Source organism: Pseudomonas sp. NPDC096950, assembly GCF_044762525.1.
Taxonomy (GTDB): Bacteria; Pseudomonadota; Gammaproteobacteria; order Pseudomonadales; family Pseudomonadaceae; genus Aquipseudomonas.
In genome coordinates, this window is record NZ_JBIWEL010000014.1 from 1 (window position 1) to 115,343 (window position 115,343).

Consider the following 115,343-nt stretch of genomic DNA (forward strand, 5'->3'; position numbering starts at 1 on the left):
GGTCGCCCTTGTCGGACTGGCTGATGTAACCGTGCACGGCGTTGGACATGATCACGCTGTCGATAATCGGCTTGATCGGTTCGGACACCAGCGCTTGCAGCGGGTGGGATTCGATCGGCAGGCGGAAACCGGCGAGTTTGGCCATGTGCCCGGAGTTACCGGCGGTCACCACGCCGACGCGCTTGGCGCCGATGAAGCCTTTGTTGGTTTCAACACCGATGCACACGCCGTTTTCCTTGCGGAAACCGATCACTTCGGTCTGCTGGATCAGGTCCACGCCCAAGGCGTCGGCGGCACGGGCAAAGCCCCAGGCCACGGCATCGTGACGGGCCACGCCGCCGCGACGCTGGACGGTAGCGCCCATCACCGGGTAGCGAGTGTTCTTGGAGCAGTCGAGGTACGGAATCTCGTCGGCCACTTGCTTGGCATCGAGCAGTTCGCCGTCCACGCCGTTGAGGCGGTTGGCGCTGACCCGACGCTCGGAATCTCGGATGTCTTGAAGGGTGTGGCACAGGTTGTAGACGCCGCGCTGGGAGAACATCACGTTGTAGTTCAGGTCCTGGGACAGGCCTTCCCACAGTTTCATCGCGTGTTCGTACAGGTGCGCCGACTCGTCCCACAGGTAGTTGGAGCGAACAATGGTGGTGTTGCGCGCGGTGTTACCGCCGCCCAGCCAGCCTTTCTCGACCACGGCCACGTTGGTGATGCCGTGTTCCTTGGCCAAGTAGTAGGCGGTCGCGAGACCATGCCCGCCACCGCCGACGATGACCACGTCATAGACCTTTTTCGGGGTCGGCGTGCGCCACATTTTCTGCCAGTTTTCGTGATGGCTGAGGGAGTGTTTGAAGAGGCCGAAGCCCGAATAGCGTTGCATAGTCATTTACTCCAAAACCGCGCTCAGCGATAAACCGGGAAGTCCGCGCACAGGGCTGCCACTTGCTGGGCGACATTCGCCTCGACATCGGCATCGCCGAGGTTGTCGAGGATGTCGCAGATCCAGCCGGCCAGCGTCACGCACTGGGTAACCTTGAAGCCGCGCGTGGTCACCGCCGGGGTGCCGATGCGCAGGCCCGAGGTCACGAACGGCGACTGTGGATCGTTCGGCACAGCGTTCTTGTTCACGGTGATGTGGGCGCGACCGAGGGCGGCGTCCGCGTCTTTGCCGGTGAGGCCCTGACGGATCAGGCTGACCAGGAACAGGTGGTTGTCAGTCCCGCCGGACACTACATCGTAGCCGCGTTTGATAAACACGCCGGCCATGGCCTGGGCGTTGTCGATCACTTGTTGTTGATAAGCCTTGAAACCAGGCTCCAGCGCTTCCTTAAAGCACACCGCTTTACCCGCGATCACGTGCATCAGCGGGCCGCCCTGTGCGCCGGGGAATACGGCGGAGTTGAGCTTTTTCTCGATCTCTTCGTTGGCCTTGCACAGGATCAGGCCGCCACGTGGACCGCGCAGGGTCTTGTGGGTGGTGGTGGTGACCACGTCGGCGTACGGCAGCGGGTTCGGGTACAGGCCAGCGGCAACCAGACCGGCAACGTGGGCCATGTCGACGAACAGCAGCGCACCGACCTTGTCAGCAATCTGACGGAAGCGCGGGAAATCGAGGGTCTTGGAGTAAGCCGAGAAGCCGGCAACGATCATTTTCGGCTTGCACTCGACGGCCAGACGTTCGACTTCGTCGTAGTCGATCAACCCGGTCTTGGTGTCGATGCCGTACTGCACGGCGTTGTAGAGCTTGCCCGAGGACGACACTTTCGCGCCGTGGGTCAGGTGGCCGCCGTGGGCCAGGCTCATGCCGAGAATGGTGTCGCCTGCCTGGATCAGAGCCAGGTAAACGGCGCTGTTCGCGGAAGAACCGGAATGCGGCTGGACGTTGGCGTAATCGGCGCCGAACAGTTGCTTGGCGCGTTCGATGGCCAGGGCTTCAACCTTATCGACGTGCTCGCAGCCACCGTAGTAGCGCTTGCCCGGATAGCCTTCGGCGTATTTGTTGGTCAGGCCACTGCCTTGCGCTTCCATGACGCGTTTGCTGGTGTAGTTCTCTGACGCGATCAGCTCGATGTGATCTTCCTGGCGTTGCTCCTCGGCATTCATCGCCGCCAGCAGTGCATCGTCGTAGCCCTTGATCTGGTCTTGCTTGCTGAACATCGCGTCTCTCCCAGCGGCGGCTTTGTGCGCCTTTCGTCTCGGTGAGGCACGTACCTATCGGCAGTGCCCTTTGGATGCGATGGTATGACCGGCGCAGACAGGTCAAATGCCTATGGACGCCACGCAAAGGTGCGTTTACGACATGGGTTGAAATGGCTTCCCCGAACAGACAGAGATCCCTTGTGGGAGCGGGCTTGCTCGCGAATGCGGTGGGTCATCCGACACTGATGTTGACTGACCCGGCGCATTCGCGAGCAAGCCCGCTCCCACAGGGGGTTAGGCGATTGCCTGACGTAGCGCGAGCAACAGTAAGAAGTGCACCGGATAGAGCGCATACGCCCAACGCCGCATCGGCGGCGGTTTAAGACGACTGGCATGTCGCAACAGGAGCACGCCAACCAACGGCGCAACCAGACAAGCGGCAATTCCGAAAATCGCCGCACCATTCCCCACCTGCGCAGCGGCATACAGCACCCACCATTGATTCGCCGCCACGCACACCAATCCCGGCACCAGGCTGAAATACCAGGGCCGGCGGATCACCAGCAGCATCGCCAACGGCAACAGCACACCGAAGAAGCCGAACATCAGTCGTTCCGGGAACAACAGCGCGAGCAACACGGCACCCACCGCCAGCAGGCGCGAAGTCAGCGTCGGTTGCTGCCAACCCCGCGCCACCAATAGCCCGAGCACCAACGTGGGCATCACGTTTAACGTGTCGGGATCAGGAATGAACAACCGATAGGGAATTTCGCTGATGGCGCTAAACGCCATCAACCATCCCAGATAACGCCACTGACTACCGGACGGCGCGGCGCGCGCCCGAGACAAATTGGCCGCCATCGCCAGGCAGAACCACGGAAACGCCAGCCGCCCTGGCACATACAGAAAATCGACGGAGTAACCGACATATCGCAGGTGATCGAGCACCATGCTCAGCAGCGCCAGCCACTTGAGCAAATCCAGCGCGCCGTCCCTTTGCGTCATGTGCATAATTGCCCGTCAACTGTGTAATTTTCTGACAGCATCACCGCGTGTGCTCCCCGGACGATCTTCGGTAAAGTGCGCACCATCATTGACCACAAGACGCCTCACCATAGGGGTCTTGAACACGGAATCAGGCCATGACCGATAAGAGCCAACAATTTGCCAGCGACAACTATTCCGGTATCTGCCCTGAAGCCTGGGCAGCCATGGAACAGGCCAACCACGGCCACCAGCGCGCTTATGGCGACGATGAATGGACCGCTCGCGCGTCCGACGATTTCCGCAAACTGTTTGAAACCGACTGCGAAGTGTTCTTCGCGTTCAACGGCACCGCGGCCAACTCGCTGGCCCTGTCGTCGCTGTGCCAGAGTTACCACAGCGTGATCTGCTCGGAAACCGCCCACGTCGAAACCGACGAATGCGGCGCGCCAGAATTTTTCTCCAACGGCTCCAAACTGCTGGTCGCGCGCACTGAAAACGGCAAGCTGACCCCGGAATCGATTCGCGAAGTCGCCCTCAAGCGCCAGGACATCCACTACCCGAAACCTCGCGTCGTGACCCTGACCCAGGCCACGGAAGTCGGCAGCGTCTACACCCCGGAAGAAATCCGCGCCATCAGCATCACCTGCAAGGAACTCGGCCTGAACCTGCACATGGACGGCGCGCGTTTCTCCAACGCCTGCGCGTTCCTCGGTTGCTCCCCGGCGGACCTGACCTGGAAGGCCGGTGTTGATGTGTTGTGCTTCGGCGGCACGAAAAACGGCATGGCCGTGGGCGAGGCGATCCTGTTCTTCAACCACAAACTGGCGGAAGACTTCGACTACCGCTGCAAACAGGCCGGGCAACTGGCCTCGAAGATGCGCTTCCTCTCGGCACCGTGGGTCGGCATCCTGGAAAACCACGCTTGGCTCAAATACGCCAAACACGCCAACCACTGCGCGCAACTGCTGGCCGAACTGGTCAGCGACATTCAGGGCGTGGAACTGATGTTCCCGGTGCAAGCCAACGGCGTGTTCCTGCAACTATCCGAACCGGCCATCGCCGCCCTGACCGCCAAGGGCTGGCGCTTCTACACCTTCATCGGCAACGGCGGCGCCCGCTTCATGTGCTCGTGGGACACCGAAGAAGAGCGCGTACGCGAATTGGCGGCAGACATCCGCGAAGTCATGTCACGCTAATCCCCACATGCAATGAAACCCTGTGGGAGCGGGCTTGCTCGCGAATGCGGTGTGTCATTCAACATTGGCGTTGACTGATACACCGCATTCGCGAGCAAGCCCGCTCCCACAGGGATTGCGTTTCAAGCCCTGACTGACTCGCCTTAAGGCATGCCCTCCTCGCCACAAATACTTGGTCTACATTGACTGGCGAGCCGTTTCTATCTGCTCAGATAAAAACAATCAGGAGCGCACGCATGTCCTTACAAGGCAAAACCCTGTTCATCACCGGCGCCAGTCGTGGCATTGGGCGTGAGATTGCGCTGCGGGCTGCGCGGGACGGGGCCAATATTGTGATTGCGGCCAAGAGTGCCGAGGCGCATCCCAAGCTGCCGGGCACGATTTTCAGTGTGGCGAGAGAAGTCGAAGACGCGGGTGGCAAGGCGCTGGCGTTGCAGGTGGATGTGCGCGATGAAGTCGCGGTGCGGGAGGCGCTGGCCCAGGCCAATGAGCATTTCGGCGGGATTGATGCACTGGTCAACAACGCAGGGGCGATCAAGTTGACCGGTGTTCAGCATGTCGAGCTCAAGCGTTTCGACCTGATGCACCAGATCAACACCCGCGCGGTATTGCTGTGCAGTCAGGCCGCCCTGCCTTATCTGAAAAAATCCCAGGGTCATATTCTCAACCTGTCGCCGCCGCTGAATCTGGCGACGAAATGGTTCGCGCAATACAGTCCCTACACCGTGACCAAATACGGCATGAGCATGCTCACGCTGGGGATGAGCGAGGAATTCAAGAATTACGGGATCAGCGTTAATTCGCTATGGCCGCAAACTATGATTGCCACTGCCGCCATCGAGTTTCAGCTTGGCTCGCGGGAGTCCTTCAAACATGCACGAACGCCGGCGATCATGGCGGATGCCGCGCACATCATTCTGGACAGCAGCGGTCGCAGCATTACCGGGCGGTTGTTGATTGATGAGGAGATTCTGCGGGAACACGGGGTGACGGAGTTTGCGGGGTATCGGTTTGAACCGGATTCCACCGATGTTTTGATGCCGGATTTGTTTGTGGGTTGAGAGATTGGGGTGTGTCAGTTGAATCCACCCCTCACCCTAACCCTCTCCCCAGAGGGGCGAGGGAACTGACCGAGGGTTCTTGGAGCTACATCGACCTGAAATATCGAGTTGAACGCAGGTTTTGAATAATCCCCGATCGGCTCCCTTTCCCCCTCTCCCCCCTGGGGAGAGGGTTGGGGTGAGGGGTGGTTCTTGAAGCTAACGAATCATCAGAACTCAATCCGCACATCGCCCTTCGGCACGCTGCAGCACGACAGGATGTAACCCTCGGCTTCGTCTTCCTCGGTAATCCCGCCGTTGTGGTCCATCTCGACCTCGCCGCCCAGCTTCAGCACCTTGCACGTGCCGCAAATCCCCATCCCGCACGCCTTCGGAATCAGCAAACCCAGCTTGGCCGCCGCCGCGTGCACGGTTTCACCCGGAGCCACGCGAATGCTTTTGCCGGAGGAGATAAATTCGACTTGATGCAGGTCCGCCAGATCGACTTCCGGCGCATCCGCCGCGATTTCCGCTTGTTCCACCGCATCGGCACGGGCTTCCGGTGGCGTGGCGCCGAAAGATTCCTCGTGATAACGGGACATGTCGAAGCCAGCCGCTTCGAGCATGCGCTTGACCGCGTTCATGTACGGCGTCGGGCCGCAGCAGAACACTTCGCGCTCCATGAAGTCCGGGGACATCAGTTCGAGCATCTTGTGGTTCAGGTAACCGCGATAACCGGCCCACGGTTCGCCCAGGCCATGCTTCTCGCAGATCAGGTGCAGGCTGAAGTTGTCGATCCGCGACGCCATGTGTTCCAGCTCGCGGTGGTAAATGATGTCTTTCGGCGAGCGGGCGCTGTGGATAAACACCATGTCGACGTTGCCGTTGGTGTCGTAGAACCAGCGCGCCATGGACATGACCGGCGTGATCCCGACGCCGCCGCTGAGGTACAAGACCTTCGGCGCGGTGAAGTCCATGGCGTTGAACAGACCCACCGGCCCGTGCACCGCCAGCTCCTGGCCTTCATGCAGGGTGTCGTGCAGCCAGTTGGAAACCTTGCCCCCCGGTACGCGCTTGATCGTCACCGAGAAGCTGTACGGCACCGACGGCGAGCTGGAAATGGTGTAGGAGCGCATGATCGGCACGCCTTCGATTTCCAGCTCCAGGGTCACGAATTGCCCCGGCTTGAAGAAGAACAGGATCGGCTGATCGGCCATGAAGCAGAAGGTGCGCACATCCCAGGTTTCCTGGATGACTTTGACGCAACGGACGATGTGTCGACCATTGGCCCAGGTCTGGGTAGTTACCGGATTCAGGAAGCTGTTGGACATGCTGTTCTCCACCGCCGATGGTCGGCCTTATGTTGGCGATTCTGCGTATAGCGCGAGCCACCCATTTACCTATCTGCGACATTCACATACTTATCGCGACCAGCCCCCAACTACCGGGGGTTGCGCGTCGGGAACAGATTGGGCCATGTCGCCCATGGATAAGGTTCTGACGTGCGCCGGCCCCACACTCGCTCCACACAACGACAGATTCTTTACACCTTGCGTAGCAAACCTGATTAGCCACTTTTCGCCGGCCACACAGAATGGCCTTGAGGATCAAATCGATGGACGTCACCGCAAAAATCAGCCTGGGCGATCCGCTGGAACCCGCACGCAAGGCCACCGCGCAGATGCTGCAAGAACGCGAGCGCACTTTCTCGCTGCCGCAGCCGTTTTACTCTGACGAGCGGCTGTTTGATATCGATATGCAGGAGATCTTCCAGAAAGAGTGGTTGATCGCCGGCATGGCCTGCGAAATCCCGACCAAGGGCAACTACCTGACCCTGCAAGTCGGCAAGAACCCGATCATTGTGATTCGCGGCGCCGAAGGCGTGGTCCATGCGTTCCACAACGTTTGCCGTCACCGTGGCTCGCGTCTGTGCACCAGCGAAAAAGGCAAAGTGGCCAAACTGGTCTGCCACTACCACCAGTGGACCTACGAGCTGGACGGTCGCCTGTTGTTCGCCGGCACCGAGATGGGCGCCGACTTCGACATGAAGCAGTACGGCCTCAAGCCCGTGAACGTGAAAACCGCTGGCGGCTACATCTTCATCAGCCTGGCGGAGAATCCACCGGCCATTGATGACTTCCTGTCGACGCTGAACCATTACATGGAACCGTACGACATGGAGAACACCAAGGTGGCGATCCAGACCACCTTGTTCGAAAAGGCCAACTGGAAACTGGTGCTGGAAAACAACCGCGAGTGCTACCACTGCAACGCGTCGCACCCGGAACTGTTGAAAACCCTGCTGGAATGGGACGACGTCACCGACCCGCGCGCCGACCAGGCGTTCAAGGACCACGTCGCCGCCTCCGCCGCGGCCTGGGAAGCCGAGAAGATTCCCTACGCCCACGCCAGTTTCGGCCTGCGTAACCGCATCGTGCGCATGCCGCTGCTCAAGGGCACCGTGTCGATGACCCTGGACGGCAAACAGGGCTGCGCCAAACTCATGGGCCGGATCAAGAACCCGGACCTCGGTTCGATGCGCATCCTGCACCTGCCGCACTCGTGGAACCACTGCATGGGCGATCACATCATCGTGTTCACCGTGTGGCCGATCAGCGCTCAGGAAACCATGGTCACCACCAAGTGGATCGTGCACAAGGACGCAGTAGAAGGCGTGGATTACGACGTGGACCGCATGCGTCAGGTTTGGGACGCGACCAACGACCAGGACCGTCGCCTGGCCGAAGAGAACCAGCGCGGGATCAACTCCACCGCCTACCAGCCTGGGCCTTATTCCAAGACCTATGAATTTGGCGTGGTGAACTTTGTGGATTGGTACAGCGAACGGTTGCTGAGCAATTTGGGGGCTGAGCCTGCGCCTTACCTCAAAGGGGTTCCGGTTCAAGGCTAAGAGCAAAGGCAAAAGCTTCGCGAGCAAGCCCGCTCCCACAGGGGATTGGTGGTGTTCACAAATACTGCGAACACCCTCAATCAATGTGGGAGCGGGCTTGCTCGCGAAAGCAGTCTTTCAGTCACCCAGGATCATTGGGCTGATGAAGACCACCGCACCGACCCATCCTCCCCGATAAACGTCTCCTCGATGTTCTCCCCCACCAGCCGCACCTTCACATAACCATTCAACACCCGCAGCGGGTACGCCTCGTCCCCCGCATTTTGCGTTTCCGACCACAACACCCGCGAATGCCCATCCAGCTCGCTGGCATTGCCATACGGAATCGCCCCGTGCCCGGCGCAGCGCGCATGCAGCCTTCCCTGGGCGGCGTAGCAGATGCCGTTGTGCAAATGCCCCCAGTACCAATAATCCGGCTCACGCCCCAAGGCATCACACACCGTTTTGAACAGCGGCGTGGTGTTGTGCCCGGAGATATCAAAACCCTGGTGATGACTGAGCACCATGATCTTCTTGCGCTGGGGCAGTTCTTTCATCCAGGCAATTTGTTCCTGGTTCAGCGTGCCGTCCATGTACAGGTTGATCGCGTCCGAGGCGTAGGCGCTGTCGAGTCCGATCACCACCCAATCGTCGTTGTACAACGCGAAATAACTGGTGCCCTGCTGCGTCGGGAAACGCTTGGCGAGTTCCTTGAAGTAGCCGTGGGCGCCGCTGTACATCTCGTGGTTGGAATTGAGCGTGAACGAGCCGTGCTTGCCCATCGGCCAGCCAACCATGTCGACGTCTTCCTGGGAGTGGGTGCCGGCGTAATACACGTCCCCCAAGTGCACAGTGAAATCCGCCTGGGCCAGTTGCATCTGGTTGGCCACCGCCACCGCCGGGGCATGGCTGTCGAACGGGCCGGTGCCCCAGTCGCCGGCAATCGCCAGGATCACGTCGCTGTCCATTTTCATCAGCGCCGGGGTGGTGGCGAACGGCGCGTGATGGCGCAGGTTTTCGATCCACTTGAGCAGCGCCTCGCTCCACAACAAATCCAACAGTTCCCATTTGCGACAACCGAGCAAACTGCCGTCCTTGAGCACCCGGGTTTGCAGGTCGTCGGTGGATTGCGGCAGCGGTGTGGCGTTGCCGATGTGCAGGATCGACAAGCCGTGGGACAACTCCCAGGGCACGCTCGGTTCATCGTCCGGCAAGTCGCCGTGCTTGAGCACGTATTGCGCCTGGTCGTGACCGCGTTGCAGCAACGCGACAATGGCCTGGAATTCCTCGGGTTCCAGCTCGCTGATGAGTTTTTTCCACGACATTTCCAGTCGCGTGTACAGCCCGTGCAGGCGCACTTTGACTTTGTCGTACTCATGTTCCCAATGACTGACTAATGACATGTTGGCCTTCCTCCATCCGTAGTGGGATCACAGGGTTTTCATGAACTCGATGAGCGCCCGTTTATCGATGTCCGACAGCTGCGTGCCATACAAATGGCCGCTGTTGTGGTTGCCTTCCAATCGCGTGTCGTATTTGAAATCCGCCGAGGCTTTGGCCTGGGCGCCGCTGGTGACGAAGCCGACTTTCTCCTGGTCGTAGACGTCAGACCCTGTGAAGAACACCTGTGGCCGCTGTTCCGGTGGTTGCAGCAAATCCCACAGCGTCGGCACCGAACCGTTGTGCAGGTACGGCGCACGCATCCAGATGCCGTCGGTGGGCGTGTTGCTGTAGCTCTGGGTCTTGCGGTAGGCGTTGAAGTCGAACGGCGGTTTCTTGAAGCCGTGGAACGCCGTCACCAGACCGGTGGTGAACGAGTCCAGCCGATGGGGATCGGTGCCCAGTTCTTCGATGTTGGTGGTGACCTGGCCGGTGTCGGTGCGGCCGAACTCATGGCAACCGGCGCAGTTTTTATCCCAGATCGGTTTGCCCTGTGCGACCTTGGCCTGATCCAGCCCCCACGGCCACGCGGGAGGTTTGGTGCCCAGCAGCCAATTGGTCACGCGGTTGAAGCTTTCCGGCAGCACCGATTCCGGCGTCGCGCCCACGGCCATGGCCGCTGCGTAGTTGCGTTCGTGGATGTCGTTGTTGTTGCCGTCCCAGTGCAGATACAGCGACTCCCGGGGCTTCTGGTTCCAGACTTGCGGCAAATCCACGGTGCCGATGGTCGAGTCATCCGGGAAGCCGAACACCACCATTTTCGTCGGGTTAAACGTGTCGGTGCGCCCCGGTCCTTGGGGTGGACGCAGCTTTTGCCAGGCATAGGCCTGTTTCTGCGCGAGCAACGCGCTCTTGGCCATCGGGATGATCAGGTAGCGGTTGTACAAGCGCTCGAAAAACCCGAGCTGGAACTTGCTGTTGATCGCCGTCATCACCGCGTCGGTGGTGAATTTCGGGTCGCTGGCGCAATCGTAGGCGAACCACTGGAAGGCTTGCAGTTGCAAAGTATTGGCCGGGGCGGTGGCGACCGGCGTGGCGACTTCGCCGGCATTCGCCCGGTAGGAACCGGTGTGGCACAGGGCGCAGTTCGGTTCGACGGTCGGGTAGCCGATCTGCCGCTTGGCCATGCCGATGGGCAGGTCCTTGCCGTTTTCGAAGAGGAAGCCGAACACTTCATAGCCGCCGGGTTTCGGCAGTTTTTCCGGGCACATCTGCGGCAGTACAGCAAACAGGTAATACGGAATCCGCGCTTCGATGCCGAGGCCGATGGCGGCGTATTTGTAGTGGTCTTCGTCGGATGCGTATTTCTCCGCCGGCACCACCCGCAGCATCTGGTACCAGGTTTCGTAACCGATAAACCCGACCAGCAGCACCACGATCAGCGTACCGACCTTGAAGCCATGGCTTTGCCAGCGCAGCGCCCAACCCGCGCGCCATTCCCGCCAGCCGTCGCAGAGCAACGCCAAGGGCCGCGTGGCCGGCGTGGTGCCGAGGTACAGCAGGATCCCGAGGATCAGGAACATGCTCAAATCACCGAGGAACATCGGCACAAACACCGTGGCCTGGTTGCTGGTGTTGATCAGGTAGATCCAGAACGCCACGGCGATCAGCCGCGACAGCACGCACAACCAGGAATGCACCACGAACCGTGGCGCGTTAAAGCCCGACGGCATGTAGAACACGCTGATGCCGACCAGCAACATGCCGGCGTTTTCCAGCCACGGATCGGAGAGTTGCGGCGGCAGGCCGAGCATCGACGTCAGCAACGCCGGGGCGAACAGGGCCGGCAGCGCGAAGAACATATTCATCACGATGCCGAGCCAGATGAAGCGTTGAAACCAGCGGATGTAACTGTCCATATCATCCATTTCCTTGTTGTTCCGGAACACCGCAAGCAGTGGAGTGCACACAACCCCTGTGGGAGCGGGCTTGCTCGCGAAAGCGGTCATTCATTCAACTTTTTTGTCGACTGACACGACGCCTTCGCGAGCAAGCCCGCTCCCACAGTTGGGCTGGGCTAGCCGATAGCGGTTTTCTCCAGGTGTTGCAGGATGATCGGGTACACATCGACCACCGCGTCCTTGCCGAACATGCAGTCGATGTGGCCATAGCCCGGCACCACTTGCCGGCTGTAGTTTTCCGGCCCGTGGACCTTGCACACCCGCTCATAGGTCTTGAGCGTGCTTTCCGGCAGGTAGCACTGGTTGTCCGCACCGCTGATAAAGCAGATCGGCATGCTCAGCCGATCGAAATGCGACATGTAGACGTCTTCACCCTTGAAGTTCACCAGATGCCCTTTGCGCACGATCAGCGCCAAGTGTTCGAAGGTCTGCATGTTCGATTCGCCGAACAATTCATGCAGGTTGTCGTGCAGGGTTTCGTTGAGGGTGTCGTGGCGGTATAGCGACGCGTACATGAAGGTGATGCGGTGGCACACCGGGTTGGTGCAGTAGCCCTGGGCTTCGATCCGCGCATAGCCGTTGAGGGCTTTGTCGTAGAGTTTGTTGAACCAGTTTTCCTTGTTGTCGGCGTAGGCGGTGAGGGATTTCACGCCGATGGCATCGAGCATCCCCGGCAGGTGCAATCCAGCCTTCAGACCCGTCGCAGTGGCCACCACGGTGTCCGCCGCAATCTGCGAACAGACCACCGAGCGCACACCTTGCAACCCGGCCAGCAGCGACATGAAGAACGTTGTCGCGCCGTAGCAATGCACCACGCATTGCACGTCTTTCGCCTGGGTCGCCTGCTGAATCTGCGCGATGGCAGCCTTGAAGTCGTACTGGGCGATCTGGTCGCCATTCCATTCCTTCTTGCTCGCCGGCAGCAGGATGCTCACCCGCAAATCCAGCAGCCACACGTCGTACTCGTGCTTGCACAGGAATTCCAGCAGGTTGGTCTGGATGGTGTCGGTGGAGAAAATATTCGAGCCCACGCCCAAGCCATGCACCAGCATCACCGGACCTTTAGTGCCACCCTGATAACGAGTCAGGCGCAGTTCGACGTTGTCCTCGGTCTGGAAGAAATGCACGCTCGGCGGTGGCGCATCCAGCGGCCGTTTCAGCCGTGGCGGCGCATCCGGATTGAAATAGATATCGCCCGCGAACACCCCGCCATAGCTTTCCCACAGGATGCCAGCGAAGAACTTGCCGAAGCGCGCCAACCCCTCGATACGCTCGCGCTCGTTGCGCGCATTGAGCACTTTCATGGTGGTCATTTGCTTGGCGAAATCGGTCGGGTGGATGTGCATCACCCCGGATCCAACCACCGCGCCGGTCTTGTCCGGACCGTTATACAGCGTGACGTAGAGGGTGCTGGTGTCGTGCCAGATATTCAGCACGCCGTTGTCTTCGGGCACGGTTTTAAAGGCGCTGAAGAAATAGTCGTGGCCGTCCTCGGCGGTCAGTTTCATGTCGTATTTCATGTGGCGCACGCCGACCTGTTCTTCGTACTGCTCGAACAGATTGAACACCCCGTTGCTGGCGGTCAGCGGTTGCGGTGACAGGCCTGGCGCGTTCAGGGTGCCGACCAGGGTCGCGGCGTGGGCCGGTTCCTTGATCATGCGATTGAGGTCGTTGGCGGTGATGGTCAGGGTGAATTCGATCGGCGAGTTTTCCGATTCGCCGCGTTTGGCCGCCGTCTCGTACAACGGCAGATCGGTGCCTTGGGGCTGGGTGAAATCCTTCGAAAAGTAACCCTTCATGGTTTCGGTGAACTGCACCCCGAGAGTCGGCGGCGCCACTTGTTTGCGCGGTGCCGAGGGCAGTGTGTAATCAATCGTCCAGCCGCGATCCGCCGCCAGCAGCCCCATGTTGCGCTCGCTCACCGCCGAGATGGTCAGCAGCGGATTGACCGCCAGGGACGTCGGGATCACCGCGCCGTCGGTCACGTACAAACCGGCGTACACGTCAGTGCCGCTGGCACCGCTGAACACCTGGCCCTTGTGGTTGACCACGCCCTGCCCCGCGTCCTCGCCCATCACGCAACCGCCCAACGGGTGGACGGAAACGATGCTGTGCTTGAGCAACTTGGTCCAGATCGGATTTTCGACCCAGACCCCGCCCAACGCCTTGGTGCTCAGGTGCAAACGTTCGTTACCGAGTTTGACGTTTTCTTGCTCGCCGACGCCCGGCCAATCGATGCGCAACTGATCCTTGCTGTCGAGCACCATGCGGCCCTTGCCGTCGTCGTGGCTCATGATCAGGTACGTCTGCATGTTGTGCAGCGCACCGTAATACGGGCCGCGCAGGAAGCTTTCGGCCTCGCGTTCCTTGTACTTCAACTTGCCGGTGAAACTGTCATCAGTGGCTTTGCCGATCAGTTCGGCAAACCCGGCCATGCTCGGCACCATCGGCCGGCCGAGAGCGCCGGGGATCGAGCCTTCTTCGATGACCATGCGGCTGCGCCAGTCGCCTTCGGTGCGCATGTCGATGATCGAGGTGATGCACGGGCCAACCGGCTGCAGCTCCTTAGCCGGGTGCGCGCCGAAACCGATGCCGTTGATGGGCTGTTCGCAGTTGTGGCCGAAACCGAGGATGTCACCGTTGCCGCTCATGTTTTCGCCGAGCTGGTTGGACGTGGACAAACCTTTGTCCCGGGAGCGCAGGAGGATTTCCGTGGAGCCCAAGGTGCCGGCGGACACCACCACAATGTCGGCTTTGACGAACAACGTGGGCGCGGAGAACTTCTCGCGGCCGCTGTCCAGGTACTGGAAGTGCACGATCCAGCCATCGCCGTCGCGCTCCAGATGCCGAACTTCGGCCTGGCAGAAAATCTCCGCGCCGTGGTTCCAGGCGTCCGGCAGGTAGTTCATCAGCGTGGTGTTCTTGGCCTTGTTGTTACAGCCAGAGACGCAGTCGCCGCACTGGTTGCACGGCAGTTGCTCCACGCCGACGTGGTTGAGGTTGTTCGGCAGTTTGTCGAAGGTCACGTTGATCGGCGGCCGGTAGAAATGCGCGCCTTGCTTGAGGTATTCCGCCGACTTCTTGTTGGCTTCGAGTTTCGGCAGCACCGGCGACGTACTCGGATACGGATTGGGCTTGAGCATCTCCCGGGCCCGGGCGTAACCGTCCTTGAGCAAGGTGTCGCGATGTTCACGCACCGCCAGCGGCCAGCGCGGGTCGTCGAACACACCAGGTTCCGGCTCCAGGGCGACGTTGGCGTTGATCAGCGACGTCCCGCCGAGTCCGCAGCCGACCACCACGTTTTGCTGGGCGTTGACGTGCAGGTCGAATAATCCGGTGCGCGAGCCGATGTGGCCATCCGGGTCATGCACCTGCAATTCCTCGGTGGCCGCCAGCATCGTGTTCGGGTACTCGCCGGGCTGCATCTCCCGGCCACGCTCCAGCAGGCAAACCCGCTTGCCGGCCCGGGACAGGCGCGAAGCCGCGATCCCGCCGCCATAGCCGGAGCCGATGACGATCACGTCGTAATGTTCCTTGATGTCGCTGATGGGCGTAGCTATCCGGGTCATGGGTCTTTCCCTCTATCAGGCAGATGGGGCAACTCTGCGGTTGCCTGCTTTCAACGGACGAACGAGTACCTGGCCACCGAACGAGTTCGGCGGCAGCCAGCGGTGTTATCGAAAAGAGTCAGGCGCTATAGACGCGCACGCTGATTGGCGGCACGGCGATGGGTTCGCTTTCGCAGCGACGTCGCGGGAGCCGGGACGCAGGTCGTGCAGGGAATGGGGTGCGAGCGGTGTGTCTGGCTATCCATCACACGTTCTCCCTGAACCAGATGTGGATAAGTTGCGGCTGTCCTTGGTAACTGGTGAGTGAAGACACGCGACAGATTGAAGTCAAGGAAGTGCCTTAGAACTGTATGAAATCTGATCTATCGCGTTCGGCACTATAAACGGCGTGGCTTGCAGCGTTTAGCAAACAAGTTATCCACACCTCCACCCACAGCTAATGGGGACAAGTTTGGGTTTTTACGGAAAGTTGATGATAAATAATCAAGAAAAACCGTGACTTATCCAGAAGCAGGGTTTGCGAGGGTGATTGGGTGTTTTTTGATCAAATGCTTGTGTGGCGCGTTTTATAAGGGCTGTAGAGGATGGCGAACAGTTTATCCACAGAAGCGCCAACAGACTTTGGGGGCAACTTTGGTGTAACTGTGGAAAACCGTGGGGAGGCTTGATAAATCGGGGTTATCGAGGGGTTTGTGGGTCTAAAACGGTGAATTGAGTGTTTTTTGATCAGCCGCCTGATAAGCCCGGTTTGTATGGCCTGTAGCGGACAGCGAACATCTTATCCACAGAAGCGCCAACAGAGATTGGGGGCAAGTATTAAAGTTATCCTTGGGAAAAAGCTCGAAAAAACCGTGGGTTAGGTTGGTTGTTTTTTGTTCGAAGGCATGCAGGGCCTGGTTTGTATGGGGTGTAGCGAGGGGTGAACATGTTATCCACAGAAGTGATAACAGGGATTGTGGGTAACCTCGGGATTTGTGCATGGCTTGGGATCGACCCCTCACCCTAACCCTCTCCCCAGAGGGTAGAGGGGACTGACCGGGTTGTTTGTTCAAGTTACATCGACCTGAAAGTCTTCAGCCGAACTCAGGTTTGAACAGCATGAAGATCGGCTCCCTTTCCCCCTCTCCCCTCTGGGGAGAGGGCTGGGGTGAGGGGTGGTTCTTAGGCCAACCACAAACCCAACAGATAAAGCCTCACGGGCGGTACATCAGATACGCCTCCCCCGTCACCCGAATCATCGGATGCGGGGTGATCTGGCAGGTATCCACAACCCTAAACCCATGCCGCTCATAAAACCGCCGGGCGCCGGTGTTGGCGGCGTAGTCGATCAGGCTCAGGCCATTGAGCCCCAACTGATTGGCGCGGTCGTAGGCATAGGCAAGAAATTGTTGGCCCAGCCCCTGATTGCGCCAGCCCTCATGCAGGGCCAGGCTCGAGATGTACAGGGTGTCGGGGATTTCCATCGTGGCATACGGCGCCAGCACCGGATCGGTCACGGGAGCGGCCTCGGGATCGTGACGCATCACGTAGCTGTGCAGCATGCCAACAACGTTGCCCTCGGCCTCGGCGATCAGGCAGTTTTGATAAGAGAAATCCACACCGTCACGGGCGTAGCGACTGGCGCCGACATCCAGCAAATCCTGGCCAGGCTGAGCCAGTTGACTCCAGATGTAATCCGCCGCGCCTTCCGATGAAATCTGAAACAAGCGAGCAATCTCCCGCGCATCCGAGCGCAGGGCCGAACGAAATTCCACTGCCATTGTTTTCCCCTGTGGGAGCGAGCCTGCTCGCGAAGGCGGACTGACATTCAACATTGATGTCAGCTGACACACCGCTTTCGCGAGCAGGCTCGCTCCCACATTTTTAGATGTGTGCCGTTATCTGTTAGCGAACCACGCCTTCTTCAATCAGCAACTTGAGAATCGCTTCCGCGCCTGCTTGTGCGGTGACACCTTTGAGCACTTGCCCACCACCCCCACTGGCCTTGGCCGTCGCGGCTTTCATGCGATCGGCGCCGCTTTTGGCCTTGATCACCTTCAGGCGTTTAGGCCGTGGCTTGGCCGGTTGCAGGGTCGCGACCGCCAGCAATTCATCGTCGATGACTTCGACTTCATCCGCCTGCAACACCCCGCGCCGAGCCGGGCCATAGGCGCTTTGACGAGGCTTCGGCGCAGCGTTATCCACAGTCGCCAGGAACGGCAACCGCACTTTCAAGCGACGCCGCTGACCGCGAGGCAAGGCTTGCAGCACCAGGGCCGAATTGCCGTCGATGGATTCCACCTGAGCCAGCCCCACTACCAGCGGCCAGCCGAGGCTTTCCGCCAACAGGAACGGCAACATGCCCGAGCCTTCACCGGTTTCCGCCTGACTGCCGGTGAGCACCACTTGGGCCCCGGCATCACGCAAATAGGCGGTCAACGCTGGCAGCGCGTCGGCGCCTTGCGGTTGTTCCAGCACATGCAGTTGTTCGAGGCCCATGCCCAGATAGGCACGCAACGCCGGTTCCGCGACGTCGCCGGCATGCAGCACTTGCAGGTTATCCCCAGCCAGTTGCAGGCCCAGTTCCACGGCGCGTGCGTCCTGCTCGGCGCGGCGTGGCCGGCCGGAGGTCGGGTGGGCGCCGATGGACACCAGGCTGATGACGTTCGTACTCATGACCTTTTCCTTCCCTTAAGCCGCATCGCGCTTGGCGTCGTTGCGATAAGCCGCCATCGCATCGATCAAGGCTTGAAGAATCTCGGCACTCTCGCCGATCACCGACAGGTCGGCCCGTTTGATCATGTCGCAGCCCGGATCGAGGTTGATTGCCACCACCTTGTCGCAGGCACCGATGCCTTGCAGATGCTGAATCGCCCCGGAAATCCCTACCGCCACGTAGACCCGTGCGGTGACCCAGGTGCCGGACGCGCCGACCTGACGGTCCCGCGCCATGAAGCCGTCGTCCACCGCCACCCGGGAGGCGCCTTCAGTCGCGCCCAACGCTTCGGCGGTCCTGTGGAAAAGTCCCCAGTCCTTGACTCCGTTGCCGCCGGAGAAGATGAATTCGGCTTCGGCCATCGGAATCGCCGCCGGATCCACCGCCACCGCACCCAAATCTTCGATGCGCGACAGGCTGCGCACCACGGCTGTGGATAACTCCACCGGCAAGGCTTCGTGGCGGGTTTCGCTGACCGGCTCGGCACACTCGACGGCCGCCAGAATCAAACGTGCAACCGGGCGGGCAAGGTCTTGCAGGCCTGCACCGGCGCGGCCGATGCATTCCTGATCCTTGACCTGCCAGACCCGTGTGGCCGGGCGTTCGCCCAGAGCAGCGGCAAAGCGCCGACCGAGTTCACCACCGCCGCTGCGACTGTCCGGCAGCAACCAGTGACGCGGGTTGAACTGGTTATCCACAGCCCGCAGGCCCTGGACTCGTTGTTCCGGTGCATAACCGTTGAATTGATCGCCCTCCAGCACCAGCAAGCGATCAACGCCCGCAATAGCGAAGGCATTTTCCTTGTGCTCACCGAAGACCACGGCCAACACCGCGCCGTCCTTGCCTGCCAGTTGATGAGCGAGGCCGAGCAAGTCACGGTCGTGGCTGCTCAAGCGGCCACCGACCATGTCCGGCACCACGCTGATGTAGAACGCCGGGGCCGGCACCTGATGCAGCGGCAATTGCACTTCGACAGCGGCTGAGCGTTTGGTCGCCCCGCCCTGCTGCGCGCCACTGCGGTCGATGCGCTTGATGCCATTGGGGCCGATAAAACCGATGCCATGCAGGTTCTTGCGGATGACGCCGTTCGGCCCCATCCAGCTGTGTTGCGCCGGTTGCATCGCCGCGTGCAGCGGGTGCAAGCGGTTACGGGCAATCCATTCGGCGCGGGGGTCGCGGCGGATAATGTCGCTCATCAGTGGGCCTCCGCAGGTTCACGTTTGGCCGGGGTGTTTGGCTTGCTCGGTGCAGCGTCTTCGAGCAAGGCGTCGGCCACCAGTTCGGCGATGTCCTTGATCAGCGGACGGGGTTCGACCACGCCTTCGAGCATCGCAGTGCATTGTGGGCAACCCACGGCCACCAGTTCGGCGCCGGTTTCGCGGATGTCGTCCATGCGCATATCGGGGATCCGTTGCTTGCCCGGAATGTCGGTGATCGGCGCGCCGCCACCGCCGCCGCAGCAGCGCGAGCGGAAACCGGAGCGTTGCATTTCCTTCACTTCGATGCCGAGGGCACGCAGTACTTCGCGCGGCGCCTCGTATTCGCCGTTGTAGCGACCGAGGTAGCACGGATCGTGATAGGTCACGCTGCTGCCTTTGTGCTGGCCGAGGTTGAGGGCGCCAGCGCCGATGATTTCCGCCATGTAGGTACTGTGGTGCTGCACGAGGTAGTTGCCGTCGAAGGCGCCGTATTCGTTTTTCAGTACATGGAAGCTGTGTGGGTCGCAGGTGACGATGCGGTTGAAGCTGTACTTGGCCAGGGTCTGGATATTGCGCTTGGCCAACAACTGGAACGTCGCTTCATCGCCCAGGCGTCGGGCCACGTCACCACTGTCGCGTTCTTCAAGACCGAGCACCGCGAAGTCGACCTTGGCCGCTTTCAGCACTTTGACGAAGGCGCGCAAGGTGCGCTGGTTGCGCATGTCGAAGGCACCGTCGCCGACCCAGAACAGCACGTCGACGGACTTCTTCTCGCTCATCAGGTTCAGGTTCAAATCCGCCGCCCAGTTCATCCGCCCGCCCGGCGCGAAGCCGCCCGGATTGTCGGTGGCGATCAGGTTTTCCAGGACTTCGGCGCCCTTGTTCGGGGTCGCGCCTTTTTCCAGGGTCAGGTGACGGCGCATGTCGACGATGGCATCGACGTGCTCGATCATCATCGGGCATTCCTCGACGCAGGCGCGGCACGTGGTGCAGGACCAAAGTGTCTCGGCGTCCACCAGTCCGTTGACGATCGGTTGATGCGGATTGCCGGCGTGTTCGCCAATCGCTTTGCCGGGATAGGGGCTGCCGGCGAAATTGGCATCGGTGCCGCCAGCGAGGCCAACGACCATGTCCTGGATCAGTTTTTTCGGGTTCAGCGGCTGGCCGGCGGCGAACGCCGGGCACGCGGCTTCGCATTTACCGCACTGCACGCAGGCGTCGAAGCCGAGCAGTTGGTTCCAGGTGAAATCCTTGGGTTTTTCCACACCCAGGGGCGCGGTCGGGTCGTTGAGGTCGAGGGGTTTCAAACCAGTGGAGCGGCCACCGCCAAAACGTTCAGCGCGACGGTGCCAGGCCAGGTGCAGGGCGCCGGCGAAGGCGTGCTTCATCGGGCCGCCCCAGGTCATGCCGAAGAACAATTCCGACACGCCCCACAGCACGCCAACCCCGAGAATTGCAGCCACCACCCAACCGCCGAAGTTTTCCGGAAGGATGCCGGCGACCGGCAGGGTCAAGAGGAAGAAGCTCGCGGAAAACGCCAGAAGACTTTTCGGCAGACGCATCCATGGCCCTTTGGAAAGGCGAGCCGGTGGGTTGCGACGACGCAGGAACATGAAAATCGCACCGACGAACATCACCGCCGAGGCAATCAGCAGGGCAAAACCGAGAATTCGACTGTGCAGGCCAAAACCGTGAACCAGGATCGCCAGCACAATCGACGCCACCGCACCGCCCGCCGTGGCGACGTGGGTGTTGGCGATGTATTTGTCCCGCGCCACCACATGGTGCAAATCGACCATGTAGCGCTTGGGCATGGCGAACAGGCCGCCGATCAGGTCGACCTTCGAGGCACGGCCCCGGCGCCACATAGCCACCCGCCGCAACGCGCCGAGGACAGCAAGGCCCAGGGCGGCGAACAGCAGGATTGGAAGAAGGGTGTTCAACATAGGTGTTGCTCCCAAAGACCTGGGGTCTTGCAGGTCTAGATGCCTTGCTCGATTCCTGTGGGAGCGGGCTTGCTCGCGAAGGCGGGCTGACATTCAACATCGATGTCGACTGACCCGCCGCTTTCGCGAGCAAGCCCGCTCCCACAGGGTTATCCACAAGCCGTTAGAAATCCTTGCACAACCGCAACGCGTCATAGATCGCCGCGTGGGTGTTGCGCTGGGCCACGCAGTCGCCGATGCGGAACAGCAAGTAGCCGTCACCCGCCTGGCTCAGCGATGGCTGCGGCTTGATCGCGAACAGGGCTTCGATGTCCATCTGGCCCTTGTTGCGCGACGCGTCCTTCAGCGCGTAATAGATTTCTTCGTCCGGACGCACGCCGTTTTCAACGACGACCTGGTCCACCACCCGTTCCTCTTTGGCGCCGGTGTATTCGTTTTCCAGCACCGCCACCAACTTGTCGCCTTCGCGGTAGACCTTCTCCAGCATCATGTCGCCGGTCATGATCACTTCTTTCGGGTACATGCTGCGGTAGTAGGTCGGGAACGAGGTACCGCCAATCGCCACGCCCGGCTTGATGTCGTCGGTGACGATCTCGACCTGGCTGCCCTTGTCGGCGAGGAAGTCCGCGGTGGACATCCCGGTGAATTCGCAAATGGTGTCGTAGACCAGCACGTTCTTGCCCGGCGCAACCTTGCCGTCAAGGATGTCCCAGCTGCTGACCACCAGGCCTTCCGCCGCGCCCCAGTGTTCGTTCTGCTCCAGGAATGGATGACCGCCGACGGCGAGCACTACGACATCCGGACGCAGGTCGAGAATGGTCGCCGCATCGGCCGCCACGCCCAGGCGCAGATCGACTTTCAAACGCGCCAGCTCCAGTTGGAACCAGCGAGTGATACCGGCGATCTGGTCCCGTTGCGGAGCTTTCGACGCGGTGGTGATCTGCCCGCCGATAAATTCTTTCTTCTCGAACAGGGTCACGTCGTGGCCACGTTCGGCGGAGACGCGCGCAGCTTCCATCCCCGCAGGACCGGCACCGACCACCACGACTTTGCGTTTCACACCGGTCGATTTCTCGATGATGTGCGGCACGCCCATGTATTCACGGGAAGTCGCGGCGTTCTGGATGCACAGCACGTCCAGGCCCTGGTATTGACGGTCGATGCAGTAGTTGGCGCCGACGCATTGTTTGATCTGGTCCACCTGACCCATTTTGATCTTGGCGATCAGGTGCGGGTCGGCGATGTGGGCGCGGGTCATGCCGACCATGTCCACGTAGCCGCCTTCCAGGATGCGAGTTGCCTGGTTCGGGTCCTTAATGTTCTGCGCGTGCAGCACCGGAGCCTTGACCACTTCCTTGATCCCGGCCGCCAAGTGCAGGAATGGCTCCGGTGGATAACTCATGTTCGGGATAACGTTGGCCAGGGTGTTGTGGGTGTCGCAACCCGAGCCGACCACGCCGATGAAGTCGATCATGCCGGTGTCGTCGTAGTACTTGGCGATCTGCTTCATGTCTTCGTGGGACAAACCGTCCGGGTGGAACTCGTCACCGCACAGACGGATGCCGACGCAGAAATCCGGGCCGACTTCCGCCCGCACAGCCTTGAGTACTTCCAGGCCAAAACGCATGCGGTTTTCGAAGCTGCCGCCCCATTCGTCGGTACGTTTGTTGACTCGGGGGCTCCAGAACTGGTCGATCATGTGCTGGTGCACGGCGGACAGTTCAACGCCATCGAGGCCACCGGCCTTGGCGCGCGCGGCGGCGCTGGCGTAGTTGCCGATCACCCGCCAGATTTCTTCCGGCTCGATGGTTTTGCAGGTCGCGCGGTGCACCGGTTCACGGATGCCCGACGGCGACAGCAGGGTTGGCCAATGCTCGCCGTCCCAACGGGAACGACGCCCCATGTGGGTAATCTGGATCATGATCTTGGCGCCATGCTTGTGCATGGCATCGGCCAGGTTCTGGAAGTGCGGAATGATCCGGTCATCGGCCAGGTTGACCGATTTCCACCAGCCTTGCGGGCTGTCGATGGCCACGCTGGAGGAACCGCCGCAAATCGCCAGGCCGATCCCGCCCTTGGCTTTCTCTTCGTAATACTTGACGTACCGGTCGGTGGTCATGCCGCCGTCGGTGGCATACACCTCGGCGTGCGCGGTGCTGAGCACGCGGTTGCGGATGGTCAGTTTGCCGATCTGGATCGGCTGGAACATTGCTTCGAAAGCCATGGCGGGTTCCTCGACTTACAACGGCTTGACGGTGAACAGGCCGTCGTCGTGGCCTTCTTCGGAGCCACCGTAGACTTGCTCGGCAACCGTGCGAATCTTGCTGCCGCGAGCCTCAAGAATCTGGTCCATGGCGCCGGCAAACCAACCGGTGAACATGTAGTCGACCTTGCGCCCGACCTTGCCGTACACGTAGACGAACGCCGAGTGTTCGAGCTTGACGCTGGCGGTGCCTTTGTCGAGGTCGATGTCCTGAATCTTGAACAGGCCCCAGCCGCGTTGTGACAGGCGTTTCATGTAGTGCTCGAACACCGCGACGCCTTCCAGGCCGTGGCATTCCGCTTCTTTTTCGCACCAGTGCCAGGCGGACTTGTAGCCGGCCTTGTAGAGAATTTCGGCGTAGGCTTCGGCGCCCAGCACTTCCTCGATGCCCATGTGATTGTTGACGAAGAAGTGACGCGGCACATACAGCATCGGCAGGGCGTCGGAGGTCCAGACACCGGTTTCGCTGTCGACTTCGATTGGCAATTGCGGGGCGATCTTGGCCATGGAAACTTAACTCCAGAAAAATTTGGGTGTTGCCCCCGGCGCGGACGGCCGGGGGAAAGGATTCAGAAATGCGGTGGCTTATTCGCCCCAGACGTCCTTGAGGACATTGACCCAGTTCTCGCCCATGATCTTGCGGACCACGCGCTCGGAGTGGCCGCGCTTGAGCAGGGTTTCGGTCAGGTTCGGGAACTCGCCGACGGTGCGGATGCCCAGCGGGTTGATGATCTTGCCGAAACTGGTCAGGCGGCGGGCGTAGCCCTTGTCATGGGTCAGGTATTCGAAGAAGTCCTGGCCATGGCCCTGGGTGAAGTCGGTGCCGATGCCGATGGCGTCTTCGCCGACGATGTTCATGGTGTATTCGATGGCTTCGGCGTAATCGTCGATGGTCGAATCGATGCCCTTGGCCAGGAACGGCGCGAACATGGTCACGCCGACGAAACCGCCGTGGTCGGCGATGAACTTCAGTTCTTCATCGGATTTGTTGCGCGGGTGGATTTTCAGGCCCGACGGCAGGCAGTGGGAGTAGCACACCGGTTTTTTCGATTCGAGGATGACTTCTTCGGACGTTTTCGAACCCACGTGGGACAGGTCGCACATGACGCCGACGCGGTTCATCTCGGCGACGATTTCACGACCGAAGCCCGACAGGCCGCCGTCGCGCTCGTAGCAACCGGTGCCGACCAGGTTCTGGGTGTTGTAGCACATCTGCACGATACCGACGCCGAGCTGCTTAAACACCTCGACATAGCCGATCTGGTCTTCAAAGGCGTGGGCATTCTGGAAGCCGAAGAGGATGCCGGTCTTGCCCTGCTCCTTGGCCTTGCGGATATCGGCCGTGGTGCGCACTGGAATCACCAGGTCGCTGTTCTCGCGGATCAGCTTCTGGCTGGCGGCGATGTTGTTGACGGTGGCCTGGAAGCCCTCCCACACCGAAACGGTGCAGTTGGCCGCAGTCAGACCGCCCTTGCGCATGTCTTCAAACAGCTCGCGGTTCCACTTGGCGATAATCAGCCCGTCGATAACGATGCTGTCGGCGTGCAATTCGGCTGGGCTCATCAGGCTGTCCCCTATTAGCGATTCATGCGCCGAATCGTGTGCCGGCGCTTTGGGGCCAGCATATGCCTGAGGACCGGGGCAGCCGGGTGCAAAAACGACAGGGGGTTTGCCGAAAGCGTCAATCCGCGACAAAGGGTCGTCGCCGGGAGCGATCACGCACCTGTTCAAGGGCCTGCGCATGGGCCAGAATTCGGCGCATCACTGGATGCTTACTGGATTTAGGGCGACGCAATGAAATCGATCTTCCTGGCTTTGGCACTGATAGCGACCGGCGTACAGGCGGCTGAAGAGTCCGACAACAACCCCTGCGATGCCGTCGAAAACGACGTCCAGACCCTGGAATGCTCGGCCTACAGCAGAACCACCGCCGAACAACTGCTCAAAGAAAACTACCAGGGCTTGAACGAGCGCCTGCAAACCGCCTACGGCAAGAACAAGGCGCAATTGAGCGACATCACGGAAAAACTCAAGGTCGCCCAGCAGCAATGGTTGAAGACCCGGGATGCGGATTGTGCGGTGGAGGCGTTCCCGGCGACGAGTGGTAGCAAGGCGTTCACCATTGCGCAGAATGATTGCGTGGCGCGGATGAGTGATGAAAGGTCGGAGTTTTTGGAGTCGATTTCGCAGGAGTGAAGGCGAACGCCAGTCGTTTTGAGCTGTAAGCTGCACACCATCAGCTCGTTAAGGAATATCCAATGAACATCTGCGGCATCGAAATCAAAGGCAGCGAAGCGATCATCGCCGTGGCCTCTCTTGACGGTCAGGCCTTGAGCCACGTCGCCCTGGCCACGAAGAAAATCGCCCTGGACGATGACGACGAGGCCGCCAACGTCAAGGTGTTCGCCGCGCAGATGGCGTCGTTTGTGCGTGAGAATTCCATAGACCGGATTGCGATCAAGAAGCGCAGCAAGAAGGGTGAGTTCGCTGGCGGGCCAACGACGTTCAAGATCGAGGGGGTTTTTCAGCTGCTGGAGAATTGCGAGGTGACGCTGTTGTCGCCGCAGACGATCAATGCCCAGGCCAAAAAGCACAACTTTGAACTGCCGGGGACGCTGAACAAGTATCAGCATGAGGCTTATAAAGCGGCGTGTTCGGCTTTGATGAAGAAGTAAGAGCCCAGCAGATTCCCCCTGTGGGAGCGGGCTTGCTCGCGAAAGCGGTGGGTCAGTCAATTCATATCTCGACTGACACACCGCTTTCGCGAGCAAGCCCGCTCCCACATTGGGTTTGTGTCTGGCTCAGACCTTGGCGGTACGCCGATCCTCCCGCGGACACCGCTCAAACCGCGCCCGATAGCTGCGGGTGAAATACGACGGTGATTCAAACCCGCACGCAATGCTCACTTCCAGCACGCTCATATCGGTCTGGCGCAGCAACTGCCGCGCCTTTTCCAGCCTTAAGCGCAGGTAAAAATTGCTCGGCGTGTCGTTCAGATGCAACCGAAACAACCGTTCCAGCTGTCGCCGGGTGACTTTGATCGATTCCGCCAGTTCCAACGTGCTCAGCGGCGGTTCGCTGTGCTGTTCCATCTCGCCAATTACGTGAACTAGCTTTTTGTTGCTGATGCCATAGCGCGTGGCGACTTCCATGCGTTGGTGGTCTTTGCGCGGGCGGATGCGGCCGAGTACGAATTGTTCGCTGACCTGGATCGCCAGTTCCGGGCCGTGGGCCTGGCCGATAAGATCGAGCATCAGGTCGATGGAGGCAGTGCCGCCGGCCGAGGTAATACGGCGGCGGTCGATCTCGAACAGCTCCTGGGTGACGCTGAGCTGTGGATAAGACTCCTTGAACGCGTCGATGGCTTCCCAGTGCAGGGTCAGGCGATGGCCGTCGAGCAGGCCGGCTTCGGCGAGGACGAAGCTGCCGGTGTCGATGGCGCCGAGGGTCACGCCTTCGTTGTCCAGTCGGCGCAGCCAGTGCTCCAGCGCGGGGGTGGCGAATTTAAGCGGTTCGAAGCCGGCGACCACCAATAGCGTCGCGCCTTTCTTCAACGGTTCCAGCGCCGCATCGGCGTTGACCGACATGCCGTTACTGGCCAACACCGCGCCGCCATCGGCGCTCAGCACATGCCAGCGATACAGCTCGCCGCGAAAGCGATTGGCGACCCGCAGCGGCTCGATGGCCGAGATAAAACCGATGGCCGAGAAACCCGGCATCAACATGAAGTAGAAATCCTGGGACATGGAGCGCACTCGACTGGCGGGTAACGTGAGGGCGGGTAGCGTGTGGACGTTGATACGCCACTTGTCGATGGCATTCAAGGGGGCAGGTCGCTGCAGTGCAAGAGCTGGTCGCCGCAGTGCGCTTTAACGGGGGCATTGGTGCGTAACTTGGTCATCACCGGCGCACGAAGATGCCGGGACCCACAATAACGACCTGCCGAGGACCCCACCATGAAACGACTGATCAGCAGCTGTGTTCTTGCACTCAGCGGTACCGCTTTGTTGAGCGCCAGCGCCATGGCCGCCGACCCCGCCGCGTGCCAGAACGTGCGGATGGGCGTAGTGAACTGGACCGATGTGATCGCCACCAGCGCCATGACTCAGGTATTGCTCGATGGCCTCGGCTACAACACCAAACAAACCAGTGCGTCCCAGCAAATCATCTTCGCCGGGATCCGCGACCAGCGCCTGGACCTGTTCCTGGGCTACTGGAACCCGCTGATGACCCAGACCATCACCCCGTTCGTCGATGGCAAGCAGGTCAAAGTGCTTGAAGCACCAAGCCTCAAGGACGCCCGCGCCACCCTCGCCGTGCCGACTTACCTCGCCGACAAGGGCCTGAAAACCTTCGCCGACATCGCCAAGTTCGAAAAAGAACTGGGCGGCAAGATCTACGGCATCGAGCCTGGCTCGGGCGCCAACACCCAGATCAAAGAGATGATCGCCAAGAACCAGTTTGGCCTGGGCAAGTTCCAGTTGGTCGAGTCCAGTGAAGCCGGGATGCTCTCTGCGGTAACCCGCGCCACCAAGCGCAACGAAGCCATCGTGTTCTTCGGCTGGGCACCGCACCCGATGAACGTCAACGTGAAGATGACCTACCTCACCGGCAGCGAAGACGCACTGGGCCCGAACGAAGGCATGGCCACGGTCTGGACCGTCACCGCGCCGAACTACGCACAGCAATGCCCGAACGTCAGCCGTTTGCTGAGCAACCTGACTTACACCGCCGAAGACGAGAGCCGGATGATGCAGCCGCTGCTGGATCACAAGGACGCCTTCGAATCGGCCAAGCAATGGCTGAAAGATCACCCGCAAGACAAGCAACGCTGGCTCGAAGGTGTGACCACGTTCGATGGCAAACCAGCAGCTGAAAACCTGCAATTGACCAGTAAATAAACCCGATTGAACCACCGTGTCGCAGCCCGCCCGGGCTGCGAACGGAATCGCCACGCCTAAAAACTCGCCTGTAAGGAACCCACCTAATGAACCACGACGTCATCATCACCTGCGCACTCACCGGTGCTGGCGACACGACCGCCAGAAGCCCTCATGTGCCGGTCACCCCGAAACAAATCGCCGCGGCCGCCGTGGAAGCCGCCAAGGCTGGCGCCACCGTGGTCCACTGCCACGTTCGTGATCCCGAAACCGGCAAGTTCAGCCGTGACGTCGCGCTGTACCGCGAAGTGATGGAGCGTATCCGCGAGGCGGACGTGGACATCATCGTCAACCTCACCGCCGGCATGGGCGGCGACCTGGAAATCGGCGCTGGCGAAAACCCGATGGAGTTCGGCCCGAACACTGACCTGGTCGGCCCGCTGACCCGTCTGGCCCACGTTGAAGAATTGCTGCCGGAAATCTGCACCCTGGATTGCGGCACCCTGAACTTCGGCGATGGCGACACGATTTACGTGTCCACCCCGGCCCAGCTGCGTGCTGGCGCCAAACGCATTCAAGAGCTGGGCGTGAAAGCCGAGCTGGAAATTTTCGACACCGGTCACCTGTGGTTCGCCAAGCAGATGATCAAGGAAGGCTTGCTCGACAACCCGCTGTTCCAGCTGTGCCTGGGCATCCCGTGGGGCGCGCCGGCCGATACCACCACCATGAAAGCCATGGTCGACAACCTGCCAGCCGACGCAGTCTGGGCCGGGTTCGGCATCGGCCGCATGCAAATGCCGATGGCCGCACAAGCAGTGCTGCTGGGCGGCAACGTGCGGGTCGGGCTGGAAGACAACCTGTGGCTGGACAAAGGCGTACTGGCGACCAACGGCCAACTGGTCGAACGCGCCAGCGAAATCCTCAGCCGCCTCGGCGCCCGTGTCCTGACCCCAGCCGAAGGCCGGGCAAAAATGGGCCTGACCAAGCGCGGTTAACCCACACCACACTTCACCTGTGGGAGCGGGCTTGCTCGCGAAAGCGGTGGTTCTGGCGCAAGAGATTTGTCGGGTGTACCGGCCTCTTCGCGAGCAAGCCCGCTCCCACAAGGGATCACCGAATTCATTTAGGACGACGCCATGAGCTTTATCACCGAAATCAAAACCTTCGCCGCGCTGGGCAGCGGTGTCATCGGCAGCGGTTGGGTTTCCCGCGCCCTCGCCCATGGCCTCGACGTCGTGGCCTGGGACCCCGCGCCCGGTGCCGAAGCGGCGCTGCGCAAGCGGGTCGCCAATGCCTGGGGCGCGCTGGAGAAACAAGGCCTGGCGCCCGGGGCCTCGCAAGATCGCCTGCGCTTTGTCGCGACCATTGAAGAATGCGTGCGCGATGCGGATTTCATCCAGGAAAGCGCCCCGGAACGCCTCGAACTGAAACTCGAACTGCACGGCAAAATCAGCGCGGCGGCCAAGCCCAATGCCTTGATCGGCTCCAGCACCTCGGGGCTGTTGCCGAGCGAGTTCTACGAAGGTTCGACCCACCCGGAACGCTGCGTGGTCGGTCACCCGTTCAACCCGGTTTACCTGCTGCCATTGGTGGAAGTGGTCGGCGGCAAGAACACCGCGCCGGAAGCCATTCAAGCGGCGATCAAAGTCTACGAATCCTTGGGCATGCGTCCGCTGCATGTTCGCAAGGAAGTGCCTGGGTTTATCGCTGACCGTTTGCTCGAAGCGCTGTGGCGTGAGGCGCTGCACCTGGTCAACGATGGCGTGGCGACCACTGGTGAAATCGACGATGCGATTCGCTTTGGCGCGGGGTTGCGCTGGTCGTTCATGGGCACTTTCCTGACCTACACCCTGGCAGGCGGCGATGCAGGCATGCGGCACTTCATGGCGCAATTCGGCCCGGCATTGCAGTTGCCTTGGACCTATTTGCCAGCGCCGGAACTGACCGACAAATTGATTGATGATGTGGTGGATGGCACCAGTGATCAGTTGGGCACGCACAGCATTTCGGCGCTGGAGCGCTATCGTGATGATTGCCTGCTGGCGGTGCTGGAAGCGGTGAAAACCACCAAAGAGAAGCATGGGATGGCGTTTGCCGACTGATAGTGATCGGCTTGAGATCCACCCCTCACCCTAACCCTCTCCCCAAGGGGGAGAGGGGACTGACCGAGGTGTTCTTGGAGCTACATCGACCTGAGACATCGAGTCGAACTCAAGCTTTGAAAAGCATGGAGATCGGCCCCCTTTCCCCCTCTCCCCTTTGGGGCGGTCCGACGTTTCGGGAGGGCTGGGGTGAGGGGTGGATCTTGAACACAAACAATTTCCCAAGCCCGGACCCAAAATCATGCCCGTTCTAACCACCTACCAAACCAAAATCATCCCCGACTGGGTCGACTACAACGGCCACCTGCGCGATGCCTTCTACCTGCTGATTTTCAGCTACGCCACCGACGCACTGATGGATCGATTGGGCATGGACAGCAACAACCGCGAAGCCAGCGGCAATTCGCTGTTCACCCTCGAACTGCACCTCAACTACCTGCATGAAGTGAAGCTCGACGCCGACGTCGAAGTGCACACCCAGATCATCGCCCACGACAGCAAACGCCTGCACCTCTACCACAGCCTGCACCTGGTGGGCGGCGACAAGGAACTGGCCGGCAACGAGCAAATGTTGCTGCACGTCGACCTCGCCGGGCCGCGTTCCGCGCCGTTCAGCGAAGACACCTTGGGCAAGCTGCAAGCCATCGTCGCCGAGCAAACCGACCTGCCTACTCCCGACTACGTTGGCCGAGTGATCGCATTACCCCCCCAAAAATAACAAGGAGTCCGCCATGAATACCGCCGCCGCATTTGCCGACTTCCGCACCTATCCGTTGATCAGCGCATTAACCGGCGTACAGACGCTGGCGGATCGCGTCCTGGTGAAATGGGCCGATGGTCGCGTCAGCCCTTTTCATCACCAATGGCTGCGGGACAACTGCCCGTGCCCGTTGTGTGTCTACACCGTCACCCGCGAACAAGTGCTGGAAATCGTCGATGTTCCTGAAGACCTGACGCCCAGCGCCGTGCATATCGAAACCGAAGGCAGCCTGCGCGTCGATTGGCAGGACGGCCACCTCAGCCGCTTCGATCCGGGCTGGTTGCGGGCCCATGCCTACGACGACGAATCCCGCGCCGAACGTCGCGCAGCCAAACCGAAATCCAGCCTGTGGAAAAGTGATTTGCAGTTGCCGGTGTTCGACTATCAGGCCTTGATGAACGACAACGATGCGTTGCTGCAATGGCTGCTGGCGGTGCGGGATATAGGCCTGACCCAGGTGCGCGGCGTGCCCACCGAACCCGGCTCGTTGAAGCTGATCGCCCAGCGGATCTCCTTCATCCGCGAGAGCAATTTCGGTGTGCTGTTCAACGTGCAATCCAAGGCCGACGCCGACAGCAACGCCTACACCGCCTTCAACCTGCCGCTGCACAGCGACTTGCCGACCCGAGAGTTGCAACCGGGGCTGCAGTTCCTGCATTGCCAGGTCAATGACGCCGAGGGTGGCGAGAGTATTTTTGTCGACGGTTTTGCCATCGCCGAGGCGCTGCGGGTGGAAAGTCCGGAGTCGTTCCAGGCCTTGTGCGAAATCCCCGTGGAATTCCGTAACAAGGACCGCCACAGCGACTACCGCTGCCTGGCGCCGATCATCGCCCTGGATGCGCTGGGGCAGGTTTCGGAAATCCGCATGGCCAACTTTCTGCGCGGGCCGTTCGATGCTTCGATCGACGACATGCCCAAGCTCTATCGGGCGTATCGGCGGTTTATTGCCATGACCCGCGAAGCGCGGTTCCGGGTGATGACGCGGCTTAAGCCGGGGGAGTTGTGGTGCTTCGATAACCGTCGCACCCTCCACGCCCGCAACGCTTTCGACCCTGCTACTGGCGCCCGGCATTTTCAGGGGTGTTATGTGGATCGGGATGAGTTGTTGTCGCGGATTTTGGTTTTGCAACGGTAAACCGCGTCATCGTTCATTCGCGGGCAAGCCCGCTCCCACAGGGTTCACGGTGAGCCCATGTGGGAGCGGGCTTGCTCGCGAATGCGGTCTATCAATCAACACAAAACCACCTGATCCACAGGCAAAAAAAAGCCCCGATCAAGCCGTGACAAGATCGAGGCAGAAGGTACTGTTGAGGAGCCGTTGCGCGAGGGTGACCAAACCATCGTGTAGCCAGCTGAATCCAGTGTGCCCACTCCCCACCTTGGCAAGTTAGCCGAAAACGACCTGTTCATAGGTATTGCGGCCATTGCGACAAATCGCCCTTGCCGCCACTCCCTGCCCCTACCAGAATCGAGCCACGACACCGTTCCCTGAAGAAGGATTGCGTCATGATGTACGCCGATTTGATTGACCAGGAAGACCTGTTGGGCCAGCTGAAATCATTGGGCTTTCAAGTACCGACCGGCGCCACCGCCGAGCAGGCTTGCGAGTGTGCCGTGCGGGGTTTGAACGATGAGCGCGCGATCGTGCTGCGCACCATGGTCAAGCAGATGTACACCAGCAGCGCGACCATCCTGCCGGCGGTGCGCCAGGCGATCGACAGGCAATTGTTGCCGGCGTTGGCGGAGTATCAGCAGAGTCGTAGCGCCTGACAGATTGCCTTCGCGAGCAGGCTCGCTCCCACAGTGGACCGAGTACCCCCATGGGAACACGGTCGAATGTGGGAGCGAGCCTGCTCGCGAATAGTGAAGGCCCCTCGGTCTAGAGCCTTACGCTGGCAAATGTCGACTCATTCCGCGCCTGACTCAATGCCGACAACGGCCCGGACAACGGCGACAGCACCAACGCTTGCGGCAACGGCATCATCGCCACCTGTTGCGTGGTGTTCGAGCCTACGCGTTCGTCACGCGGCGGAATGCCGAAGTATTCGCGGTAGCACTTGGAGAAGTGTGGCGTGGACACAAACCCGCAAACCGACGCCACTTCGATGATCGACATCGGCGTTTGCTTGAGCAGCTGCCGGGCGCGGATCAGGCGCAGTTTCAGGTAATAGCGTGATGGCGAGCAGTGCAGGTATTTCTGGAACAGCCGCTCCAGCTGACGACGGGACACGGCGACGTACACCGCCAGTTCATCGAGGTCGATCGGCTCTTCCAGGTTGGCTTCCATCAGCGCGACGATTTCCTGCAACTTCGGCTGGTTGGTGCCAAGCATGTGTTTGAGCGGCACGCGCTGGTGATCCTGTTCGTTGCGGATGCGCTCGTAGACGAACATCTCCGAAATCGCGGCCGACAGTTCACGCCCGTGATCGCGGCTGATCAGGTGCAGCATCATGTCCAGCGGCGCGGTGCCGCCGGAGCTGGTGAAACGGTTACGGTCGAGGGTGAACAACCGGGTGCTCATGGCCACGCGCGGAAACGCTTCCTGCATGGCGGCCAGGCATTCCCAGTGCACGCTGCAATCGAAACCGTCCAGCAGGCCGGCGCAGGCCAGGGCCCAGCTACCGGTGCAGACTGCGCCCAGACGCTTGGATTGACGCGCCTGGCTCTGCAGCCATGACACGTGCTCACGAGTCACGGTGCGCTGAATGCCGATACCGCCGCAGACAATGATGGTGTCCATGGACGGCGCTTTGTGCATGGAGGCGTCGGGGGTGATTTGCAGACCGTCACTGGCCCAGACCTGGCCACCGTCAACGGTGAGGGTGGTCCAGCGATACAGCTCGCGGCCGGACAATTGGTTGGCCATGCGCAGGGGTTCTACTGCGGAGGCCAGAGAAATAAGCGTGAAATTGTCCAGCAGCAGAAAGCCGATGGATTGAGGCGCACGGTTCTGGGGTTGAGCCCCGGAGTTGAACGTCGTCATCGCAGTATCTCCTCACACAAAGCGGGTGATGGCCTCAGGCGGAGGCTCTTGTTATTGCCATCGTTCTCGCGTGGGAGACGGGCTTTGTAATGACAGAGCAATTGCCATGCCTAAAGTTGAATGGTCATTCAATAACTCCTGAAAACGACGTCGCGGCGTGTCTATATAAGCCGTGCGCAGAGTGGGGGTTATAAGTGCCATCAAGACGAGCAAATGCTCTGTGTTGCAGGGTGTGAGCAAATCGGTAGCACTTGTGGGAACAGGGGCTGCGAGGTGCTGGAGAAGAGTGTCACCACAAGCACAGGTGACAGGCGGTAACGGCCATCCTGGATCCCGGATCTCGGGAAGTGCGCTTGTCTGATTGCGACGCGCTAAAAGGTGGCGTGTTTTTGTGGCGGTGTTCACTTAGCGCGCAGTTTTGACTGGTCTGGCGCCTTCGCGAGCAAGCCCGCTCCCACAGGTAACCGCATTCCAATGTGGGAGCGGGCTTGCTCGCGAAGCAGGCGCCTCGGTCTTACCGAATCAACACTCCACCGCACTCACCGCCAACCCACCACGGGATGTCTCTTTGTATTTGTCATGCATATCGGCGCCGGTATCACGCATGGTGCGGATCACCCGATCCAGCGAGATAAAGTGCTGGCCATCGCCACGCAACGCCATCTGCGCCGCGTTGATCGCTTTCACCGCGGCAATCGCATTGCGCTCGATGCACGGCACTTGCACCAGGCCGCCCACCGGGTCGCAGGTCAGGCCCAGGTTATGTTCCAGGCCGATCTCCGCAGCGTTGCACAACTGCTCCGGCGTCGCGCCGAGAATCTCCGCCAACCCCGCCGCCGCCATGGCACAGGCCGAACCAACTTCACCCTGGCACCCGACTTCGGCGCCGGAGATCGACGCGTTTTTCTTGCACAGGATCCCCACCGCCGCAGCGCTGAGGAAATAATCGACCACGTTGGCGTCGGTCACGGCCTCGCTGAACTTCATGAAGTAATGCAGCACCGCCGGAATGATCCCCGCTGCGCCGTTGGTCGGTGCCGTGACCATGCGCCCACCGGCCGCGTTCTCTTCGTTGACCGCCAGGGCGAACAGGTTGACCCATTCCATGGCGCTCAAGGTCGAGCCGATCACATTGGGCTTGCCCAGCTCTTGCAGGCTGCGATGCAACTTCGCCGCGCGCCGGCGCACGTTCAAGCCGCCGGGCAGGATGCCTTCGTGCTTGAGGCCCTGATCGACGCAATCCTGCATGGCGCGCCAGAGTTTCATCAGCCCGGCGCGGATTTCATCCTCGCTGCGCCAGACCTTCTCGTTGGCCATCATCAGTTCGGCCACGCGCAGGTTGTGCTTCTGGCAGAGCTCAAGCAGCTCCACCGCACTGGAGAAGTCGTACGGCAACACGGTTTGATCCAGGTCCACCACGCCGCTGGACGCTTGCGCCTCATCCACCACAAAACCGCCGCCAATCGAATAGTAGGTGTCGCGGTGCAGCTCACCGTGATCGCCTTCTACAATTAATGTCATGGCATTCGGGTGGAATGGCAGGTTCTCGTCGATCAGGCGCATGTCGCGGGCCCAGATGAACGGCACCGACAAACGACCATCGAGCAACAAGGTGTGGGTTTCGCGCAGGGTGTCGATATGCAGGCCGATTTGCGACGGATCAATCGCATCCGGCCACTCGCCCATCAGCCCCATGATCACGGCGTTGTCGCTGCCATGACCGATGCCGGTGGCCGATAAAGAGCCGTAAAGCTGAACTTCGACCCGTCTTACTTGTTCCAAAAGACCCTGCTCACGCAAACCTTGCACGAACAGCGCCGCGGCCCGCATAGGGCCGACCGTGTGCGAACTGGAAGGGCCAATGCCGATTTTGAACAGGTCGAAAACGCTGATAGCCATTACTGCCGAACTCCTGGATGTGCCAACTCCAGACGCAAAAGCGCCCAGTGACGGAGCTGCTACGCTCAAGCTGCAATCCGCCAGATTGGCTGCATCATCAGGCTTTTGTGGTGTCGTTCGACGTCTCACACCGACGCACTCATGTCCACCAACGCCGCGGGTCTTTGACGCTGCGTTTTCGCCGTTTTTTAGCGGATCAGAGGGGCAAAAGGGGCTGAAAAAATCTGTAAACGACGTTACCGACACTGGATGCGACCATCCCTGTACTGGTTACGACGCACCCTGTAGGCGTCAGATTTTCACTGGTACATGATCGTATCGACTCGATTGCAAGGCGCCGTGGTAGAGCTGTCTCCAAAACGCCATCCAACCGCAACCTATAAGTGCGGTGGTCCAGTCGGAACACTGCCAAAAAAAACACCAAGGAGTCCACCCATGAAAGGTTCCCCGTCGTTGTTGTTGGCCGCCATGCTGAGTCTGCCGTTACTGGCTCAAGCCGCAGAACCCGCTCAGTGCAGCACCGTGAATTTCTCTGATGTCGGCTGGACCGACATCACCGCGACTACCGCGACCACCAGCGTTGTCCTCGACGCCCTCGGCTACAAAACCAAGACCACCATGATTTCCGTGCCCGTGACCTACAAGTCCCTGGCCGACGGCAAGAACATGGACGTGTTCCTCGGTAACTGGATGCCGACCATGGAAAACGACATCAAGGCCTACCGCGATGCGGGCACCGTGGATGTCGTGCGCACCAACCTCACCGGCGCCAAGTACACCCTCGCCGTGCCGCAAGCGCTGTACGACAAAGGGCTGCATGACTTCGCCGACATCGCCAAATTCAAGAAAGAACTCGATGGCAAGATCTACGGCATCGAGCCGGGCAACGACGGCAACCGCCTGATCCAGACCATGATCGACAAGGATGCCTTCGGTCTCAAAACCGCCGGTTTCAAAGTCGTCGAGTCCAGCGAAGCGGGGATGCTGTCCCAGGTCGACCGCGCCCAGAAACGCGATACCGCCGTGGTCTTCCTCGGCTGGGCACCGCACCCGATGAACAAGCGCTTCAAGATTCAATACCTGACCGGTGGCGATGACTTCTTTGGCCCGGACTTCGGTGCGGCCACGGTAGCCACTAACACCCGCAAGGGCTACGTCCAGGAATGCAGCAACGTCGGCACTCTGCTGAAAAACCTGGAATTCACCGTAGACATGGAAAGCTCGCTGATGGGCAACATCCTGGACGACAAGATGAAGCCTGATGCAGCTGCCAAGGCCTGGCTGAAAAAGAATCCACAGGTGCTCGATACCTGGCTCGCTGGCGTGACCACCATTGACGGTAAACCAGGCCTGGAGGCCGTGAAAGCCAAGCTCGCGCAGTAATCGCTTACGCCGGGCGGCTTCGGCCGTCCGGGCTGTTTATTTCCTTGCATGCGGACGTTCACTACCATGCTGATTGATCAGAAAATCCCCTTAGGCCAGTACATCGCGGGCTTCGTTGAATGGTTGACGCAACACGGCGCCAACACCTTCGACGCAATCGCCGTGACACTGGAAACGATGATCCACGGCGTGACGTTCGCGCTGACCTGGTTCAACCCGCTGGCATTGATCGGCCTCATCGCGCTACTGGCACACTTCATTCAACGAAAGTGGGGGCTGACCGTTTTCGTCATCGCCTCCTTCCTGCTGATCCTCAACCTGGGGTATTGGCAGGAAACCATGGAAACCCTCGCCCAGGTGCTGTTTGCCACCTTCGTCTGCGTGATCATCGGCGTGCCGTTGGGCATCGTCGCCGCGCACAAACCGATGTTCTACACACTGATGCGTCCGGTGCTCGATCTGATGCAGACCGTGCCGACCTTCGTGTACCTCATTCCTACCCTGACCCTCTTCGGGCTGGGTGTGGTCCCGGGCCTGATCTCGACGGTGGTGTTCGCGATTGCCGCGCCGATCCGCCTGACTTACCTGGGCATCCGTGATGTTCCCGCAGAACTGATGGACGCCGGCAAAGCCTTCGGCTGTTCGCGCCGTCAACTGCTCTCGCGTATCGAACTGCCCCACGCCATGCCAAGCATCGCGGCCGGTATCACCCAGTGCATCATGCTGTCGTTGTCGATGGTGGTGATCGCTGCACTGGTGGGCGCCGATGGCCTGGGCAAACCCGTGGTCAACGCACTGAACACCGCCGATATCGCCCTGGGCTTCGAAGCCGGGTTGGCAATCGTACTGCTGGCGATCATGCTCGACCGTATCTGCAAACAACCCGACGCTAAAGTAGGGGGTGACGCATGAGCATTATTCGCTTCGAAGACGTCGACGTGATCTTCTCCAAAGATCCGCGTGAGGCGCTCAAACTCCTCGACCAGGGCATGACCCGCGACCAGATCCTGAAAAAGACCGGGCAGATCGTCGGCGTTGAAAAAGCCAGCCTGGACATCGAAAAAGGCGAAATCTGCGTATTGATGGGCCTGTCCGGCTCCGGCAAATCCAGCCTGCTGCGTTGTATCAACGGCCTCAACACCGTCAGCCGTGGCAAGTTGTTTGTCGAGCACGAAGGCAAGCAGATCGACATCGCGTCTTGCACCCCGGCAGAACTGAAAATGATGCGCACCAAGCGCATTGCGATGGTGTTCCAGAAGTTCGCCCTGATGCCTTGGCTGACGGTGCGCGAGAACATCAGTTTCGGTCTGGAAATGCAGGGTCGCCCCGAGAAAGAACGGCGCAAACTGGTGGACGACAAGCTTGAGCTGGTGGGCCTGACCCAGTGGCGCAACAAGAAGCCTGATGAACTCTCCGGCGGTATGCAGCAACGCGTGGGCCTGGCCCGTGCGCTGGCGATGGACGCCGACATCCTGCTGATGGACGAACCGTTCTCGGCGCTCGACCCGCTGATCCGCCAAGGCCTGCAAGACGAACTGCTGGAACTGCAAAGCAAGCTCAACAAGACCATCGTGTTCGTGAGTCATGACCTTGATGAAGCACTGAAACTTGGCAGCCGCATCGCGATCATGAAAGACGGACGCATCGTGCAGTACAGCGTGCCGGAAGAGATCGTGCTGAACCCGGCGGACGATTACGTGCGGACCTTCGTGGCCCACACCAATCCGCTGAACGTGCTGTGCGGTCGCAGCCTGATGCGCACCCTCGACAACTGCAAACGCATCAACGGTTCGGTGTGCCTGGATCCGGGCGGCGATTCGTGGCTGGACCTGGCCGAAGGCAACACCATCAAGGGTGCACGCCAGAACGGTGCGGCCCTCGACCTGCAGAACTGGGTTCCAGGGCAAGCGGTTGAAGGTTTGGGCCGTCGGCCAACGCTGGTGGACTCCAACATCGGCATGCGCGATGCACTGCAGATTCGTTACCAGACCGGCAACAAACTGGTGCTGCACGACAACAACAAAGTGGTCGGGATTCTCGGCGACAGCGAGCTCTACCACGCGCTGCTCGGCAAGAACCTGGGCTAAGGCAACACACACAAAAACGCCGCGAGAGGATCGCGGCGTTTTTGTTTACGCGGATATCGGGTCATTCAGTGTTGTGGCTGATGGCCCCTTCGCGAGCAAGCCCGCTCCCACAGGGGGTATGCATTCCAATGTGGGAACGGGCTTGCTCGCGAAGAACACGACGCGGTGCTTCAGACCGAAACACCGCGCCCCTTTCAAATATCAGCTATAGACACGGCCAAGGAGCTGCCGATGGCTTTCGAACTGATCGAGCACGTCACGGGTGATCTGATCCTGAGTGAAGCCCATCAAGTCATAGTCCTGGCTGCCGTTGTGCAGGTACACCTCGGCGCGGTAGTAACGTGCGCGGGGTTCATCGGCGCTTTCCGCCGACACCGTGTCGCTCGCCGCTGCCAGGTAGCCATCCAGGCTCACTTCGTAGACAAAAGGGTTGCCCTCTTCCATCTCGATCCGCACGCCCATGCAACGCTTGGACTTGCCCAGCAAGGTTTGCACGTCCAGGCCCTGGGCGCGCAATTGCACCGCCGCATCTTCCAGCGCCGGGCTGACTTGCTTGTCCATGAAGCGCTGCACGATCGACTGGTTCGGTTGCAGGTCCAGTTGGGTCAGACGCTCGCTGAAACCACGACGACCGCGCGCTGCCAGCTCCGCTTGCTCCTGTTCGATCTGCATGTCCTGGCGCATCGCCTTGTGCAAGCCGAACATGAAGAACACCAGCACCACCGAGAATGGCAGACCGGCCAGCACCACCATGGTTTGCATGGCTTCGAAGTTACCGGCGAACAGCAGGCCGATGGTCACCAGGGTGATCACCGCCGACCAGAAGATCCGCAGCCAGTGCGGGGCATCTTCGTCAACGTTGCCGCCCTTGCAGGAAAGGTTGGCCATCATCACCGCGCCGGAATCCGCCGGAGTCAGGAACAGCACGAAACCGACGAAGATCGACACGCCGATCACAATCTTCGACGCCGGGTAATGCTCAAGCAGTTGATAGATCGCCATGGACGGCTGTTCCAGCGCCGTCTTCCCGAGCTCCACCGCCCCATGGTTCATCACCAGGTCCAGGGCCGAGTTACCGAAGATCGACAGCCACGCCAGGGTGAAACCCAGCGGGATCAGCAGCACGCCGGCCACCAGCTCACGCACGGTGCGACCACGGGAAATACGCGCGATAAACATGCCCACGAATGGGGCCCAGGAAATCCACCAGGCCCAGTAGAACAGGGTCCACAGGCCCAACCAGCGGTCGGACTTCTCACTGTCGCCTTCGTATACGTACAGGTCGAAAGTCTTCAGCACTACGCCGTTCAGGTAGTCACCGATGTTCTGCACGAAGCCGTTGAGCAGGTGCAGCGTCGGGCCGAACAACAGCACAAAAATCAGCAAACCGCTGAACAGCACGATGTTGAGGTTGGACAGACGGCGGATACCGTTTTCCACGCCCGACACGGCAGCGATGGTCGCCACGGTGCTCATCACGATGATCACGATCAGCAGGTTAGTGTTGCTGTGCTCCATGCCGAACAGGTTTTCCAGCCCCGACGACACTTGCAGCGAACCGATCCCCAGGTTCGTCACCAGCCCCAGCAGGGTCACGAACATGCCAAAGCCGTCCACCGCATGCCCGGCCGCGCCTTTGACCCAACGCTCGCCCACCAGCGGATACAGCGCCGAACGCAACGCCAGCGGTTGGTTGTGACGGTAAGCAAAGTACGCCACGGCCAAGCCGACCAGCGCGTAGATCGCCCAGCCATGCAGGCCCCAGTGCAGGAACGTCAATTGCACAGCCTGACGCGCGGCCATGTTGCTGGCGGCTACGCCTTCCGGCGGGTTGAAATAATGGTCCAGCGGCTCGGAAGCACCGAAGTACAGCAGCGAGATGCCGATACCCGACGAGAACAGCATCCCCGCCCAGGCGCCGTAGCTGAAGTCCGGGGTGTCGTCCTTGCTGCCCAGTTTGAGTTTGCCGTAGGACGAAAACGCCAGGCCAACGACGAAGACCAGATAGGCGGCGATCACCACCATGTAGTACCAGCCGAAGCTGCGGGACAGCCAGGCCTGGGCGATGCCGAGCAACCGGCCCGCCTCTTGCGGGGCGATGATCAGAATGGCGGTCAACAACAGGATCAACGCGGTAGAGGTGTAGAACACCCAACCGTTGACCGTCACCTTCTCGGGTGGGGTCTTTATAAGAGAGGCAGAACTCATGGCACAGATGCTCCGGGCAGTGCGGGAGAAGAACACAAGGCAACGCGTTACCCGACCAATCGGTTAGTTGGCAGCCGACCGGCGGGTGATATAAAGACAGCCCGAAAAAAGCCCGAAGCCTTTGAGCGCCTGTGCGCGGGGGTTTCGAGCGTTTTCAGATGTCGTTTTTCCGCCGACTACACGTAGGAAAAACCTGTAGGCAGCGACGAATTGTCGCAGATCTTATTCTTTGTTGATTGAACGTTCAATCAAAACAAAATAGACTGGCCCTCAATCCGATAGACGTTTTTCGTCCGTCGGAAGGCCTAAGGAGATGTGCAAGATGCCCAAGGTCGGTATGCAACCCATCCGCCGCCAGCAATTGATCGAAGCCACATTGCAGGCTGTCGATCAGGTCGGAATGGGGGACGCCAGCATTGCGCTGATCGCCCGTTTGGCCGGTGTCTCGAATGGCATCATCAGTCACTATTTTCAGGACAAGAACGGCCTGATCGCTGCCACGGCGCAGTATCTGATGAGTGTCCTCAGCGAGAACGTCACTGCGCGCCGTCAGGCGCTGGAGGACAGCAGCCCGCGGGCGCACCTCCAAGTGATCATCGAAGGCAACTTCGACGCCAGCCAGGTCAATGGCCCGGCAATGAAAACCTGGCTGGCCTTCTGGGCCACCAGCATGCACCACCCGTCTTTGCACAGGTTGCAGCGGATCAACGATCACCGCCTGTATTCCAACCTGTGCTGCCAGTTCCGCCGTGCATTGCCGCTCGATGATGCGCGCAGTGCAGCTCGAGGCCTGGCAGCCCTCATCGACGGTTTGTGGTTGCGCGGCGCCCTGTCGGGAGATGCTTTCGACACTGAGCAGGCGCACCGCATCGCTTACGAATACATGGATTTCCAATTGGCCAAGCAGGTGAGCTAGAGCACACATAACCGCTCAGCCCCTGAACCGTCACTGACCAGCGTCGCCATCGCGACACGGCACGCCCAGTGACCAACGCCAACCACTTATGCACTTGCGAGGACACTATGGCCCGTTTCGAACTGCAAAAACTCTACATCGATGGCGGCTACTCCGACGCCAGCAGCGACGCCACCTTCGAAGCCATCAACCCGGCTAACGGTGAAGTCCTCGCAAAAGTACAGCGTGCGACGAAAGAAGACGTCGAACGCGCTGTGGTCAGCGCCGAAAAGGGCCAGAAAATCTGGGCCGCCATGACCGCCATGGAGCGTTCTCGCATCCTGCGTCGCGCCGTGGACATCCTGCGCGAGCGCAACGATGAACTGGCCGCCCTGGAAACCCTGGACACCGGCAAGTCGTTCTCCGAAACCAAATACGTCGACATCGTGACCGGTGCTGACGTACTGGAATACTACGCAGGCCTGGTGCCCGCCATCGAAGGCGAGCAAATCCCGCTGCGCACCACCTCGTTCGTCTACACCCGTCGCGAGCCGCTGGGCGTCGTGGCCGGTATCGGCGCATGGAACTACCCGATCCAGATCGCCCTGTGGAAATCCGCACCGGCCCTGGCCGCCGGTAACGCGATGATCTTCAAGCCAAGCGAAGTCACTTCGCTGACCACCCTGAAACTGGCCGAGATCTACACCGAAGCCGGCGTACCAGCGGGCGTGTTCAACGTCTTGACCGGCAGCGGTCGTGAAGTCGGCACCTGGCTGACCGAGCACCCACGTATCGAAAAAATTTCCTTCACCGGCGGCACCGACACCGGCAAGAAGGTCATGGCCAGCGCTTCGAGCTCTTCGCTCAAAGAAGTCACCATGGAACTGGGCGGCAAATCCCCGCTGATCATTTTCGACGACGCCGACCTCGATCGCGCCGCCGACACCGCAATGATGGCCAACTTCTACAGCTCCGGTCAGGTCTGCACCAACGGCACTCGCGTGTTCGTACCGACGCACCTGAAAGCCGCTTTCGAAGCCAAGATCGCTGAGCGCGTTGCGCGCATCCGCATCGGCAACCCGGAAGACGAGAACACCAACTTCGGTCCGCTGGTCAGCTTCGCCCACATGGAAAGCGTGCTGGGCTACATCGCCAAAGGTAAGGAAGAAGGCGCTCGCGTGCTGTGCGGCGGCTCCCGCCTGACCGAAGGCGACCTGGCCAAAGGCGCTTTCGTGGCACCGACCGTGTTCACCGATTGCACCGACGAAATGACCATCGTTCGCGAAGAAATCTTCGGCCCGGTCATGGCGATCCTGACCTACGACACCGAAGAAGAAGTGATCCGTCGCGCCAACGACACCGAGTTCGGCCTGGCCGCCGGTATCGTCACCAAGGACCTGAACCGCGCTCACCGCGTGATTCATCAACTGGAAGCCGGTATCTGCTGGATCAACGCCTGGGGCGAGTCCGACGCGAAAATGCCGGTCGGCGGCTACAAGCAGTCGGGCGTGGGCCGTGAGAACGGCATCACTTCGCTGAACAACTTCACACGCATCAAATCGGTACAGGTCGAACTGGGCGATTACGCCTCGGTTTTCTAAGCCCGAGCTTTGTAGCGCTCGCGAGGCCGTCTTCGCGAGCAAGCCCGCTCCCACAAGGGCACTGCGATTCCCTGTGGGAGCGAGCCTGCTCGCGAAAGAGTGCGCAGCACTCGCCATGGCCATGACCTGACCAACTTCAAAGAGGGTGCATTTAATGTCCCAAGAATACGATTACATCATCATCGGTGCCGGCTCGGCCGGTAACACCCTGGCGACCCGTCTGACTGAAGACGAAGGCGTCACCGTCCTGCTGCTCGAAGCGGGCGGCCCGGATTACCGTCTCGACTTCCGCACGCAAATGCCGGCGGCCCTGGCGTTCCCGCTGCAAGGCCGTCGCTACAACTGGGCCTACGAAACCGATCCAGAGCCACACATGGACGGTCGCCGGATGGAATGCGGTCGCGGCAAGGGCCTCGGCGGTTCTTCGCTGATCAACGGCATGTGCTACATCCGCGGCAACGCGATGGACTACGACAACTGGTCGAAACTGCCAGGTCTGGAAAACTGGACCTACCTCGACTGCCTGCCGTATTTCCGCAAGGCCGAAACCCGCGACATCGGCCCGAACGACTACCACGGTGGCGACGGTCCGGTCAGTGTGACCACGCCAAAAGCCGGCAACAACCCGCTGTTTCACGCGATGGTTGAAGCAGGCGTACAAGCCGGTTACCCGCGCACCGAAGACCTGAACGGTTACCAGCAGGAAGGTTTCGGCCCGATGGACCGTACCGTGACGCCGAACGGCCGTCGCGCCAGCACCGCTCGCGGTTACCTGGACGTCGCCAAGAAGCGCTCGACCCTGACCATCGTCACCCACGCCCTGACCGACAAGATCCTGTTCGAAGGCAAGCGTGCGGTCGGCGTGCGTTACCTGATCGGTGCCGCTGAAGAGCGCGTTGAAGCCACGGCGCGCAAAGAAGTGCTGCTGTGCTCCGGCGCCATCGCTTCGCCGCAAATCCTGCAACGCTCCGGCGTCGGCCCGGCCGAACTGCTGAAGAAACTTGATATCCCGGTGGTCCACGACCTGCCAGGCGTCGGCGAAAACCTGCAGGATCACCTTGAGTTGTACCTGCAATACGCCTGCACCCAACCGGTGTCGCTGTACCCGTCGCTGCTCTGGTACAACCAACCGGCCATTGGAGCCGAGTGGCTGTTCAACGGCACCGGTATCGGCGCCAGCAACCAGTTCGAAGCCGGCGGTTTCATCCGCACCCGCGAAGAATTCGATTGGCCGAACATTCAGTACCACTTCCTGCCGGTTGCGATTAACTACAACGGCAGCAACGGCGTGAAAGAACACGGCTTCCAGGCGCACATGGGTTCCATGCGCTCGCCAAGCCGTGGTCGCATCCAGGCCAAGTCGAAGGACCCGCGCGAGTACCCGAGCATCCTGTTCAATTACATGGCCACCGAGCAAGACTGGCAGGAATTCCGCGACGGCATCCGCCTGACCCGTGAAATCATGCAACAGCCTGCACTGGACGCCTTCCGTGGCCGCGAAATCAGCCCGGGCATCGACGTGCAAACCGATGAGCAGCTCGACCAGTTCATCCGCGAACACGCCGAAACCGCGTTCCACCCGTCCTGCTCCTGCAAAATGGGCACCGACGACATGGCCGTGGTTGACGCTGAAGGTCGTGTGCATGGCATGCAAAGCCTGCGGGTGGTCGATGCCTCGATCATGCCGATCATCACCACCGGCAACCTGAACGCGCCAACGATCATGATCGCCGAGAAAATCGCCGACAAGATCCGTGGTCGTCAGCCATTGCCGCGTAGCACGGCTGCCTACTTCGTGGCCGGTGATGCACCGGTGCGTGGCAAGCCGATGCGGGATGTGAGTCCTACTGCTCAGTAATACCGTTACACCGCGGTGCTGCCTTCGCGAGCAAGCCCGCTCCCACATTGGTTTTGTGAACGCCACAGATCCAATGTGGGAGCGGGCTTGCTCGCGAAGGGGCCCGAACAAACAATGCACAACCCTCTGACACACCCCGGTAATCCCTTCCTACACCTCTCCAAGCTTGATCCTACCCCCCGCGCAGGCCTAATCTAGCGCCACTCAAACGTTTCACCCCCCTCGCCGTACCGATACGCCGCTTCTCCATTCCAAGGAGGTTTTCGAATGTTCGATTTCCACCCCCAGCTCAAGCAGCGCTTTGCTGCCTTGCGCACGGGCGCTGAATTCTTTTCGCTGCGTTATGTCCGCGAGTCCGGCCAATACCTTTCGGTGCGCAAGAACGTCGCCGAACCGCCGAGCCTGAGCCGTGATGAAGGCGCGATGTTGACTGTGCGGGTCAACGGCGTCGAAGCCTATGCCGCGACCAACGACCTGTCGCAACAAGGCCTGCAAGCTGCGCTGGAAAAAGCCGAGCAACAAGCCTGCCGCCTCAAGCCCCATGCCTTGCTCGACCTGAGCGCGCAGCGTGTTTCCAGCGACCGCGCCGATTATCTATCGCCAAACCTCGACCAGCCCTTTCCGTCCCTGAGTGACTGCTATCAACTGCTCGGTGCCGAATCCGCCGCCGTGCCCAAGGACGAGCGCCTGGTGAACTGGCAGGTGAGCATTGGCATCACCAACGTCGAACAGATCTACCTCAGCAGCGCCGGCGCCGAACTGCGCCAGGCCCAGCGTTTTGTCTACCCGAGCCTGGAAGTCACCGCCTACGACGGCAACGACAGCCAGACCCGCACCCTGGGCCGCGAGAACTTCGGCCAACAGGGCGGCTTCGATGTGATCAGCCGCTGCGGCCTGGTCGGCGCCGGCCCGAAAATCGCCGATCAGGCGCTGCAATTGCTGCTGGCTCCGAACACCCCGCAAGGCCCGCGCGACCTGCTGTTGATGCCGGACCAGATGATGCTGCAGATCCACGAATCCATCGGCCATCCGCTGGAACTCGACCGTATCCTCGGCGATGAGCGCAATTACGCCGGCACCAGTTTCGTCAAGGCCGAAGACTTCGGCAGCCTGCAATACGGCTCCAAACTGCTCAACGTGACCTTCGACCCGGACATTCCCGAACAGCTCGCCAGCTACGGGCATGACGACGACGGCACCGCCGCGAGCAAGCAATTCCTGATCAAGGAAGGCGTGCTGCTGCGTCCATTGGGCGGCGCGCTGTCGCAATTCCGCGCCGGGATGGACGGCGTGGCCAACAGCCGCGCCTGTGGCTGGAACCGTCCGCCGATCGACCGCATGGCCAACCTGAACATCGAGCCCGGCGATCAGCCGCTGGAAAAACTGATCGGCGGAATCGAGAACGGCATCTTGATGAGCACCAACCGTTCCTGGTCCATCGACGATGCGCGTAACAAATTCCAGTTCGGCTGCGAATGGGGCCAGTTGATTGAAAACGGCGAACTCAAAGGCGTGGTGAAAAACCCGAACTACCGGGCGATTTCCGCACACTTCTGGAAAAGCCTCAGCGCCGTCGGTGATGCCAACACCTTCAAGGTCCTGGGCACACCGAACTGCGGCAAGGGCGAACCGAACCAGGTGATCCGCGTCGGCCATGCGTCGCCGGCCTGCGTGTTCAGCAATGTTGATGTGTTTGGAGGAGATGCCTGATGAGCACTGCAAAAAATCAGGCTGACGCATTCAAAGCCCTGGTCCAATGGCTGCGCGAGGCGATTCACGAGCCGGAACAATTCACCCTCAGCTACGCCGCCGAGTCCTCGGCCTTCGTGCGTTTCAACCACGCCAAGGTCCGTCAGGCCGGGCAGGTGCAGCAGGCGAGCGTCGGTTTCAAACTGATCGACGAGGGTCGCCACGCCGACCTGAACATCACCCTTTCCGGCGATGCTGAAACCGATATCCAGCGCCTGGCCGAAGGCCTGCAACAACTGCGCGAAACCTTGCCGCTGCTGCCCGCGGATCCTTATCTGCTGCTCAACCACAACGGCTGGCAGAGCAAGAACCTGCAGGACCACCCACTGCCGGACACCGAGCAGGTCGTCGCCGAAATCACCCAGGCCGCCGAAGGGCTGGACCTGGTGGGTTTCTACGCCGCCGGGCCGATCAGCCGTGGCTTCGCCAGTTCTTCGGGTGCGTTCGGTTGGCATCAGGCCAACAGCTTCAACTTCGACTTCAGTCTGTTCCATGACAACGGCCAAGCCGTGAAAGCCAGTTACGCCGGGCACGACTGGAACAGCGAAGGTTTTGCCAAGCGCTTTGCCTTGGCGCGCGAGCAGTTGGCGTTTCTCGGCCGACCGTTACGCACCTTGGCACCGGGGCAGTACCGCGCTTACCTCGCGCCGGCCGCCATGGAAGAAATCATGGACATGCTGGGCTGGGGCGGTTTTTCGGCGCAGTCGATTGCCAGCAAGAACAGTCCGTTGCAGAAGCTCTACGCGGGGGATCAGTCGTTCAGCCCGTTGGTGTCCGTCGATGAGAAAGTCAGCGGTTCCCTGAGCCCGGCGTTTTCCGGCGAAGGCTATCCGCGCAGTGATTTGGGCTTGATCGTCGCAGGCAAGGCTGGCGCGCAAATGGTCAGCTCGCGCAGTGCTGCGGAATATGGCCTGACCGCCAACGGCGCGAGTGGCGGTGAAATGCCGAGCGCGCTGAACATGGCCGCCGGCGCGTTGCCGGAAGCGGAGATTCTCAAGCAACTGGGCACGGGGCTGTACATCAGCAACCTTTGGTACCTGAACTACTCGGACCAACCGGCGGCACGCCTGACCGGCATGACGCGGTTCGCGACGTTCTGGGTCGAGAACGGCGAGATTCAGGCGCCGGTGAGCACCATGCGCTTTGATGACAGCGCCTACAGCCTGCTCGGTTCGCAACTGGAAGCGTTGACCCAGGAGCGCGTGTTGCTGCTGTCGGCGAGCACCTACAGCCAGCGGGCGACGGCTTCGGCGTTGTTGCCGGGAGCGCTCGTCAGCCGACTGACCTTGACCCTGTAAACACAAAAACCCTGTGGGAGCGGGCTTGCTCGCGAAGAGGCCATCACCTTCAACATCAATGTTGACTGATCCACCGCTTTCGCGAGCAAGCCCGCTCCCACAGGGATTGCGACTCACCACGACATTGCATTCACCTTTTTCCCGCAAGAGGTCCCATGCCCAACCGCCCACCCCTCGACGCTGTCACCGCCCGCTGGTTGCCATGGGTCGTTGCCATTGCTTTCTTCATGCAGTCCCTCGACGGGACCATCCTCAACACCGCCCTGCCCGCCATGGCCCTGGACCTGGCGGAAAACCCGCTGCGCATGCAGGGCGTGATCATTGCCTACATGCTCACCGTCGCCTTGCTGATCCCCGCTTCGGGCTGGATCGCCGACCGTTTCGGCACCAAGAAAATCTTCTTCGGCGCCATCCTACTGTTCAGCATCGGCTCTTTGCTCTGTGCTCTGTCGAGCACCCTGACCATGCTGATCGGCGCACGGATCATTCAGGGCCTGGGCGGTGCCTTGATGTTGCCCGTCGGCCGGCTGGTGGTGCTGCGAGCCTACCCGCGTTCGGAACTGGTGCGGATCATGGGCTTCATCACCATTCCCGGGTTGCTCGGCCCGTTGCTGGGTCCGACCACCGGCGGCTGGATGGTGCAATACCTGTCGTGGCACTGGATTTTCTTGATCAACCTGCCGGTCGGCGTGATCGGTTGCTACGCCGTGTGGAAATTCATCCCCGACCTGCGCGGCAGCGAACGCACGCGGTTCGATGGGCTCGGGTTCCTGCTGTTCGGCGCGGCGATGGTGCTGATTACCATCGCCATGGAAGGCCTCGGCGAACTGCACCTGCCGCACCTGCGGGTGATGTTGCTGCTGTTCGGCGGCATGGCGTGTCTGGCGGCGTATTGGCTGCGGGCCGGGCACATCGAAAATCCACTGTTCGCGCCGTCGCTGTTCAAGACCCGGACGTTTGCCGTCGGCATCCTCGGCAACCTGTTCGCCCGACTGGGCAGCGGCGCCCTGCCGTTCCTCGTGCCGTTGCTGCTGCAAGTGGCGTTGGGTTACTCGCCGTCCCAGGCCGGGATGAGTATGTTGCCCCTCGCGGCGGCGGCGATGTTTGCCAAGTCCGTGGCGCGACCGCTGATCGAACGCTTCGGTTATCGCATCATCCTGACCGGCAACACCCTGGCCCTCGGCATCATGCTGGCGAGCTTGGGCCTGGTTACCGAGCAAACGCCGTACTGGCTGTTGCTAGTGATGCTGGCGATTGCCGGCGCGATCAACTCCTTGCAGTTCACCGCGATGAACACTGTGACCCTGATCGACCTCGACGACGCCAGCGCCAGCAGCGGCAACAGTTTGCTGTCGGTAGTGGCGCAATTGTCCTTGAGCCTCGGCGTAGCCTGCGCCGGCGCCCTGCTCGGCGGGTTTACGGCGGAGGTCGGCAACGATGGCGTAGACACGGTGTTGGGCGCGTTCCAACTGACCTTCGTGACGGTCGGAATCATGGCCATGCTGGCCGCAACGATCTTCTCGCAGCTCTCGAAGGAAGACGGACGGCGCGTCAAGCGTCCGGAAGAACATATCGAGCCTTAGGGTGAATGGCCCCGGGACTGATACACTGCGCGACATTTTGTTTTGCAGGCCAGTCCCGTGACCACCATCGCCACCGCTTTTAATACTTTGCCGCTGTCCGCCGCCATGCTGGCTAACCTCGACTCCCTCGGTTATGCCCAGATGACGCCGATCCAGGCGCAAAGCTTGCCGGTGATCCTCAAGGGGATGGACCTGATCGCGCAAGCCAAGACCGGCAGCGGCAAGACGGCTGCCTTCGGCATCGGCCTGCTGAACCCGATCAATCCGCGCTTCTTCGGTTGCCAGGCGCTGGTCATCTGCCCGACGCGTGAGCTCGCGGATCAGGTTGCCAAGGAAATCCGTCGCCTGGCCCGTGCCGAAGACAACATCAAGGTCCTGACCCTGTGTGGCGGCGTGTCCTTCGGCCCGCAGATCGGTTCGCTGGAGCACGGCGCGCACATCATCGTCGGCACCCCGGGCCGCATCCAGCAGCATTTGCGTAAAGGTTCGCTGGTACTGCACGGCCTGAACACGCTGATCCTCGACGAAGCCGACCGCATGCTCGACATGGGTTTCTACGATTCCATCGAAGAAATCATTGCCCAGACCCCTGAGCGTCGCCAGACCCTGCTGTTCTCCGCCACTTACCCGACGGGCATCAAGCAACTGGCCGCGAAGTTCATGCGTAACCCGCAGATCGTCAAGGCCGAGGCGTTCCACGACGACACGCAGATCGAGCAGCGCTTCTACGAAATTTCCCCGGAAGAACGCATGAGCGCCGTGACCAAGGTCCTCGGCCACTTCCGTCCTGCGTCCACCGTGGCCTTCTGCTTCACCAAGCAGCAAGTCCAGGAAACCGTTGATCACCTGACCTCCAAAGGCATTTCCGCCGTCGGCCTGCACGGCGATCTGGAACAGCGTGACCGCGACCAGGTGCTGGCGATGTTCTCCAACCGCAGTACTTCGGTACTGGTTGCCACCGACGTCGCCGCGCGCGGTCTCGATATCGATGCGCTGGACATGGTGATCAACGTCGAACTGGCCCGTGACTCGGAAATCCACATTCACCGTGTTGGCCGTACCGGTCGCGCCGGTGAGAAAGGCATTGCGATCAGCCTCGTCGCCCCGTCCGAAGCGCACCGCGCCCAAGCCATCGAGAAGCTGCAGCAGTCGCCGTTGAGCTGGGATCAAATCGACAACCTCACCTCTCAGGGCGGCGCGCCGCTGCTGCCGGTGATGAGCACGCTGTGCATCGGCGCTGGCCGTAAAGACAAGGTTCGCCCGGGCGACATTCTGGGTGCTCTGACGGGCGATGCCGGTATTCCGGGCGCCCAAGTCGGCAAGATCGCGATTTTCGACTTCCAGGCGTACGTTGCTGTGGAACGCGGGATCGCCAAGCAGGCGTTGCAGCGTCTGAACGACGGCAAGATCAAGGGTCGTTCGTTGCGCGTGCGTATTCTGTAAGAACAGCGCACATCCCCCTGTGGGAGCGAGCCTGCTCGCGAAAGCAGTCTGTCAGACAACATCAATGTTGAATGTACCGACCTCTTCGCGAGCAGGCTCGCTCCCACAGTTAGTTTTGTGGTGAGACATCAAGAGGACACCGTTTTGCGCTCTACCGAAGTCGTGATCATTGGCGCTGGCGCCGCAGGGTTGATGTGTGCACTGACCGCCGCCGGGCGCGGGCGCAAGGTGATGTTGCTCGACCATGCCAACAAGGCCGGCAAGAAAATCCTGATGTCGGGCGGTGGCCGCTGCAATTTCACCAACATGTACACCGAACCGGGCAATTTCCTCTCGCAGAACGAACACTTCTGCAAATCCGCCCTGGCGCGCTACACCCAGTGGGATTTCATCGGCATGGTCGCCAAACACGGTGTGCCGTACCACGAGAAGAAACTCGGCCAGTTGTTCTGCGATAACAAATCCAGCGACATCCTCGAAATGCTGCTCAACGAGTGCGATCAGGTCGGCGTCAGCCTGCATCTGGACACCTCGATCCAGACCATCGAGAAACTCGAAAACGGTTACCTGCTGGACACCACCCTCGGTCAATTGACCTGCGAATCATTGGTCATCGCCACGGGCGGCCTGTCGATCCCGACCTTGGGCGCCACCGGTTTCGGTTATCAAGTGGCCAAGCAATTCGGCCACGATTTGCTGCCAACCCGCGCCGGCCTGGTGCCGTTCACCATCACCGATCAACTTAAAGAACTCTGCACCGAACTGTCCGGCACCTCGGTGGATTGCCTGGTGAGCTGCAACGAGCAGAGTTTCCGCGAGAACATTCTGTTCACTCACCGCGGCCTCAGCGGCCCGGCGATTTTGCAGATTTCCTCGTTCTGGGAATCCGGCGACACGGTGGAAATCAACCTGATGCCGGACCACGACGTACCGACCTGGCTGCAACAGCAACAGGCCGAACGCCCGAACAGCGAATTGAAAACCTTGCTGGGGGAAATCTTCACCAAGAAGATGGCCAACCTGCTGGCGGACAACTGGTTCGTGTCCAAACCGATGAAGCAATACACCCACGCGGAAATCGCCGACATCGCCGAAAAACTCGCGAGCTGGAAAGTCGTCCCCGCCGGCACCGAAGGCTACCGCACCGCCGAAGTGACCCTGGGCGGCGTCGATACTCATGAAGTGTCGTCCAAAACCATGGAATCCCTGAAAAGCCCTGGCCTGTACTTCATCGGCGAAGTGCTCGACGTCACCGGGCATCTGGGCGGCTTCAACTTCCAGTGGGCGTGGGCGTCGGGTTACGCCGCCGCACAGTACGTCTGACGTCAGGGCGCACACAAATCAAATGTGGGAGCGGGCTTGCTCGCGAATACAATCTGTCAGTCGCCATAGCTATTGACTGACACACCGCTTTCGCGAGCAAGCCCGCTCCCACACGGGTGATGTGGTGACCGGTAAAGGAACAGATTTTGCTGTCAGATGTGATCGGCGCCATTGCGTCGGCGTCATTACTGGCTCAATTTAGCGTCATCGCCTCGGAAGGCCCTCGCACTTCATGTCATCGACCCCATTTAGTCAGTCTCTACGTCGCCTCTGGGCGCTGGATAAATTCAGCTACAGCGTGCGGGTGTTCATCGCCCTGACCGGCAGCATGGCCGTTTGTTGGTATCAGGATGAAATGGGGCTGTTGATCCCGTTGTTCCTGGGCATTATCGCCAGCGCCCTGGCCGAGACCGACGACAGTTGGCAGGGCCGTCTCAACGCGCTGGCGGTGACGCTGGTGTGTTTCAGCGTTGCCGCGTTCTCCGTCGAATTACTCTTCCCCTACCCCATCATCTTTATCATCGCCCTGGCGTTGGCTGCCTTCGGCCTGACCATGCTCGGCGCCCTCGGCGAACGCTATGGCGCGATTGCTTCGGCGACGTTGATTCTGTCGGTCTACACCATGATCGGCGTGGACCAGCGCGGTGGCGCAGTGACTGATTTCTGGCACGAACCGGTGCTGCTGGTGGCGGGCGCGGCTTGGTACGGTTTGCTCTCGGTGCTGTGGCAGGCGATGTTTTCCAACCAGCCGGTGCAGCAGAGCCTGGCGCGGTTGTTCCGTGAATTGGGTTTGTACCTGAAGCTCAAATCGTCGCTGTTCGAACCGATCCGGCAGATGGACGTGGAAGCGCGGCGCCTGGAATTGGCCCAGCAAAACGGCCGGGTGGTGGCAGCGCTGAACGTCGCCAAGGAAATCATTCTGCACCGGGTCGGCAACGGTCGGCCGGGCTCGAAAGTCAGTCGTTACCTCAAGCTGTACTTCCTCGCTCAGGACATCCACGAGCGCGCCAGTTCATCGCACTACCCTTACAACGCCCTGGCCGACGCGTTCTTCCACAGCGACGTAATGTTCCGCTGCCAGCGCCTGCTGCGCCAGCAAGGCAAAGCCTGCCGCGCCCTGGCCGAATCGATACAGATGCGCCAGCCCTTCGTCTATGACGCCAGCTTCGCCGAAGCCCTGGGCGACCTGCACGCCTCCCTCGAACACCTGCGCATCCAGAGCAACCCGGCCTGGCGTGGGCTGCTGCGTTCCTTGCGCGCACTGGCGGCCAACCTCGGCACCCTCGACCGTTTGCTCAGCGACGCCAGCAACCCCGATGCCCTCGCTGACGCCACCGACAGCAGCCTGCTCGACCGTTCGCCGCGCAACCTCAAGGATGTGTGGCTGCGCTTGCGCACGCAGCTGACGCCAACCTCGTTGCTGTTCCGCCACGCCCTGCGTTTGCCCCTGGCGTTGAGCATCGGCTACGGCATGGTGCATTTGATCCACCCGTCCCAGGGTTACTGGATCATCCTCACCACGCTGTTTGTCTGCCAGCCAAACTACGGCGCAACCCGGCGCAAACTCGGACAACGGATCATCGGCACCGCCATCGGCCTGACCCTGGCCTGGGCGCTGTTCGACCTGTTCCCGAGTCCGCTGGTGCAGTCATGCTTCGCCATTGCCGCCGGGGTGGTGTTCTTTATCAACCGCACCACCCGCTACACCCTGGCGACGGCGGCCATCACCTTGATGGTGTTGTTCTGCTTCAACCAGGTCGGCGACGGTTACGGGCTGTTCCTGCCGCGCCTGTTCGATACCCTGGTCGGCAGCCTGATCGCCGGGCTCGCGGTACTCCTGTTCCTGCCGGACTGGCAGGGTCGACGCCTGAACAAGGTGCTGGCCAACACCCTGACCTGCAACAGCATTTACCTGCGCCAGATCATGCAGCAATACGCCGCCGGCAAAAGTGATGACCTGGCCTATCGCCTGGCCCGGCGCAATGCGCACAACGCCGATGCGGCGCTCTCGACGACGCTGGCGAACATGCTGATGGAGCCGGGGCATTTCCGGAAGGAAGCGGATGTCGGTTTCCGTTTTCTGGTGTTGTCCCACACGTTGCTGAGCTACCTGTCAGGCCTCGGTGCGCACCGTGAAACCCAATTGCCACAGGATGTGCGCGAGCATTTGATCGACGGTGCCGGGGTGAGTCTCGCGGCGAGCATCGATGAAATCGCCCAAGGCTTGGCGAGCAAACTGCCGATTGCGATTCAGAGCGATGCGGAAGAGGCGCTGGCCAATGAGCTGGAGCAGATGCCGGATGAGATCGATGAAGGGCAACGGCTGGTGCAGACGCAGCTGGCGTTGATCTGCCGGCAGTTGGGGCCGTTGCGGACGTTGGCGGCGCATTTGATCAAGGATACGAGCGAGGATTGAGTGTCGCAGTGACCGGGCGGGCCTCTTCGCGAGCAAGCCCGCTCCCACAGGGGATCTGTGTTGTGTCCAGGATTGCAGACACACCCTCAATCCAATGTGGGAGCGGGCTTGCTCGCGAAGGCGTCAGCAGCAACCCCACCGATCAACTTGCCGCTTGAAGCTTGAAACTTACCGCTGCCCTTCTACATTCCATGCTGCTTCATCAACCGCTCATAACTCCCATCCGCCTTCATCGCCGCAATCTCCCGATCAAACCCCGCCACAATCTGCTCATGCTCCGGGTTCTTCAGGCTGACCAGAATGTGCAGGCTGTTTTCACTCAGCGGCTTGGGCAGGAATTCGACGGAATTGCGCACCTTGGACGATTCCCGGGCCAGGTAATAGCGGGCGACGAACTCATCTTCCAGGGTCAGCTTGACCCGGTCGGCCGCGAGCATGCGCACGGCCATGGCGAAGTTATGCACCGGGATTTTTTGCAGCGCCGCATCCTCGTCGAACTCTGGCGAGTAGGCATACCCGCGCACCACCGCGATCGGGTAGGTGTGCAGTTGCTGCAGGTTGTTGTATTCGATGGGCGCGTCTTTGCGCTTGATGAAACGCACGCGGTTGAGCAGGTACTCGGAGGAGAATTGCCCGAGCTTCGTGCGGTCGTCGTTGTACCAGGCGTTGACCAGTACGTCGTAGCGGCCCTCGCCTACGCCGAGCAAGGCACGCGCCCAGGGCACTTGCTCGAAGTCGCTGGCATAGCCGGCCCGGGCCAGCGCCGTGCTGACGATATCGGTCGCCAGGCCACCGTTGACCAGCGTGGCATCGGTAAACGGAGGCCAGGCATCGGCCACCAGACGCAGCTTTTCCGCCGCCGCGTTCTGTGTCAGCAACAGCAATCCAATCAAAGCAAAGGCTCGATGCAATCGCGGCATGCTAGAAAATCCTTAGCGGGCGGGCTGCCCGGCGTGTTTTTCAGCCAAAACTCCAAGACTCAAATACCGGCCTGGCGGTACTAAACCTTAGCTCATTGAAGCCACTGCACAGCGCTTGATTGCAGATTACACAAAGAAGACAACGCCGCGCGAAATGAATGATGGCATTTTGGCCTATGTCACAGATTTCTCAGCCATCAAGACATCTTTCGTCGGGGCGCTTAGTATCTGGAGCACGTTGTTCAAGGAATCTGAAGATGACAATCGAGTGGGTCTGCAAACATCACAGCGATCTGGGTAAAGAGCAGCTGTATGCCATTTTGAAACTGCGCGCCGAGGTGTTTGTCGTCGAGCAGCAATGTGTCTACCAGGATGTCGATGGCCAGGATCTGGAAGGTGACACCTGCCATGTGATGGGCTGGGACGGCGAGCGTCTGGTCGCGTACCTGCGCTTGCTCGACCCGGAATTGCAGGGCGGCGATGTGGTAATCGGGCGGGTAGTGACCGCGCCTGAAGGTCGTGGCCAAGGGCTGGGGCATGCAATGATGGAACAGGCGTTGGAGCAGGCTGAGAAACGCTGGCCTGACACGCCGATTTATCTGTCGGCCCAGGCGCATTTGCAGGGGTATTACGGGCGATATGGGTTTGTGGTGGCGGGTGAGGAGTATGTCGAGGATGGCATTCCGCATATCGGGATGCGTCGGTCTTAAGAGCCTCTTCGCGGGCAAGCCCGCTCCCACAGGAGTACGCATTCCAAATGTGGGAGCGCGCTTGCTCGCGAAAGCGTCAGTTCAATCGCTACAAAACCTCAGGGATACTCAAGCACCGCTTTAATCTGCCGCAAATTGCGCTCGATCCACCCCCGGTCAATCGCCCCCCAATCCCGAATCCGATAACGCCCGGCATGGTTACGCGCGCCGTCTTCCTGCTCGAATTCACACACGATATCCAGGTCCGCCAACGCCGCGATGGTGTCCTGGGCCGTACGCCGGGGCATGCCGGTGACTTCGGTCAGGGTCGGGACGCTGCTGGCCAGCCCGCTGTCGATCAGGTACGCCACGTACAACCGGCGGTAGAAGCTGCTTTTGGTCTTGCTGACGTCCATCAAACGCTCCTTTATTGCATATCCCGCCAAGTCAGATACACCCGCAGATCAAACTCCACCTGGTGGTACCCCGGCAACATGTGTTCGCACAGTTTGTAGAACGCCTTGTTGTGATCCGACTCTTTGAAATGCGCCAGCTCATGCACCACGATCATTTTCAGAAACTCCGACGGCGCTTCCTTGAACAGCGAAGCGACGCGGATTTCTTTCTTGGCCTTGAGCTTGCCGCCCTGCACCCGGGAAATCGTGGTGTGCAGGCCGAGGGCGCGGTGGGTCAGGTCCAGGCGGTTGTCGAACAACACCTTGTCGATCGCCGGGGCGTTACGCAGGTATTCCTGCTTCAGGTCCAGGGCGTAGGTGTACAACGCCTTGTCGCTTTGCACGTCGTGCTTTTGCGGGTAACGCTGGCTCAGGTAGTCGCCCAGCCGACCGTCGGCAATCAGCTGGCGCACCTGGTCCTGCAACGCAGCGGGATAGGCCTGGAGGTATTTCAACGCGGTCATTGGGCGGCAACATGCAGCATGAAAAGGTCGCCAGTGTAGCGAATTCAACCGGGCAGCGCGCTCCAGTCGAAGGGTTGCACGAAGCCGCCGGCATCCTCGGCCATCAGTGGCCGTGCCACCAGGAACCCTTGCACATACTCGCAGCCATTGGCCTGTAGCCACTCATATTGCGCCAGCGTTTCCACCCCTTCGGCAATCACCAGCAAACCGTATTGCTTGCACAGATCGATCACCGAACGCACCAGCGCCGCGTCCCGTGACGACTCGGGCAGCCGGGCAATCAGATGCCGGTCGAGCTTGAGGGTGTCCAGTTCCAGATCCCGCAGATGCGCCAGCGAACACGCCCCGGAGCCGAAGTCATCCAGCGCCACCCTCACCCCCAGATTACGCAGCAAACGCAGCTGCTTGCGGGTTTCATCGGGGTTGATCATCAACGCTTCTTCGGTGACCTCGACTTCTATCTGGCGCGGCTGCAACTCATGGCGTTCCAGCACCTGGCGCAATTCGGTCACCAGATTCGGCATGCCGAACTGGGTGCTGCTCAAACTCACCCCCAGCACCAGATCCTCGGCAAACAAGACTTCCCAGGCTTTGCGTTGCTTGGCGCTGCGGTGGTAAATCCAGCTGCCCAGGCGACTGATCAACCGCGCCTCTTCCAGCAACGGCAAAAACAGCCCCGGCGGTACATCGCCGACACTCGGGTGCTGCCAGCGCAGCAGCGCCTCGAAGCCGCGAATCTGCCCGCCATCGATCGCGACTTGCGGTTGATAAACCAGACTGAAATCACGGTTCTCAATGGCGGTGCGCACGCTCTCTTCGAGCATCAGCCGTGAGCGTGCCCGGCCGTTCATTTCGTGATCGTAGAAGCGATATTGCTGACGACCGGCGCGCTTGGCTTCGTACATCGCGATGTCGGACGCCCGCAGCAACCCGTCGAGGTTGGAACCGCAATCCGGGTAAGTGGCGATGCCGATACTGGCGCCGAGGGCAATGTCCAGGCCTTCGATCTGTTGACAGATCGACACCCGTTCGATGAGTTTCTCGGCAATCTTCGCCGCTTGCTCGGGGAATTCCAGATCCAGCAGCGCGGTGAACTCATCACCGCCCATGCGCGCCAGAATGTCGAAGGGCCGCAGACAAGCCTTCAATTGCTCGGACACCCAGCGCAGCACCCGGTCGCCGGCATCGTGACCCAGGGAATCATTGACCCGCTTGAAGCCGTCCAGATCGAGGTACAGCAGCACCCAGGCGCTGTCGGAGCGTTCGCCGCGCAGCAGCAGGTTTTCCACAGTCTGGTGAAAACCGCGCCGGTTGAGCAGCCCGGTCAGCGGATCGGTCACCGCTTGGAACTCCAGTTGCTGATGCAGGTGGCGCACCACCGACATGTCCAGCACCGTCACCACCATCGCGTGTTGCTCGGAGGGCAAAGGCGCGCAGGACAACGCCACCGGCACCTGTTGGCCCGGCGCGGTACGCAACAGCGCATCGTGCAGCCGCAGGGTCTCGCCGCGTTTGTAGCCGTTATACAGGTCGGAATCGGCCCACACCGGAATGTGCGGCTTCTGCAGGAAATCCAGAAATTCCTTGCCCTGCAAATCCTTGACCGTGGCGTTGAGCAGCCGCGACATCGCCGGGTTGGCAAAACGAATCAGACCGTCCTCACCGACCACCAGGATGCCTTCGGCGGCGTTGTCCAGCACCGAGGCGTTAAAGGCGCGAGCGACCTCCAGATCGTGGCTCAGGCGCTGCAAGGCCCGGCGATTGCGTTGATGCTCCAGCAACGCCTGGACCTTGGGCTTGAGAATCTGCGGGTCGAAGGGTTTGAACAGGTAATCCACCGCGCCGCTGGCGTAGCCCTTGATCACGGCGTCCTGGGACTGCTCGTTGGCGGTGAGGAAAATAATCGGGGTCAGGCGAGTGCGCTGACTGCCGCGCATCAGCCGCGCGACTTCAAAGCCGTCCATGCCGGGCATCTGCACATCCAGCAGCACCAGGTCGATTTCGTGTTCAAGGAGCAAACTGAGGGCCTCGAAGCCCGAGGCGGCGGTCATGACCTGCCAGTCCTGGCGCTGTAACAAGGCGCGCATGCTGATCAGGTTTTCCGGGTAATCATCAACGATCAAAAGGACAGAGTTGCCTTCACCTGGCGTGGGTTGCGCGCATTCCATGCTGCTTCTCTTGTTCGGGGCGACAGGCCGGTTTCTCGTGAAAACCGGACAAATTCTACGCCTTCACTCTAGACCCGGATCCGGAAAAGCAGTAGGTGTCATGACGCCATCATTTAACCAAAGCGTCCATAAGCCGACTAACGGTCGCCGCCACAGCCCCCTGAAACCGGGAAAGATGGCTTTTTGACAGGATGTTGACGTCAATCATCTGCCAGACGGGCATTAACAAAGAAGCCCTCTACGCTTATAAAGGCAACCCTCCAAGGCCCGTGCTAGAGCTTCTGGCACGGGCGTGCAGCATGAATTCGTGGAAGCTTTGTCTATGATCGATCTCGCAACATGGAACCTCAGTGTTCCTGTCGGCAATCCGCCGTACACCGTCGAAACAGCCAAACTGGTGAACGGTTTCAAGGACCAATACTTCCACTCCGACACCGGCACCCTGTTCTTCTGGTCACCGGTCACCGGCTCAAAAACCGCAAACGCCAAATACCCCCGCACCGAACTTCGCGAAACCTACAGCAACGGCACCCTGCGCAACTGGCTCTACCCGGACGCCGACAATTCACTGCGCGCCACCCTGGCGGTCAACCAGGTGCCGAGCTCCGGGAAGATCGTCATCGGCCAGATCCACGCCTATGAAAGCCAGAAGCCCCTGATCAAGCTTGAGTACCAATTCAAGACCGGCACGCAGACGGGCAACATCGTCGCCAAGATCCGCATGCACCCGGATGACGGCGAAGGCCGGGTGATCACCATCGCCACCGGCGTGAAGCTGGATCAGGAGTTTTCCTACCTCCTTCACCTGAGCCCCGGCGGCCAGTTGGGTATCAGCGCCGCGGGGTATCAGTGGGACTCGAACATCAGCGCCACGTGGCGCGACAAGCCGCTGTATTTCAAGGCGGGCGTGTATGTGCAGGATCACACCGGGTACACCAGCGAAGGCGGGAAAGTGACGTTCAGCAAGCTGGATATTGATCACGATAAATAGAGAAAGCGTATTCACTGCCCTAAAAGATCGCAGCCTTCGGCAGCTCCTACAGGAGAATGTGCACACCTGTAGGAGCTGCCGAAGGCTGCGATCTTTTGATCTTCCGCTCCGAAAACCACGTAGGAACTCACCCCTTGCTCCCGTCGGGCGGCGAAGCTGCCCAAAACCCTGCCATCGCATTCCTACAGCCCCACCGCAGCGCCCGGTTTTGCGGCGGCTGCGCCACCGAACGGGGGCAAGCCGCCTCGCCACAAGGGTTATGCGCCGTCCTCAAGTACCTCAACCTCATGGCCTGCACCAGCCTGCCGGACTATGCCGAGAACGACATCAACACCGTCACCAACATCGCCTTGATCCTGCTCCGTGATGTAGGGGACGTGTTTCGAGTGATTGAACTGCGTGGGTTTGATACACCTAATATGCCTTAATAAATTCTCAACAATAAAAACCCGCATAAATGTGAGTTTTTATTTCTTTCGGCAACCTGTAAGAAGCGGCGATCAACTATATTAATTTGAAGTATCACACCTGCCTCAATGTCATTGAGAACACCACTTCGCACAGGCCAAACGCCTACATCCAAAAAAATCCTATCAACGCATTTTTAATTGCAAAAAACTATTAAGAACTGTTATTTCCTACAGGTGCGCGGACCGAACCTAACACCTATCCTCTTCTCCGTAACGAGCCGATCACTAAAGCAACTACTACTTACCTAGGCGTCATAAGGAGAAAGGAAATGGGATCATTCAATGGCACTTGGTATGGCGCATACGCGTCAAATCAAATTTATCTAATCATTGCCAATTCAAATGACACGACAGGCGATATCAGTGGAACACTTCTAAATTATGGCAACTCTTGGAACATTACCGGTCATTATTATATTTCGACAGCTGGTGCGACCGTCATGCTTGACGCCTTCCCAGTGAATGGAGGTACTAAGGAACAGTGGCAACTATCCACCAGTGATTACAAAGTATTATCCGGCCAACGAACATACTTGGGCCCTGTAGGTGGATTTGTGACTGAGCAAATCGGAGGACTGGGCAAACAGACCTAGGAAGGAAGGCAGATGAATTGTGGTAATCAAGATGGGCATCCACAAAAAATCCGCCTCTCGGCGGGTTTTTTATCAACGCTGTTTAACGCAAAGGCTTAGTTAATCTTAGCGTTCAACTCACCTTTCGGGTAACGCTGACGCATCGCTTCCAACGAGATCGGCTTGATCTTCGAAGCATTGCCGGCAGTACCGAACGCTTCGTAAAGAGCGATACACACGTCACGCATCGCGGTCACGGTCGCTCCAAAGCTCTTGCCGTCGAACTGGTCGATGGTCGGCAGCCATCTCGCCGTAATCAACGTTTACCCATAAACACCTATTTTTTCACAACTGGCTTTCGCTTAAGGCCAGATGTAACGGAGTCATGCAACGCCACCACTCTTCCGGCATCCCACTCCGCCTGCATTCCCGAAAATAACCCACCATCAACACGCCCCTGATTGAAAGCCAGCACCTCAGTCATTGCTTCGGCAATTCGCTCTATAATCAGCGCCGGCTTATCCACCGCGCAGTGCTTGCGCCCAAATTCGACCAACTGCTGCCGATCGGGGTAAGTTTTAACCTTATTCATCTTTATAGCCAAAGTTCGGTCAACCAATGAGCGACCAGATTTCGGGTTGTAGTTGTCATACACCGTCGTGGTCGTGACATCGAAGACAGGCGCCAATTGCACCGTTTCGCGTGCATCCGGGTGCGTGTAAATCACGCCGAAATTCTTCAGGTGAGCATCACCGTTGCGAACCATGACCGACAAACAGACCGATGAAAAAAATCGTTCAAGCTCTCGCAATGGGTCGGCATGTACACAAACCTGGCCAATCACCGCCGCCAACGTCTCGTAACTCTGTGAGTACTTATAGTTGTCATGGGGATCTTTATTGAGCCCCAGCAGAACGGCCATGTCTTCAAATCCGAGTCGACCGGACTCCGCTAGGTCAAACCGCTCCATTACAAACAAATCACCGCTTTCGGAAAGCCAGAAGGCCGGAGTTTCCAGCCCGGCGAGACGAGCCGCTTCCAGGCATAGAAACTCGTTCTGGGCCAGGTGTGGGTACTCGTCGGCCCCTGACTTCACAATCAGATCGGAACTGAGCATGGTTTTTCGGCTGCCGGTCAGCTTGTCCAGGTCGGGCACCAGCACCTTGGGCTGCACGCCCGAGATACCTGACTCAAAGTAAGTATCCACCAGGAAATCGAAGACACCTTGCGAGGTATCGGCCGACAGGATTTCTTGCAAGCCGACTTGAGCACGGACGGAAACGGAAGCCTCGACCGGATTCTGATATGTAAGGCGTCCAATCTGATTACCACCAATCACCGACAACAGGCGCATCTCATCCACCTGCATGTGCTTGGCCATTCGACGCTTGATCTGATCGGCCAGAAAACCCTCCGGCACGTTCATATCGAATATCGGGTGCAGGACGTTGCTGACCGAAGGTGTCGGGTCATAGGGCATGACCAGTGAGACTTCCTTCGGCGCATCCGCGGCGTCATACGCAAACGAAAACTGCGAACCTTTGGACAGCTCGCCGGAAAAGCCTTGTGGCGTGATGACGTTGAGTTGTTTCACTCTACTCATCGTGTTCTACCAGTTCGGCGAGGGACTTGAGGTCGATGCGGTTATCGACAATTTCAAGCGCCATGCCCAGCGCGGAAAGAACCCTGAATACTGTGTACAGCGATACGTTCTCACCGGCCTCCAGGTCAATGACGGTTTTGCGGCTGCATTTCGCTCTGTGTGCCAGTTGCAGCTGACTATAGCCTTTGGCACGCCGCAATTCGCGGACACGCTCAGCGAACACCGATGGATTGTGCAGCAGCATTAATGTCACCTATATAGTACTTTTCAAGCTCTGATATTCATTATGTTCACTATAGGTGACATTTCAAGCGCCTTACGTCGCCCGGTCTGATGAGGCGAATGACGCCCACAAAAAAAACCGCCTCTCGGCGGGTTTTTCATCAACGCTGTTTAACGCCCAGGCTTAGTTAACCTTCGCGTTCAACTCACCTTTCAGGTAACGCTGATACATCGCTTCCAACGAGATCGGTTTGATCTTCGAAGCGTTGCCGGCAGTGCCGAACGCTTCGTAGCGAGCGATACACACGTCACGCATGGCGGTCACGGTCGCGCCGAAGAACTTACGCGGGTCGAACTCGCTTGGGTTGGTGGCCATCAGGCGACGCATAGCACCGGTGGATGCCAGGCGCAGGTCGGTGTCGATGTTGACCTTGCGCACGCCGTGCTTGATGCCTTCGACGATTTCTTCAACCGGTACGCCGTAGGTTTCTTTGATGTCGCCGCCGTACTGGTTGATGATCGCCAGCCAGTCTTGTGGCACCGAAGACGAACCGTGCATCACCAGGTGGGTGTTCGGGATGCGTTTGTGGATTTCTTTGATGCGGTCGATTGCAAGCACGTCGCCGGTAGGTGGCTTGGTGAACTTGTAAGCGCCGTGGCTGGTGCCGATGGCGATGGCCAGGGCATCAACTTGGGTGCGTTTGACGAAGTCAGCGGCTTCTTCCGGGTCGGTCAGCATTTGGCTGTGATCCAGAACGCCTTCGGCGCCGATGCCGTCTTCTTCACCGGCCATGCCGGTTTCCAGCGAACCCAGGCAGCCCAGCTCGCCTTCTACCGAAACGCCGCAGGCGTGAGCCATGGCCACGGTTTGTTGGGTAACGCGGATGTTGTAGTCGTAGTCGGTCGGGGTCTTGCCGTCTTCGCCCAGGGAACCGTCCATCATCACCGAGCTGAAGCCCAGTTGGATGGAGCGCTGGCAGACGTCAGGGCTGGTGCCGTGGTCCTGGTGCATGCACACCGGGATGTGCGGGAATTCTTCGATTGCCGCGAGGATCAGGTGACGCAGGAACGGGGCGCCTGCGTATTTGCGAGCACCGGCCGAAGCCTGGACGATCACCGGGGAGTCAGTCTTGTCAGCGGCTTCCATGATGGCGCGCATCTGCTCAAGGTTGTTGACGTTGAAGGCTGGAACGCCGTAGCCGAATTCGGCTGCGTGGTCCAACATCTGGCGCATGCTGATAAGTGCCATTGTGTGTGTCTCTCCCGGTTTGGGTCGTTAATCGTGCCAGCCTGCCGTAGCGGCGGCGGCTATTCAAGTTATTGCAGATCGGGGGTTAGTCCGGTCCGCTCATTCGGTGTTACAAAATCCTGAGAACCTACACAGATCCACTGTGGGAGCGGGCTTGCTCGCGAATGCGGTCTCACATTCAACATCAATGCAAGCTGACCCACCGCTTTCGCGAGCAAGCCCGCTCCCACATTTGGATCTGCTCCCACATTAGGTCTGTGGCGTGTCAATTACTGCGCTTTACAACCGCGGCCAATCAAATCATTGGTGGCGACCCAGTACACCAGGCCTTCCTCACCTTTTACGTGAAACGCCAGCATGTCGTTGCTGTACAGCGAACCTTCGGCGCCCGGCTCAAGCTTCAGGCGATAGACCTGATCGGCCCCGCCGAGGCGCACGTCGACTTCCTTGCGACTGTCGTCGGTGTAGCGCCAGATCACTTTGGCCTGGCTATCGCAGGTCCATGTGGTCCAGTTATCCGCCGGCGCTGACGTGTTGAACAGGTTGAAATTCGAGCAACCTGCCAGCAGTGCCAACGCCATGACGGCGATAAAACCTTTCATCCGTGTTCCTCGACCGACGGCACACGCCGCGGGCCTTGAGTAAAGAGTCAGACCCGTCAAGGGCAGCCATGTTCCTTGGCCGGGGTCTGTGTCTCGTATTTGTCCAGGCCATCCGGCCCGGAGCGCTTGTTGAGCACCGGGTTGGTTTCGGCCTGCCAGTCGGCCTGGTAGCAGCCTTTATCAACCGGCGCAGACGGCGCGGGATCCGGCTTGGCTTTCGGGTTACTCCCGCAAGCTGCCAGCGAAACCGCGACGATCAACAGCGCTATCGTCTTGACCATCTGAACACTCCTTTGCCTGGTCAAATGAGTCGCCTCAGGCCTTGGCCCGGCTTTCCAGGACCTCAACGGCCGGCAGCACCTTGCCTTCGACGAATTCGAGGAACGCGCCACCGCCGGTGGAAATGTAGGAGATCTGGTCAGCAACGCCATATTTATCGATGGCCGCCAGGGTGTCGCCACCGCCAGCAATCGAGAACGCCGAGCTTTCCGCGATGGCCTCGGCCAGCACTTTGGTGCCGTTACCAAACTGGTCGAATTCGAACACGCCCACCGGGCCGTTCCACAGGATGGTCTTGGACGACTTCAGCAGCTCGGCGAAATTCGCCGCGGTCTGCGGGCCGATGTCCAGGATCATGTCATCGTCGGCCACGTCGGCGATCAGTTTGACGGTAGCGGCGGCGCTTTCAGCAAATTCCTTGGCAACCACCACGTCCACTGGCAGCGGCACGCTGACTTTGGCGGCGATGGCGCGGGCGGTGTCCAGCAGGTCCGGCTCGTACAGCGATTTGCCGACCGGGTGACCGGCTGCGGCCAGGAAGGTGTTGGCAATGCCGCCGCCAACGATCAACTGGTTGCAGATCTGGCTCAAGCTGTTGAGCACGTCGAGTTTGGTCGACACTTTAGAGCCGGCAACGATCGCTGCCATTGGTTGGGCCGGAGCGCCGAGGGCTTTGCCCAGTGCGTCCAGTTCGGCGGCCAGCAGCGGGCCAGCGGCAGCGACTTTGGCGAACTTGGCCACGCCGTGGGTCGAACCCTCGGCACGGTGAGCGGTGCCGAAGGCGTCCATCACGAATACGTCGCACAGGGCGGCGTATTGCTGGGCCAGTTCGTCAGCGTTCTTTTTCTCGCCTTTGTTGAAGCGTACGTTTTCGAACAGCACGATGTCGCCGGCCTTCACGTCAACGCCGTCCAGGTAATCGGCCACCAGCGGCACTTCGCGGCCCAGGGCCTTGCTCAGGTAGTCAGCGACTGGCTTGAGGCTGTTCTCGGCCGAGAACTCGCCTTCGGTCGGACGGCCAAGGTGCGAGCAGACCATCACGGCCGCACCTTTTTCCAGGGCCAGCTTGATGGTCGGCAGCGAGGCCAGGATACGCGCATCGCTGGTGACCACACCGTCCTTGACTGGGACGTTGAGGTCTTCGCGGATCAGTACGCGCTTACCTTGCAGATCGAGGTCGGTCATCTTCAACACGGTCATGGGTCGCAATTCCTGAGTTACTGTTTTTTAGAGACAGAAAGTGGAGCGGCTATTTGCAGGTAGTGCTCTGCAACGTCCAGCATTCGGTTGGCAAACCCCCATTCGTTGTCGAACCAGGCCAGGATGTTCACCAGCCGTGGGCCGGAAACGCGGGTCTGACTGGCATCGACGATGGCCGAATGTGGGTCGTGGTTGAAATCACAACTGGCGTGAGGCAATTCAGTGTAGGCCAGCAGGCCTTTGAGCGGACCGCTGGTGGCAGCCTCGCGCAGTATCCGGTTGACCTCGGTGGCGTCGGTGTCGCTTACGGTTTGCATCGTAATGTCGAGGCACGACACGTTCACCGTCGGTACACGTACGGCTTTGGCCTGAATTCGCCCGGCAAGTTCCGGCAGCAGGCGTTCGATGCCGCGCGCCAGACCAGTGGACACCGGGATCACCGACTGGAACGCCGAACGGGTGCGGCGCAGGTCTTCGTGGTGATAGGCGTCGATCACCGGTTGATCATTCATCGCCGAGTGGATGGTGGTGATTGACACGTATTCCAGACCAATGGCCTGGTCCAGCAGGCGCAACAGCGGCACGCCGCAGTTGGTGGTGCAGGACGCGTTGGACACCAGCAGCTCGTCGCCGGTCAGGCAATCCTGGTTCACGCCGTAGACGATGGTGGCGTCGACATCCGCCTCGCTGGCCATCGGCTGGGAAAACAGCACCCGCGGGGCGCCGGCATCGAGGAAGCGCTGGCCATCTTCACGGGTGTGGTAAGCGCCGGAGCACTCCAGCACCAGATCGACGCCCAGGGACGCCCAATCGATGCCTTCGGGGGTGGCACTGCGCAGGACCTTCACGCAGTCGCCATTAATATGCAGACAATCGTCCTCTACTCGCACTTCGCCGGGAAAACGCCCGTGAGTGGAGTCGAAGCGTGTCAGGTATTCGATGCTGGCCATGTCTGCCAGATCGTTGATCGCGACAATTTCAAACCCGGCCTTCTCGCCTCGCTCAAACAACGCACGCAAGACGCAACGACCAATCCGGCCGTAGCCGTTGAGTGCAACTTTGTAGGGACGCGGTTGAGGCATGGGGTTCTCGATTACCGTAGCATTTCAGTTACAGCAGCATGGCCCGGGCCACCGCTTTCGCGAGCAAGCCCGCTCCCACAGGGAAATGTATTCCAATGTGGGAGCGGGCTTGCTCGCGAAGGCGGCAGTCCAGACGACGCAACTTCCGGATCAGTCTTCCAGCAGCTCTTCAGCCTGACCCAGGATATTTTCCAGGGTGAAGCCGAACTCTTCGAACAAGGCTGGCGCAGGCGCCGACTCGCCGTAGGTGGTCATGCCGATCACGCGGCCTTCCAGGCCCACGTATTTGTACCAGTAGTCCGCGTGAGCAGCTTCGATCGCGATACGCGCGCCGACTTGCAGTGGCAGGACGTCTTGCTTGTAGCCTGCATCTTGCGCGTCGAACACGCTGGTGCACGGCATCGAAACGACGCGAACCTTGCGACCTTGCTCGGTGAGCTTGTCGTAAGCCTGAACCGCCAGGCCAACTTCCGAACCGGTGGAGATCAGGATCAGCTCAGGCTCGCCTGCGCAATCCTTCAACACATAACCGCCACGGGCGATGTCGGCGATCTGGCCGGCATCACGTTCCTGATGTTGCAGGTTCTGACGGGAGAAGATCAGCGCCGAAGGGCCGTCCTTGCGCTCGATCGCCAGTTTCCAGCACACCGCCGATTCAACCGCATCGGCTGGACGCCAGGTGTTGAGGTTCGGCGTGCTGCGCAGGCTGGTCAGTTGCTCGACCGGCTGGTGCGTCGGGCCGTCTTCGCCCAGACCGATGGAGTCGTGGGTGTAGACGAACACCACGCGTTTCTTCATCAGCGAAGCCATGCGCACCGCGTTACGCGCGTATTCCATGAACATCAGGAAGGTCGCGCCGTAAGGCACCAGGCCGCCGTGCAAGGACACGCCGTTCATGATCGCGCTCATGCCGAACTCGCGAACGCCGTAGTACATGTAGTTGCCGCTGGCGTCTTCAGCCGAGACACCTTTGCAACCTTTCCACAGGGTCAGGTTGGAACCGGCCAGGTCAGCGGAGCCGCCCAGCAGTTCAGGCAACAGCGGGCCGTAGGCATTCAGTGCGTTCTGGCTGGCTTTACGGCTGGCGATGGTTTCGCCCTTGGCCGCGACGTCAGCAATATAAGCAGACGCTTTTTCCGCGAAGTCGGCTGGCAATTCACCGCTCAGGCGACGCACCAGTTCGTTGGCTTCGGTCGGGAAGGCCGCGGAGTAAGCAGCGAAACGCTGATCCCACTCGGCTTCGGCGGCGCGACCTTTTTCCTTGGCATCCCACTCGGCATAGATGTCGGCCGGGATTTCGAACGGGCCGTGATTCCAGTTCAACGCTTTGCGAGTCAGAGCGATTTCCGCGTCACCCAATGGGGCACCGTGGCAGTCTTCCTTGCCTTGCTTGTTCGGCGAACCAAAACCGATGGTGGTCTTGCAGCAGATCAGCGTCGGCAGCTCGCTTTTGCGTGCGGTCTCGATCGCAGTCTTGATTTCTTCCGGGTCGTGACCGTCGACGTTGCGGATCACCTGCCAGTTGTAGGCTTCGAAACGCTTCGGCGTGTCGTCGGTGAACCAGCCTTCGACTTCGCCATCGATGGAGATGCCGTTGTCATCGTAGAAGGCGATCAGTTTGCCCAGGCCCAAAGTACCGGCCAGGGAGCCGACTTCGTGGGAAATGCCTTCCATCATGCAGCCATCACCCAGGAACACGTAGGTGTGGTGGTCGACGATGTTGTGGCCAGGACGGTTGAACTGCGCCGCCAGGACTTTTTCCGCCAGGGCGAAACCCACGGCATTAGCCAAGCCTTGGCCCAGTGGACCGGTGGTGGTTTCAACGCCCGGGGTGTAGCCGAATTCCGGGTGACCCGGGGTGCGGCTGTGCAGCTGGCGGAAGTTTTTCAGGTCTTCGATCGACAGGTCGTAGCCAGTCAGGTGCAGCAGCGAGTAGATCAGCATCGAGCCATGGCCGTTGGACAGCACGAAGCGGTCACGGTCGGCGAACGATGGATTGCTCGGGTTGTGCTTCATGTAGTCACGCCACAGTACTTCGGCGATATCCGCCATACCCATGGGGGCACCGGGATGGCCGCTGTTGGCTTTTTGCACGGCATCCATGCTGAGGGCACGAATGGCGTTGGCACGCTCACGACGGCTTGGCATCGCTGTTCTCCTACGGGTTCTGTATCGAGAGTGAATAAAACGAATCGGAAAAAAGGCGAGCATTTTCCCTCACGCACCCGCCTCGGGGCAATGACAGATAATCATCTGGAGGCGTTTTTCCAATGCATAACAGCGTATTCGACGGGTGAAACCTTTCCGCAGTTCGTTTGTTGACTAAACCTAACGTCGAGAAGTGCCATCTATCGAGCAATATCAAAACTTTTTGATATTGCCCTTGCGGGGTTTTCTGACCATCACTAGACTGCTGGCCTTATGAATTTACGTGTGCCTTCCATTCAACATGACGATTGCGATGAGCTGGCGGCCCTGTGCAAGGCCGGCGGCGATCCTCTGCGGCTGAATGTATTGCGCGCGCTGACCAACGATTCGTTTGGCGTGCTGGAACTGGCGCAGATCTTCGGCATCGGTCAGTCAGGCATGAGTCATCACCTCAAGGTCCTGGCCCAGGCCGACCTGGTGGCGACCCGCCGTGAAGGCAATGCGATTTTCTACCGTCGCGCCCTGCCCCACACCGACCTGCTGGGCGGCAAGCTGCACGCTGCCTTGCTCGAAGAAGTGGATAACCTGACCCTGCCGACGGATGTGCAGTCGCGGATCGGTCAGGTCCACGGACAACGGGCGGCGGCCAGCCAGGACTTTTTCTCACGGGTGGCGGAGAAGTTTCGCGCCCAGCAAGATTTGATCGCCGGCCTGCCGCAATACCGCGAAAGCGTCGTGGCGCTGCTCGACAAGTTGAGTTTCAGCGAAGGCGCCACGGCGATTGAAGTCGGCCCCGGCGACGGCGGTTTCCTGCCGGAACTGGCGCGCCGCTTCACCCAGGTCACGGCACTGGACAACAGCCCGGCGATGCTCGAACTGGCGCGCCAGGTCTGCGAACGTGAAAGGCTGGCTAACGTCAGCCTGCAATTGGCCGATGCACTGAATGGTGTGAGCCTTACCGCCGATTGCGTTGTACTGAACATGGTGCTGCACCATTTTGCCGCGCCGGCCGAAGCGCTCAAGCACATGGCCGGTTTGCTGCAACCGGGCGGTAGCCTGCTCGTGACAGAGTTATGTAGCCACAACCAGATTTGGGCCAGGGAGGCCTGCGGTGATCTGTGGTTGGGGTTTGAACAGGACGATTTGGCCCGTTGGGCCACCGCTGCGGGACTCGTTCCCGGGGAAAGCCTCTATGTAGGCTTACGCAATGGTTTCCAGATCCAGGTCCGCCATTTTCAGCGGCCGACTGGCGACACTCACCATCGGTAAATTCAGGAAAACATCGAGATGAGCGAATACTCCCTCTTCACCTCCGAGTCCGTGTCTGAAGGGCATCCGGACAAAATCGCCGACCAGATTTCCGATGCGGTGCTGGACGCCATCATTGCTGAAGACAAGTTCGCCCGTGTGGCGTGCGAGACTCTGGTAAAAACCGGCGTGGCAATCATCGCGGGTGAAGTCACCACGTCGGCCTGGGTCGACCTGGAAGAGATCGTGCGTAACGTCATTCTGGACATCGGCTACAACAGCTCCGATGTCGGCTTCGACGGCGCCACTTGCGGTGTGATGAACATCATCGGCAAGCAATCCCCAGACATCAACCAGGGTGTTGACCGTGCCAAGCCTGAAGATCAGGGCGCCGGCGACCAGGGCCTGATGTTCGGCTACGCCAGCAACGAAACCGACGTGCTGATGCCTGCACCGATCACCTTCTCGCACCAGCTTGTACAAAGGCAAGCCGAAGCCCGTAAATCCGGCCTGCTGCCTTGGCTGCGCCCGGACGCCAAGTCGCAAGTGACTTGCCGCTACGAAGGCGGCAAGGTGGTCGGTATCGACGCCGTTGTTCTGTCGACCCAGCACAACCCTGAAGTGTCGTACAAAGACCTGCGCGAAGGCGTGATGGAGCTGATCGTCAAGCACGTGCTGCCTGCCGAACTGCTGACCAAGGACACCCAGTTCCACATCAACCCGACTGGCCAGTTCATCATCGGTGGCCCGGTTGGCGACTGCGGCCTGACCGGTCGCAAGATCATCGTCGACAGCTACGGCGGCATGGCCCGTCACGGCGGCGGCGCGTTCTCCGGTAAAGATCCATCCAAGGTTGACCGTTCGGCGGCCTACGCTGGTCGTTATGTAGCCAAGAACATCGTCGCTGCCGGCCTGGCCGAGCGTTGCGAGATCCAGGTTTCCTACGCGATCGGTGTAGCCCAGCCTACGTCGATCTCGTTGAACACCTTCGGCACCGGCAAAATCAGCGACGACAAAATCGTCAAACTGGTGCGCGAAGTGTTCGACCTGCGTCCATACGCAATCACCACTATGCTCGACCTGCTGCACCCGATGTACCAGGAAACCGCTGCGTACGGCCACTTCGGTCGCACCCCGCAAACCAAGACTGTCGGTGACGATACTTTCACCACCTTCACCTGGGAAAAAACCGACCGCGCCGATTCGCTGCGCGCGGCTGCCGGTCTGTAAGACCTCCCTGGCGGTACCAAAAGCCCCGCACGGATCGCGCCGTGCGGGGCTTTTTATTGGCTTGCGCTTGGGACCGAGTCGCTGCCTTCGCGAGCAAGCCCGCTCCCACAGGGGATTTTCGTCGTACACAAAATCTGTGCTCGCCGAAGATTCAATGCGGGAGCGGGCTTGCTCGCGAAGAGGCCAGTCGAGCCACCCTGCCACATCCAGTAAAACACCCACCCTTTGCACCACCCACTACTGACCTAGCCTTCAAGCATCTCCCCGAGCAAGGACGCTCTCGATGCTCCCCAACCTGCGCCTTTTTTTCGCCCTCCTGCTGACATCGCTGACCGCCAGCGCCGTCGATTGCCCCGACTGGCCACCCGCTCGTGCTTTGGTCGAGATCAACGCCGCTCAACAACAAATCGACGCGTGGGACGACAGCTACCACCGTAACGGCCGCTCACTGATTGCCGACGAACTCTACGACCAGTCCCGCGCCCGCCTGACCCATTGGCGCGCCTGTTTCAACCTCGGCGCTTCTGCCTCGCCGTTACGAACGGCGGCCGGCAAGGTGCCCCACCCGATCGCCCATACCGGCCTGGAAAAACTCCACGATAAGCGCGCCGTCGAACACTGGCTGCGTGATCGCAGGGAAGTCTGGATTCAACCCAAGGTCGACGGCGTGGCCGTGTCATTGATTTACCGCGACGGCCTGCTGCATCAGGCGATCAGTCGGGGCGATGGCCTCAACGGCCAGGACTGGACGGCTTCCGCACGCCAGATCGCCGCCATTCCCCAGCAACTGACACAACCGCTGGACGTGCTGGTGCAAGGCGAACTCTATTGGCGCCTGATCGATCACGTACAAGCCAAGGCCGGCAGCCTCAACGCCCGCGCTACCGTGGCGGGGTTGATGGCGCGCAAGACGCTGAGCGCCGAGCAGGCTGCCGGAATCGGACTGTTTATCTGGGACTGGCCCCAAGGTCCGGCAAACCTGCCTGATCGGCTGGAGGCACTGGAAAAGCTGGGTTTCCCGAGCTTCGAACCCTACAGCCAGCCGATCGGCACCTTTGCCGATACGGAACGCTGGCGGGATCACTGGTATCGCTCTGCGCTGCCCTTCGCCAGCGACGGCATCGTCCTGCGTCAGGATCAGCGTCCGCCCGCCGAGCGCTGGCAGTCTCGGCCACCCTTCTGGAGCGTCGCCTGGAAATACCCCTTCGCCCAGGCACTGGCCGAGGTGCGCAAGGTCAATTTCAAGATCGGACGGACCGGGCGCATCACCCCCGTGCTGGAGCTTGCACCGGTGAAGCTCGATGACCGGCAGATCAAGCGTGTGAGCGTCAGTTCCTTGCAACGTTGGGAGCAACTGGACATTCGTCCCGGCGATCAAGTCGCCATCAGCCTCGCGGGCCTCACGATACCCCGGCTCGATGACGTGGTGCTTCGCAGCACCGAACGCCCGGAAGTGAATGCACCGCAGGCAGCGGACTTTCATCATTTGAGTTGCTGGCAACCGACACCGGGCTGCGAGAGTCAGTTTCTCGCGCGCCTGAGCTGGCTCAGCGGCAAGCAGGGACTGGCTCTGCCCCACGTAGGTCCCGGCACCTGGGAGAAACTTCTCGAAACAGGCCGCCTCAACAACCTGCTGGATTGGTTGACCCTCGATGCCCAAGAGCTTGCTAACATTGATGGCTTCGGCGAACGCAGCAGCGCTCGTCTTTTAAACAGTTTTGAAAGTGCCCGGCAACGTCCTTTCGCTCGCTGGCTCAAAGCGTTGGGTTTGCCGCCCACGGGGCAGGCGCAGCTCGCCGATTCATGGCAGGCCCTGGCCCAACGCAGCAACGAACAATGGCAAGCCGAAGCGGGCATCGGCCCGGGACGCGCAGCGCAATTGAGCGCGTTTTTCCGCGACCCGCAGGTCCTGGCCTTGAGTGAAACATTACGAGTGGCAGGCATTGACGGTTTTTAGCGACCAACAATGCCTGTCAGCCCGGGAACCCCATGGTGGCGCTGCGCTCAAACAGCCCATTGCCACATCGACCCGATTGCCCTTTGCGCATGGAGCTTTTATGAAACTTATTTCACCGCTCGCCCTGTTGGCCCTTTGCGGCGTGTTGGCCACCCCACTGATGGCCGCCGAAGAAATTCCGGAACTGACCGGCTGCGCCGCCAAGAAGCAGGGCATCGTCAACCAGATCGAGTTGGCCAAGAGCCACGGCAATGCCGATCAACAGGCCGGCCTCCAGACTGCACTGGACGAAGTCACCGCCCACTGCACCGACGCTTCCTTGAAGAAGGAACGCGAGAACAAGGTCCTCGACGCCAAGCATGAAGTCAGCAAGCGCCAGGCCGATCTCGACAAGGCCATGAGCAAAGGCGATGCCGAGAAGATCAACAAACGCAAAGACAAACTCGCCGAGTCCCGCAAGGAATTGCAGGAAGCGCTGGATGAACTGGATAAGTAAGCAAAGGTAAGACTCGGAGACTTGTGTCGATCTTCAGGCAGCCTTCGCGAGCAAGCCCGCTCCCACAGTTGGAATGCGATCAACTGTGGGAGCGGGCTTGCTCGCGAAGGCGTCAGCCAGAACACCGCAAATCAATGATCCCGAAACTGTTTATGGCAAGCACTGCAGGCATCTTCGACTTTCTGCACCGCCGGCCCGAGGTTGCTGGCCTTGTACGGCTGGACCTGGCTGGCAATCACCAATTCACCGGTGGCGCTTTCAAGGTTGCGGGCCATTTCCTGGAAGCGTGCCTGCTGCTGCCACACGTTGTCCTTGGCGCTGGTGTGATCTTCTTCGCGCACCTGCGGGAAATGTTTCCATGGTTCATGGGACAAGGCGTCGAGTTTCGCCGCGCCTTCAGTGAATTTCGGGCCATCAAACGGAATACGGCCACGCAACATGCCACCCAGATCTTCGCCGGTCTTGAGCATTTGCTTGAAGATCGCCTTGCGCTGGCCCAACGGCGAATTCGGGTCAACACCGCCGCAGGCAGACAAGGTCAGGCAGGCCAGCAATACAACAGAAAGTCTTTTAAGAGTCATGGTGGCTTCAGGTCACGGGGAACGGCGGCCAGTATCCTCGCGTCATCGTTAAAGACCAATAGCCCTATTATCAATAAGGGTTGTTTGAGCGCATGGAGCACTCAGGCGACCGTCAAAGGAATTACTCCATGAACAGCTGTTTCAAGGCATGGCGCCCTCGCCTCGCCTGGACCCTTCCGATGGTGGCCGTGCTTGCGGGCTGCACCGGTGGCGAAAACAACACACCGAAAACCCACGCCCTGGCCACTTACTCCAGCGCGACATGGGAAGCATTGCCGGCCGTGTCCGATAGCGACCTGGTGGCGGGCTTCGGTTCCTGGCGCAGCGCCTGCACACGCCTCAAGGCTGACCCAATCTGGGGCTCGACCTGTGCGGCGTCAGCCAATGTGCCGCAAACCGCCGGCGAGATTCGTGGCTTTCTCAAACAGAACCTCGACGTCTACGGCCTGCGCGCCGCCAACGACAATCCCAACGGCCTGATCACCGGTTACTACGAACCGGTGTACCCCGGCAGCCTGACCCAGACTGAAGTGGCGAACATCCCGGTGTACGGCGTGCCCGAGGACATGATCATTGTGTCCCTGGACAGCATTTACCCGGAGCTCAAGGGCAAGCGCCTGCGCGGTCGACTTGAAGGTCGCGTGCTCAAGCCGTACGACGACGCTGCCACCATCGAGAGCAAAGGGGTCAAGGCGCCGGTCGTAGCCTGGCTGACCGATCCGATGAACCTGCAGTTCCTGCAAATCCAGGGCTCCGGGCGCATCCAGCTCGACAGTGGTCGCCAACTGCGCATCGCTTACGCTGACCAGAACGGCCACCCGTATCGTCCTATCGGCCGCTGGCTGGTGGATCAGGGTGAGCTGAAGAAGGAAGACGTGACCATGGGCGCCATCAGCGCTTGGGCCAAGGCGAATCCGTCGCGCATTCCGCAACTGCTCGGCAGCAACCCCAGCTACGTGTTTTTCACCCAGAACCCGGACAGCAACGAAGGGCCGCGCGGCTCGCTGAACGTTCCGCTGACTGCGGGCTATAGCGCTGCGGTGGATCGCAAAGTGATTCCGCTGGGCAGTCTGTTGTGGCTATCGACCACCAAACCGGACGGCAGCGCACTGGTTCGCCCGGTAGCAGCTCAGGACACCGGCGGCGCGATTGCCGGCGAAGTCCGGGCGGACCTGTTCTGGGGCACCGGCGAAGCGGCCGGGCAACTGGCAGGGGATATGAAACAGCAGGGGCAGATCTGGATGTTGTGGCCTAAAGGCGCAGCGTTGCCGACAGTGCCGCAGGTGGCTGACGCGGTGAAGCCTTGATTCATCTATGGGCCGTTAGATAGCCTTCGCGAGCAAGCCTGCTCCCACATTGGTACGCATTCCAACTGTGGGAGCGGGCTTGCTCGCGAAGAGGCCCTCAATAACACCAAAAAAATCAACGATCAGACTCAGACTGACACAAAAAAGAAACTCGCAATCAACCCCATCCCCACAAACCACACCAGCGACCGCAAGATCGCCCAGTCCGCCAGATAGCAGATGATGTACAGCAACCGACTGGTGATAAACAGCACCGCCAGCACGTTGACCGTCACCAACTGCGCCGTGCCCACCAGGTGCGCAATAATCACTGCCGCGGCGAACGCCGGCATCACTTCAAAACTGTTCAACTGCGCCGCATGCGCACGTCTGGCAAAACCATTCAACGACTCCAGAAAGTCCCGTGGATCATGGTTGTCTTGCAACCGGTACCCGCCACTGGCCTTGGCAACGGCCGTGCAGATATACGGCAGGAAAATCGCGATCAAAACACACCACAGAGCAACCGTCATAAAGCAGTCCCTTCTTCAAATTTAGAAATCCGAGCGCCGGTCAAAACTTCATCACCAGCATGCCGATCAGCACCAGCCCACAGGCTAAGAGCCGTGGCTTGCCGAAAGGTTCTTTCAAGTAGCGCATGCCGAACAACACCACCAGAATCACACTGATCTCACGCAGCGCCGCCGCTTCGGCAATCGAGCCCAGTTGCATCGCCCACAGCACCAGAGCGTAGCTGAACAACACGCAAAACCCGACCGCCAGCCCCAGTCGCCACTGTTCACGCCAGAACAGCATGAACGCAGGCCGTTTGCGCACCAGTGCCAGCAACGGGAACGGCCAGGCACTGAGCAACGTGACCCAGACCAGGTAGTCCAGCGGATGGGACCAGCGCCGCAAGGCCTGGCCATCGATAAAGGTGTAGCAGCCGATGCACAGGCCAATCAGCGCTACCACCGGCAGCATTGACCACGGCAAGCGCGCACCGCCACCGCCCTGCCAGAGCAGGCACAGCATGCCGAACGGGATCAGCAAAATGCCGAAGATCTGCTGATGCGTCAGCACTTCCCCAGCAAAGATCAGCGTCAGCGCCAGCACCACCAGTGGCGACAAACCACGCATCAGCGGATAGACCAGACCCAGGTCACCGACCCGATAGGCCTGAATCAACAGGTAGCGATAAAGCAACTCGAACGCCGCCGACGCCAGAATCCATGGCCATATCTCCATGGGTGGCAGATTCACAAACGGCAGCATAACGGCGACAAACAGCATCGCCACGCTGTCCATGCAAGCCACCACCAGCAATCGCTCGGCGCTGAATTTGATCAGGGTATTCCACGCGGCATGTAACAGCGCCGCCACCAACACCAGTGCTGTTGCAAGCACGGCCCACTCCTTATTTTGTCCCCCCACCCCGTAGGAGCTGCCGAAGGCGGCGATCTTTTGATCTTAAACATCAAAATCAAAAGATCGCCGCCTTCGGCAGCTCCTACGGGGAAAGGCGCGGATAATTGATTCGCCATATGTCCGCAGCTGTTTATACTGCAAGCGACCACGCCGCACTCAGTTGCGCACAGACTAATTCCAATAATTTCTGCCCCCGCCCGTCCTCCTCGAGAACGGTCGATGGCCTGCGTATGCCTGATCAGAGCGTCAAGACTACCGACAGAGACCTTGCGCATGCCACTCGCCCTGCTTGCCCTCGCTGTTGCCGCGTTCGGCATCGGCACCACTGAATTCGTCATCATGGGTTTGCTGCCCGATGTCGCCCGCGACCTCGCCGTGAGCATTCCCCACGCCGGCCTGCTGATCACCGGCTACGCCCTGGGTGTGGTGTTCGGCGCACCGATCCTGGCGATCGGCACCGCCAACATGCCACGCAAAGCCACGCTATTGGGGATGACGCTGATGTTCATCCTCGGCAACGTCCTCTGCGCCCTCGCGCCGAACTACGCAACGCTAATGGCCGCGCGGGTGGTCACTGCGCTTTGCCACGGTGCGTTCTTCGGCATCGGCTCGGTGGTCGCCGCCGGGCTGGTGGCGCCGAACAAACGGGCCCAGGCGATTGCCATGATGTTTACCGGTTTGACCCTGGCCAACGTGCTCGGCGTGCCATTGGGTACAGCGCTCGGGCAATACGCCGGGTGGCGCTCGACGTTCTGGGCGGTGTCAGTGATTGGCGTGATTGCAGCCATCGCCCAATGGGTCTGGTTACCGAAAGACATCCCCATGGACAAGGCCAACCTCGCCAGCGAATTCAAGGTGCTGGGTAAGGTCAACGTGCTGCTGGCCCTGGGCATGAGCGTGCTGGCGTCCACCAGTCTGTTCAGCGTGTTCACCTACATCGCGCCGATCCTGCAAGACATCACCGGCGTCAGCCCGCATGGTGTGACTATCATGCTGCTGTTGTTCGGCGTGGGCCTGACGGCGGGTAGCATGCTGGGCGGTCGCCTGGCGGACAGTCGCTTGCTGCCTTCGCTGGTGGGCATGGCGCTGGCGGTAGTCGTGGTGTTGGCGGCGTTCAGCCAGACCAGCCATTCGGTGATCCCGGCGGCGATTACGTTGGTGTTCTGGGGGATTTTTGCATTTGCCCTGTGCCCAATCCTGCAACTGCTGATCATTGATCAGGCCCATGAAGCGCCGAACCTCGGCTCGACGTTGAATCAGAGCGCGTTCAACCTCGGCAACGCCGCCGGTGCCTGGATCGGCGGGCTGGTGGTGGCCAGCGGCGCGGACCTGGCGGACTTGCCGTGGACCGGTGCGCTGGTCGGGGGCCTGACGGTGCTGACGGCGCTTTTCTATATCTATCTGCAACGTCGTGGCGCGGCTGCGGTCAATGTGTCCGGCTGAATAATTGCGCTGTTCCGGAGATTGCTTTCGCGGACAAGCCCGCTCCCACACTTGATCCTGTCATACACAAAATCTGTGTTCACTGAAGATCCAATGTGGGAGCGGGCTTGCTCGCGAAGAAGCCGACTCGGAGCAACTGCCTGAAACCCCATTTCTCACCTCCCATCCAAAGGACCCCGGATGCTTGAACTTGTCGCTGCGTTTATCTGCCTCACTTCCCTCCTCACCTACGTGAATTTCCGTTTCATCGGCCTGCCCCCGACCATCGGCGTGATGGTCACCGCACTGATGTTTTCCCTGTTGTTGCAAGGCCTGAGCTTCATCGGCTATCCCGGTCTCGAAGAACGCGTGCAGCAACTGATCGGCCAGATCGATTTCGGTGATCTGCTGATGAACTGGATGCTGTCGTTCCTGCTGTTCGCCGGCGCGCTGCACGTCAACCTGAACGACCTGCGCAGTTACCGCTGGCCCATCGGTCTGCTGGCGACGTTCGGTGTGTTGATCGCCACGGCAGTGATCGGCAGCCTCGCGTATTACATTTTTGCCCTGTTCGGCTGGCACGTGAGCTTCCTCTATTGCCTGCTGTTCGGCGCGCTGATTTCCCCGACCGACCCGATCGCGGTACTCGGCGTGCTGCGAACTGCCAACGCATCCAAGCCGCTGAAAACCACGATCGTCGGCGAGTCGCTGTTCAATGATGGCACAGCGGTAGTGGTGTTCACCGTGTTGCTGGGCATCGCGCAACTGGGCGAAACCCCGACTGTCGGCGCCACGGTCATGCTGTTCGTCCACGAGGCGATTGGCGGCGTGCTGTTCGGCGGGCTGATCGGGTACCTGGTGTACCTGATGATCAAGAGCATCGAACAGCATCAAATCGAAGTGATGCTGACCCTGGCGCTGGTGATCGGCGGTTCGGCCATGGCCTCGGAGCTGCACGTTTCTGCGCCGATCGCGATGGTGGTTGCCGGCCTGATCATCGGCAACCTGGGTCGCAACCTGGCGATGAACGACATGACCCGAAAGTACCTGGACGGTTTCTGGGAATTGCTCGATGACATGCTCAACGCCCTGCTGTTCGCGCTGATCGGCATGGAACTGTTGCTGCTGCCCTTCAACTGGCTGCACGTCCTGGCCGCAAGTTTGCTGGCGCTGGCCATTCTGCTGTCGCGCCTGCTGACCGTGGCCCCGGCCATTCTGCTGCTGCGGCGCTGGCGCACGGTCCCGCGCGGGACGATCCGGATTCTGACTTGGGGTGGATTGCGCGGTGGTGTTTCGGTGGCGCTGGCCCTGGCCTTGCCGCTGGGCCCGGAGCGGGATCTGATCTTGAGCATCACCTACATCGTGGTGCTGTCGTCGATCCTGTTGCAGGGCTTGAGCATCGGCAAACTGGTCAAGCACGTGACCAAGGATGAGCCTGCACCAACGGCACAGGCCGAGCCTCACTGATTACTTCTTGAGCTTGCGCGGATCGGCTTGCTGATCCGCCCCCTGCTTCGGCGGCCCGCTTTCGCTACGGATCTGCGCATGACTGATCAGCGCAAAGATGCAGCTGCCGCCGATGATATTGCCTGCCAGCGTCGGCCCGGCGAATACCAGCCAGAAATCCTTCCACGGCAACTCGCCGGCAAACACCAGATACGACACTTCCGCGGAACCGACCACGATGTGGGTGAAATCCCCCAGCGCCATCAGGTAGGTGATGAGGATAATGATCCACATCTTGGCGCTCTCCATGGACGGAATCATCCAGACCATGGTGGCGATCATCCAGCCGGAAATGATGCCTTTGGCGAACATCTGGCTGGCGTTGTTTTCCATGATCTTGCGCCCGATGTCGAGGAAGGCCAGGTCGGTCTTGGTATCGAAGATCGGCAGGTGCAGCATCACGTAGGCCACCAGCAACGTGCCGCACAGGTTGCCGAACAGCACGACGCTCCACAGCCGGATCAACCGACCGAAATTATTCAGCGTGGGTTTGGTCATGACCGGTAGCACGGCGGTCAGGGTGTTTTCGGTGAACAGTTGCTGGCGCGCCAGGATCACCGCGAGGAAACCGGCGCAGTAGCCGAAACTGGCGATCACCTTGAAGCCTTCACCGTCCGGCAGGCGCGAGTTGAGCAAACCCATGGCCATCAACGACAGGCCCATGGTCAGGCCGGCGGCCAGCGCCGACCACCACAACGCGGCGACACTGCGCTCGAGCTCCTGATCGCCCTGGGTGCGGATGATTTCGTGCAACACCGCCGCACGGGGTGGCTGGTTCTTTTCAACGTCGTGCTGTTCTTCAGCCGAGAGGTTCGGGGTCTTGCCGTCTTTTTGAGTGTCCATGGAGCTCCGGAACCGGTGGCGTGTCATGTACGTACGACACGCGGGGTTCGGAGCTGTTCACTGGACCGTTAAATCAGCGGTGACCTTCCGGCCGCCTTCGCGAGCAAGCCCGCTCCCACAAGGGAAATGCGTTCCTCTGTGGGAGCGGGCTTGCTCGCGAAGGGAGCACCGCCGATCTCAATCGCCGACGACTTCATCCTTGAACTGGTCTTTGACGTACAGGATCTCGGTCCGCCCGTGCGGCGCCGGCAAGCCGTCTTCACCCAGGTTCACAAACACCATCCGTTCTACCGTGAGGATGCTTTTGCGCGTGATCTTGTTGCGCACTTCGCAAGTCAGGGTGATCGAGGTGCGGCCGAACTCGGTGGCGGTGATGCCCAGTTCGATGATGTCGCCCTGGCGCGAGGCGCTGACGAAGTTGATTTCGGAAATGTACTTGGTCACTACGCGCTGGTTGCCCAGCTGGACGATCGCGTAGATCGCCGCTTCTTCGTCGATCCAGCGCAGCAGGCTGCCGCCGAACAGCGTGCCGTTGGGGTTCAAGTCTTCGGGTTTTACCCATTTGCGGGTGTGGAAATTCATATTCACTCCTGAGCGTCTTGCCGAATGATGGGCGCCATCATGGCAGAGCCCGACCTAGAGCTCTATTAAGCATCGACTATGGTCTCGATTACCGTTCAGACATTGACCAACAGAAACGCTTTAGAAGATGAGATTAGCCCGCTATAATCGCCACCGTTTCAGAACGGTAACTTTTCATTGATACCGTTTTCCCGCCACCTGTCCGAGGGGCGCTGCAGCAGGTCAAACCTGTCAGGCTCGGATGGGGCGTTGCCTGGTCTCATCGACCGGACACTAAACGCACAACGGCGCCCATTCGCATACATTACGAATGGAGGCTCATCATGAGCGCTGTTATCACGCCTGCAGATTTTACCGATTACAAAGTCGCCGACATGTCCCTGGCTGCCTGGGGCCGTCGCGAAACCATCATCGCCGAATCCGAAATGCCGGCCCTGATGGGTCTGCGCCGCAAGTACGCCGGTGAGCAGCCGCTCAAGGGCGCCAAGATTCTCGGCTGCATCCACATGACCATTCAGACTGCCGTGCTGATCGAAACCCTGGTTGCCCTGGGTGCCGAAGTTCGCTGGTCGTCCTGCAACATTTTCTCGACTCAAGACCAGGCCGCTGCTGCCATCGCCGCTGCCGGCATCGCTGTTTACGCCTGGAAAGGCGAAACCGAAGAAGAGTACGAGTGGTGCCTGGAGCAAACCATCCTGAAAGATGGCGCGCCTTGGGATGCCAACATGATCCTCGACGACGGCGGCGACCTGACCGAGCTGCTGCACAAGAAATACCCGGCGATCCTGGACCGCGTCCACGGCGTCACCGAAGAAACCACCACTGGCGTTCACCGCCTGCTGGACATGCTGGCCAAAGGCGAGCTGAAAATCCCGGCCATCAACGTCAACGACTCGGTGACCAAGAGCAAGAACGACAACAAGTACGGCTGCCGTCACAGCCTGAACGATGCCATCAAGCGCGGCACCGACCACCTGTTGTCCGGCAAGCAAGCGCTGGTCATCGGTTACGGTGACGTGGGCAAGGGCTCGGCCCAGTCCCTGCGTCAGGAAGGCATGATCGTCAAAGTTTCCGAAGTCGACCCGATCTGCGCCATGCAAGCCTGCATGGACGGCTACGAGCTGGTTTCGCCGTTCATCGACGGTATCAACAACGGCACCGAAGCCAGCATCGACAAAGCACTGCTGGGCAAGATCGACCTGATCGTGACCACCACCGGCAACGTCAATGTTTGCGACTCGAACATGCTCAAAGCCCTGAAGAAGCGCGCTGTTGTCTGCAACATCGGCCACTTCGACAACGAAATCGACACCGCTTTCATGCGCAAGAACTGGGCATGGGAAGAAGTGAAGCCACAGGTTCACAAGATCCACCGTACCGGTCCTGGCGCGTTCGACGCCCAGAACGACGACTACCTGATCCTGCTGGCCGAAGGCCGTCTGGTTAACCTGGGTAACGCCACCGGTCACCCAAGCCGCATTATGGACGGTTCGTTCGCCAACCAGGTTCTGGCGCAGATCTTCCTGTTCGGCCAGAAGTACGCCGACCTGTCGCCAGCCCAGAAAGCCGAGCGCCTGACTGTTGAAGTACTGCCGAAGAAACTCGACGAAGAAGTGGCCCTGGAAATGGTCCGCGGTTTCGGCGGCGTCGTGACTCAACTGACCAAGACCCAGGCCGACTACATCGGCGTGACCGTCGAAGGTCCGTTCAAGCCGCACGCTTACCGCTACTGATCGGTCCTGCTGCCTGCTCCCCCTGTGGGAGCGGGCTTGCTCGCGAATACGGTGTGTCAGCCGATATAAATGTTGAATGACACACCGCATTCGCGAGCAAGCCCGCTCCCACACGGGCGGGGCAAGCCTCACAGGCTTACGCGTTTCCAAGGATATGACCATGTCCCAAGACCGTCGCTACAGCTTCGAGTTCTTCCCTACGAAGACCGACGCTGGGCATGAAAAGCTGCTCGCCACTGCCCGTCAGTTGGCAACCTACAACCCCGATTTCTTTTCCTGCACCTATGGCGCTGGCGGTTCGACCCGTGATCGCACCATCAACACCGTGTTGCAGCTTGAAAGCGAAGTCAAAGTCCCTGCCGCACCGCATTTGTCTTGCGTGGGCGACAGCAAGGACGACCTGCGTGGCCTGCTGACGCAATACAAGGCCGCCGGCATTACCCGCATCGTTGCCCTGCGCGGTGACCTGCCTTCGGGCATGGGCATGGCCAGCGGTGAATTGCGCCACGCCAACGATCTGGTTGAATTCATTCGTGAAGAAACCGGCGATCATTTCCACATCGAAGTCGCTGCCTACCCGGAAATGCATCCGCAGGCGCGCAATTTCGAAGACGATCTGAGCAACTTCGTGCGCAAGGCCAACGCTGGCGCCGACAGTGCGATCACCCAGTACTTCTTCAACGCCGACAGCTACTTCTACTTCGTCGAGCGTGTACGGGCGATGGGTGTGAATATCCCGATCGTGCCGGGGATCATGCCGATCACCAACTACAGCAAACTCGCGCGCTTCTCCGATGCCTGCGGTGCGGAAATCCCGCGCTGGATCCGCAAGCAACTGGAAGCCTACGGCGACGACACCCAGAGCATTCAAGGCTTTGGTGAGCAAGTCATCACCGAGATGTGCGAACGCTTGCTGCAGGGTGGCGCGCCAGGGTTGCACTTCTACACGTTGAACCAGGCTGAACCGAGTCTGGCGGTGTGGAACAACCTGAAGTTGCCGCGTTAAAAGACGTTAAAGCAAGATCAAAAGATCGCAGCCTTCGGCAGCTCCTACATTGGGTACGTGTAATCCCTGTAGGAGCGGGCGAAGCCTGCGATCTTTTGCTTTCAACGCCCTTTTATTGTGCAGCAACATACTGAGATAGAGCTTCTGCGGCCAGTTTCTGGCTCTTTACGGTTTCTCGTCGTAATCTCAAGCCATGCCTTTGATCACGCAGTTACTGACAGTGCTTCTTTTCACTTGCCTGAGCTTTGCCGCTCGGGGCGAGAAATTGCGCATTGTCACGGAGCCGTGGGCACCGTACGTGTATGAGGAAAACGGCAAATCCCTGGGACTGGACTACGAAACCACAGCCATCGTCTTCAAGCGCCTGGGGATCGAAGTCGAATGGCAATTCCTGCCCTGGAAACGCTGCCTGTCGATGCTCGACACCGGCCAGGCCGACGGTGCGCTGGATATTTTCCACAGCGACGAACGCGATGCCACCCTGCTCTATCCCAGCGAACCGCTCTCGGAAGTCGAATTCGTGATGTTCTACGCCAACGAACGGCCCCATCCGTTCAGCACCCTCAATGATTTGAAAGGCCTGACCATCGGCACGTCGCCGGGTTATCTGTACAGCGAGGACTTCAGCGGCTCGAAGCTGTTTACCCGCGAACCCGCACCGACCCACGAAGCCAACTTCGGCAAACTGCTGCGCGGGCGGATCGACCTATTGATCACTGACCGCCGGGTCGGCCAGCACTTGCTGGATGAGTTGAAAATTCGCGACCAGATCACCGAAAACCCCACGATCATCAGCCATCAGAGCCAGTTTCTGGCGGTTCGACGCAACGCCGGCATGGATTTGCTGGTGCAGCGCTTCGGCGCCGAGCTCAGGCGTTTCAAGCGTGAGCCCGCGTACGCCGAGCTGAGCGCCCGCTATGGCGCAAGTCCGGCTCCGGTCGTGCAGGCGACAAGCGCCTCCGCCACCGGCAGAAAAACCGTTGAGCAGCAGGAAAGCGGCGCGCAGTGATTGCTCTGTTATACTCCGGCCTTCCCGCCAGGCTCACGCCCGGACGCTCGGAATCGTTCAAGGCATCTCGACCCCGCTACAGCGCAGCTTTTCAGCCCGCGCGAGCGCTCCAGACGAGCCTTCGAAACCCAGCAGGACCGGACGGGATTGCGTTCCTCTTAAACGCCATTCGCGCCAGGCAAGACTCCCATTGGGCCAAGCCCTAACTAAAACAGGATTACTCATGTCCTTTGCTTCCCTCGGTCTCTCCGAGGCTTTAGTCCGCGCCATCGAGGCAGCGGGCTATACCGAGCCTACTCCGGTGCAACAGCGGGCCATGCCCGCCGTGTTGCAAGGTCGCGACCTGATGGTCGCGGCACAGACAGGTACTGGTAAAACCGGCGGCTTCGCCCTTCCGATTCTGGAGCGGTTGTTCCCCAACGGTCACCCGGACAAATCCCAGCGTCACGGCCCGCGCCAACCGCGCGTATTGGTCCTGACCCCTACCCGCGAACTCGCGGCTCAAGTACACGAGAGCTTCAAGGTCTATGCCCGTGACCTGAAGTTCGTCAGTGCCTGCATCTTCGGCGGCGTCGGTATGAACCCACAGGTTCAGGCCATGTCCCGCGGTGTTGACGTGCTGGTAGCCTGCCCTGGCCGCCTGCTCGACCTCGCCGGCCAAGGCAGCGTCGATTTGTCCCACGTGGAAATCCTCGTGCTGGACGAAGCCGACCGCATGCTCGACATGGGCTTTGTCCATGACGTGAAAAAGGTCCTTGCCCGTCTGCCGAGCAAACGCCAGAACCTGCTGTTCTCGGCGACCTTCTCCAAAGACATCACCGACCTCGCCGGCAAGCTGCTGCACAACCCGGAACGCATCGAAGTCACGCCGCCGAACACCACGGTCGAGCGTATCGAACAGCGTGTGTTCCGCCTGGCCGCCAGCCACAAGCGTTCGCTGCTGGCGCACCTGATTACCGCCGGCGCCTGGGAACAGGTTCTGGTCTTCACCCGCACCAAGCACGGCGCCAACCGCCTGGCCGAGTACCTGGACAAACACGGCCTGAGCGCCGTCGCCATCCACGGCAACAAGAGCCAGAACGCTCGCACCAAAGCCCTGGCCGACTTCAAGGCCGGTGAAGTGCGCATCCTGGTCGCCACCGACATCGCCGCGCGCGGCCTCGACATCGACCAATTGCCACACGTGGTCAACTTCGAACTGCCGAACGTCGACGAAGACTATGTGCACCGTATCGGCCGTACTGGCCGTGCCGGTCGTTCGGGCGAGGCGATCTCGCTGGTGGCCCCGGACGAAGAAAAACTGCTGAAAAGCATCGAGCGCATGACCAAGCAGAAGATTGCCGACGGCAACCTGATGGGCTTCGACTCCAGCGCTGTAGAAGCCGAGAAACCTGAAGTCCGTGAGCGTCCGGATGTGCGTAATCCGCGCAACCCACGTGGCCCGCGCGGCGACGGTCCTAACGGCACTGGCGGTGGCGGCGGTCGTAAAGACAAGGGCAAGGACAAGGGCGGCAAGGAAAAAGCCCCTGCTGCCACTGGTCGCGGCGATCGCCCGGCCCGTGAACACAAACCACGCGAAGGCACCCCGGCTCGCGAACAACAGCGTCCGGCGCCACGCGCTGCTGCGGCTGATCGTGCTCCGGACGAGTTCCTGGACGACGACGTGGATAACTTCGGTAACCGCGTTGATTACGTGCCTCAGGCCAAACCGGCCCAGGGCCGTGGTCGTCGTCCGGGTGCTCCGGCACAAGGCGCGGCAGCTGGCGCAGGTGCTCCGCGCACCGGCGGCAAGCCACAGGGTCGCCAAAGCGGTCCGCGCAGCAGCGACGGCGCCACCACCGGCACCCCGCCAGCCAAGCGCAGCGGCCCACGCAACGGCGCTCCACGTGACGGTCAGGCCCGTCGCGAAGAGTCCCGTAACCGCCGCCCGGCCCGTGACGACCAGCCTCGTTCGGAACCCGCCGTGCAGAACCCGCGTGGCCCGGCACCGAAGATCATCCATAAAGAGTCGAAAACCGATCGTTTCCCGACTCCTGAGCAACTGGATCAACTGCCAGGTCGCCCGCGCGGCGAAAAACCAGCCTTGCTGACCCGCAATCGCTGATTTGACGCTGCACTAAAAAATGCCCCGGATCGCGAGATTCGGGGCATTTTTGTTTCCAGAGATAAAACCCATCCCCTGTGGGAGCGAGCCTGCTCGCGAAAGCGGTTGAGCATTCAACATTGATGTCGACTGATGCGCCGTCTTCGCGAGCAGGCTCGCTCCCACAGTAGATCTCTGTAGTGCCCGATGTGTGTGTTCGCCGAAGACCCAATGTGGGAGCGGGCTTGCTCGCGAAAGCGGTCTGTCAGTTAACTGAGATGGTGTCTGATACGACGCCTTCGCGAGCAAGCCCGCTCCCACAGGGGAAATGTGGCGCTCATGCGGCTTTTGGCAGGCAATAAAAAACGCCCCCGGTCGCGAGATCGGGGGCGTTTTTGTTGAAGCGGCGAAGTTATTTCGCTTTCACACCTTCAAACGTGATGTACAGATCAACCGCATCGGACTGTGGACCCAGGTCCATCATCTTGCCGAAATCAGAGCGCTTGATGCTGGTGGTGCCTTCGAAGCCCGCACGGTAGCCGCCCCATGGATCCTTGCCTTCGCCCAGGAATGTGGCTTTGACCACGATTGGCTTGGTCACGCCGTGGAAAGTCAGGTCACCGGCTACATCAGCAGTAACTTTGCCATCGGCATTTTTGCCGGTGGTTTTCACGCTGGTGGAGACAAACGTCGCCTTGGCGAATTTATCCACTTCCAGGAAGTCTTTGCTGGAGATGTGCTTGTCGCGCTCAGCGTTGTTGGTGAAAACGCTGGCGGTGTTCACGTTGAACTCGATCTTGCTGTCTTCTGGCTTGGCAGCGTCGAAGCTGAACTTGCCGTCGATATCCTTGAAGGTACCGGTGATGTAGCTGTAGCCCAAGTGGCTGATCTTGAAGTCAACGAAAGCGTGCTGGCCAGCCTTGTCGACGGTGTAGTCAGCGGCCATAACGTTAGCGGACAGCAGGGCCGAACCGATTGCCAGAGCGGCGAGAGTCTTTTTCAACATGCTTAATTTCCTTTGGAGTCGAGGTTGAATGTCAGGCTTTGCGACCCAGCATTCGCTTGAGGGTCACGTCACGGTCGATAAAGTGGTGCTTCAATGCTGCCAACGCATGGAGACCGGAAAAAATTACCAGCGCCCACGCCAGGTACAGATGAATCGCACCCGCGGTATCTGCCTGGTCCGGTAGTCCGGAAACCAGTGCAGGCACGTCAAACCAGTCAAACACCGGAATCCCGACACCCTCTGCGGTGGAAATCAGGTAACCGGCAATCATCACAGCGAACAGACAGAGATACAGAAAAGCATGCCCGAACTTGGCGCCCAGGCGCGTCATGCGGCTGTAGCTGGTCAAGGTCGGCGGTGGTGGGCTGATCAAGCGCCACACCACACGAAACACCATCAGCGCCAGCAATATCAGGCCGATGCTCTTGTGGATATCCGGTCCTGCCTTGCGCCAAGGGTCGTAATAGCCGAGACCGACCATCCACAGACCCAGGGCGAACATACCGAACACCGCCAGCGCTACGCCCCAATGCATGAAAATGCTGACCCAGCCGTAGCGAGAAGAAGAGTTTCGTAATTGCATTGCCGAGTCCCTGTAAGTGCTGGCCCAAGACTATCGAGTTATCTATCGATTTAAAGCGGAAAATTTCGCTTTGAAATATCGAGAAATACGATCAAGAGTCTCTTAGGGATGGGTTAAGGAAAGATTAAAGGCCAATTTCCCGAAAAATGTGGCTCACGTGAAGAACACCCTGGCCACGGGATTTATTCGTAGCTGACCGCAATTTTTCCGTTGGGGGCCTGCCCGGCCCTTCCTCGCTCAGGTCGGCGGCACCGATCCGAGCGCATGATGGCCGTCGCGCCCGTTTCTGTATCACCTGATGTGAGATGAATGTTTTTAACACAAGCAATAAATATGTATGACCATTCAAGTATTTGAACTTGATCAAATGAAACCTCAACCATTCATTATCAAGGTGAAATACATGGCCATTCGTTATACCCCATTTCAAGCAAGTGGTTCGCCGGTATTGCCGCCCAATCAAACAATGTCGCCGGGGCAGTACCTTATGTCCGTGAACGGACGATTTCGATTGGTATTGCAAGCGGATGGAAATCTGGTCATCAAGGAGGGTGAAACTATAGTCTGGATTGCCGATGGCAATCAGATTTACAGCAGAACCTTGCATCAGAAAAGAATGCGCGAGCCTCTTCAGTTAGTGATCAGCAACAATGGTTTTCTTTATGATCCGTCCAGAAGGCGTTTATGGATTGCTGAAAGCACCCATAGCATTGATAAATCGCTTTGGTACAACACTTGTATGGTTATTCAAGATGATGGGAATCTGGTCATTTACGATCAGCGCACGGGAGATCTGTGCTGGGCCCGCTCTGGGTTCATCCCTGGTCGCATTCCAAAGCCGAAGCCGATCAACGTTTTGTTTGAAGGCATAGAAATTAAAACTTGGAAATTCTCATTAGGCCCTCTTTAACCATGATAAAAACATCTTAGACAGCTAAGGACCTTTAATGGCAGGAGGTGGCTGCAAACAATCTGGCTTGTACGGATCCATCTGGCATTTATGGGTCAATTCAGGGTTGTGTGCTTGAAGAACTAGTCGACCATCTACACAACCAGAAAGCGCGATCAATACCATTACTGCTACTAGTGTTTTCATAGACCCTCCAGTTTCTTGAAGAGCATAGAGATTGAACTCAAACGCTATCTATCATTTCTTTCCGATTCATCTGTGGGAAGTCTCTGATGTATCGCTGAAGCGTGTAGGACCGGCATATCTCTACTTGATAGATGAATAAAAAAAAGCGCGACCCTAGGGCCGCGCTTTCTTTCAACTCAAAGCCTTACTGCGCTTTGGTATCCGTTGCTGCCGGGGTCGTTGCAGCAGGCTTGGCCGCTGGTTTCTTCGCCGGTTCAGCTTTCTTCGCTGCGGGTTTGGCCGGAGCTTTCTTGGCATCGGTTTTGGCCGCTGGCTTCTTCGCCGCAGGCTTGGCCGCTTTTTTTGCTGGCTCGGCTTTCACCGGTGCTGCTGGCTTCGGTGCTTCCACTGGCGCAGGGGCCGGGGTTGGCACTGGAGCAGGCGCCGGTGCTGGCGGAGCTACAGGTTCTGGCGCCTTGACTGGTTCCGGTTTCTTGTCGTCATCCGAGCCACCGAACAGGTTGGTGAAGAAGTTGCCTTTCTTCGCCGCCACTGCGCCGGCCGCTGCTGCGGTCGCCGCTGGAACAACTTTCGCCGGCTCAAACGACTTGCCCGCCGCCAGGTCTTCAACCTGACTCGCCGCACGCTGACCGGTGCGCAAGGCCCCTTCCAAGGTGCCTGGGTACAAGGTGTCGGTGTGTTCGCCAGCAAAGGCTACGCGTTGCAGAGGACGTTCCCACAGGCGCCAGTACTTGCTGATCTGGCCCGGACCGAAGGCCAGGTAAGCGCCACCCATCGACGGGTCGGTGCTGTAGCGGCGGATTTCATAACCGGTGAACGAACCACGGGCCTGTGGATAAAACGCGTGCAGACGGATCAGCACCTGATCGACCATCTGCTTGTCGCCGAAGGCCTGCATCACGCGAGCGTTGTCGCCGGACAGGTTGATCACCACGTTGGCGCCGCCCTTCAGTGCCGGTTCTACCCACAACATGCCGAGGCCGGCGTTGCTGTAGATCTCGCCGGACATCCGCGCCTTGCTTTCCCACACGGGCGTCTTGAACTTCAACATGATCTGGTCGCGCCAGCCGTAGTTGGTGCCCTTGATCGCGGCCATGTGCTGGGCATCCAGCGACGGGGTCATGATGATCTTGCTCAGTGCGCGCAACGGCACGGCGACCACCACGTAGTCAGCCTGGTAGCCCACGCTGCCGACCTTGACGGTCACGCCGTCCTTGTCCTGGGTGATGGCCGATACCGGGGAACTGGTCTTGATGGTTTTCAGCTGTTTGACGAAGGCCTGGGCCAGGACCGGGCTGCCGCCGAGCAGGCGCGAGGCACGCAGGTCACGGTCGGAAACGCCACGGTAAACCCGGTTTTGCTGGGCGAAATACAGCAGCGACAGGCGCGAAGGTTCGTCGTAATGGGTACGAATCTCCTGGTTGACCAGTTGGCGAGCCGTGGCCGGCAAGGCCAGACGGTCGAGCCAGTTGGAAACGTTGATCTGATCCAGGGCGTGCAGCGTGCTGTTGGCTGCCGGGTTCTGCGGATCTTCGATCGAGCGTGCCAGGTCATCCACGGTTTTTTCGTAGCGCTTGAGCGCTTCGGCCGTCACCGGGTCCTTGGTGGCCAGGTCAGCGGCGGTGAAATACACGCCGTCGATCAGGTAGCCCGGCGTACGCACGAACTCAGGGGCTGGCGTGGTGCTCAGGCTGAAGGTCGAGACGTACTTGTTCAGTACCGGCTGGGCCTTGTCGTTGCCGATCCACTCGCTGGTGGCCATGCCGGAGCGACCGCCCAGGCTTGGCTTGGCTTCCAGCAGGGTCACCTGCCAGCCTTTGTTTTGCAGCTCGTAGGCCGCGGTGAGGCCCGAAAGCCCGCCGCCGATCACGATCGCCGTTTTATCCTTGGCCAGCGCCGAAACGCTGAACAGCCCCAACATCACCAGCGCACAGGCGCGCAGCCAACCAGCAGACATTCAGCGAACTCCGGAAATACACGAGAAAAAGCGGTTTTGCGAGCCAGACGACTCAAAGAACCGCGAAGAATACGTCAGCCATCAAAACGCCGCCAGCGACGTCTATCGCCCCATACAAAGTAGCTCAATCGACACAATGGGTTGTCCCCGCGCGATGCATTGCATAGGCTTGCGCGATTGTTTGCCCGCGCCCGCCGCGGACCGCCTCGAGGAGACTGTAAATGGGCCTGAATAATCAGTGGATGCAACGGGACCTGGCCGTGTTGTGGCACCCCTGCACCCAGATGAAAGACCACGAACAGCTGCCGCTGATCCCGATCAAGCGCGGTGAAGGCATCTGGCTGGAAGACTTCGAAGGCAAGCGTTACCTCGACGCTGTCAGCTCCTGGTGGGTCAACGTGTTCGGCCACGCCAACCCGCGGATTAACCAGCGCATCAAGGACCAGGTCGATCAACTGGAACACGTGATCCTCGCCGGTTTCAGCCATCAACCGGTGATCGAGCTGTCCGAACGCCTGGTGAAGATGACCCCGGAAGGCCTGACCCGGTGCTTCTACGCGGATAACGGCTCGTCCTGCATCGAAGTCGCGCTGAAAATGAGCTTTCACTACTGGCTCAATCGCGGCCAGCCGAACAAGAAACGCTTCGTTACCCTGACCAACGGCTACCACGGCGAAACCATGGCGGCGATGGCAGTCGGCGACGTGCCGCTGTTCACCGAAACCTACAAAGCCCTGCTGATGGACACCATCAAGGTGCCGAGCCCGGATTGCTACCTGCGCCCCGAAGGAATGAGCTGGGAAGAACACTCGCGCAACCTGTTCGCCGCCATGGAACAGACCCTGGCCGAGAATCACGACACTGTCGCTGCCGTGATTCTGGAGCCGTTGATCCAGGGCGCCGGCGGCATGCGCATGTACCACCCGGTGTATCTCAAGTTGCTGCGCGAGGCTTGCGACCGTTATGGCGTGCACCTGATCCACGACGAAATCGCCGTCGGCTTCGGCCGCACCGGCACGATGTTCGCCTGTGAACAGGCCGGCATCCGCCCGGACTTCCTATGCCTGTCCAAAGCCCTGACCGGCGGTTATCTGCCATTGGCGGCGGTGCTGACCACCGATGACGTCTACAGCGCCTTCTACGACGACTACCCGACCCTGCGCGCCTTCCTGCATTCCCACAGCTACACCGGCAATCCGCTGGCGTGCGCGGCGGCCCTGGCGACTTTGGATATCTTCGAAGAAGACAACGTCATCGAGAACAACAAGGCACTGGCCCAGCGCATGGCCACCGCCACCGCGCACCTGGTCGATCACCCGAACGTCGCCGAAGTGCGCCAGACCGGCATGGTCCTGGCCATCGAGATGGTCAAGGACAAAGCGACCAAGGAAGCTTATCCGTGGCAGGAGCGCCGAGGCTTGAAAGTGTTCAAGCACGCATTGGAGCGTGGTGCTTTACTTCGTCCGTTGGGCAGCGTGGTGTACTTCCTACCGCCATACGTGATTACCCCGGAGCAGATCGATTTCCTGGCGGAAGTGGCCAGTGAAGGGATCGACATTGCGACCCGCAATAGCGTCAGCGTGTCGGTGCCTGAGGACTTTCACCCGGGTTTCCGTGATCCGGGCTAGTACATTCGCTCGTTCCCACGCTCCGCGTGGGAATGCATCCCGTGACGCTCTGCGTCACATCCAGAGCGGACGCAGAGCGTCCGTGGCGGCATTCCCACGCAGAGCGTGGGAACGATCAAACTACAGAGACCCAAGATGAGACTGTCCCGCTTCTTTATCGACGCCCCCCTGAGCACCGGCGAGCACGAATTGCCCGAGGCCCAGGCCCATTACATCAGCCGCGTGCTGCGCATGGCCGAGGGTGATGCGGTGCAACTGTTCGACGGCTCGGGCCACGAGTTTCGCGGCTCATTGGTGGAAGTCGGCAAAAAACGCGTGGTGGTGCAGCTCGATGAAAGCTTCATCGGCCAAGTCGAGTCGCCGTTGCAGATCCATCTTGGCCAGGGTTTGTCACGTGGCGAGCGGATGGATTGGGCGATTCAGAAAGCCACCGAACTGGGCGTCACGGAAATCACCCCGATCTTCACCGACCGCTGCGAAGTCCGCCTCAAGGACGAACGCGCCGATAAACGCCTGATGCACTGGCGTCAGGTGGCGATCAGCGCGTGCGAGCAATGCGGGCGTTCACGGGTGCCGGTGATTCATCCGCCGCTGCTGTTGGCCGACTGGCTGAAGCAGACCGAGGCGGAATTGAAACTGGTGCTGCACCCGGTGGCGGAGCCGCTGGTGAGTCATGCGAAGCCGCAGACCCTGGCGTTCTTGATCGGACCTGAAGGTGGGTTGTCGGATGCGGAAGTGGATCAGGCCAAAGGGGCTGGTTTCCATGCCGCCCGGCTTGGGCCTCGGGTGTTGCGTACCGAGACTGCGCCGGTGGTGGCGTTGGCGGTGGCCCAGCAGCTTTGGGGTGATTTCTAAATCACTATCGCCCGTACCTGATCGTTCCCACGCTCTGCGTGGGAACGATCAGTCCGTGATTCAAAGGACGTAAAACAATATCGCCACAAAGTGCAGCAAGCTCCCGGCAATCACGAACAAATGCCAGATCCCATGGGCATGCCGCAGGCGATGGTCGAGGGCAAAAAAGATAATGCCCACGGTGTACAACACCCCGCCCGACGCCAGCCACGCAAAACCTGTGGAGCCCAGCGCCGCCAGCAACGGCTTGACCGCCACCAGCACGATCCAGCCCATCACCGCGTAGATCACGATCGACAGGATCCGCGCTTCCGAACGCGGCTTGATCTCCTGCAGGATGCCGATCAGCGCCAGCCCCCAGACAATCCCGAACAACGTCCAGCCCCACGGCCCGCGCAGGGTCACCAGGCAGAACGGCGTGTAGCTGCCGGCGATCAGCAGATAGATCGAAAAGTGATCAACCTTCTGCATAATCTCTTTCTTGCGCCCGCGTACGCTGTGGTACACGGTCGAGGCGCTGTAGAGCACCATCAACGTAAATCCGTAAATCGCCACGCTGACAATCTTCCACGGGCTGCCGTCCATGCTGGCAATCACCAGCATCCACACCACCCCGATCGTCGCCGCCACCGCCCCGACCAAATGCGTCCAGGCGTTCAATCTTTCCCCGTGATACATGAATCGCTTTCCTCAAAATTCGTTGCCGCATTGCGCAAGGCTCAGCCCTTGAGACTAAAAGCGCAATGTTTCAGGACACATATCCCCGTATTCCCAACATGCGTGCACAATCGAGCCATTCGAATAAGAGTCCGGCCCATGCTGATCGACGAAGAGTTGACCCTGAAAAAACTCGAGGTGTTCCTTGCCTTCATGCGCACCGGCAACCTGGCCCGTGCCGCCGCCGAGTTGCAGACCAGCAATGTCAGCGTGCACCGCGCCATCCACTCCCTGGAAAGTGCCCTGCGCTGCCCGCTGTTCAAGCACGAAGGCCGCAACCTGACGCCGCTGGAAAGTGCCTATGTACTGGAAGAACGGGCGCAGAAGCTGATTCAGGACGTGGTCGAAAGCGTGCGCCTGACCCGCGAAGCCGCCGGGTTCTCGGCGGAACGCTTCAAGCTCGGCTCGCTGTATTCATTAACGGTAAAGACCGTGCCGCAGCTGATCATGGGCCTGAAAATCCGTCGCAGCGAACTCAACATCGACCTGATCCTCGGTTCGAACATCGATCTGCTCTACAAGCTGAAGAACATGGAAGTCGACGCGATCCTGGTGTCCCTGGACGACAGCGTCAACGACCCGGACTGCGAGCATATTCAGCTGTTCTCCGACGACATCTTCCTCGCCACCCCGGCGGATTCGAAGTTTGCCCAACGGACCGAAGTCGATCTCGCGGAAGTGCGCGACGAAACCTTCATCACCCTGACCCAGGGCTTCGCCACGCACCAGGACGGGATTCGGGTGTTCAAACAGGCGGGGTTCGAGCCGAAAGTGGCGATGCAGGTCAACGACATCTTCACCCTGTTGAGCATGGTCAGCTCCGGGGTGGGTTATGCGTTGCTGCCGGGGAGGATTGCGGCGGTGTATGAGAACCGGGTGAAGCTGATTCCGCTGCAGGAAAAGTACCGGTTGCAGCAGCACATTGGCGTGGTGTTCCTGAAGGCCAAGGAAAGGGACCCGAATTTGCTGGCGTTGTTGGCGGAGTGTCGGATGTATGCCAATCGGAATGTGGTGGTGTGACTGAGATCCACCCCTCACCCCAGCCCTCTCCCCAGAGGGGAGAGGGGGAAAGGGAGCAGACCGCATGCTTTTCAGATTCTGAGTTCACCTCGATTTTTCAGGTCGATGTAGCTCTAAGAACAACTCGGTCAGTCCCCTCGCCCCTTTGGGGAGAGGGTTAGGGAGAGGGGTCGATCTAAAGCCCTACCCCACAATCCCGCGAACAATGAAGTACAACAACGAAGGCCCCAACAAACACCCAAGCCCGGTATGGAAAGTCGCCGTCAACGCCCCATAAGGCACCAACCGCCGATCCGTCGCCGCCAGCCCCGCCGTCACGCCGCTCACTGTCCCGGCCAACCCGCCAAACACCATCGCCGAACGCGGGTTATCCAGACCCATCCATTTCGCCGCCATCGGCGTGCCGACCATCACCAGAATCGCTTTGATCAACCCGGTGGCAATCGACAACGCCACCACGTCCGAACTGGCGCCAATCGCCGCCCCGGTCACCGGCCCGACGATGTACGTCACCGCGCCCGCGCCGATGGTGGTCATGCTGATCGCATCGCGATAACCGAAGGCCCAGGCAATGCTCGCGCCGACAATAAACGGCAGCACCGTGCCCAGCAGCAGCGCAATCGCGCCGACCAACCCGGCCTTTTTCGCTTCGGTGGCTTGCACTTCGAACGCCGTGGCGACGATGGCGAAGTCCCGCAGCATGGCGCCGCCCATCAAACCGATGCCGGAGAACAACGACAGATCCGCCAAACCTTTTTGCCCGCCGGTCATGGTGCCGCCAACCCAGGCCAGCACCAGACCGATGACGATGGCAATCGCCGAGCCGTGAATCCGCCCGTAGGTCAGGCGCTTGGACAACACCACCGACACCCACATGATGATGCCGACAAACGCGAACGCAGTGACCAGACCATTGGCAGTCAGGCCTTTATCAATGACTTCCCACATATCAGCGACCTCCTACTGGCGTGCCGAGCGGGGTCACTTCCGCCGGTTCATCGGGCAAGGGTTCGCCTTTGTGAGTCCGGCTGATCAGGGCAATGGTGCAGCCGCAGATCACCACCGAACCGATGGCCGCCAACACCGCCACCGGGCCACCGTGCAACGCGGTCACGACGTTCTGTTGCGCCGCCATCGCCACCACCACCGGAATGTACATCGCGCCCCAGAAGCCGACGCCCATCTCGCAATCCTTGGTCATGCCACCGCGTTTTTGCATGTACAGCCGCGCGCAGATCAACAGGATCATCGCGATCCCGACCCCGCCGACGTTGGACTTCACGCCCAATAACATGCCCAGCGCATCGCCCATGATCACCCCTGCCAGCGTACAGATCGCCAACAGCGCCACACCGTAAATAATCATTGTTGTAGTCCTCAAAGTGCATCGTCGAAGTTGTTGTTTTTGTGCTTCGCAAGCCTGAGTCGGTGTTCTAAAGTTGGCGGTTTCCCTCCTCACGCAACAGCGCTTGCAAGGTATCCAGCCGGGCACCGTCGAAGGCAATCACGGTCCCCTGCTCGAACACCCGGCGCGCCAGCCCGGTCAACACCGCACCGGGCGGCAATTCGATGTGTAGACGTACGCCACGCTCGTAGGCGCTTTGCACGGTGCCGCGCCAATCGACGACACGACACATGTTGAAAGCGAGGTCATCGCGCAGGGCTTCGATGTTGACGATGGGCCGGGCGCGACTGCCGCTCAGGTAGCCCATCGTGGGTGTTTTCAGTGTCACTTTGGCGAAGGCTTCGGCCAGTTTTTTGGCCGGCGCATCCAGTAGCGGACAGTGCGACGGCACGCTGACCGCCAGACGTTTGGCCAAACCTGCACCACGACTTTTCGCCAACAGCGCCACGGTTTTCATCCCTTCATCGCTGCCGGCAATCACCACCTGGTTATCGGCGTTGATGTTGGCCAGGAACACCGGCGTTTCGACGCTGTGAACCTGCACCAGCAAGGTTTCCACGGTGGATAAATCCAGACCGATGATCGCGGTCATGCCGTAGCCCTGTGGATAAGCTTGCTGCATCAGCTCACCGCGCAGGCTGACCAGATGCAGCGCATCGCTGAAGCTCAATGCGCCAGCGACCACCGCTGCCGGATAGGCGCCGATGGACAATCCCGCGACGTAATCCGCCGGTACCTGCAATTGCCGTGAAGCCGCGACGCCAGCGATCAACAGGCAAAGCTGAACCGCCCTCGTCGACTTCAACGCTTCGGCGGAATCCAGCAGCAACGCGTCTTCGCCCAGCGCTTCACTGGCCTCGGTCACCGTTTCCCGAGGCAAACGCTGCAGCATGCCGGGCTGCTGCGCGCCTTGGCCGGGAAACACCAGCAGGCTGCTCATGCGGCTTGCTCCTGAGGGTTCCAGGGGTCGATGACCAGACAGGCTTCCCGGGCGTTTTTCAGCAGCACCCGACGTGCCGGGCCGGCCCATTCGCGCAAGGCGACGGCGCCCAAAGGTGTCTGCAATTGCATGTCCACTTGGCAGGCGCAGGTATCGAAAATCCTTACCCACTCCTGAGCCTGTTCACGGTCCAGCGGTTGCGGCGTGCGCAGGATCAAGTCGAGATCGCTGCGCTCATGCAAGGCCTCAACACCACTGGCCAATTCAAACCCGGCGCTGCCGCTGATGCCCCAGATCCAACCGCTGGCATCCAGCATCGCCCGTAGTTGCGCCAGGGCACGCAAGGCCGGCAGATCCCGATCCAGCGAGACATGGCAAAGCTCTTCCGGTTTGATCCGACGCTGAATCGAATCCACCGACATCACCGTCGCATAACGCTGTTCCCGCAACGGCCCACGCACTCCGACCGCAATCTGACCCGGCGCGCTCAACGCACGCCGAACTACCACAGGCTGACCTGCACCGAGGGATTCAATCGCCCACTCGGGTGCATCCACAGGCAAATGCGCCGGGGTCATGCCCCAGAGCAAGTCGTGCGCCAGAAACGTATTCACCACTGCGCTCTCAGCAGTTCGCGAACCTTGCTCGACGCGGTACGGTTGCTGGCGCCCAAGCGGCTGCTCAGGTCGCGACCGCTCGCGGCGACATCATTGATCGCCTGATTCAGGCATTCCGTCACGCGGGTCAGATCCTGCGCCGTCGGCTGTTCAATCTGTTCCACCGACAAGGTTTCCCACAACAAACCGAGGCTCGCGTAGCTGTCGATGTCATACGCCATCGGCGGCACGCTGGCGGCCAAGGCTTCCAATTCCTCGACGCTGCGCAAGGTCACTCGCGCCGCCGAGGCCTTGCCCATCGCATGCACCATCACGCCCGGATCACGCAGGGCGATCAACCGATTGGCTTGATAACCGTGAGCCAGAAACGCCCCGGACATCGCTTTGCCCACCAGAAGACCGATCACCGCGTGACCAGCCAGACGTGCGCGAGCGTAACTGTCCGCCGCACCGGCCAATGCCTGATGAATCCCGAGGGCTTCTTCGCGGCGACCGTAGGCTTGGCTCGGTACATCGACGATGGCGATCAAGGCGCGTTTTTGCGTTTTATCGCTGTCAGCGGCGATCACTTCATCCACGGCTTTGGCCAAACCCCAGCCTTCCAGCAAACCGACCTCGCCATTGCGAGCGCGGGCGAAGCGGTTGTCGGGGTCAGTCACCACCGCAATAAACCGCACGGATTGATCGCCCAACACGCCGTCAGCCACTTTCAACGACGCCGGCAAACCCTCGACCGGTTTGGCGCCAGCACTCAAAGCATTGAACCAGTTCAAACCTCTCATGCGCCCTCTCCTTGATACAGATCGCGAACCACCGACGGCTCGATTTGCGGCTCGGCGTCCAGACGCGCCAAACGTTGCAGGAACAGCGCGGATTGTTGGCTACGCTGCTTCGCGGGCACGCCTTGCTTGAGCAATTCGCTGACCTGCTGCTGAATCTCTGCCACGTCATCGGCGGCATAGCGATCCACCAAACCACTGGCAAACCGCTGCTCGCCACCGGTCAGGCTCCAGATGAAAGGACGGTCGCGGGAGTCGTACTCCTCAATCCCGGCCTCCTGTTCGATCACCTGCGGACCGTTCAAACCAAGCCGTGCTTCCTGGGTCACCAGCAAATAACTGCACAACCCGGCGGCAATCGACATCCCGCCAAAGCAACCGACGCTGCCCGCCACCACGCCAACCACTGGCTGGTACTGACGCAAATCGACAATCGCTGCATGAATATCTGCAATCGCCGCCAGCCCGAGATTGGCCTCCTGCAACCGCACGCCACCGGTTTCCAGCAGCAGCACAGCGCGGGTCGGAATACCGTTGCGGTTGTCTTCCGCCGCCAGTTCCAGCGCACCGGCCATCTTCGCCCCGCCGACTTCGCCGAGGCTGCCGCCCTGGAACGAACCTTCAATCGCGGCGATGACCACCGGCAATCCGCCGATGCTGCCCTTGGCGATCACCACGCCGTCATCGGCCTGCGGCACCACGCCTTGGCGCGACAGCCATGGCGACATGATGCGTTGAAACGGATCGAGCAATTCGCGGAAGGTGCCGGCGTCGAGCAAAGCTTTCGCCCGCTGGCGCGCGCCGAGTTCGACAAAGCTGTGTTTATGAAGGAGGTCAGTCATGGCCAATCTCCTCAAAACCTTGTTCCAGACGCAGGCGCACCACGCCCGGCGTCGCGCCGAAGTCGTGGATATCAATCGCCATCGCCGGTGGTGTCTGGCCATCGAACATCCGCGCAAACAGGTGCTGCCAGCGCTGTTCGGCGCCATTCACCGAGGTCTGCACCTGGATGGTCAGTTTGCCGGCCTGACCCGGTTCGATCAGCACTTCCAGATCGCCCGAGCCGACACAGCCCACCAGCGTCCGGCCCCGGGGCGGCTGCCCGGCGGGGAATTCAAAGGATAAGGTTTCCATCAGAAAGCTCCGGATTCGATGCGGTCGATGAACAGGCAAGCGGCGAGCAAATCAGCAGCGCCGCCCGGCGAGGCGTTCAACGCGATTAATTGTTCATCCAGTTCATGCAAGCGCCGACGACCGCCGAGGCTGGCACTGCCGCCCGCGTCGAGCACGGCTTGGGCGCCGAGTTGCATGGTTTGCAGGCCGGTTTCGCCGGCGCGGTAGAGCACGCAGGTGTCGGCCAGTCGGGTCATGATCGCCAGCAAGGCGTCGAGGCGAGCGTTCTGTTCGCCGTGGCCCAGGGCGCGGCTGCGCTGGAGTTGGGGCAGTGCGCGTTGCAGCACGGAAGGGAAGCCGAGTTGCGCTTCTTCACGGGCGCCGCGCGCGCCGTAGCGTTGGGCGACTTGGGCGCCGTGGCTGTGCGGACGCGGGGCGAAACGGTCATCGAGTAAAGCCAAGCGTGCGGCGCGCAACGTCACCGCGCCTGCCTTGGTATTTGTGCTGTCCAGCGCCGCCGCAGCGACCAGCAGGCCCAAGGCCCAAATCGCCCCACGATGGGTATTCACGCCGCTGGTGGTGGCGAGCATCGCCTGCTCCCCTTCCCGGCCAATCCGCCCGAGGGCTTCGCGCAACGGCAATCCAACCTCGCCAAATTCGATAGCGGCTTCAGCCATTTCCTTGAATGCCGGCCACAGAGACAGCGCCGACGCGTGCATCAATCCGAGGTGCAAATCGGTGTGGGCGCCATTGCCACGACGGTCCACCAGCGCCGGTTTCGGCGACAGGTCCGCTTCGTCGATCAGCGCGTCCACCGCCAGATCCGCCAGCCGATCAGCTAGGGTCAGTGTTTTGGGTTGCAGGTTAAGTGCGTGCATTACCAGCTCCTGAACTTGGCGGGCGGGTTGTAGAGGCCACCGGACCACTCCACCAGATCGGCCACGCTTTTCGCCGCGAGCAGTTCGCGGGTGGCGTCGGTACGGCGAATGCCGAGGTCTTCGGGCAAGGCGATCAAGCCTTCGCGGCGCATACGGGCTGTGTCTTTCGGGTTGTGGCGCATGCCGATCACCGTCACGCCTGCGACCGCAGCGATCATCGCCTGGCGTTCTTCCAGCGAGCGCGCCTTGTACAGATAGGCGATGCCTTCTTCGGTCAGCAGGTGGGTGACGTCGTCGCCGTAGATCATGATCGGCGCCAGGGGCATGCCGCTTTTGCGCGCCACTTCCACCGCGTCGAGGGTTTCGACGAAGGTCGGTTTGCCGCCCTCCTGGAACGTCTCGACCATTTGCACCACGAGTTTTTTACCGCGTTCGAGCAAGGCTTCCGGCGCATCGTCGTGGCGCATGTCGAGCCAGGCAGGCGTGCCATGGCGGCGACCGCGCGGGTCGTGGCCCATATTCGGCGCACCACCGAAACCGGCGAGGCGTCCGCGAGTCACGGTGGAGGAATGCCCGTCGCCATCGACTTGCAGGGTCGCGCCGATAAACAGGTCCACCGCGTATTGCCCGGCCAATTGGCAGAACATCCGGTTGGACCTCAGCGAGCCGTCGCGCCCGGTGAAAAACACGTCGGGCCGGGCGGCGATGTAGTTTTCCATCCCCAGTTCGGTGCCGAAGCAATGCACACTTTCGACCCAACCGCTTTCAATCGCCGGGATCAGGGTCGGGTGCGGATTGAGCGTCCAGTTGCGGCAGATTTTGCCTTTGAGGCCGAGGGATTCGCCGTAGGTCGGCAGGATCAATTCGATGGCGGCGGTGTTGAAACCGATGCCGTGGTTCAGGGATTGAACGTTGTGTTTTTCGTAGATCCCGCGAATTGCCATCATCGCCATCAACACGTGCACAGGCTTGATGTGGCGTGGGTCGCGGGTGAACAGCGGTTCGATGTAGAACGGCTTGTCGGCGACCACGACGAAATCGACCCAGGACGCGGGGATATCGACGCGGGGCAGGTCGGTGACATCGTCCACCAATTGGTTGACCTGAACGATGACGATGCCATCGCTGAACGCGGCCGGTTCGATCAATGCGGGCGTGTCTTCGGTGCTCGGGCCGGTGTAGATGTTGCCGGCGCGGTCGGCCATGAAACCGGCCGAGAGCACGACGTTGGGGATCAGGTCCACCACCAGCCGCGCATAGAGTTCGATGTAAGTGTGGATCGCGCCGATTTCCAACAGGCCGTCTTCCAGCAACTGGCTGATGCGCAGGCTCTGGGTGCCGGCGAAGGAGAAGTCGAGCTTGCGGGCGATGCCGCGTTCGAACAAATCGAGGTGCTCGGAGCGACCGACGCTGGGCATGATCATGTGCAAGTCATGCAGCTTCGCCGGATCAGCCTTGGCCAGGGAGCGCGAAAGGAAATCCGCCTGCTTCTGGTTATTGCCCTCCAGCACCACACGGTCGCCGGGCAGAATCAACGCCTCCAGCGCCGCGACGATGTTCTCGGTGGGCAACACCACACCGTCGGCCAGGCCTTTAACCAACTCAAGACGCCGCTGCTTCTCGCTGCGCCGCCGCGTCCATCGCGCGTCGGGGGATATTGTTGTTGTCATGACCACTCCACGGGTTCGCTGTCGTGGGGTCACCTTAGGAGGGTTGGGTGTGGGGCATCAATCAAGCAGAGTGTTGGATTGTTACGGTTAGGGTAATGGTTGGTCTTGGGGTCTGTGGGTATCAGTTAAAACCACCCCTCACCCTAACCCTCTCCCCAGAGGGGCGAGGGGACTGACCGAGTTGTTCTTGGAGCTACATCGACCCGAAAGACCGAGCCGAACTCAGGATTTGAAAGGCGCAGCCGTATAGATCTGAAATGTCCGGGTCGAACTCAGGATTTGAAAAGCGTGGAGATCTGCTCCCTTTCCCCCTCTCCCCTTTGGGGAGAGGGCTGGGGTGAGGGGTGGATTTCAGATACGCCTGGTTTTTATGTTCAAACACCCATCCCAATCGACCAGTCCCAAAAAAGGACCGATCAGTCCCTTTTTGGGACTCTTCAACCCTTCCCAGCCGAATGGGGATTTGTGTTTAAAAGTTGCGCCACAGGAGGGGTCAGCGGCTACGTGGTCTGGCGTTGTTGCCTACAGCAATGGGGGAAGCCGCTGACTGGTGGGGTTTTGCGTTGATCGTTATCGTTTGGGGGTCGCTGCCAATTCAGCGACCGGGTCTGGAATCCCGTGGTGTAGAAGGCGCGAAAGCGCCCCTCATGACGTATGCTTGCGCACCTTTAATGTGAGCATCCAGTTATGGCGGCTGTGCGCGGGAGACCTTCGGGTCTACCGGGTTTTCTCCACCTCGGGTTCCAGCCCGCGTACAGCTGCCACCCCTTCGGCTGGAACCGAGGGAGCAGCTGAAACTCATTACTGGAGATTCACTATGTTCAAAGCCACTCCCAACCCCCCGGAATCCGGCACCAATCCCCAAGCATCCCTCGACACAGAAAAAATGAAAGAAGCCGCCGACCGCGCCTTCGCCCACTACTTCCCTCCTGCTGAAGAAAAACGCTCCAAGCGCCGTAAATACAACCTCTTCGCCGTCGCCCCGGATATCAACGACCCCGAAGCCATGCTGGCCAATGCTTCCGAAGATCTGCTGTCCATCAGCGCGATTGCGGCGGATTTGGCGGACGATGTGGAAGGCACACGCCGTTCGGTAGCCTTGGCGATCAGCCGTTTGAGTGACGGTGTGCAGTTGTTGGTGGAGCGGGTGCTGGATCACCATGAGGCGATGGCTGAGGGTAAGGTTTAGCCGCTAATTCTTCAGTGAATTGAAGGCCGCTTTCGCGAGCAGGCTCGCTCCCACAGGGGAATGCATTTCAAATGTGGGAGCGAGCCTGCTCGCGAAGAGGCCAGAACAGTCACCGCAGTTCTGATCGTTCCCACGCTCTGCGTGGGAATGCAGCCCGGGACGCTCCGCGTCCCCTCCAGAACCGAACGCAGAGCGTCCGTTGAGGCATTCCCACGCGGAGCGTGGGAACGATCAGTGGGCTAAGCCGGCGGCGACGAGCAGTTCTTCCAGCGCCAACAAGTCCGGCACTTTGGCCACTTGCTCCCCCACCTGCACCGCCGCTTGCTCCAACGGACACAACGGCACGTCCACATAGCTCAACTGACTATCGAGCTTGTAAGACCGAGGAATCCCCTGCACCAGCAGCGCAATGAATTTCAACTCCGGCCGCCCGCCGAGGGCATTGAGGATGACGATGCGCACGCGCTCGCCAATCACTACTTTATTGCCACACGCCGACTCGAAACTCAGCAACGGAATCTGCCGATCCCGCCACGTCACCAGCCCCAGATACCACGGCGGCGTATCAAGATCGAACGCCGCTGGCTGATAGTCGATCAACTCCGCGACGGCGACGTTGGGCAGGATCAAGTTGCGGTCCGCCAGGGGCAGCAACAGCCCGGTGAGGTTGCTGGTGCGGTGTTCAAGCATGGGTTTTGCTCCACAGGGCGATGCTTTCGAGCAGCACCGATTCCTGGTACGGCTTGCCGAGGTAGTCGTTGACGCCGATGGCCATGGCGCGGTCGCGGTGTTTCTGACCGGTGCGCGAGGTGATCATGATGATCGGCAGGTGCTGCAAGCGTTCGTCGGCCCGCACTTGGGTGGCGACTTCGAAGCCGTCCATGCGCGGCATTTCGATGTCCAGCAGCATCACGTCAGGCAGGTGATCTTCGAGCAGCAGCATGGCGTCGACGCCGTCCTTGGCGGTTAGTACGTTCATGCCGTGGCGCTCGAGCAAACGGCTGGTGACCTTACGCACGGTCACCGAGTCGTCCACCACCAATACCAGCAATGGCTTGTGCGGCTCGGCCTCGGCCTCCTGGGTCACCGGTCGTTGCGGCACGCGGGTTTGCATGGCACGGATCGGCGCCAGCAAATCCAGAATCAGCACCACCCGGCCATCGCCAAGAATCGTCGCCCCGGACAAGCCCTGCACCGCCGCAAATTGTGGGCCGAGGCTTTTGACCACGATCTCGCGGGTGCCGGCCATCGAATCCACCTGCACGGCGATGTGCCGTTCGTTGCATTGCACCAGCAACACCGGCAACGGCAGGCTCTGGCCCAGCAGTTTCGGGCGGGTGCTGGTTTTCAGCAGTTCGCCGAGGTAGCACAGCTCATAGTGCTGCCCGGCGTATTTGTAGGTCGGCGGATCGAGTCGGTAATGGCCTTCGAGTTCGTTGGGCAGCACGCGGACGATGCCGTCGATGGTGTTCAGCGGGATCGCGTATTGATCCTCACCGCACTGCACCATCAACGCGCGGTTGACCGACACGGTGAACGGCAGGCGAATGCGGAAATGCACGCCCTGCCCCGGCACAGAGTCGATAACCATGCTGCCGCCCAGTTGCCGCACTTCTTCATGCACCACGTCCATGCCGACGCCGCGCCCGGAAATCTGGGTGATTTTTTCGGCGGTGGAGAACCCCGGTTGCAGGATGAATTGCAGCACGTCGCGGTCGCTGATGTCGCTGTCCGGCGCGAGCATGCCGCGCTTGATCGCCTTGCGCCGCACCGCGTCCAGCGGCACACCGGCGCCGTCGTCGCGGATGTCGAAAATGATGTCGCCGCCCTCGCGCGCGAGGTCCAGCGTGATACGCCCCTGGGCCGGTTTGCCTGCCGCGATCCGCACTTCAGCAGATTCCAAACCGTGATCCACAGCGTTGCGCAGCATGTGTTCCAGCGGCGCGGCCATGCGTTCCAGCACATTGCGATCCATCTCGCCTTCGGCGTTGCCAACGACGAATTCCACGTCCTTGCCCAACTCGCTGGAGACCTGACGGACGATGCGTTTCAAGCGCGGCAGCATCCGCTCGAAAGGCACCATGCGCGTGCGCATCAGGCCTTCCTGCAATTCGGTGTTAATGCGGCCCTGCTGTTGCAGCAGGTTTTCCGCGTCCTGATTGGTCCGGTCGAGGGTTTCCTTGAGGTCGAGCAAATCGGAGGCGGATTCGAACAGCGCCCGGGACAGTTGCTGCAATTGCGAGTGGCGGTCCATTTCCAGCGGATCGAATTCTTCGTAGCCCAGGCGTTCGGCTTCGACTTGCTGACGGCTGAGAATCCGGCCCTGGGTTTCGGTGTCGAGGCGGCGCAGTTGGTCGCGCATCCGCTCGATGGTGGTTTCCATCTCGCTCAGGGCCACGCGGGCGTCGTTGACCTGCTGTTCGATGCGGCCACGGAAGATCGAGGTTTCCCCGGCGAGGTTGACCAGATCGTCGAGCAGCTCGGCCGAGACCTTGACCATGTCGGCGCCAGCGTCAGGCGCCGGAACTTCAATTTTGGCAGCCACCGGCACGACGACCGGAGCTTCGGGAACGGCTGGATGGCTGAAATTCTTGATCGCATCGATCAGCCGATCCGCCGGCGGACAGGGTTGCCCGGCGCGGGTGGCGTCGAGCATCTGCGCCAAACGGTCGTGGCTGCTTTGCAACAGCGTGAACAGCGCCGCCGTCGGTTGCAGCACCCCGGCGGACAGGCCTTCGTAGAGGAATTCCAGCTCATGGGCCAAATCGCCAATCGGGGCGATTTCCACCATCCGCGCACCGCCCTTCAGCGTGTGCAAATCCCGCAGTAGGGTTTCGACTTCCTGGCGATTCGACGGCTCGGCCTGCCAGCGCACCAGCGCCGCGCCGGAGTTTTCAATAATGTCGAAACCTTCTTCGAGGAAGATTTCCAACAGCTCCGGGTCATGCCCCGGTGAATCATGTTCGTGGGCCGGTTCGACGGTTTCAGCGGTGACGGTATTGCCTTGGCGAAACTCGCGAATCGCCGCAATCAGCTCGTCCGGATCACCCAGCGCTTTCTGGTTTTGCAGTTGCTCAAGCAGCACCGCCAAGCGGTCGTGACTGGTTTGCAGCAGTCGCGCCAGGGTTTCGCTGTGGCTATAACGACGGTCCACCAAACCTTCGTAAAGGTTTTCCAGTTCATGGGCGAGGTCACCGACTGCCTCGACTTCGGCCATCCGCGCGCCGCCCTTGAGGGTGTGCAAATCCCGCTGCAGGGACGACAGCGGCGCGGCGTTGTCCGGGTCGCTCAACCAGCGCTGCAAGGCCTGGCCGGCGCTTTCGAGGATATCCACGGCTTCTTCGAGGAAGATCGAAACGATCTCGTCGTCGTGTTCAATCTGCGTCGCGGTGTGCGAAAGCTCGGCGGTGGCGCTACCGAGTTCGCGAATGCTCAGGGTGCGGCTGCCGTCGCTGCGAATCAGGCCCATGGCCGACGGGTCGAGGCTGGTATCGAGCAACCCGCGCAAGGCCCGCACGCGTTCTGGTTGCGGGCTGACTTCCTGGCCGGCGGCCAGTTCGTCGAGCATGTTGATCAGCGCTTCGTGGGCACTTTGTGCCTCATGGAAAAAGGCGTCGCTGACCGCCAGGCTGCTCTCTTCCACCGCGCCATACAGGTCGAGCAAGGCTTCGCAGAGTTCATCCACCGGGTGCAGATCGGCGAGGTGCGCGCCTTCGCCGAGGGTGGTCAGTTCATCCAGCAATGCGCTGAGTTCCTGACGCTCGCCGGGGTGTTGCTGCCAACGCTGCAACAGGCTTTCAGCGTCGAGCAGGATGTCCATGCCCTGGGCCAGGAAGTTGTTGATCAGTTGCGGATCGCGCTTGACCCGCAGCGCCCGGTTCGGCGCGCTGAGGATGGCTTGCAGGCGTTCGTCCAGCAGTGCATGGGTGCGTTCGATCAGCGAGCGGGCGTCCGGAATTTCCGCCAGCGGATCGGTCTTGAGCTGACGTAAACCGAGGCGAAACAACCCTTCGGCTTCCAGCAGCAATTCGACTTCATCCAGATCGAGGGCGATCAGGTGCGCCTTGTATTCGCGGGCCAGTTGATCCAGCGGCGCGGCCAGTTCGGCAATCGGCAATACGCCGGCCATCGACGCGCTGCCCTTGAGGGTGTGCAAGGCGCGCTGCAACTCGTCGCTGGCTTGCAGCGGCACGTGCTCGGCGGCTTGATCGAGGAAGCGATTGAGGCTGGCGAGGTGGGTTTCGGCTTCGTTGCGGAAGATCTCCAGCAACAGCGGATCGAGGGCGGCGACGTCCTGGGTGTCCTCGTCGGACAGCGATTCATCGCCCTTGGCCAAGGCATGCGCCCGGGCGGCCAAGCGGTCCACGTCGTCGCGCTGGCGCTGGGCATTGGCGGCGAATTCGTTGATGAGTTCCGGCAACAGATTGAGTGCATCGGTCAGCAGTTGTTGCACCGCGAGCCCAGGCTTAACACTGTGCTCCAGCACTCGATTGAGCAGGTTTTCCATGGCCCAGGCCATTTCACCCAACACCAATGCGCGGACCATCCGGCCACTGCCTTTCAAGGTGTGAAAGGCACGGCGCAGTTCGCTCAACGCAGCGGCGTCGTCGGTGTTGGCCGACCAGCGCGGCAGGTATTCGTGCAGCACTTCGAGGACTTCGTCGGTTTCTTCGAGGAAGACTTCCCGCAGTTCATCGTCCACCGGTTCTTCGCCGGACGGCGGCGGCAACAGGCTGCCTGGCGTGTTCAGGGCGGGCGGGTTGACGGCGGACACCGGACTGGCCAACACAGCGGCCAGGGATTGCACGGTTTCGGGATCGTCCAGTTCTTGCAGGTCTTGCATGACCTGGGCTTCGTTGGGGCTGAGTACGTCTTCGAGCACCGGCACGAGTTTTTCGCTGGGGAAAAACCCGAGGGATGCGAGGCTGTTTTCAGCGACGTCGAGCAGTTGTTCGCTGGCCTCTTGCGGGTCGTCGTTCAGGCGTTCCAGGTAATACTCGATGCTGGTGATGACGTCAGCCAGGTTGTCGAGTTGCTGCCAACCGGGATGATCAGTGTCCACCAACAGGTGTTCGCGGATAAAGCCGTTGCAGGCTTCGATCAGGCTCGCGGCACGGGTCAGCGGAATCATCGCCAATGCGCCGCGCACTTGGGTCAGCAGCGCTGGCAAGGGCTGGAGTTGCTGGCGATCCCAATCGGCGTCGATGTAGTCGACGATCATGTCCTTGGCTTGTTGCAGGCAGATTCGTGCTTCGCGAATCACGATCTGGTGAATCTGGGTCAGGTCGGTGGTGGGCAGGCGGCTTTCTTCCTGGCTTTCCGGTTCTACGGTGCCGACCATTCCGGCCAGCGTCGCTTCGACGTAGAGCAAGGCGCCGGCCACGTCCATGAGGATCGCGTCGTTGGGCTCGCGCTGGCCCTGGGCAAGGCTCAGCACCACCGCCAGTTGATCGATGATGACCTTGCGCGGCTGGCCGAAGCCGAGCACCGCGAGGGTGTCGGCGATTTGCCGCAGGGGCGCCAGCAGGCTTTCGAGGTCCGAGGTGTGCTGGCGGTCGCTGCGCACGAACAGGTCCAGGCGTTCCTTGACCCGTACCAGTTCTTCGCACAAAGCGGCGAGCACCGAGCGCATGGCATCGCGGTCGGGGCCGGCGAGGCGTGCGCGTTCTTCGTCGACCATCGCGCTGTCGGGCAGCGCTTCGTCCAGTCCGTAGCGATCTTTCATGGTCAGCATCTGCCCGGTGGGATGTTCGGCTTTGGCAATGTAGAACAACAAGCTTTTCAGCAGCTCGGGCGGCGGCGCCTGATTGATGCCGGCCATGCCCTGTTCCAGCAAGCGTTTGAGTTCTTTGTCGGCGTCCTTGAACAGGCTGCGCAGCGCCGGGCTGTTGGCTATCGCGCCTTTTTGCAGGCCTTCGACCAACGCCGAAGCGACCTGCCACAACGGGCTCAGCGGTGCGTTACCGCACAACGCTTCAAGCCTCGCGAAAACTTTGGTCAGGTAATCCAGATTGGTTTCGCCATCCTGCTCGCGAAGCAAACCGACCAAGGCCATCTGCAACATTTGCCGCAACTTGCGCAGCACATTGGGCAAGTCTGCCGGTTCCAGCCGCGTCAGCTCTTCGTCGTCCAGGGGCGACAACTCTGGCAATTGCGGGCTGAACAGGCTGGTTTCCGACAACAGGCTTTCGCCCCGGGCACTGCGCAGATCGTTGATCAACGGCAGCACCACGAGCGGCAAATCCCGGCGTGCGCCTTGCACCCGGTCGAGGTAAATCGGCAGTTGCCCCAGCGCCTGTCTTAACAGATGAATGGCTTCATCGCGATGACTGACGCGGTTTTGTTGCAGGGCAGCGGTCAGTTGCTCCATTTCTTCGGCGAGCAGGGCCGCGCCGTAGAATTCGACCATCTGCAAACTGCCGTGAACCTGATGGATGCACGCCAGGCATTCACTCAGCGCGTGCGTCGCCTGCGGGTCATCCAGCAGTTGTTCCAACGCTTGATGAGCCTGCTTCAGCGTTTCGGCAATCTCGCCTTTGACCCACTCGAGGGCCACATAGTCGTGCCGATCACCCATAACCACTCCGCTCTCTATTTCTACCGCAGCAATTCATACGCCCGCAGGCGTTCACGCGTTGTCCGTGGCCTGCTTGGGCTCGGTCGGCAAAGTGAAGCCCGACACCGAGCGCCGCAACTGACTGGCCATTTTCGCCAGGTTGCCGATGCTTTCGGCGGTCGCCGTGGAGCCGGACGACGTCTGCGTGGTGATCTGCTGGATCACGTTCATGGTCAGGGAAATCTGCCCGGCCGACGACGTCTGTTGCTGCGCCGCGTTGGAAATGCTCTGGATCAGCGCCGCCAAGGTCTTCGACACACCTTCGATTTCTTCCAGGGCCACACCGGCATCCTGCGCCAGACGCGCGCCACGCACCACTTCGGTGGTGGTCTGCTCCATGGAGATCACCGCTTCATTAGTATCGGTCTGGATCGCCCGGACGAGGGTTTCAATTTGTCGGGTCGCGGCGGACGAGCGCTCGGCCAGTCGCTGCACTTCGTCGGCCACCACGGCGAATCCGCGTCCGGCGTCGCCGGCCATCGAGGCTTGAATGGCTGCGTTGAGTGCGAGGATGTTGGTCTGGTCGGCAATGTCGTCGATCAGGCTGACGATGTCGCCGATTTCCTGGGAAGACTCGCCCAGACGCTTGATGCGTTTGGCGGTGTCTTGGATCTGTTCGCGGATGTTGTCCATGCCGTGGATGGTGTTGTGCACCACCTCGTTGCCCTTGTTGGCGATTTCCACCGAACGCTCGGCCACCGCAGAGGATTCGGCGGCGTTGGCCGAGACCTGATCGATGGACTGGGCCATGTCGTTGATTGCCGTGGAGGCTTCGGAAATCTGCTGGGCCTGATGTTCCGAAGCCTGGGCCAGGTGCATCGCAGTGGCCTGGGTTTCCTGCACGGCGGCGGCGACTTGCCCGGCGGTGAGGTTGATGGTCGCCACCAGATCGCGCAGTTGGTCGACGGAATAGTTGATCGAGTCGGCGATGGTCCCGGTGAAGTCTTCGGTCACCGAAGCGGTCACGGTCAGGTCGCCGTCGGCGAGGTCTTCGATTTCATCCAGCAGTCGCATGATCGCGTTTTGGTTGCGCTCATTCTTCTCGGCGGTTTCCTGCAACTGGCGGTTGGTTTCGCGCACCATCACTAGGCCGATGAGGATGATCGACATCAGCGCCAGCAAGCCCAGCACGTAGCCGCCGATGGTGTCGGTGTTGCGCCCGCCGGCCAGGTTTTCAAAACCGGTGGCCAGGTGCGAGGCTTCGTCGAGCAGGGTTTGCGACAGGGTGAAGATGTTGGTGGCCGATTCACGGACCTTGAACAGCTCCGGGGAGGTTTCGAGGATTTCATCCACCGAGCCGGAGACGAATTCGAACAGTTCGGAGATTTCCGTGAGTCGGGCGCGTGCGTCCTTGTCTTCGACCTGACTGACTTTCAGCGCCGGATTGCCCTGGAGCATGCCGGTTAACACCTGGCCGAAACGTGCGGCATCGCGGCCGAAGGCGTCGGCGGCTTGCTGGGAATTTTCGTCGCCGGACAGCACGGTGTTCACCGCGCCGAGAATTCGTTCCGCCAACAGCGATTGACGCTGGGCCATGGCCACTTGAGCCGCCGGGGCGCCGCGCTGGAGCAGGATTTCCACAACTTTTTCGTACTCGACCTGCAACTGCGGAACGGTTTCGGCCAGGGTCGCGGCGACTTGATGCAGGGACAGCACGGTCTGTTCGCTGGAGAGAATGGCGTCGGTGTTTTTCAGCAGGCGTTCCCAGTCCAGCTGCACGGCGCGCATTTCCGGGCGCACGGTGGACGGCGCGGGCGGCAGGCCGGTGCTCGGGTCGCCCTTCTTCAGGTAACCCCAGCGCTGGGCAAAGTCGTTGCGCGCATCGCTGAGCAACTTGAATGCCGCAGCCTTGCCGGCGGCGGCTTCGGTGGCGTTCTTGGCGATACGCTGGGACAACACGCGCAGCTCACCGGCGTGGCCGATGTACTGTTTATCGTAGGTGGCCTGGGTATTGAGGTAAGCGAAGTTGGCGAACAGCAGCATGATGAAGATGATCAGCGCGATAAACAGCACGATGATCTGC

General features: G+C 60.3%; 94 protein-coding genes, 1 pseudogene and 1 riboswitch (1 of these 96 running past the window's edge). Of the genes and pseudogenes, 43 read left to right on the forward strand and 52 right to left on the reverse strand.

The features are described 5' to 3' along the window. From ACIQY3_RS20560 to ACIQY3_RS20570, 3 genes are all read right to left on the reverse strand, one after another. A partial coding sequence (locus ACIQY3_RS20560) for a sarcosine oxidase subunit beta family protein (protein WP_403022768.1) occupies window positions 1-874 on the reverse strand: 874 nt, incomplete at its 3' end. Window positions 875-897: 23 nt separating this feature from the next. Beyond that, a complete protein-coding gene (gene glyA / locus ACIQY3_RS20565; protein ID WP_054044206.1) occupies window positions 898-2,151 on the reverse strand; it encodes a serine hydroxymethyltransferase in 1,254 nt (417 codons plus the stop codon). A gap of 276 nt (window positions 2,152-2,427) precedes the next feature. Continuing rightward, a complete protein-coding gene (locus tag ACIQY3_RS20570; RefSeq protein ID WP_403022772.1) occupies window positions 2,428-3,144 on the reverse strand; it encodes a TraX family protein in 717 nt (238 codons plus the stop codon). Between the two features lie 131 nt (window positions 3,145-3,275). On the opposite strand from ACIQY3_RS20570, the gene ACIQY3_RS20575 reads away from it, so the two are divergent. Beyond that, entirely contained in the window at window positions 3,276-4,316 is a 1,041-nt protein-coding gene (locus tag ACIQY3_RS20575) for a low specificity L-threonine aldolase (protein WP_403022775.1), read from the forward strand. Between the two features lie 236 nt (window positions 4,317-4,552). Then, window positions 4,553-5,377 (forward strand): SDR family oxidoreductase, encoded by an 825-nt coding sequence (locus ACIQY3_RS20580; protein ID WP_403022778.1) that lies wholly within the window; start codon window positions 4,553-4,555, stop codon window positions 5,375-5,377. A 209-nt stretch (window positions 5,378-5,586) separates the two neighbouring features. On the opposite strand, the gene gbcB is transcribed toward ACIQY3_RS20580, so the two are convergent. Next, window positions 5,587-6,687 carry a glycine-betaine demethylase subunit GbcB gene (gbcB, locus tag ACIQY3_RS20585; protein WP_054044210.1) on the reverse strand — a complete coding sequence of 367 codons (1,101 nt, stop codon included), beginning with the start codon at window positions 6,685-6,687 and terminating at the stop codon, window positions 5,587-5,589. A gap of 284 nt (window positions 6,688-6,971) precedes the next feature. Between gbcB and gbcA the strand changes: the two genes are divergently transcribed. Next, entirely contained in the window at window positions 6,972-8,267 is a 1,296-nt protein-coding gene (gbcA, locus tag ACIQY3_RS20590) for a glycine-betaine demethylase subunit GbcA (RefSeq protein ID WP_403022782.1), read from the forward strand. A gap of 131 nt (window positions 8,268-8,398) precedes the next feature. On the opposite strand, the gene ACIQY3_RS20595 is transcribed toward gbcA, so the two are convergent. The 10 genes from ACIQY3_RS20595 to ACIQY3_RS20640 form a co-directional block, all read right to left on the reverse strand. Beyond that, entirely contained in the window at window positions 8,399-9,649 is a 1,251-nt protein-coding gene (locus tag ACIQY3_RS20595; protein WP_054616869.1) for a metallophosphoesterase, read from the reverse strand. A 27-nt stretch (window positions 9,650-9,676) separates the two neighbouring features. Then, on the reverse strand, window positions 9,677-11,545 hold the full coding sequence (locus tag ACIQY3_RS20600; RefSeq protein ID WP_403022786.1) for a hypothetical protein: 1,869 nt from the start codon (window positions 11,543-11,545) through the stop codon (window positions 9,677-9,679). A 158-nt stretch (window positions 11,546-11,703) separates the two neighbouring features. Next, entirely contained in the window at window positions 11,704-15,156 is a 3,453-nt protein-coding gene (locus tag ACIQY3_RS20605; RefSeq protein ID WP_403022788.1) for a GMC family oxidoreductase N-terminal domain-containing protein, read from the reverse strand. 1,193 nt (window positions 15,157-16,349) lie between these two features. Continuing rightward, the gene (locus ACIQY3_RS20610; RefSeq protein ID WP_403022791.1) at window positions 16,350-16,916 is read right to left on the reverse strand and encodes a GNAT family N-acetyltransferase; all 567 of its coding nucleotides are present in this window, start codon (window positions 16,914-16,916) and stop codon (window positions 16,350-16,352) included. A 124-nt stretch (window positions 16,917-17,040) separates the two neighbouring features. After that, on the reverse strand, window positions 17,041-17,811 hold the full coding sequence (locus tag ACIQY3_RS20615; RefSeq protein ID WP_403022794.1) for an electron transfer flavoprotein subunit beta: 771 nt from the start codon (window positions 17,809-17,811) through the stop codon (window positions 17,041-17,043). Window positions 17,812-17,826: 15 nt separating this feature from the next. Then, window positions 17,827-19,047 (reverse strand): electron transfer flavoprotein subunit alpha/FixB family protein, encoded by a 1,221-nt coding sequence (locus tag ACIQY3_RS20620; RefSeq protein ID WP_403022797.1) that lies wholly within the window; start codon window positions 19,045-19,047, stop codon window positions 17,827-17,829. Beyond that, entirely contained in the window at window positions 19,047-20,996 is a 1,950-nt protein-coding gene (gene dgcB, locus ACIQY3_RS20625) for a dimethylglycine demethylation protein DgcB (RefSeq protein WP_403022800.1), read from the reverse strand. The genes ACIQY3_RS20620 and dgcB overlap by 1 nt, the downstream gene beginning before the upstream one ends. 163 nt (window positions 20,997-21,159) lie before the next feature. Then, window positions 21,160-23,220, reverse strand: a complete 2,061-nt coding sequence (dgcA, locus tag ACIQY3_RS20630) for a dimethylglycine demethylation protein DgcA (protein WP_054616875.1) — start codon at window positions 23,218-23,220, stop codon at window positions 21,160-21,162. Between the two features lie 15 nt (window positions 23,221-23,235). Then, window positions 23,236-23,766: a DUF5943 domain-containing protein gene (locus ACIQY3_RS20635; RefSeq protein WP_008083165.1), complete on the reverse strand. Its 531-nt coding sequence runs from the start codon at window positions 23,764-23,766 to the stop codon at window positions 23,236-23,238. 78 nt (window positions 23,767-23,844) lie between these two features. Next, window positions 23,845-24,822 carry a dipeptidase gene (locus ACIQY3_RS20640; RefSeq protein WP_008033250.1) on the reverse strand — a complete coding sequence of 326 codons (978 nt, stop codon included), beginning with the start codon at window positions 24,820-24,822 and terminating at the stop codon, window positions 23,845-23,847. Window positions 24,823-25,053: 231 nt separating this feature from the next. On the opposite strand from ACIQY3_RS20640, the gene ACIQY3_RS20645 reads away from it, so the two are divergent. Continuing rightward, window positions 25,054-25,455: a lysozyme inhibitor LprI family protein gene (locus ACIQY3_RS20645; protein ID WP_403022804.1), complete on the forward strand. Its 402-nt coding sequence runs from the start codon at window positions 25,054-25,056 to the stop codon at window positions 25,453-25,455. Window positions 25,456-25,517: 62 nt separating this feature from the next. Then, entirely contained in the window at window positions 25,518-25,934 is a 417-nt protein-coding gene (locus ACIQY3_RS20650) for a DUF3010 family protein (RefSeq protein WP_403022807.1), read from the forward strand. 126 nt (window positions 25,935-26,060) lie between these two features. Here the strand turns inward: ACIQY3_RS20650 and ACIQY3_RS20655 are convergent, their stop codons facing one another. Then, window positions 26,061-27,005, reverse strand: a complete 945-nt coding sequence (locus tag ACIQY3_RS20655; RefSeq protein ID WP_054044222.1) for a GlxA family transcriptional regulator — start codon at window positions 27,003-27,005, stop codon at window positions 26,061-26,063. 210 nt (window positions 27,006-27,215) lie between these two features. Between ACIQY3_RS20655 and choX the strand changes: the two genes are divergently transcribed. From choX to ACIQY3_RS20685, 6 genes are all read left to right on the forward strand, one after another. Beyond that, entirely contained in the window at window positions 27,216-28,160 is a 945-nt protein-coding gene (gene choX, locus ACIQY3_RS20660; protein ID WP_403022810.1) for a choline ABC transporter substrate-binding protein, read from the forward strand. Window positions 28,161-28,246: 86 nt separating this feature from the next. Continuing rightward, a complete protein-coding gene (locus tag ACIQY3_RS20665) occupies window positions 28,247-29,134 on the forward strand; it encodes a 3-keto-5-aminohexanoate cleavage protein (protein ID WP_054616877.1) in 888 nt (295 codons plus the stop codon). A gap of 141 nt (window positions 29,135-29,275) precedes the next feature. Continuing rightward, the gene (locus ACIQY3_RS20670) at window positions 29,276-30,241 is read left to right on the forward strand and encodes an L-carnitine dehydrogenase (RefSeq protein ID WP_133835668.1); all 966 of its coding nucleotides are present in this window, start codon (window positions 29,276-29,278) and stop codon (window positions 30,239-30,241) included. A 241-nt stretch (window positions 30,242-30,482) separates the two neighbouring features. Then, complete coding sequence (locus ACIQY3_RS20675) at window positions 30,483-30,959, forward strand: thioesterase family protein (RefSeq protein ID WP_403022815.1); 477 nt, start codon at window positions 30,483-30,485, stop codon at window positions 30,957-30,959. 13 nt (window positions 30,960-30,972) lie between these two features. Further along, entirely contained in the window at window positions 30,973-32,136 is a 1,164-nt protein-coding gene (locus ACIQY3_RS20680; protein WP_403022818.1) for a gamma-butyrobetaine dioxygenase, read from the forward strand. A gap of 371 nt (window positions 32,137-32,507) precedes the next feature. Beyond that, a complete protein-coding gene (locus tag ACIQY3_RS20685; protein ID WP_403022821.1) occupies window positions 32,508-32,771 on the forward strand; it encodes a hypothetical protein in 264 nt (87 codons plus the stop codon). A 109-nt stretch (window positions 32,772-32,880) separates the two neighbouring features. Here ACIQY3_RS20685 and ACIQY3_RS20690 read toward each other — a convergent pair whose 3' ends face one another. Together ACIQY3_RS20690 and ACIQY3_RS20695 are read right to left on the reverse strand one after the other, a co-directional pair. Further along, entirely contained in the window at window positions 32,881-33,984 is a 1,104-nt protein-coding gene (locus ACIQY3_RS20690; RefSeq protein WP_017341204.1) for a GlxA family transcriptional regulator, read from the reverse strand. 522 nt (window positions 33,985-34,506) lie between these two features. Then, complete coding sequence (locus ACIQY3_RS20695; protein ID WP_403022825.1) at window positions 34,507-35,883, reverse strand: L-serine ammonia-lyase; 1,377 nt, start codon at window positions 35,881-35,883, stop codon at window positions 34,507-34,509. Window positions 35,884-36,318: 435 nt separating this feature from the next. On the opposite strand from ACIQY3_RS20695, the gene ACIQY3_RS20700 reads away from it, so the two are divergent. From ACIQY3_RS20700 to choV, 3 genes are all read left to right on the forward strand, one after another. Continuing rightward, window positions 36,319-37,266 (forward strand): choline ABC transporter substrate-binding protein, encoded by a 948-nt coding sequence (locus tag ACIQY3_RS20700; RefSeq protein ID WP_213940292.1) that lies wholly within the window; start codon window positions 36,319-36,321, stop codon window positions 37,264-37,266. Between the two features lie 66 nt (window positions 37,267-37,332). Continuing rightward, window positions 37,333-38,178, forward strand: coding sequence for a choline ABC transporter permease subunit (gene choW / locus ACIQY3_RS20705; RefSeq protein ID WP_054044232.1), 846 nt, complete (start codon window positions 37,333-37,335; stop codon window positions 38,176-38,178). Further along, window positions 38,175-39,353, forward strand: a complete 1,179-nt coding sequence (choV, locus tag ACIQY3_RS20710) for a choline ABC transporter ATP-binding protein (protein WP_054044233.1) — start codon at window positions 38,175-38,177, stop codon at window positions 39,351-39,353. The genes choW and choV overlap by 4 nt, the downstream gene beginning before the upstream one ends. A gap of 201 nt (window positions 39,354-39,554) precedes the next feature. On the opposite strand, the gene ACIQY3_RS20715 is transcribed toward choV, so the two are convergent. Then, the gene (locus ACIQY3_RS20715) at window positions 39,555-41,504 is read right to left on the reverse strand and encodes a BCCT family transporter (protein ID WP_403023187.1); all 1,950 of its coding nucleotides are present in this window, start codon (window positions 41,502-41,504) and stop codon (window positions 39,555-39,557) included. Between the two features lie 379 nt (window positions 41,505-41,883). Between ACIQY3_RS20715 and betI the strand changes: the two genes are divergently transcribed. The 9 genes from betI to yccS all read left to right on the forward strand — a co-directional run bounded on the left by betI (window position 41,884) and on the right by yccS (window position 55,727). Continuing rightward, window positions 41,884-42,477 carry a transcriptional regulator BetI gene (betI, locus tag ACIQY3_RS20720; protein WP_403022830.1) on the forward strand — a complete coding sequence of 198 codons (594 nt, stop codon included), beginning with the start codon at window positions 41,884-41,886 and terminating at the stop codon, window positions 42,475-42,477. A 107-nt stretch (window positions 42,478-42,584) separates the two neighbouring features. After that, window positions 42,585-44,057 (forward strand): betaine-aldehyde dehydrogenase, encoded by a 1,473-nt coding sequence (gene betB / locus ACIQY3_RS20725; RefSeq protein WP_054616884.1) that lies wholly within the window; start codon window positions 42,585-42,587, stop codon window positions 44,055-44,057. A 154-nt stretch (window positions 44,058-44,211) separates the two neighbouring features. Beyond that, on the forward strand, window positions 44,212-45,915 hold the full coding sequence (gene betA / locus ACIQY3_RS20730; protein ID WP_403022834.1) for a choline dehydrogenase: 1,704 nt from the start codon (window positions 44,212-44,214) through the stop codon (window positions 45,913-45,915). 267 nt (window positions 45,916-46,182) lie between these two features. Then, complete coding sequence (locus tag ACIQY3_RS20735) at window positions 46,183-47,625, forward strand: TldD/PmbA family protein (RefSeq protein WP_403022837.1); 1,443 nt, start codon at window positions 46,183-46,185, stop codon at window positions 47,623-47,625. Next, window positions 47,625-48,962 (forward strand): TldD/PmbA family protein, encoded by a 1,338-nt coding sequence (locus ACIQY3_RS20740; protein WP_403022840.1) that lies wholly within the window; start codon window positions 47,625-47,627, stop codon window positions 48,960-48,962. The genes ACIQY3_RS20735 and ACIQY3_RS20740 overlap by 1 nt, the downstream gene beginning before the upstream one ends. 155 nt (window positions 48,963-49,117) lie before the next feature. After that, the gene (gene mdtD / locus ACIQY3_RS20745; protein WP_403022843.1) at window positions 49,118-50,545 is read left to right on the forward strand and encodes a multidrug transporter subunit MdtD; all 1,428 of its coding nucleotides are present in this window, start codon (window positions 49,118-49,120) and stop codon (window positions 50,543-50,545) included. Window positions 50,546-50,602: 57 nt separating this feature from the next. After that, complete coding sequence (dbpA, locus tag ACIQY3_RS20750) at window positions 50,603-51,988, forward strand: ATP-dependent RNA helicase DbpA (protein WP_054044240.1); 1,386 nt, start codon at window positions 50,603-50,605, stop codon at window positions 51,986-51,988. A gap of 144 nt (window positions 51,989-52,132) precedes the next feature. Then, window positions 52,133-53,311 carry an NAD(P)/FAD-dependent oxidoreductase gene (locus ACIQY3_RS20755; protein ID WP_403022848.1) on the forward strand — a complete coding sequence of 393 codons (1,179 nt, stop codon included), beginning with the start codon at window positions 52,133-52,135 and terminating at the stop codon, window positions 53,309-53,311. Between the two features lie 232 nt (window positions 53,312-53,543). Continuing rightward, a complete protein-coding gene (yccS, locus tag ACIQY3_RS20760; protein WP_403022850.1) occupies window positions 53,544-55,727 on the forward strand; it encodes a YccS family putative transporter in 2,184 nt (727 codons plus the stop codon). A gap of 182 nt (window positions 55,728-55,909) precedes the next feature. Here the strand turns inward: yccS and ACIQY3_RS20765 are convergent, their stop codons facing one another. Beyond that, entirely contained in the window at window positions 55,910-56,647 is a 738-nt protein-coding gene (locus ACIQY3_RS20765; RefSeq protein WP_403022853.1) for a substrate-binding periplasmic protein, read from the reverse strand. A gap of 257 nt (window positions 56,648-56,904) precedes the next feature. Between ACIQY3_RS20765 and ACIQY3_RS20770 the strand changes: the two genes are divergently transcribed. Beyond that, window positions 56,905-57,357 (forward strand): GNAT family N-acetyltransferase, encoded by a 453-nt coding sequence (locus ACIQY3_RS20770; protein ID WP_403022856.1) that lies wholly within the window; start codon window positions 56,905-56,907, stop codon window positions 57,355-57,357. Window positions 57,358-57,455: 98 nt separating this feature from the next. On the opposite strand, the gene ACIQY3_RS20775 is transcribed toward ACIQY3_RS20770, so the two are convergent. Genes ACIQY3_RS20775 through ACIQY3_RS20785 form a run of 3 tightly spaced genes read right to left on the reverse strand, consistent with a single transcriptional unit; the run spans window position 57,456 to window position 60,423 of the window. Further along, a complete protein-coding gene (locus tag ACIQY3_RS20775) occupies window positions 57,456-57,752 on the reverse strand; it encodes a helix-turn-helix domain-containing protein (RefSeq protein ID WP_201189954.1) in 297 nt (98 codons plus the stop codon). An 11-nt stretch (window positions 57,753-57,763) separates the two neighbouring features. Beyond that, window positions 57,764-58,255: a M48 family metallopeptidase gene (locus ACIQY3_RS20780; RefSeq protein ID WP_054044717.1), complete on the reverse strand. Its 492-nt coding sequence runs from the start codon at window positions 58,253-58,255 to the stop codon at window positions 57,764-57,766. Window positions 58,256-58,299: 44 nt separating this feature from the next. Further along, complete coding sequence (locus ACIQY3_RS20785; RefSeq protein ID WP_403022861.1) at window positions 58,300-60,423, reverse strand: putative bifunctional diguanylate cyclase/phosphodiesterase; 2,124 nt, start codon at window positions 60,421-60,423, stop codon at window positions 58,300-58,302. Between the two features lie 322 nt (window positions 60,424-60,745). Here ACIQY3_RS20785 and ACIQY3_RS20790 point away from each other — a divergent pair, with 322 nt between their 5' ends. The 3 genes from ACIQY3_RS20790 (at window position 60,746) to ACIQY3_RS20800 (ending at window position 62,477) form a co-directional block, all read left to right on the forward strand. Further along, window positions 60,746-61,414, forward strand: a complete 669-nt coding sequence (locus tag ACIQY3_RS20790; RefSeq protein WP_403022865.1) for a polysaccharide lyase family 7 protein — start codon at window positions 60,746-60,748, stop codon at window positions 61,412-61,414. A gap of 134 nt (window positions 61,415-61,548) precedes the next feature. Next, the gene (locus ACIQY3_RS20795; RefSeq protein ID WP_403022869.1) at window positions 61,549-61,842 is read left to right on the forward strand and encodes a hypothetical protein; all 294 of its coding nucleotides are present in this window, start codon (window positions 61,549-61,551) and stop codon (window positions 61,840-61,842) included. A 311-nt stretch (window positions 61,843-62,153) separates the two neighbouring features. Beyond that, complete coding sequence (locus ACIQY3_RS20800) at window positions 62,154-62,477, forward strand: hypothetical protein (RefSeq protein WP_403022874.1); 324 nt, start codon at window positions 62,154-62,156, stop codon at window positions 62,475-62,477. A 95-nt stretch (window positions 62,478-62,572) separates the two neighbouring features. Here the strand turns inward: ACIQY3_RS20800 and ACIQY3_RS20805 are convergent. From ACIQY3_RS20805 to tkt, 9 genes and pseudogenes are all read right to left on the reverse strand, one after another. Further along, window positions 62,573-62,731, reverse strand: a pseudogene (locus tag ACIQY3_RS20805) (fructose-1,6-bisphosphate aldolase); the annotation flags it as partial. A gap of 62 nt (window positions 62,732-62,793) precedes the next feature. Beyond that, complete coding sequence (locus tag ACIQY3_RS20810) at window positions 62,794-64,059, reverse strand: type II toxin-antitoxin system HipA family toxin (RefSeq protein ID WP_403022877.1); 1,266 nt, start codon at window positions 64,057-64,059, stop codon at window positions 62,794-62,796. Then, the gene (locus tag ACIQY3_RS20815; RefSeq protein WP_401325987.1) at window positions 64,052-64,303 is read right to left on the reverse strand and encodes a helix-turn-helix transcriptional regulator; all 252 of its coding nucleotides are present in this window, start codon (window positions 64,301-64,303) and stop codon (window positions 64,052-64,054) included. The genes ACIQY3_RS20810 and ACIQY3_RS20815 overlap by 8 nt, the downstream gene beginning before the upstream one ends. 162 nt (window positions 64,304-64,465) lie before the next feature. Next, a complete protein-coding gene (gene fba, locus ACIQY3_RS20820; RefSeq protein WP_054044249.1) occupies window positions 64,466-65,530 on the reverse strand; it encodes a class II fructose-bisphosphate aldolase in 1,065 nt (354 codons plus the stop codon). A gap of 269 nt (window positions 65,531-65,799) precedes the next feature. Next, entirely contained in the window at window positions 65,800-66,132 is a 333-nt protein-coding gene (locus ACIQY3_RS20825; RefSeq protein ID WP_403022882.1) for an MliC family protein, read from the reverse strand. A 56-nt stretch (window positions 66,133-66,188) separates the two neighbouring features. Then, window positions 66,189-66,413: a hypothetical protein gene (locus ACIQY3_RS20830; protein ID WP_403022885.1), complete on the reverse strand. Its 225-nt coding sequence runs from the start codon at window positions 66,411-66,413 to the stop codon at window positions 66,189-66,191. 34 nt (window positions 66,414-66,447) lie between these two features. Then, window positions 66,448-67,611, reverse strand: coding sequence for a phosphoglycerate kinase (locus ACIQY3_RS20835; RefSeq protein WP_403022888.1), 1,164 nt, complete (start codon window positions 67,609-67,611; stop codon window positions 66,448-66,450). A gap of 17 nt (window positions 67,612-67,628) precedes the next feature. Then, window positions 67,629-68,693 (reverse strand): erythrose-4-phosphate dehydrogenase, encoded by a 1,065-nt coding sequence (epd, locus tag ACIQY3_RS20840; protein ID WP_403022890.1) that lies wholly within the window; start codon window positions 68,691-68,693, stop codon window positions 67,629-67,631. Window positions 68,694-68,843: 150 nt separating this feature from the next. Beyond that, window positions 68,844-70,841, reverse strand: coding sequence for a transketolase (gene tkt, locus ACIQY3_RS20845; protein WP_403022893.1), 1,998 nt, complete (start codon window positions 70,839-70,841; stop codon window positions 68,844-68,846). Window positions 70,842-71,114: 273 nt separating this feature from the next. On the opposite strand from tkt, the gene ACIQY3_RS20850 reads away from it, so the two are divergent. From ACIQY3_RS20850 to ACIQY3_RS20865, 4 genes are all read left to right on the forward strand, one after another. Continuing rightward, window positions 71,115-72,110 carry an ArsR/SmtB family transcription factor gene (locus ACIQY3_RS20850; protein ID WP_403022896.1) on the forward strand — a complete coding sequence of 332 codons (996 nt, stop codon included), beginning with the start codon at window positions 71,115-71,117 and terminating at the stop codon, window positions 72,108-72,110. An 18-nt stretch (window positions 72,111-72,128) separates the two neighbouring features. Further along, on the forward strand, window positions 72,129-73,319 hold the full coding sequence (gene metK, locus ACIQY3_RS20855; protein ID WP_163911044.1) for a methionine adenosyltransferase: 1,191 nt from the start codon (window positions 72,129-72,131) through the stop codon (window positions 73,317-73,319). A gap of 283 nt (window positions 73,320-73,602) precedes the next feature. Beyond that, window positions 73,603-75,276: an NAD-dependent DNA ligase LigB gene (gene ligB / locus ACIQY3_RS20860; RefSeq protein WP_403022899.1), complete on the forward strand. Its 1,674-nt coding sequence runs from the start codon at window positions 73,603-73,605 to the stop codon at window positions 75,274-75,276. Window positions 75,277-75,376: 100 nt separating this feature from the next. Beyond that, entirely contained in the window at window positions 75,377-75,772 is a 396-nt protein-coding gene (locus ACIQY3_RS20865) for a DUF1090 domain-containing protein (protein ID WP_403022901.1), read from the forward strand. 131 nt (window positions 75,773-75,903) lie between these two features. Here ACIQY3_RS20865 and ACIQY3_RS20870 read toward each other — a convergent pair whose 3' ends face one another. Next, entirely contained in the window at window positions 75,904-76,353 is a 450-nt protein-coding gene (locus ACIQY3_RS20870; protein WP_403022904.1) for a c-type cytochrome, read from the reverse strand. Window positions 76,354-76,481: 128 nt separating this feature from the next. Here ACIQY3_RS20870 and ACIQY3_RS20875 point away from each other — a divergent pair, with 128 nt between their 5' ends. After that, a complete protein-coding gene (locus tag ACIQY3_RS20875; protein ID WP_403022908.1) occupies window positions 76,482-77,660 on the forward strand; it encodes a murein transglycosylase A in 1,179 nt (392 codons plus the stop codon). A 128-nt stretch (window positions 77,661-77,788) separates the two neighbouring features. On the opposite strand, the gene ACIQY3_RS20880 is transcribed toward ACIQY3_RS20875, so the two are convergent. Both ACIQY3_RS20880 and ACIQY3_RS20885 read right to left on the reverse strand, forming a co-directional pair. Beyond that, complete coding sequence (locus ACIQY3_RS20880) at window positions 77,789-78,172, reverse strand: MAPEG family protein (RefSeq protein WP_403022910.1); 384 nt, start codon at window positions 78,170-78,172, stop codon at window positions 77,789-77,791. Window positions 78,173-78,212: 40 nt separating this feature from the next. Then, the gene (locus ACIQY3_RS20885) at window positions 78,213-79,046 is read right to left on the reverse strand and encodes an EamA family transporter (RefSeq protein WP_403022912.1); all 834 of its coding nucleotides are present in this window, start codon (window positions 79,044-79,046) and stop codon (window positions 78,213-78,215) included. 294 nt (window positions 79,047-79,340) lie between these two features. On the opposite strand from ACIQY3_RS20885, the gene ACIQY3_RS20890 reads away from it, so the two are divergent. Continuing rightward, on the forward strand, window positions 79,341-80,510 hold the full coding sequence (locus tag ACIQY3_RS20890) for an MFS transporter (protein ID WP_403022915.1): 1,170 nt from the start codon (window positions 79,341-79,343) through the stop codon (window positions 80,508-80,510). Between the two features lie 180 nt (window positions 80,511-80,690). Continuing rightward, window positions 80,691-81,956: a cation:proton antiporter gene (locus ACIQY3_RS20895; protein ID WP_403022918.1), complete on the forward strand. Its 1,266-nt coding sequence runs from the start codon at window positions 80,691-80,693 to the stop codon at window positions 81,954-81,956. Here the strand turns inward: ACIQY3_RS20895 and ACIQY3_RS20900 are convergent, their stop codons facing one another. Beyond that, window positions 81,957-82,838: a formate/nitrite transporter family protein gene (locus tag ACIQY3_RS20900; RefSeq protein WP_403022921.1), complete on the reverse strand. Its 882-nt coding sequence runs from the start codon at window positions 82,836-82,838 to the stop codon at window positions 81,957-81,959. 177 nt (window positions 82,839-83,015) lie between these two features. Beyond that, the gene (locus ACIQY3_RS20905) at window positions 83,016-83,420 is read right to left on the reverse strand and encodes an acyl-CoA thioesterase (RefSeq protein WP_403022924.1); all 405 of its coding nucleotides are present in this window, start codon (window positions 83,418-83,420) and stop codon (window positions 83,016-83,018) included. A 198-nt stretch (window positions 83,421-83,618) separates the two neighbouring features. Then, a riboswitch (S-adenosyl-L-homocysteine riboswitch) is annotated at window positions 83,619-83,720 on the forward strand. A 23-nt stretch (window positions 83,721-83,743) separates the two neighbouring features. Between ACIQY3_RS20905 and ahcY the strand changes: the two genes are divergently transcribed. The 4 genes from ahcY (at window position 83,744) to ACIQY3_RS20925 (ending at window position 89,272) form a co-directional block, all read left to right on the forward strand. Continuing rightward, window positions 83,744-85,153 (forward strand): adenosylhomocysteinase, encoded by a 1,410-nt coding sequence (ahcY, locus tag ACIQY3_RS20910; protein WP_133835625.1) that lies wholly within the window; start codon window positions 83,744-83,746, stop codon window positions 85,151-85,153. A gap of 160 nt (window positions 85,154-85,313) precedes the next feature. Continuing rightward, window positions 85,314-86,159 (forward strand): methylenetetrahydrofolate reductase [NAD(P)H], encoded by an 846-nt coding sequence (gene metF, locus ACIQY3_RS20915; protein ID WP_403022927.1) that lies wholly within the window; start codon window positions 85,314-85,316, stop codon window positions 86,157-86,159. 193 nt (window positions 86,160-86,352) lie between these two features. After that, a complete protein-coding gene (locus ACIQY3_RS20920; protein WP_403022930.1) occupies window positions 86,353-87,168 on the forward strand; it encodes a substrate-binding periplasmic protein in 816 nt (271 codons plus the stop codon). Window positions 87,169-87,391: 223 nt separating this feature from the next. Then, window positions 87,392-89,272 carry a DEAD/DEAH box helicase gene (locus ACIQY3_RS20925; RefSeq protein WP_403022932.1) on the forward strand — a complete coding sequence of 627 codons (1,881 nt, stop codon included), beginning with the start codon at window positions 87,392-87,394 and terminating at the stop codon, window positions 89,270-89,272. A gap of 391 nt (window positions 89,273-89,663) precedes the next feature. Here ACIQY3_RS20925 and ACIQY3_RS20930 read toward each other — a convergent pair whose 3' ends face one another. Then, window positions 89,664-90,257 carry a YceI family protein gene (locus ACIQY3_RS20930; RefSeq protein ID WP_403022934.1) on the reverse strand — a complete coding sequence of 198 codons (594 nt, stop codon included), beginning with the start codon at window positions 90,255-90,257 and terminating at the stop codon, window positions 89,664-89,666. Window positions 90,258-90,288: 31 nt separating this feature from the next. Then, complete coding sequence (locus ACIQY3_RS20935) at window positions 90,289-90,840, reverse strand: cytochrome b (protein WP_403022937.1); 552 nt, start codon at window positions 90,838-90,840, stop codon at window positions 90,289-90,291. 337 nt (window positions 90,841-91,177) lie between these two features. Between ACIQY3_RS20935 and ACIQY3_RS20940 the strand changes: the two genes are divergently transcribed. Further along, window positions 91,178-91,750, forward strand: coding sequence for a hypothetical protein (locus ACIQY3_RS20940; RefSeq protein ID WP_403022940.1), 573 nt, complete (start codon window positions 91,178-91,180; stop codon window positions 91,748-91,750). A gap of 370 nt (window positions 91,751-92,120) precedes the next feature. Here the strand turns inward: ACIQY3_RS20940 and ACIQY3_RS20945 are convergent, their stop codons facing one another. Next, window positions 92,121-93,893 (reverse strand): flavin monoamine oxidase family protein, encoded by a 1,773-nt coding sequence (locus ACIQY3_RS20945; RefSeq protein WP_403022943.1) that lies wholly within the window; start codon window positions 93,891-93,893, stop codon window positions 92,121-92,123. 221 nt (window positions 93,894-94,114) lie between these two features. Between ACIQY3_RS20945 and ACIQY3_RS20950 the strand changes: the two genes are divergently transcribed. Further along, window positions 94,115-95,521: an adenosylmethionine--8-amino-7-oxononanoate transaminase gene (locus ACIQY3_RS20950; RefSeq protein WP_403022946.1), complete on the forward strand. Its 1,407-nt coding sequence runs from the start codon at window positions 94,115-94,117 to the stop codon at window positions 95,519-95,521. Window positions 95,522-95,656: 135 nt separating this feature from the next. Continuing rightward, entirely contained in the window at window positions 95,657-96,376 is a 720-nt protein-coding gene (locus ACIQY3_RS20955) for a 16S rRNA (uracil(1498)-N(3))-methyltransferase (RefSeq protein ID WP_054044356.1), read from the forward strand. Between the two features lie 60 nt (window positions 96,377-96,436). On the opposite strand, the gene ACIQY3_RS20960 is transcribed toward ACIQY3_RS20955, so the two are convergent. Continuing rightward, window positions 96,437-97,054 carry a hemolysin III family protein gene (locus ACIQY3_RS20960; protein ID WP_403022949.1) on the reverse strand — a complete coding sequence of 206 codons (618 nt, stop codon included), beginning with the start codon at window positions 97,052-97,054 and terminating at the stop codon, window positions 96,437-96,439. Window positions 97,055-97,192: 138 nt separating this feature from the next. On the opposite strand from ACIQY3_RS20960, the gene ACIQY3_RS20965 reads away from it, so the two are divergent. Continuing rightward, window positions 97,193-98,113: a LysR substrate-binding domain-containing protein gene (locus ACIQY3_RS20965; protein ID WP_403022952.1), complete on the forward strand. Its 921-nt coding sequence runs from the start codon at window positions 97,193-97,195 to the stop codon at window positions 98,111-98,113. Between the two features lie 183 nt (window positions 98,114-98,296). Here the strand turns inward: ACIQY3_RS20965 and madM are convergent, their stop codons facing one another. The 9 genes from madM to mdcA form a co-directional block, all read right to left on the reverse strand. Continuing rightward, window positions 98,297-99,061 carry a malonate transporter subunit MadM gene (gene madM / locus ACIQY3_RS20970; RefSeq protein ID WP_403022955.1) on the reverse strand — a complete coding sequence of 255 codons (765 nt, stop codon included), beginning with the start codon at window positions 99,059-99,061 and terminating at the stop codon, window positions 98,297-98,299. A 1-nt stretch (window position 99,062) separates the two neighbouring features. Further along, window positions 99,063-99,479: a malonate transporter subunit MadL gene (gene madL, locus ACIQY3_RS20975; RefSeq protein ID WP_054044368.1), complete on the reverse strand. Its 417-nt coding sequence runs from the start codon at window positions 99,477-99,479 to the stop codon at window positions 99,063-99,065. 67 nt (window positions 99,480-99,546) lie between these two features. Further along, window positions 99,547-100,458, reverse strand: a complete 912-nt coding sequence (gene mdcH, locus ACIQY3_RS20980; protein ID WP_403022958.1) for a malonate decarboxylase subunit epsilon — start codon at window positions 100,456-100,458, stop codon at window positions 99,547-99,549. After that, a complete protein-coding gene (locus ACIQY3_RS20985) occupies window positions 100,455-101,075 on the reverse strand; it encodes a malonate decarboxylase holo-ACP synthase (protein ID WP_403022961.1) in 621 nt (206 codons plus the stop codon). The genes mdcH and ACIQY3_RS20985 overlap by 4 nt, the downstream gene beginning before the upstream one ends. Further along, window positions 101,069-101,857 (reverse strand): biotin-independent malonate decarboxylase subunit gamma, encoded by a 789-nt coding sequence (mdcE, locus tag ACIQY3_RS20990; RefSeq protein WP_403022964.1) that lies wholly within the window; start codon window positions 101,855-101,857, stop codon window positions 101,069-101,071. Before mdcE ends, ACIQY3_RS20985 begins: the two co-directional genes overlap by 7 nt. Continuing rightward, a complete protein-coding gene (locus ACIQY3_RS20995; protein WP_403022967.1) occupies window positions 101,854-102,696 on the reverse strand; it encodes a biotin-independent malonate decarboxylase subunit beta in 843 nt (280 codons plus the stop codon). Before ACIQY3_RS20995 ends, mdcE begins: the two co-directional genes overlap by 4 nt. Next, window positions 102,689-102,988 carry a malonate decarboxylase subunit delta gene (locus ACIQY3_RS21000; RefSeq protein WP_054044377.1) on the reverse strand — a complete coding sequence of 100 codons (300 nt, stop codon included), beginning with the start codon at window positions 102,986-102,988 and terminating at the stop codon, window positions 102,689-102,691. The genes ACIQY3_RS20995 and ACIQY3_RS21000 overlap by 8 nt, the downstream gene beginning before the upstream one ends. Then, a complete protein-coding gene (locus tag ACIQY3_RS21005) occupies window positions 102,988-103,845 on the reverse strand; it encodes a triphosphoribosyl-dephospho-CoA synthase (protein WP_403022970.1) in 858 nt (285 codons plus the stop codon). The genes ACIQY3_RS21000 and ACIQY3_RS21005 overlap by 1 nt, the downstream gene beginning before the upstream one ends. Further along, window positions 103,845-105,515, reverse strand: a complete 1,671-nt coding sequence (gene mdcA / locus ACIQY3_RS21010) for a malonate decarboxylase subunit alpha (RefSeq protein WP_054044381.1) — start codon at window positions 105,513-105,515, stop codon at window positions 103,845-103,847. The genes ACIQY3_RS21005 and mdcA overlap by 1 nt, the downstream gene beginning before the upstream one ends. An 817-nt stretch (window positions 105,516-106,332) precedes the next feature. Here mdcA and ACIQY3_RS21015 point away from each other — a divergent pair. Continuing rightward, complete coding sequence (locus ACIQY3_RS21015; RefSeq protein WP_403022974.1) at window positions 106,333-106,704, forward strand: DUF6124 family protein; 372 nt, start codon at window positions 106,333-106,335, stop codon at window positions 106,702-106,704. 231 nt (window positions 106,705-106,935) lie between these two features. Here ACIQY3_RS21015 and ACIQY3_RS21020 read toward each other — a convergent pair whose 3' ends face one another. The 3 genes in view from ACIQY3_RS21020 to ACIQY3_RS21030 are tightly spaced (at most 51 nt apart) and all read right to left on the reverse strand, a layout consistent with a single transcriptional unit that may run on beyond the window. Beyond that, window positions 106,936-107,394, reverse strand: a complete 459-nt coding sequence (locus tag ACIQY3_RS21020) for a chemotaxis protein CheW (protein WP_403022977.1) — start codon at window positions 107,392-107,394, stop codon at window positions 106,936-106,938. Further along, entirely contained in the window at window positions 107,387-113,281 is a 5,895-nt protein-coding gene (locus ACIQY3_RS21025; RefSeq protein ID WP_403023006.1) for an Hpt domain-containing protein, read from the reverse strand. Before ACIQY3_RS21025 ends, ACIQY3_RS21020 begins: the two co-directional genes overlap by 8 nt. Window positions 113,282-113,332: 51 nt before the next feature. Next, a protein-coding gene (locus ACIQY3_RS21030) for a methyl-accepting chemotaxis protein (RefSeq protein ID WP_403023009.1) crosses the window boundary here: on the reverse strand, window positions 113,333-115,343 show its 3' portion. The gene runs 47 nt beyond the window's last position; 2,011 of the gene's 2,058 nt are visible here — the last part of the coding sequence; its start codon lies off the right edge, out of view — the gene reads right to left on this strand; its stop codon occupies window positions 113,333-113,335.

Excerpts from the sequence above, each read along its gene's own strand:
- glyA (WP_054044206.1), bottom strand. The coding sequence starts at position 2,151 with ATGTTCAGCAAGCAAGACCAGATCAAGGGCTACGACGATGCACTGCTG.
- ACIQY3_RS20570 (WP_403022772.1), bottom strand. The coding sequence starts at position 3,144 with ATGCACATGACGCAAAGGGACGGCGCGCTGGATTTGCTCAAGTGGCTG.
- ACIQY3_RS20575 (WP_403022775.1), top strand. The coding sequence starts at position 3,276 with ATGACCGATAAGAGCCAACAATTTGCCAGCGACAACTATTCCGGTATC.
- ACIQY3_RS20580 (WP_403022778.1), top strand. The coding sequence starts at position 4,553 with ATGTCCTTACAAGGCAAAACCCTGTTCATCACCGGCGCCAGTCGTGGC.
- gbcB (WP_054044210.1), bottom strand. The coding sequence starts at position 6,687 with ATGTCCAACAGCTTCCTGAATCCGGTAACTACCCAGACCTGGGCCAAT.
- gbcA (WP_403022782.1), top strand. The coding sequence starts at position 6,972 with ATGGACGTCACCGCAAAAATCAGCCTGGGCGATCCGCTGGAACCCGCA.
- ACIQY3_RS20595 (WP_054616869.1), bottom strand. The coding sequence starts at position 9,649 with ATGTCATTAGTCAGTCATTGGGAACATGAGTACGACAAAGTCAAAGTG.
- ACIQY3_RS20600 (WP_403022786.1), bottom strand. The coding sequence starts at position 11,545 with ATGGACAGTTACATCCGCTGGTTTCAACGCTTCATCTGGCTCGGCATC.
- ACIQY3_RS20605 (WP_403022788.1), bottom strand. The coding sequence starts at position 15,156 with ATGACCCGGATAGCTACGCCCATCAGCGACATCAAGGAACATTACGAC.
- ACIQY3_RS20610 (WP_403022791.1), bottom strand. The coding sequence starts at position 16,916 with ATGGCAGTGGAATTTCGTTCGGCCCTGCGCTCGGATGCGCGGGAGATT.
- ACIQY3_RS20615 (WP_403022794.1), bottom strand. The coding sequence starts at position 17,811 with ATGAGTACGAACGTCATCAGCCTGGTGTCCATCGGCGCCCACCCGACC.
- ACIQY3_RS20620 (WP_403022797.1), bottom strand. The coding sequence starts at position 19,047 with ATGAGCGACATTATCCGCCGCGACCCCCGCGCCGAATGGATTGCCCGT.
- dgcB (WP_403022800.1), bottom strand. The coding sequence starts at position 20,996 with ATGTTGAACACCCTTCTTCCAATCCTGCTGTTCGCCGCCCTGGGCCTT.
- dgcA (WP_054616875.1), bottom strand. The coding sequence starts at position 23,220 with ATGGCTTTCGAAGCAATGTTCCAGCCGATCCAGATCGGCAAACTGACC.
- ACIQY3_RS20635 (WP_008083165.1), bottom strand. The coding sequence starts at position 23,766 with ATGGCCAAGATCGCCCCGCAATTGCCAATCGAAGTCGACAGCGAAACC.
- ACIQY3_RS20640 (WP_008033250.1), bottom strand. The coding sequence starts at position 24,822 with ATGAGCCCAGCCGAATTGCACGCCGACAGCATCGTTATCGACGGGCTG.
- ACIQY3_RS20645 (WP_403022804.1), top strand. The coding sequence starts at position 25,054 with ATGAAATCGATCTTCCTGGCTTTGGCACTGATAGCGACCGGCGTACAG.
- ACIQY3_RS20650 (WP_403022807.1), top strand. The coding sequence starts at position 25,518 with ATGAACATCTGCGGCATCGAAATCAAAGGCAGCGAAGCGATCATCGCC.
- ACIQY3_RS20655 (WP_054044222.1), bottom strand. The coding sequence starts at position 27,005 with ATGTCCCAGGATTTCTACTTCATGTTGATGCCGGGTTTCTCGGCCATC.
- choX (WP_403022810.1), top strand. The coding sequence starts at position 27,216 with ATGAAACGACTGATCAGCAGCTGTGTTCTTGCACTCAGCGGTACCGCT.
- ACIQY3_RS20665 (WP_054616877.1), top strand. The coding sequence starts at position 28,247 with ATGAACCACGACGTCATCATCACCTGCGCACTCACCGGTGCTGGCGAC.
- ACIQY3_RS20670 (WP_133835668.1), top strand. The coding sequence starts at position 29,276 with ATGAGCTTTATCACCGAAATCAAAACCTTCGCCGCGCTGGGCAGCGGT.
- ACIQY3_RS20675 (WP_403022815.1), top strand. The coding sequence starts at position 30,483 with ATGCCCGTTCTAACCACCTACCAAACCAAAATCATCCCCGACTGGGTC.
- ACIQY3_RS20680 (WP_403022818.1), top strand. The coding sequence starts at position 30,973 with ATGAATACCGCCGCCGCATTTGCCGACTTCCGCACCTATCCGTTGATC.
- ACIQY3_RS20685 (WP_403022821.1), top strand. The coding sequence starts at position 32,508 with ATGATGTACGCCGATTTGATTGACCAGGAAGACCTGTTGGGCCAGCTG.
- ACIQY3_RS20690 (WP_017341204.1), bottom strand. The coding sequence starts at position 33,984 with ATGACGACGTTCAACTCCGGGGCTCAACCCCAGAACCGTGCGCCTCAA.
- ACIQY3_RS20695 (WP_403022825.1), bottom strand. The coding sequence starts at position 35,883 with ATGGCTATCAGCGTTTTCGACCTGTTCAAAATCGGCATTGGCCCTTCC.
- ACIQY3_RS20700 (WP_213940292.1), top strand. The coding sequence starts at position 36,319 with ATGAAAGGTTCCCCGTCGTTGTTGTTGGCCGCCATGCTGAGTCTGCCG.
- choW (WP_054044232.1), top strand. The coding sequence starts at position 37,333 with ATGCTGATTGATCAGAAAATCCCCTTAGGCCAGTACATCGCGGGCTTC.
- choV (WP_054044233.1), top strand. The coding sequence starts at position 38,175 with ATGAGCATTATTCGCTTCGAAGACGTCGACGTGATCTTCTCCAAAGAT.
- betI (WP_403022830.1), top strand. The coding sequence starts at position 41,884 with ATGCCCAAGGTCGGTATGCAACCCATCCGCCGCCAGCAATTGATCGAA.
- betB (WP_054616884.1), top strand. The coding sequence starts at position 42,585 with ATGGCCCGTTTCGAACTGCAAAAACTCTACATCGATGGCGGCTACTCC.
- betA (WP_403022834.1), top strand. The coding sequence starts at position 44,212 with ATGTCCCAAGAATACGATTACATCATCATCGGTGCCGGCTCGGCCGGT.
- ACIQY3_RS20735 (WP_403022837.1), top strand. The coding sequence starts at position 46,183 with ATGTTCGATTTCCACCCCCAGCTCAAGCAGCGCTTTGCTGCCTTGCGC.
- ACIQY3_RS20740 (WP_403022840.1), top strand. The coding sequence starts at position 47,625 with ATGAGCACTGCAAAAAATCAGGCTGACGCATTCAAAGCCCTGGTCCAA.
- mdtD (WP_403022843.1), top strand. The coding sequence starts at position 49,118 with ATGCCCAACCGCCCACCCCTCGACGCTGTCACCGCCCGCTGGTTGCCA.
- yccS (WP_403022850.1), top strand. The coding sequence starts at position 53,544 with ATGTCATCGACCCCATTTAGTCAGTCTCTACGTCGCCTCTGGGCGCTG.
- ACIQY3_RS20765 (WP_403022853.1), bottom strand. The coding sequence starts at position 56,647 with ATGCCGCGATTGCATCGAGCCTTTGCTTTGATTGGATTGCTGTTGCTG.
- ACIQY3_RS20770 (WP_403022856.1), top strand. The coding sequence starts at position 56,905 with ATGACAATCGAGTGGGTCTGCAAACATCACAGCGATCTGGGTAAAGAG.
- ACIQY3_RS20775 (WP_201189954.1), bottom strand. The coding sequence starts at position 57,752 with ATGGACGTCAGCAAGACCAAAAGCAGCTTCTACCGCCGGTTGTACGTG.
- ACIQY3_RS20780 (WP_054044717.1), bottom strand. The coding sequence starts at position 58,255 with ATGACCGCGTTGAAATACCTCCAGGCCTATCCCGCTGCGTTGCAGGAC.
- ACIQY3_RS20785 (WP_403022861.1), bottom strand. The coding sequence starts at position 60,423 with ATGGAATGCGCGCAACCCACGCCAGGTGAAGGCAACTCTGTCCTTTTG.
- ACIQY3_RS20790 (WP_403022865.1), top strand. The coding sequence starts at position 60,746 with ATGATCGATCTCGCAACATGGAACCTCAGTGTTCCTGTCGGCAATCCG.
- ACIQY3_RS20800 (WP_403022874.1), top strand. The coding sequence starts at position 62,154 with ATGGGATCATTCAATGGCACTTGGTATGGCGCATACGCGTCAAATCAA.
- ACIQY3_RS20810 (WP_403022877.1), bottom strand. The coding sequence starts at position 64,059 with ATGAGTAGAGTGAAACAACTCAACGTCATCACGCCACAAGGCTTTTCC.
- ACIQY3_RS20815 (WP_401325987.1), bottom strand. The coding sequence starts at position 64,303 with ATGCTGCTGCACAATCCATCGGTGTTCGCTGAGCGTGTCCGCGAATTG.
- fba (WP_054044249.1), bottom strand. The coding sequence starts at position 65,530 with ATGGCACTTATCAGCATGCGCCAGATGTTGGACCACGCAGCCGAATTC.
- ACIQY3_RS20825 (WP_403022882.1), bottom strand. The coding sequence starts at position 66,132 with ATGAAAGGTTTTATCGCCGTCATGGCGTTGGCACTGCTGGCAGGTTGC.
- ACIQY3_RS20830 (WP_403022885.1), bottom strand. The coding sequence starts at position 66,413 with ATGGTCAAGACGATAGCGCTGTTGATCGTCGCGGTTTCGCTGGCAGCT.
- ACIQY3_RS20835 (WP_403022888.1), bottom strand. The coding sequence starts at position 67,611 with ATGACCGTGTTGAAGATGACCGACCTCGATCTGCAAGGTAAGCGCGTA.
- epd (WP_403022890.1), bottom strand. The coding sequence starts at position 68,693 with ATGCCTCAACCGCGTCCCTACAAAGTTGCACTCAACGGCTACGGCCGG.
- tkt (WP_403022893.1), bottom strand. The coding sequence starts at position 70,841 with ATGCCAAGCCGTCGTGAGCGTGCCAACGCCATTCGTGCCCTCAGCATG.
- ACIQY3_RS20850 (WP_403022896.1), top strand. The coding sequence starts at position 71,115 with ATGAATTTACGTGTGCCTTCCATTCAACATGACGATTGCGATGAGCTG.
- metK (WP_163911044.1), top strand. The coding sequence starts at position 72,129 with ATGAGCGAATACTCCCTCTTCACCTCCGAGTCCGTGTCTGAAGGGCAT.
- ligB (WP_403022899.1), top strand. The coding sequence starts at position 73,603 with ATGCTCCCCAACCTGCGCCTTTTTTTCGCCCTCCTGCTGACATCGCTG.
- ACIQY3_RS20865 (WP_403022901.1), top strand. The coding sequence starts at position 75,377 with ATGAAACTTATTTCACCGCTCGCCCTGTTGGCCCTTTGCGGCGTGTTG.
- ACIQY3_RS20870 (WP_403022904.1), bottom strand. The coding sequence starts at position 76,353 with ATGACTCTTAAAAGACTTTCTGTTGTATTGCTGGCCTGCCTGACCTTG.
- ACIQY3_RS20875 (WP_403022908.1), top strand. The coding sequence starts at position 76,482 with ATGAACAGCTGTTTCAAGGCATGGCGCCCTCGCCTCGCCTGGACCCTT.
- ACIQY3_RS20880 (WP_403022910.1), bottom strand. The coding sequence starts at position 78,172 with ATGACGGTTGCTCTGTGGTGTGTTTTGATCGCGATTTTCCTGCCGTAT.
- ACIQY3_RS20890 (WP_403022915.1), top strand. The coding sequence starts at position 79,341 with ATGCCACTCGCCCTGCTTGCCCTCGCTGTTGCCGCGTTCGGCATCGGC.
- ACIQY3_RS20895 (WP_403022918.1), top strand. The coding sequence starts at position 80,691 with ATGCTTGAACTTGTCGCTGCGTTTATCTGCCTCACTTCCCTCCTCACC.
- ACIQY3_RS20900 (WP_403022921.1), bottom strand. The coding sequence starts at position 82,838 with ATGGACACTCAAAAAGACGGCAAGACCCCGAACCTCTCGGCTGAAGAA.
- ACIQY3_RS20905 (WP_403022924.1), bottom strand. The coding sequence starts at position 83,420 with ATGAATTTCCACACCCGCAAATGGGTAAAACCCGAAGACTTGAACCCC.
- ahcY (WP_133835625.1), top strand. The coding sequence starts at position 83,744 with ATGAGCGCTGTTATCACGCCTGCAGATTTTACCGATTACAAAGTCGCC.
- metF (WP_403022927.1), top strand. The coding sequence starts at position 85,314 with ATGTCCCAAGACCGTCGCTACAGCTTCGAGTTCTTCCCTACGAAGACC.
- ACIQY3_RS20920 (WP_403022930.1), top strand. The coding sequence starts at position 86,353 with ATGCCTTTGATCACGCAGTTACTGACAGTGCTTCTTTTCACTTGCCTG.
- ACIQY3_RS20925 (WP_403022932.1), top strand. The coding sequence starts at position 87,392 with ATGTCCTTTGCTTCCCTCGGTCTCTCCGAGGCTTTAGTCCGCGCCATC.
- ACIQY3_RS20930 (WP_403022934.1), bottom strand. The coding sequence starts at position 90,257 with ATGTTGAAAAAGACTCTCGCCGCTCTGGCAATCGGTTCGGCCCTGCTG.
- ACIQY3_RS20935 (WP_403022937.1), bottom strand. The coding sequence starts at position 90,840 with ATGCAATTACGAAACTCTTCTTCTCGCTACGGCTGGGTCAGCATTTTC.
- ACIQY3_RS20940 (WP_403022940.1), top strand. The coding sequence starts at position 91,178 with ATGACCATTCAAGTATTTGAACTTGATCAAATGAAACCTCAACCATTC.
- ACIQY3_RS20945 (WP_403022943.1), bottom strand. The coding sequence starts at position 93,893 with ATGTCTGCTGGTTGGCTGCGCGCCTGTGCGCTGGTGATGTTGGGGCTG.
- ACIQY3_RS20950 (WP_403022946.1), top strand. The coding sequence starts at position 94,115 with ATGGGCCTGAATAATCAGTGGATGCAACGGGACCTGGCCGTGTTGTGG.
- ACIQY3_RS20955 (WP_054044356.1), top strand. The coding sequence starts at position 95,657 with ATGAGACTGTCCCGCTTCTTTATCGACGCCCCCCTGAGCACCGGCGAG.
- ACIQY3_RS20960 (WP_403022949.1), bottom strand. The coding sequence starts at position 97,054 with ATGTATCACGGGGAAAGATTGAACGCCTGGACGCATTTGGTCGGGGCG.
- ACIQY3_RS20965 (WP_403022952.1), top strand. The coding sequence starts at position 97,193 with ATGCTGATCGACGAAGAGTTGACCCTGAAAAAACTCGAGGTGTTCCTT.
- madM (WP_403022955.1), bottom strand. The coding sequence starts at position 99,061 with ATGTGGGAAGTCATTGATAAAGGCCTGACTGCCAATGGTCTGGTCACT.
- madL (WP_054044368.1), bottom strand. The coding sequence starts at position 99,479 with ATGATTATTTACGGTGTGGCGCTGTTGGCGATCTGTACGCTGGCAGGG.
- mdcH (WP_403022958.1), bottom strand. The coding sequence starts at position 100,458 with ATGAGCAGCCTGCTGGTGTTTCCCGGCCAAGGCGCGCAGCAGCCCGGC.
- mdcE (WP_403022964.1), bottom strand. The coding sequence starts at position 101,857 with ATGAGAGGTTTGAACTGGTTCAATGCTTTGAGTGCTGGCGCCAAACCG.
- ACIQY3_RS20995 (WP_403022967.1), bottom strand. The coding sequence starts at position 102,696 with ATGACTGACCTCCTTCATAAACACAGCTTTGTCGAACTCGGCGCGCGC.
- ACIQY3_RS21000 (WP_054044377.1), bottom strand. The coding sequence starts at position 102,988 with ATGGAAACCTTATCCTTTGAATTCCCCGCCGGGCAGCCGCCCCGGGGC.
- ACIQY3_RS21005 (WP_403022970.1), bottom strand. The coding sequence starts at position 103,845 with ATGCACGCACTTAACCTGCAACCCAAAACACTGACCCTAGCTGATCGG.
- mdcA (WP_054044381.1), bottom strand. The coding sequence starts at position 105,515 with ATGACAACAACAATATCCCCCGACGCGCGATGGACGCGGCGGCGCAGC.
- ACIQY3_RS21015 (WP_403022974.1), top strand. The coding sequence starts at position 106,333 with ATGTTCAAAGCCACTCCCAACCCCCCGGAATCCGGCACCAATCCCCAA.
- ACIQY3_RS21020 (WP_403022977.1), bottom strand. The coding sequence starts at position 107,394 with ATGCTTGAACACCGCACCAGCAACCTCACCGGGCTGTTGCTGCCCCTG.
- ACIQY3_RS21025 (WP_403023006.1), bottom strand. The coding sequence starts at position 113,281 with ATGGGTGATCGGCACGACTATGTGGCCCTCGAGTGGGTCAAAGGCGAG.